A 115343-nucleotide genomic window follows, 5' to 3' on the forward strand; every position below is an offset into this window, starting at 1 on the left:
CGTCATGGCGAATGTGCTGCATGGCCGTCAGGCACAACCCGCCCAGGGCGACCAGCAACAGGGCACAGAGCCCGAAGCTGGCCAGCAGGCGCTTGCCGATACTCAGGCGGCGCAGCAGGGCAGGTCGTTGGGAGGGCTTGCGGAGAAAGGCGAAACGAAGGTTCACGGCGTCGGGCTCTTAATGAGGAACTACGCCAGCGGTTGTAACAATATTGCATGATGGCTTTATGACGCTTTTGTGGATGACGGGAATTTCATGTTCGAACGGTGATGGCATTGCCCCTTGCAGACGGAGAACGATCAGACGAGCTACGCTCTAGGGAATTTCCTACCCTATGTCCTGTTATCCCTACCCAAAAATAGGGATGCACCGATGGTGGAGGGGCACGCATGCAGCGATGATTTTTTAACGCCAGTCAGTGCTCACGGCCTCTATTGCGCGATCCGCCTGATTGCGTTTACGCATTTCGGAAGCACTGCGCAGGTGACGGACCAACGATATCCAACCACTCCCGACCAGTGTTGGCGGGGATTGGCAATTGAATGCTCAAGGGGGTGGTGATGGCAGGTCTGATGGATTCCGTGAACAGTCGAACCCAGCTGGTGGGGCAGAATCGCCTCGAATTGCTGTTGTTCCGCTTCGACGAACACCAACTCTATGGCATCAACGTGTTCAAGGTGCGAGAAGTCATGCCCTGTCCGGCGTTGCATATCATGCCCAAGTCCCACCCCGTGGTCTGCGGTGTGGCCAATATTCGCGGCACCTCCATCCCGATCCTGGATCTGGCGCGGGCTACCGGTTTGCCTGGGGTCCAGGACATGGCCTCGGCGTTTGTGATCATTACCGAGTACAACACCAAGACCCAGGGTTTTCTGGTCTCGGCGGTCGAGCATATTGTGAACCTGAACTGGGAGGACATTCATCCGCCACCCAAGGGCAGTGGCTCCGATCATTACCTGACCGCCGTGACGCGGATCGATAACCGGCTGGTGGAAATCATTGATGTCGAGAAGGTGTTGTCCGAGGTGGCGCCCACCAGTGAAGTCATCTCCCTGGGGGTGATCGATGCCCAGACCAATGCCAAGGCCCCCGAATTCCTGGTACTGACGGTGGACGACTCGGTCGTGGCCCGCAAGCAGGTCAGTCGCTGCCTGGAGTCGGTGGGGGTGAAGGTGATAGCGCTCAACGATGGTCGCCAGGCCCTGGACTACCTGCATGGCATGCTCGACGAGGGAAAGTCGCCGGCGGACGATCTGCTGATGATGATCTCCGATATAGAAATGCCGGAGATGGACGGTTACACCCTGACGGCGGAGGTGAGAAATGATCCTCGGCTGCAGAAGCTGCATATTGTTTTGCACACGTCCTTATCCGGCATTTTCAACCAGGCGATGATCAAGAAAGTCGGGGCGGACGACTTTTTGGCCAAGTTTCGCCCCGATGACCTGGCCAGTCGCGTGGTTGAGCGTATACAGGCGGTCGGGAAGGGCTGATCGTCTGTCGGCGCTCAATGCAGGAGGAGGCCGTGGGCCTTGTGCGGGTGAGGCACCACTTATACTTGGCCGCTAAAGCCAGGTATTCACCACCCGCCTATCCAGCTCCTCCCACTCCGCCATGCCCAGCACCCGGGTGGTGTTCAAGCCGCGTAAATAGCCGCGCAACTGATTGGCGGTGGCCTGGAGAAGCTCGGGGTCGGCCGGGCTTTCGGCCAGCAGTACGGATTCGTACTGGACGAGGTAGTCGGCCACCCGCTCACGGAAATCGGGCAAAACGGCGTCGCGGATCAGGTCGAATGTTCTCAAGGAGACCTCCTTATGAGTCTTTTATTGTGGTGATGGGGTGTATCGCTGCCTGCACGGCGGACAACTATTGCTAGACGTAATACTCACCATCACGAAACGCAAGTTCTACTTTGTCGACAATAACCGGAAAATCGCCGCCATCGAACACATTGCTTATTTTCAGGAAGAGATTGATGCGCCCTTCATTTGTGCTTGCCATGGCCTTGGGCTCTTTGTTGCTGGCCGGTTGTGCCTCCGCGCCGAACGACCCGAGCCTGACCTTGCAGACCAGCAAGACCCCAGCCCAATACGCCGACTGCGTCGTACCGAAATTGCAGCACAGCGCGTTGAACCCGACCGTCTCGCAGACCCAGCGCAGCTACCGGATCGTGGTGACGAGCAAGGTCTCGGCGGACAACGTGCTGGAGGCCCACAAGGCTGGGACGGGTGGCAAGGTGTTCGTCTACGAGCGGCATTTGCTGGCGTCGAACTTTCTGCCTTCGAGTTTTGAACGTGCGGCTCAGGATTGCATCTGACGTCGGCGTGTAAACGCTTTTTATCGCGCTCCTTTGGTTGGCCGCAACCGACCCATTTTTTTGCCCCGCACCGGATTCGGTTGTGGGGCTTTTTTTGTTATGGGATGAGCAATGTATGGCCTGCTGGTGGTACTCGGTGGACGAAACGCCGGAGGAGGGCGGCAACCTGAAGGCTACCGCCGGCTGCCCAGTCTCAGCCTAAGCCTTTTGGCGAGACAGTATTCTCTGGTTCAGATCATCGACCACCGCTTTGCCCATTTCACAAAGGTAGTGGGACGCCCAAGCATAACGTTCCCCATCCTTCTCCATGGCAGCGTCCAAGGCCAAGTGCTTTGCGCAGTAAAACAGATTGGAGGCGTATTCCATGGCGTCCTTTATCGGAATATCGGGGTTGACTCGGAACAACTCCTGATCCCCCGCGCCGCAGGAGGCAAAGGTAATGACGCCGAGGGTCTTGATCGGGGGATAGTCGTTCATTGGACACCTCCAGCAATTACGAAGGTGTCCGAGGTGTGAAGGTCGAGCGAAGCGAGTACGTGCATGGTAAAGCTCCTACGTCTAAGTGAGAGCCACCGCATTCGTCCCAGGCGATATACGCAGGTTGGAAGCTGGAGGCATAGATCTGGCAGGACCTGAGTCCTCCCACGCACTGATGCCATCAGCAAAGTTGCAGACGAAAAATGCCTGTAATCGTGACCGGTAGCGCCTGTGCGCTATGTCTTCGGGTTTCCAAGCCCGGTCGCCGAATAGGCGGCGACTACCGAAGACTAGTGTTCGGTCTCTACCGCGACAAGGTCAGGATTATTACCGATTGTGGCGAGGAGGCATTTTGGAGGACTGCGACCTCGGCGGGGGGGGCAGGTGGGCGACTATACGAAAGATGGTCATGACGGACTCAAGGCGGTGCATAGGCGTTCAACATAGGTCGGATTGCTGCACTATCCAGACCAGCACAATCAGTAGAATTGCCTTGAATACGGCAGTGGCTAATTAGTAGCATGCGGCCCCTGCTATGGACCCCCGTTCACACCCGAAACCCATTGGCCAATACAGGCCGCTCCTCTTCAGAGTTTCCCGTTATGGCTCGCAGGACGCGTACCTTACTGATTATCCTTTTGCTGTTGTCAGCTGCTGCTCTCTGGCTCAATGTCGATTGGTCGAAGCTTGGAAGGTTCTACCATGGTCTCCGTCTGGCACAGGCATCGATGCTCACAGACGAGCAAAACAAGCAGATTCTCCAAGGCTTGAAAAAGGACTTCGGCGAACAGGCGAGTTTCTCTTACGCCGTCAGTAGCGACCACAACGGCACCGTCACCAAGACGGTCCGGGCGATTCTGACGTGCAGCTCCATCAATCCTCCGCGCTACCTTGATGCGGTCGTTCACCGGGTGCATGACGCCGGGCTGGGTTGGCCCGACAAGGTCGAATTTGTCTATACCTGCGGCTTTGTCAGGCCACCGTCTTTCGAATTAACGCCTCGGGAAATGTCACAGGCCATGGAGGAGCGGGCTAAAGAGGACTTCACGTGCAGGGATGTTCGTGCCGGGACGTACTCGATACCGGGCACTCAGACACAGCAATCCATGTTTGTGCAGGACGGCGCTGTTGATATGAAGTTTTCCAAGGACGAAGACGGAAGGGTTGTAAAAGCACAATGGACGACAGGGGAGCAATTCATGCAACCCAAGGAGCAGCTCCGGCTGATGCGTTGCATGACCTATGCGTTGCTGCGAACCCTCGCGCCAGAATTGTCGACGCAAGAGGTTCAGACAGAGGCCGACGCCATCTGGCCGGCCAACGGCGATTCGGCCTCGGTAAAGATAGGTCGTTATACGGTCGAATCCAAGTCCAAGCCGTTGGAGATGATCGCCTATCCTGTGCGTTGAGCTTGGTTGGCGTCTATCACGAGCAAGCTTGCTCAAAAGGTATCAGGGAGCGGTTGATGGACGGGAACAACAAGTTTTTCTGGTATACGCTGTTAGCTGGAACGGTTGCGCTCAGCGGTTGTACTTCACTACTTCAGGGTCAGCAGTATCTCTTCCCCCGGCCGGACGAACCTTCAGCGACGGTTCGTCTTGCATACGAACATGGCACCACCCTGGACGCCATGACCTTCAACGAATCAGGTTGTTACGCGGGCTTCACGCCATTGCCAAACACTGACGGTCTTATCGAAGCGCCGGTAGCCGTGGGCAAAGAGCTGGTATTGACGTACCGACGAGTACTCGCGGATAGCGTGTGTCAAATCCCTTTTTCCTTCACGCCTCAGGAAGGGGCTACTTACATCCTGAAGTCGGGCTTCTGGAGTGAGTCCAGAACGGGCATCCTGCCCATCTTTACCAGAGACCAACATTACTGCGGGCTTGGCGTTATTAAAAAAATCGGGACTCAGGAGAGCGTCGAACCCGTTCAACAGCTGCACATCAAGACGGGTTTTGCGTGTCTTAGGTTCGTCAGACAGGAGCAATAAGCTGGTTGTTTCGGTGGGTCAGTTTTGCATCGGTACTGACAGTTTCCAGGCGAAGGGTGGCAGCTGTACGCAGGCTGGAAACCGGGAAATCAGGACCCCGGCAGACCCGAAGGTCTCCCGCGCACAGCCGCCATGACACAGATAAGCGGGCACAAAAAAACGCCTGCCATCGTAATCCATGGAGGCGTCGAGCGCCTGATTTCTTGCCGGGTTTCCAGGCACGGTCGCTGAATGAGCAGCGACATTCAAAGGCTAGTGCCCAGCCTTCACAGCGACAAGCCCAGGAGTATTACCGATTGTGGCGAAGGGATTTCATTGACGCAGAGCATCCAAACCCAGCAAACACTGAGGGTAGGGCGCCCAAACCCTTGCAGTGCGCATAGCGGGATAGTACTGTGGTAATGCAAATAGAAATGCAAATCCTTCTTACTAATCGGCGCCGCACGATTTTATGGACCACCCCGTCTTGCAATCACCCCCCAAGCCCTACACGACCACCCGTATCTACCTGCATTGGATCTCCGCGCTGGTCATCCTCTGGGCTACGTTGAGCGGCTTTGGTGTGACCTTGCTTCCCGTGCATCACCCCGTTCGCCAGTGGGTGGAAAGCATCAATCCCCAAATAACCACGGTGTTTATTCCGCTCTTTGCCTGGCGCCTGTGGTTATACCTGAGCGCCTCGTCCGAACAGCCGACAGGCCCCCGAGACCTGCAGAAAAGCATCGCCAAGCTGACCCACACCCTGATCTATTTCTGCGTAAGTGGCGTACTGCTGACCGGTGTGGTGATGATGAACCATCCCGTGCTGTTGCTTGGGATCATGCCATTGCCGCAGTTGCTTCACTCGGTGCCAGCCCTGGCAGAGGTTCAGCAACTGCATCATCTGCTCTGCACGATGCTGGTCGCGCTGCTGGCATTGCACCTGGCCGCAGTGGTGCGGCATCAGTTCCGAGGCAACCCGGTGCTGCGCCGGATGCTATGAAGTTCAGCCACTGTGTTGCAACACATTGATCAACGTACCCAGTGGATCACGCACGAAGAAGCGCCGAACGCCCCAAGGTTCGACGGTCAGCGGGTAGGGGATCTCGTAACCCGCACGTTGCGCCCGCTCGAAGACCTCGTCGAGGTTGTCCACTTCGATGGACAGCTGCGGAACTGGCGCGCCGGAACCGCCTTCGCTGGCAATGCTCAGCTGTGCGAGGGCCTGGCTGTCGGAGGCCAGGGTGACGATCCAGCCGTGGTCCATCACCGGGGCGATATCAAACAGCTCGCTATAAAAGGTTGCGACTTCGGCGGGGTGCTGGCTGGTCAGGTTGGCGACGATACGGCGGATGGTCATGACGGGCTCCAGATGGGACAGGAGCGTTCAGCATAGTCGGATTGCCAATCTATCCAAACACCCGGCCCCGAGTCGTACGGCTTAACCCTTCAGCGCCGCTTCGATCACCGCGATATCAATCTTTCTCATGCCCATCATGGCCTCGAACGCCCGCTTGGCCGCGGCTCGATCAGGGCTGGCGATCGCTGTCGTCAATACACGTGGGGTGATCTGCCACGACAGCCCCCACTTGTCCTTGCACCAGCCGCAGGCGCTTTCCTCGCCGCCGTTGCCGATAATCGCGTTCCACAGGCGATCCGTTTCGGCTTGATCGTCGGTCGCCACCTGGAACGAAAACGCCTCGCTATGTTTGAACACCGGGCCGCCGTTCAGCCCGAGACAAGGGATGCCCATCACGCTGAATTCGACCGTCAGGACATCGCCCTGTTTGCCCGAAGGGTAGTCGCCAGGTGCACGGTGGACGGCGCTCACCGCGCTGTCCGGGAAGGTCTCGGCATAAAACGTCGCGGCCTCCAGGGCGGTGCCGTCGTACCAGAGACAAATCGTGTTTTTGCCGGTCATCTTGAGTCTCCACGATTGGGGAATGGTCCGTGGATTTTAGTCGATGACAGATTGGAGCGATTACCGAGCATGCCGTGATGCCCGTTATCGATCAGCTTTCAGGGGAGATGATGGGGTCCTGACCGGCTTCAGCCGCCAGTTTCAATCGGTCAGCTTTACTGATGTATGTGTTTTTGCTCTTGGGGGCCAGTTTGGCACTGGCCTTTTTGGCGTTGGCCTTGAATAACTGCTTCAGCTTTTTTTGACGATTCATATTTTCCTACTCGGCTTGTCAATGCTTGAATGGTATCAGCTCCTTGATCGGCTTGAGAAAACAAAACACCCCGCGAAAGCTGACCTTCGCAGGGTGTGGGGGGCTCTCATCAACCTGCATCAGACCTTGCAGGTTCTTCTAGCCAACAATCGAGCGCTTCAAGCTCGCCGTGAATCAGAACTTGTAGGTAAAGCCCAGGCCGTAGCCCCATGCGCTGTTTTGGTACTGGGCGCTGTAGGAGCCTTTCTGCGGGTTGTTCAGGTTGATGTTGACGTCTTCTTCCTTGAGGTAGGAGACGGCGAGGTCGATGGTCAGGTCGTCGGTTGGGCTGTAGCCGGCACCGACGCTGACAACACGGCGATCACCCGTTGGGATGCGCACGGAACGGTCGGTGTTGTTGGTCGGTGCCTGGTCGACCGACAGGCCGCTGCGCAGGACCCATTCCTTGTTGACCCGGTAGGACACGCCAATGGCCGACGCCCAGGTGTCATGCCAGTTCTGCGGTTCGGTGCTGGTGGTGAGCTGGCCGGCGAGCGGGCCGGTCACACCCTGGTTGTTGATGGTGATGTCTTGCAGGCGGCTCCAGCGGGTCCAGGTGGCACCGCCATAGACGGTCCACTGATCATCCAGTTTCTGGGTGATCGAGAAGTCCACGTTCTCTGGCGTGGTGATATCCAGGGAGGTCTTGTAGCGGGCGTCGGGAATCCTGAAACCGGTGAGGCCGGTGACGCTGGTGTGGCCGTCCAGCGAGTAGCTGACCTTGGAATGGTAGGTCAGGCCCAGGCGGGTGGTGTCGGTCGGTTGGACAATCACACCGACGTTGTAGCCCACCGCGGTGTCGTCGCCCTTGACGTCGACAAAGCCGTTGCCGATCGGCAGCGTGGAGCTCAACTCGCCGTTGATACGGTTGAAGGTCGGACCGAAACCGATGGAAACCACGTCGTTGATGGCGTAGCTGACCGTCGGTTGCAGGGTCACAACCTTGACCTGGCTCTTCTGGCCGTAGTTGCTGCCGGCAAAGCCGCTTTCATAATCGGTGATCAGGCCGAAAGGCGCGTAGGCCCCCAGACCCACTGCCCAGCCGTTACCCAGCTGTTTGACGAAGAAGGCATTGGGTACGGACGTGAACGGGACCATATCACCGTCGTTGGTGCCACCTGGGCGACCGCCGCTGGTGTTCTTGATATCGGTCTTGGCATCCAGCACCGCGACGCCGGCAGTGACTTGGTCGCGCTTGAGCAGCGACATGCCGGCCGGGTTACCGTAAAGGGTGCTGGCATCTTCGGCGGAAGAAGAACGACCGGCATAACCGGTGCCCATCCCGCTGATGCTTTGTTCGTTGATGGCAATACCACTGGCGAAAAGTGGGCTGGAGGCGAGGGTAACGGCAAGGCTGAGTGTGGTCTTGAGTATGACTTTTTTCATTATTAGAACTCTGGGGGTAATCACGTGCGGCGCAAATTACCAATGTTTCAGTTTTGATGCTATAGGCTGAATGGCTTGAGATAGAGCGGTTTGTAGGGCAATCCGACGAGAAATTGCCGGGTTTTATGGAAAATAGGTGTTTGTGATAACGGTCGATAGAAGTGGCTGATGAGTCATGGCTTTTTCAGGTGCGGGGATCTTTCTGAGACTTTCTCCGCTCGCCACTGAGGATTGGTCGTAATACCTGGACAGTTCATCCAGCCTTCACTGGCTTATCTTTGCGCAATGCCTCTCTAGACTGTGGCGTACTTTCATCAGCCAGGAGCTACGCCATGCCAGACCATTCCATCAAAAGTAAAGTGGTGCTTGTCGCCGGTGGCGCCAAGAATCTGGGGGGGCTTATCGCTCGGGACCTGGCGCAACAAGGTGCGAAGGCTGTGGTGGTGCATTACAACAGCGCCGCCAGCCAGCCGGACGCCGAGGCCACTGTGGCGGCGATCAAGGCCTTGGGCGCCGAGGCCGTGGCGTTGCAGGCCGATCTGACCACGGCCGGTGCGGTGGAAAAACTCTTCAAGGATGCGGTGGCGGCGGTGGGGCGGCCGGACATTGCGATCAACACTGTCGGCAAAGTCTTGAAAAAGCCGATGTCCGATATCAGTGAGGCCGAGTACGACGAGATGATGGCGGTCAATGCCAAGTCCGCGTTCTTCTTTATCAAGGAGGCGGGTAAACAGCTCAACGACAACGGCAAGATCTGCTCCATCGTCACCTCGTTGCTGGGGGCGTTCACGCCTTTCTATGCGGCTTATGCCGGTGGCAAGGCCCCCGTCGAGCACTTCACCCGGGCCGCGGCGAAGGAGTTGGGCGCACGCGGTATCTCGGTGACGGCGGTAGGCCCGGGCCCCATGGACACCCCGTTCTTTTACCCGGCTGAAGGCCAGGACGCGGTCAACTACCATAAAACCGCAGCGGCTCTGTCGCCGTTCTCCCATACCGGGCTGACGGATATCGCGGATGTGGTGCCGTTCATTCGCCATCTGGTCAGCGACGGCTGGTGGGTCACCGGCCAGACGATCCTGATCAACGGCGGCTACACCACCAAGTGAGTCGATAAAAAACATTGCAACCCCGGCAAGGCGCGTTGACACTTTTTCCCGACACTACCAGGCCACGGGGTTGGACATGAGCGTAAACCAGCACGCGCCTCATCCTTTGCTTCGCCATCGCGACGGCCATCATGCGCGGGTGACCTTCGAAGAACTCATGTTCGATCTGGTGTATGTGTTCGCCGTGACGCAACTCAGTCACGGCCTGCTCAATCATCTGACCGGGGTCGGGGTGATGGAGACCCTGGTCCTGTGGTTCGCCGTGTGGCTGGGCTGGCAGTACACCGGCTGGGTCACCAACTGGTTCGATCCCGAGACGCCGTTGATACGGGGGCTGATCTTTGCCCTGATGATCCCGGCCCTGCTGATGGCCGCCAGCATCCCCGAGGCTTTTGTCGGGCGCGGACTGGTTTTTGCCCTGGCCTATGTCTCGATACAGGTCGGGCGCACGGGCTTTATCGTGTTGCAACTGCCCCGTGAGCATCCCCTGGCGTCCAATTTCAGACGCATGCTCGGCTGGGTGGTGGTGGCCGCAGCGTTCTGGGTGGCCGGTGCCTGTGTGGACGGGCCGCTGCGCATTGGCCTCTGGTTGATCGCGGTGTTGTGCGAGTACATCTCGCCCATGTTCGGTTTCGCCTTCCCCGGCCTGGGACGTTCGCGTACGAGTGACTGGACCATCGAAGGCGGCCATCTGGCCGAGCGCTGCCAGTTGTTCGTGATTGTCGCCCTGGGCGAAACCCTGCTGGCCAGCGGCGCGGTCCTGGGCGAAACCGGGCATTGGGAGATGCCCATCCTGCTGGGCCTGGGAGCGACGTTCCTCGGCACCCTGGCGATGTGGTGGTTGTACTTCGGGACCGCCGGCAAGGACGCCACGCAGCGCATCACCAGCGCCGACGATCCGGGCCGTATCGGTGCCTACTTTCACTATATCCACGCCATTCTGGTGGCGGGGATCATCACCACGGCTGTGGGTAACGATCTGGTGATGCTGCATCCCGACGGGCAGCTGTCGACGGTCGATGCCATTACCCTTGTGGCCGGTCCGATGATCTACCTGTTCGGCAGCATTCTGTACAAGCGTGTGGTGTATCGGGTGGTGCCCAAATCCCATCTCGCCGGGCTGCTGTTACTGCTGGCGCTGGTGCCCGTCGCCTATACCACGGACCTGCTGATGATGAGCTGGCTGACCACGGCGGTGATGCTGGTGGTGTGTGTCATCGAAGGACGCGTGGTCAGGCGCTATCGAGCCCGGCACGCCCACGCATCCCTCAAGCATTGACGGCCTATGGACAGAATTGAGCAATACCGGGTCTTTCTTCAGGTGGCCGAGCTGGGCAGTTTCATCCAGGCCGCGCGGGTGTTGAAACTGCCACGGGCGACGGTGTCCGCGGCTGTGCAGAAACTGGAGGCGGATGTCGGCACGCGCCTGCTGCATCGCACCACGCGCAAGGTCAGCCTGACCGCCGACGGCAGCCAGTTGCTGGAGCGTGCACGGCGGGTGCTGCTGGATATCGATGATATCGACCAACTGTTCCAGACCCATCAGCAGCACGTCTTGGGGCGGCTGAGTGTCGATGCGCCCAGTCGCATCGCCCGGCGCCTGATCATCCCGGCATTGCCCGACTTGCTGCGTCGCTACCCAGGACTTCAACTCTGTTTGGGCTCCACTGATCGGGCCATCAATCCGATAGAGGAGGGGGTCGATTGCGTGATTCGTTTCGGCACGCCAGAGAGCAGCAGCCTGGTGGTAAAACCCTTGGGGCAGGTGCTACTGGTCAACTGCGCGAGCCCGGGATATCTGGCCGAATGGGGTGTGCCGGAGCATCCCAATGATCTGGAGGACGGTCATCTGTGCATCGGCTACGCGCCCACCATTGGTGGCCAGGAGTTACCTTGGGAATACGTCCTCGAGGGTGTCGAACAGTCCCGGGCACTGCCCAGCCAGGTCGTGGTGAACAACGCTGAAAACTATATCGCCAGCTGCTGTGCCGGGCTGGGACTGATCCAGGTGCCGTTGTTCGATGTCCGGCATCTGCTGGAGGCCGGGGTTCTGGTTGAAGTCATGCCCGCGTACCGAGCGGCACCCATGACGGTTTCGGTGTTGTATCCTGATCGGCGACAGCGCTCGCGCCGGCTCGGCATGTTTATCGAGTGGTTCGCGACGCTGATCGAGCCTTTTCTAGCGTGCTGATTGAAGGCGGCTTCATTCGCGCCCGGCTGATTGTCAGCGTGCCGTTCTCCCTGGCGGAATGTTGGTTGGCGCTCAAGCTTGTGGAGTTCTACCCGCAATTGTCGGTGGATCTCCGTGTGGAGGACGACCCCGTTGACCTCGCCCGGCATCGCCAGTCGCTGCGCTGTTCATGTAAGCTGTTTGCGCTGTAGTAAACGTTGGCAAAAAATGACCCTGGGTTGCTTGGCGGATGCCAGGAGCGTTCTCTGCAGCCCTTTCTGTATTGCGAGGATGTATGCGACGTTGGTTGAGCCGGTACCGTTACGCCATTATTTTCTGGCTGTGCTTTGGCGTTTTCCGCACATCCTTGGCCGATTGGAATCCCATCCCTTCCGGATCCATGCGCCCGACCCTGGTTGAGGGGGATGTGGTGCTGGTGAATCGGGTGGCTTACGACCTCAAGTTGCCTCTCACTGATATCTCCCTGGTCAAGATTGATAATCCTCGCCGGGGCGATGTCGTGACCTTCACCTCACCCAAGGATGGCATCCGCTTGATCAAGCGGATCGTGGGTATTCCTGGCGACACGCTGGAAATGAGGAATGAGGTGCTGTGGGTCAACGGTACCCCTGCAACCTACCTGAATGCGCAGGACATCATCGAGCCGATCGCTTCTGGTCAATCTGTCCCGGGTATCAAGCTGACCGAACGCGCGGACAAGAGTCAGCGCTCCGTTCAGTTTATGCCGACGGTACGCGCCTTACGGAATTTCGGTCCTGTTGTGGTACCTGCCGACCATTACTTCATGTTGGGGGATAACCGTGATGACAGCGCGGACTCAAGGTATATCGGCTTTGTGCCACGCCGGCTGTTGATCGGGCATGCGCACCATATCCTGGCATCGGCTGAGATCATGGATCACTGGATGCCGCGATTTCGCCGATTTGGCTCGCCGATATTGTGATGTCACCCCGTGCCGCAGGATTTGACCGGGTTGCCGGATTGCCCTCCCGGACACCAGCGTTATTACCTGAAAAAAGCCCTCCAGGGTTGAAAGGGGATTGGAGCCCGCACGGCCCCAATCCCATCTCCCGGTTACCGGTTACCTGTCGCCAGTGCCGGCGTACGAGGCGGGATCAAGCGCTTGGTCCCGGTCGATTCAAACGCCGAAGCGAGATGAAGCAGCGCTGAGTCGTCATACGCCCGGCCAGCGAAGGTCAGGCCGACCGGCATGCCGATATCCGCCATGACGCCCATCGGCACAGTGACCGTGGGCACACCCAGATGGCGGATGGCGAGGTTGCCGTTGGCGACCCAGATGCCGTTGCTCCAGGCGATATCCGCCGACTGCGGATTGATATCGGCATCCGCCGGACCGACGTCGGCCACCGTCGGGAAGAGCACCGCATCGAGCCCCAGGCGATCCATCCACTCCTCGAGATCGATACGACGGGTCTGTTCAAGCCCACGCAGTCCGTCAGCCAGGGTGCTGATCTCGTTCCAAGGGGTAATGCCACGCTCGGCCATCCGCACATACTCGTCCATGCCGGCGGCCAGGTCGCCTTCGCGGTTGGGCAGGGTGCCGGGGTCGTGGGGGAAAATCTTCGGCCCGTCCACGTCTACCAGACGGTTCAACGCGGGATCGCCGTTGGCCCGCAGGAAGTCATCGAAGGCCCAGGCCGACAGATCCCACAACTCATGGTGCAGGAACTCCTTGGACACCAGGCCCCGGGTGAACACCGTCGGCGTACCGGGACGATCACCTTCGCAATTGGAGACCAGCGGGAAGTCGACTTCCACCACCTCGGCACCGGCCGCTTCGAGGGCCTTGCGCGCGGCTTCCCAGAGATCGATCACGGAAGCCCGGGTGTTGATGCGTTGCCCCGTCGGACCACCGATCCCCGGGGCCTCGCTGGTGCCCGCTTCGGGATCGGCATTGATGAACATACGCGGCACACCGAAGCGTTTGCCGGCGAGTGCATCGGTGCCGGCGGCCAGTGCGCCATAGGACGCGGGACGCATCGAGGCCACGTTCGGAATGGGTACCCAGGGTTGCATTCGCCACAGATCGCCACGGGTATCGGGATCTTCCGCTACCACCACGTCGAGCACTTCGAGCAGGTCGGCCATGGTCCTGGCATAGGGCACGACCACATCCATGGTCGGGGTCAGCGGCCAGTTGCCGCGCACCGAGATCACGCCCCGGGAAGGGGTGTAGGCACACAAGCCATTGTTCGAAGCCGGTCCACGTCCGCTCGACCAGGTTTCTTCCGCAAGGCCGAAGGCCGCGAAACTGGCCGCGGTTGCGGTCCCGGCGCCATTGGATGAGCCCGAGGCGAACGGCGCGGTGAGGTAGCCGGCGTTGTACGGGCTTTCCGCCCGGCCGTAGACTCCGCGCTGCATGCCGCCGTTGGCCATGGGCGGCATATTGGTCTTGCCCAGGCAGATGGCACCGCCGGCGCGTAGCCGTTCGATGGTGAACGCGTCGCGATGGGCGATCAGCTTGGCGAAGGCCGGACTGCCGGAAGCGGCGGTAAGCCCCTTGACCAGATAGCTGTCCTTGGCTGTATAGGGAATGCCATCGAGTGGCCCCAGTGTTTCGCCCTTGGCCCGGCGAGCATCGGAGGCCTGTGCTTCCTTGAGGGCATCGGGGTTGCGAACCACTACCGCGTTGAGGGCGGTAGGCGTGTCGGGGCCGTCGTAGGCGTCGATCCTGGCGAGATAGGCCTGGACCAGCTCAACCGCCGTGGTCTGGCCGGATTCGAGCGCAGCACGCAGCTGGGCAATGGAAACTTCGGTTACTTCGATCATGTTGTTATCGCCGACTGCGGAGGGGGCGTGATGGGGATTGGCATTACAGGGGATGCTGGGCCACTCAATCAGCCCGATGGAAAACGCAGTTTAAAATAAAGGCGGCAGGCCACCAACTTTCATTGAAGGTGGCCTGCGCGGCGGGGTTTAGATCCGTGCCAATGCCTGTGCCAGATCCGCCCGCAGGTCTTCGACATCCTCGACACCCACCGACAAGCGCACCAGCCCATCACCGATGCCAAGTTGCGCGCGGGTTTCAGCAGGGATGCTGGCGTGGGTCATGATCGCCGGGTGTTCGATCAGGCTTTCCACGCCGCCCAGGCTCTCGGCCAGGGCGAAGATCTCCACGCTTTCGAGGAAGCGCTTGGCCCCGGCCAGGTCGCTTTTCAGGTCAACCGAAATCATCCCGCCGAAGCCACGCATCTGCCGACGCGCCAGTTCGTGCTGTGGGTGTGACGGCAGGCCCGGGTAGTAGACGCGCGCCACCTGTGGCTGACGCTCCAGCCAGGTCGCCAGGTCCAGGGCGTTGCTGCAATGGCGCTCCATGCGCAGCGACAGGGTCTTCACGCCGCGCAGGGTGAGGAAGGCGTCAAAGGGCCCGGCAATGGCACCCACCGAGTTTTGCAGGAAGCCCAGGCGTTCGGCGAGTTCGGGGTTTTGCCCGACCACCGCGATGCCGCCGATCACGTCGGAGTGGCCGTTGAGGTATTTGGTCGTGGAGTGCACCACGATGTCGAAGCCCAGCTCCAGCGGACGCTGGATCCACGGACTGGCAAAGGTGTTGTCGGCGACGCAGATGATGCCGCGATCGCGACAGATGCGGGCGATGGCGGCAAGCTCGGTGAGGCTCAGCAGGGGATTGCTCGGCGTCTCGACCCAGACCATCCGCGTAGTGTCCTGCAGCGCCGCTTCGAAGGCGTTGAGGTCGGTCAGGTCGACGTAGCTGAAGCGATGCCCGGCGCTGCGTTGGCGAACCTTGTCGAACAGGCGGAAGGTGCCGCCGTACAGGTCATTGCCGGAGACCACATGGGTGCCGGCGTCGAGCAGTTCGAGCACGGTGGAAATCGCCGCCAGTCCGGAGGCAAAGGCGAAAGCCTGGGTACCGCCCTCAAGGTCGGCCACGCAGCGTTCCAGGGCAAAGCGTGTCGGGTTGTGCGAGCGACCGTAGTCGAAGCCCTTGTGCATCCCGGGGCTCTCTTGCAGATAGGTGGAGTTGGCGTAGATCGGCGGCATCAGCGCGCCGGTGGTCGGGTCCGGCGACTGCCCGGCATGAATGACACGGGTAGCAAAGGCGCGGGGGGCGGCGGACTTGTCGTGCTGACTCATGCAAGGGATCTCCGTAGATGATTGAGCAGGTCGACGCGGGTAATCAGGCCATGGAAGCCCGAGGCGTCGGCGATAATCGCCACCAGCCCGCGAGCCAGCTCGGCCTGCAGTTCAGCCAGGCTGGCGGTGGGGGCCAGGGTTTGCAGTTTGTTGGTCATGACGCTGGACACGCTCAAACGGAAGTGGGTCGCGTCGTCATGCATACCCAGCAGGATATCCGATTCGTCGATCACGCCCACCAGTTGTTGGCCGTCCACCAGCACCGGTAGCTGCGACACGTCCGCCAGGCGCATGCGCTGGAAGGCGGTGAGCAGGGTGTCGTCCGGCCCGACGCTGATCACCCGGCCATCCTCGAAACGCCGCGCGATCAGGTCGCGCAGATCGCCGTAGTGCTTGTACTTCAGCAAGCCCTGGTCGTTCATCCACTGGTCGTTGTAGACCTTGGACAGGTAACGGGTGCCGGTGTCGCAGACAAAGGTGACGACGCGCTTGGGTTCGGTTTGCTCGCGGCAATAACGCAGCGCCGCGGCCAGCAAGGTGCCGGTCGAGGAACCGCCGAGAATGCCTTCGGCGCGCAGCAGTTGGCGGGCATGATCGAAGCTTTCTTCGTCGCTGATCGAATAGGCGTTGCGTACGCTGGACAGGTCGGCAATCGACGGGACGAAGTCTTCGCCGATGCCTTCCACGGCCCAGGAACCCGCGGTGCCGATGGTGCCGCTGCGGCTGTATTCGGCCATTACCGAGCCGACGGGATCGGCCAGGACCATGGCCAGGTCCGGTTGTACGCGTTGGAAAAAACGGGTCAGCCCGGTCAGGGTGCCGGCCGAGCCGACGCCGACGACGATGGCGTCCAAGTCGTGTTGGGTTTGTGCCCAGATCTCTGGCGCTGTACTGGTTTCATGGGCCAGCGGGTTGGCCGGGTTGTTGAATTGATCGGCGAAGAACGCGTCGGGAATATCCCGCGCCAGCCGCGCGGCGACGTCCTGGTAGTACTCGGGATGGCCCTTGCCGACATCGGAGCGGGTGATATGCACCTCGGCGCCCATGGCCTTGAGGTGCAGGACTTTTTCGGTGGACATCTTGTCGGGGACCACCAGCACTACCCGATAGCCCTTGGCCCGGCCGACCAGGGCCAGGCCGAGACCGGTGTTGCCGGCAGTCGCTTCGACGATGGTGCCGCCGGGACGCAGGCGCCCATCGCGCTCGGCCGCATCGATCATAGCCAGGCCGATACGATCCTTGATCGATCCGCCAGGGTTCTGCGATTCAAGTTTGAGGAACAACGTGCACGGGCCGGTATCGAAGCGGCTGACGCGCACCAGCGGCGTATTGCCGATCAGTTCGAGCACGGCGGGGCGGGAGTTGTTCGGCATGTGTCACCTCGTTACGGGGGGCGTTCGTATTGGATGGACAGCAGGCTGGGGCGGCTGGTTGCAGATAAATGTATCGCTTGGAACATAGGCCGGGATTGCCCCGGCCGCAACCTGGAGGCGGCCAATCATGGACAGACTGGTGACGGTGAATGTGTTCACCCGATCGGGTTGTTCAAGGTTCCATCGGGCCCGTGATACGCTCATTGGCCTCCCTGCGGCGTTGAGCGTGCCGCTGGTGATCAGCAGGCTCGGGGATGGCCGCTTTCAATGACGTCCACCTTGCTTGTTGGCCGCGGCCAGTCGCTGAAGCACGGCGATCTGTTCCATCGAGTCACTCTTGAGCGTCTTGACCTGGGCCAGCAATGCCGGATCCGGCGTGGGCTCGCGCGCGATCATGATTGAGCTCAGGCGACACATTTTTCGCATGTCGTCGAAGTAGCGCAGCATGGCTGACTTGACCACGATTTGCGGCGAATTGGCGGGTAGGCGGGCGTTGTCAACGGCGGTATACAGTTTGTTCCATTGCGGGACGACCTCTCGTGAGATGGCGATGGCTATCATCGCTCTTTTGCCTGGCGTATCCGTAGGTTGGCGCAGGAGCGCGGCCATCTCTTTCATGGTTTTTTGCTCGGTCGGGCCGAGGCTGAGAACCAGTGCCCTGAAGTGAATCTCTTCACGGGCAGTCTCGCTGGAACGCGCCAACGGGTAAACCGATGCGATCAGGACGGCGAGTACCAGTGCACAGGAAAACAAGGTGCTTTCAAGCGCCACTTTTGTGCGAGCTGTCGGGTTGAGCGACCTGGCCAGGGTCAAGCCAAGTAACACGCCGCCCAGCAAGCCGCCGAGATGGGCGCCATTGTCGATGCCCGGGTGGGTAAAACCGTAGAGCAGGTTGTACCCGATGAGTACCAGTATCGAGACGCGTTGCTGTACGGCAATCGACTTCGGTAACTCGTGGCGGTATTTCAGTACGAACACCAACAGTCCACCGAACACCCCGAAAATCGCCCCTGACGCCCCCGCACTGTTGATCATCGGATGCCATAGCAAACTGGCAATGCTGCCGGTGACACCGGCAAACAGATACAACATCAGGAATCGGCCGCTTCCGTACAGGCGCTCGGCCAGTCGGCCGATCTGGTACAGCGTGAACATGTTGAGCATCAGGTGGATCAGTCCGAAATGGACGAACACCGATGTGAGCAGGCGCCACCATTGCCCCGTCAGTGTGTCAGGGCCGAAGTTCGTGCCCCATTTGACGGTCATTGCCAAGTTCTGCGCCATGACACCAACACCGCCCGCGCACATCGCGAGGTAAACCAGCACGTTGATCGCGATCAGCCCGTAGGTGACCCATGTGATCGGTGCCAGCGTCAGGATCCGTTCGGAGTAGCTGGACAAGGCTATTTGCTCGGCCTCATGGGCAGGCGTTGCGTGTCCGGGGAGCCATTCGAGGATTTGTTGTGCTGCGTTGCGGCTGGATGCGATCAGGAAGACGTGTTGGATGCCGTCGGGCCCATGAATGTCGAAATAGACATACTTTCTGATGATTTTGGCATCAAAGATCTGGCTGCGCGGGATGACCCGTTTCGTTTCGGTGGAACGTCGGAACAGCCTGCGACTCGACTTGATGAGTACGACTTCCTCATCGGTGATGCAAAGCTCTCCTTTCCTGAGCATGGAGCGCAGAACAGCACCGCGTTGCCCTCGCTTGGGCCTGACGGCGAACCGGGCCCTGGACGTTCCTATGAGCTTGCTGCCCGGAATATCCGGGAGTTCCGGGGGGAGGGTGAAGACCATCGTGGGTTCAATCCGCTCCATGTTCTGCGCTTCCTGTCGACTTATTGGTATGCGGCAAAATGCTATCAGCAAGGCTCATCCCACATGATGAAAGATGACTGGACTTCATCCTCGAGGATGGGTAACAAACAGGGACTGTCACCAGAGGAATTCCAATGAAAGTCCATTTCGTCGTTCACGAAGCCTTCGAGTCGCCGGGTGCCTACGAGGCCTGGGTTGAAGAACGCGGCTATGAGGCAAGCTACTCGCGGGTTTATGAGCGTCATGCTTTCCCGGACGTGGATAACATCGATCTGCTGGTGGTGCTGGGCGGTCCTCAGTCACCGGCCACCACCCGGGAAGAGTGTCCGCACTTCGACGCCGCCGCCGAATGTGCGCTGATCGCCAAAGCCGTCACGGCGCAAAAGGCCGTGGTGGGTGTCTGCCTCGGTGCCCAACTGCTCGGTGAGGCCCTGGGGGCCAGGTTCGGTCACAGCCCCGAGAAAGAGATCGGCAAGTACCCGATTACCCTCACCGAGGCGGGGAAGGGCAACGACAAGGTCGCTCATTTCGGCGATGCCCTGGAAGTCGGGCATTGGCACAACGATATGCCCGGTCTCACCGAGAGCGCAAAGATCCTGGCCTATAGCGAAGGCTGCCCACGGCAGATCGTTGAATACGGTCCGCTCGTGTATGGCTTTCAATGCCATATGGAGTTCACCCTCGATGTGGTGGAGCGGCTTATTGCCGCGTCGGAGAGCGAACTCGTGGAGGCCACTGACCGCCGTTTCGTCCAGCAACCGGCAGCCCTTCGGGCCAATGACTATGGGAAAATGAACCAGAAACTCTTTGGGTTTCTGGACAAGCTGGTGGCGCAGTACAGGCTGCGCCAAGACCATCCGAGGTAGAGGTGCTGTTTCCCCTGGGGATCAACCGCCGGGGACTGTGGCACTGGCCATCTGCTGGGGTTTGCAGTTGAGATAGGCCGAGGATTTCAGCCAGTGCTTGTCGGGGTACCAGACAAACATGAACTGGCCGTCCTTGAGTTTGTCGACCACCTGCCGCGCCACTTGCGGGCGGACGGCGGGGCAGCCCTGGCTGCGGCCGAGACGGCCTTCGCGCTTGCTCCACAGGGGGCTCACGTAGTCGGCTGCATGAATCACGATGTCACGGTCGCGGGCGCGGTCATTGAAACCGGGCTCCAGGCCGTCCATGCGCAGGGAATAACCATGGGTGCCCTCGTAACTTTCCTGGGTGCGGAACAGGCCCAGGCTGGATTGATAACTGCCCACCTGATTGGAAAATTGGGTGGCGAAGTTCTCTCCGGATTTTTGTCCATGGGCGACCAGGTCGCGCAGCACCAGGGTCTTCTTGCGCAGGTCGAAGATCCACAGGCGCCGCTTGGTCGAGGGTTGCGAGTAGTCGATCACCGCCAGGCGCTCGGATTGTTCGAGGCCGCTGTTGATGGCACATTGCATTGCGCTCAGGGCGTTTTTCAGAACCAGGGGGTTGAGTTCCGGCGCGGCGTGGGCGAGTCTGCGGTACAGCGTCGGTTCATGGCCCTTTGCGGCCAGGGCAGAACTGCAGGGGGCAGCCAGGGTCAGAATAATCAGGCAGAGTCGGGAGCAAGAAGTCAGCATGTTGAAGAGTGCCTCAGCCGTCAATCCAGGCTCGCGCCTCCCAACGGTCTTCGGGCAGCGTGGTCACAGGCTGCCTGAAGGTTTTTCGCTTCTGTTGCAGCTGTGAACTATCAATGCGACGACCGTGGATTGGAGTCAAGCCGTTGTTCAAAAAACACGCATATTACTTGAGCATTTACCTGCTCGTGGCACCACTGGTCGCGACAGCAGAAGACCTGCTCACCGATCCGCCCATGCCTTTGCCGTCGTTCCTGACGCAGTTGTCGACCGAGTGCCCGGGCCTGGTCGCACAGTTGGACGCGACGGCGCAGCAGCGTTTGCAGGCGTTTTACCAGTCGCAGAATGATGCACCTGTCTGGTCCGTCAGCGGGCGTCTGTCGGCCTTGCAGGCGCAGTTGCCGTTGTTGGCCGATGACGGCCTGGACCCAGCACGTTACCCGTTGCCCCAGGGCACGGGAGCCGGCAACGCGCTGTGTACCGATGTCGAAATCAGCCGGCAGTATCTGCAAGCCTTGCAGGACCTGCGTTACGGTCGTTTGCAGCAAGCGCGCTTCGAGCCGCTCTGGCATGCACAGCCGTCGACCCGGGACGTCGACGCCGAGGTCCTGACGCTGGCGGCGACGGGGCTGCAGGATATGGCCCAGGCTTTTGATCAGGCGCGGCCGAATATCGAGTTGTACCGCAGCCTGCGGCGGGTCTACGCGGCGCAGCGCCTGCAGCCATTGGCCCATTGGCAAGCGATCGCCGGTGGTACCTTGCTGCGTCCCGGCATGGAGGACGCGCGGGTACCCGCACTGGCGCAGCGAATGCTCGCCGAGGGCTATCTGGAAAGCCTGCCCGGCGGTCCTGATAAAACCTACGGCGAGGAACTGAGCAGCGCGGTCAAGCACTTCCAACTGAGCCATTCGCTACAGGGGGATGGGGTGATCGGGCCAGGCACCCTGACCGAGCTGAATATCAGCCCGGCGCTACGGCGCGAGCAGCTGCGCATCAACCTTGAACGCTTTCGTTGGCTGGCACCGGATCTGGAGCCAGAGGGGGTGCTGGTCAATGTCGCGGCGGCCCGGTTGAGTGTCTATCACGACGGCGCGCCGGTGTGGCAGACACGCCTTCAGGTAGGACGTGCCGATCGGCAGACACCGCTATTGAAATCCCGGGTCACCCGGCTGACCCTGAACCCGACCTGGACCGTGCCGCCGACCATCATGCGTGAGGACAAGCTGCCGGCTATCCGTCAGGATCCGACCTACCTGAGCCAGCAGAACCTGCAGATCCTGGACAGTGCAGGCAATCCCCTGGCGGCGGACGCCATCGACTGGGAACGGCCCGGCAATATCATGCTGCGCCAGGAGGCCGGCCCACGGAACCCGCTGGGCAAGATCGTCCTGCGGTTCCCCAATCCCTTTTCGGTGTATCTGCACGACACCCCCAGCCAGCCGCTATTTGCCAAGGGGCCGCGGGCTTTCAGCTCGGGTTGTGTGCGGGTCGAGCAGCCGATGCACCTGCGGGACCTGCTGCTGACCCCGGCCGAGCGTGCACGGACCGAGGAGTTGCTGGCCAGCGGCACCACCCATGAATTCAGGCTGGTCGCGCCGGTGCCGATCCTGCTCGGTTATTGGACGGTGCAAGTCGCTGGTGACGGAACCTTGCTCTATGCCCCGGATATCTATGGACATGATCCGGTACTGTTGAAGGCCTTGGGAGGTGCGTCGAGTCATTGAGTGCGGCGATTGAAAGCACAAGACTTCCAACTGAAAAACCGGATAATGGCGGCCAATTATTTGTCTCGTTATTTTGGTAATCCCGCATGGAAATCAAGGTCAATTTTCTCGACAACCTTCGGCTTGAAGCCAAATTCGATGACTTCACGGTGGTGGCCGATCAACCTATTCGCTATAAGGGCGATGGATCGGCCCCCGGCCCGTTCGATTATTTTCTGGCTTCGTCGGCGTTGTGTGCGGCTTACTTTGTGAAGTTGTACTGCGAAACCCGCAATATTCCCACCGACAATATCCGTCTTTCGCAGAACAATATTGTTGATCCGGAAAACCGCTACAACCAGATTTTCAAGATTCAGGTCGAGTTGCCGGCGGATATCTCCGCCAAGGACCGCCAGGGCATTTTGCGTTCCATCGACCGTTGCACGGTAAAGAAGGTCGTGCAAACCGGGCCTGAGTTTGTGATCGAGGAAGTGGAAAACCTGGATGCCGATGCCCAGGCATTGCTGATGCTGGGCCCGGTTTCGGACGCCGCTACCTATATTGCCGGCAAGGATCTGCCGCTGGAACAAACCATCGCCAATATGTCGGGCATTCTGGCCGGCCTGGGCATGAAGATTGAAATCGCTTCGTGGCGCAATATTGTTCCCAATGTGTGGTCGCTGCATATCCGCGATGCGCATTCGCCGATGTGTTTTACCAATGGCAAGGGCTCGACCAAGGAAGGCGCATTGGCCTCGGCGTTGGGCGAGTTTATCGAGCGACTGAATTGCAATTTCTTCTACAACGATCAGTTCTGGGGCGAAGACATCGCCAATGCGGCGTTTGTGCATTACCCGAACGAACGCTGGTTCAAGCCAGGCCGCAAGGATGAGCTGCCGGCTGAAATTCTCGACCCGCATTGCCTGGCGATCTACAACCCCGATGGCGAGTTGCGTGGCTCGCACCTGATCGATACCAACTCCGGTAATGAAGAGCGTGGTATCTGTTCGTTGCCGTATGTGCGTCAGTCGGATGGCGAGGTGGTGTATTTTCCGTCCAACCTGATCGAGAACCTGTTCCTCAGCAATGGCATGAGCGCCGGTAATACATTGGCCGAAGCACAGGTTCAGTGCCTGTCGGAAATCTTCGAGCGCGCGGTAAAACGCGAAATCCTCGAAGGTGAAATCGCACTGCCGGATGTGCCACAGGAAGTCCTGGCGAAATACCCCGGTATCCTGGCCGGTATCCAGGGTCTGGAAGAGCAGGGCTTTCCGGTGCTGGTGAAGGATGCGTCGCTGGGCGGGGAATTCCCGGTGATGTGCGTCACCCTGATGAACCCGCGCACTGGCGGTGTGTTTGCCTCGTTCGGGGCGCACCCAAGCTTTGAGGTGGCGCTGGAGCGCAGTCTTACGGAACTGTTGCAGGGTCGCAGTTTTGAAGGTCTGAACGATCTGCCCCAGCCGACCTTTGAAAGTCACGCGGTGATGGAGCCGAACAACTTTGTGGAACACTTTATCGACTCCAGCGGTGTGGTGTCGTGGCGTTTCTTCAGTGCCAAGTCGGATTTCGAATTTGTTGAATGGGATTTCTCCGGCCAGGGTGAAAACTCCAATGCCGAGGAAGCCGCGACCTTGTTCGGTATTCTTGAAGACCTGGGCAAAGAGGTCTACATGGCCGTGTATGAGCATATCGGTGCAACGGCCTGCCGCATTCTGGTACCGAATTACTCGGAAATTTATCCGGTGGACGATCTGATCTGGGATAACACCAACAAGGCGCTGTTCTTCCGCGCCGATATCCTGAATCTGCACAGCCTCGACGATGCCGACCTCAAAGCCCTGGTCAAGCGTCTGGAAGAAAGCGAGCTGGACGACTACACCGATATCACCACCTTGATCGGCATCGAGTTTGACGACAATACGGCTTGGGGTCAGTTGACGATCCTGGAGTTGAAGCTGCTGATCTATCTCGCTTTGAAGCAATTTGACGAGGCGAAAGAGCTGGTGGAAACCTTCCTGCAGTTCAACGACAACACGGTCGAGCGCGGGTTGTTCTACCAGGCCTTGAATGTGGTGCTGGAGGTGCAGATGGACAACGAGCTGGAATTGAGCGATTACGAGGTCAATTTCCGCCGGATGTTTGGCAACCCGCGGATGGACGCCGTGATCGGTTCGGTCGAGGGTAGCGTACGCTTCTTCGGCTTGACGCCTACCAGCATGAAGCTGGAGGGGCTTGATCGGCACCTGCGCCTGATCGACAGCTACAAAAAGCTGCACGCGGCGCGGGCCAGGGTGACGGCGTTATCCAGCTGAAATAGTGCTGACAAAAAAGCACCTCAGGTGCTTTTTTGTTTTTTGCGGCCAGTCTCTAGAGCGAAAGGATGAATAGATATTCATCCTTCGTCTTGTCCATACCGAGTTCATGTTCAAGCAGAAACCCGCACCGGCTCAGTACTTTTTGTGAGCCAATATTGTTCTTGTAGACAATGGCCAGCAGTTGCGTAAGGTTCCAGTGCGTCCGTGCCTCCTGGATAAGATGCTGCAGTGCCAGGGTGGCGAGTCCCTGCCCGCAAAAGCGTTGATCAATCCGATACCCGACTTCTGCACAACCCTCTGGTGAGTTGATGTTTTTCAAGTTGGCTCGACCGACTATTCCCTCACTGGCTTCTTCGATAACAAAGGGATGCCAGGCACCGAGAGCAAAGTCGGACAAATAGCGCTCAATATGATCGGTAACCCCTTGCCGTGAGTAGAAGGAAGGGGCACGGGCGTCAATTTGAGATTCGAACCATTCACGGTTATGGGTTTCGAATCTCAGCAAGGCTTCAATATCCGTTTCTTCTAGCGTGCGAACACTGAATCTCTGCATTGGTTCGCGCCTCCTTGCTTGAATGCTCTTGGGCGTGGGTCTTCGCTTGCCGAGTATTATCAGCCTCACTTGAGTAATCAATGCTTTTTTGTACACCAATGCTCAGTTTGTGCCGCGCTTCAGCGGTCTTCTAGCAGGCCCCTGGATCCCTCATTCCATGAAGGCGTGGTTCGTAACGGGTTGAAATTGCTTCCGGTAGGCGGCCGGTAACAAACCGACTCGCTGCTGGAAGAGCCGGCGAAAGGAGTTGCTGTCTTCGTAACCCACGGCGTTGGTAATGCTGCCCACGCTCATTCGAGTCGACTCGAGCAACTGCTTTGCCCGTTCCAACCGTAGTGTCTGTAGATAGAGCAGTGGCGGGTAGCCCGTGGCGTCCTTGAAGCGCCTTTTGAAATTCCTGACACCAAACGCGAATTGTTGAGCGATGTCGTCAATCAGCACCGGCTGCTGGAAATGCGCGTCCAGCCAATTCTGAACCCGCAGTATCTCAGCATCCCCGTGAAGTTTTGGCGGTGTCCACGTGGCATAGGTCGACTGCTGGGTTCGTATCTTGTCGACCAGCAAATACTTGCTGCACTTGCGGGCCAGATCGAGCGACGCGAAACGCCGGACCAGAAACAGCAGAAGGTCCATGGCGGCGCTCGCACCGCCGCTGGTGATCAAGCGATTGTCCTCGTAAAGCATCTGCGCTTCATCCAGGCGCACCTTGGCGTAACGGCGACGGAAGAGGTCGGCAAAGGCCCAATGGGTCGTGCCCCGGATGCCGTCCAGCAGCCCTGCCTCGGCCAGCATGAAGGCGGCCGTGCACATGGACGCCAGCACCGCCCCTTGCGCATGCTGCTGCCGTAGCCATGGGCCATGATCGGCGAAGGTCGGCAGGGCGTCTTTCAGAGTGAAAAGAAAACCGGGGATCAGTACCAGATCGGTATGGGCTATCGCCTCGATCGACCGGTCCACCCGCAGCTTCTGCCCGCCCCATGCCGCGACATCAGCACCTGTCAGCGAAGCACAGACCACCTCGAACGGTGGGCTGGCGCTGTCGGCGAACAAGTTGGCGGCACTCAGCACTTCAAGGGCCAGGGTGGCGCTTGCGGCGGAGCATTGATCAACCAGGAGCAGGGTGATGTGCATGAAGGTCCAGTTGCGCTTTTCGCATGAAATAAGTCATTTATGCACCTACTGTAACCCAGCGGGCTCCCCGTAAAGTACGCCGCTCTTTCCCTCACATCGGTGTATTCATGAATCTGTGGTTCAGACTTCTGCTCATGTTGTTCCGTCGCCCTTGGCGCAAGCCCGTTGACGGCTTGGCCACCACCGTCATCCGCCTGCGTGTCTGGCCGTCTGATCTCGATCTCAACCGGCATGTCACCAATGGTCGGTATTTCAACCTGGCCGATGTGGGGCGCATGGACTTCGTGTTGCGCAGTGGCGCCTATCGCGCCGCCTTGCGTCACCGGGCAGTGCCGATCGTGGGGGATACCTGGGGCAAATTCCGTCGCGAGTTACGGCTGTTCGAAGCCTTTGAAATTCACAGCAGGATTCTCGGCTGGGACCACAAGTGGAGCTTTATGGAGCACCGCTTCGTGAGCAAGGGCCGGGTGGTCGGTACCGTGGTGATGCGCGGTCTGTTTCGCTCCGCCCGGGGCACGGTGGCTCCAGGTGAGTTCGTCCGCGAGATGGGGCTGACCGAGCAGCCGGCCGATATGCCTGGATGGCTGACGGATTGGTCCAACTGCTGTGATGACATGAGTGCCGAGATTCGAGAGGAAGAACAGCAAATGGCATCATGACTTGCCTTTTCCATACGGTGGCCGCACTTTGATACTCACGTTGCCACAAGGATGCACTGGAGCTTTTTGTCCTGTAGCTGTCCTGCCAACCCAGTATCGAGTACGGATTGATGAGCTTCTCGGAAGACGATCGAAATGAGCTGCAATGTGCAAAGAACCTGCTGGAGAACCCCGGCTTCGTCGCCAAGCTGACGAATATTATCGGCATGCCCATCGAGGTCGCACTGGCGCAGTTACCCAAAAGCATCACCAAAAGAATTGCCGGCATCACTCAATCAGCACTGGTGAAGGCCCTCGATGCCGCGGTGTTTACCATGAAGGATAGGCCGGGCGAGGGACCTTCCAATCTCTGGCACAAGACCGGCATCGCTGTCAGCGGGGGCGTCGGCGGCTTTTTCGGTTTTGCCGGGCTCAGTGTCGAGTTGCCGCTCTCAACTTCAATCATGCTGCGCTCCATTGCCGATATCGCCAGGAGCCATGACGAGCGCATTGATACCGACGAAGCGAAACAGGCTTGCCTGGCGGTCTTTGCACTCGGCGGTCGATCAACCAAGGACGATGATTCGGAAACCGGTTATTACACCGTGCGGGCCGCGTTGGCGAAGTCCCTGTCGGATGGCTCGATACTCAAGCTGATCGCCACCATCGCCGAACGCTTCAGCATCCACGTGGGGGAGAAGGCCGCCGCACAGGCCATACCGGCGATCGGCGCGGTGGGCGGCGCGCTGATCAACCTGGCCTTTATCAACCACTTCCAGGACATGGCGCACGGGCATTTCATTATCAGAAAGCTGGAGCGGCGCTACGGACAAGAGGCGGTCCAACAGTTGTACCAGTCCCTTCCAGCGCGCGGATAGCCGATCACCCACGCATGTCTCGCGGACTGACGCCCAAACGCTGCCTGAACGCCGTGGCCATATGGGCCTGGGAGGCAAAACCGCAGGCCTGGGCGATGTCCGCCAGGCGCTCTGCCGGGTTGCGCAACAGGTCCCGGGCGCGGACCAGGCGTCGATCGATCAGGTAGCTGTGGGGGCTCTTGCCCGTGGCGTCCTTGAACGCCCGTATGAAGTAGCCTTCGGATAACCCCAGCACCGCCGACATTGCCTGCACACTCAACGCCCCGTCGAGCCCGGCGTCAATGAACTCATCGAGCAGGCGCAACCGCTGGGTAGTCATCGAACCCCGCAGAGGTTCCGGCAACCGATCGTCTCCCGCCGCTCGTTGAACCAGGGCCAGTGCCCAGGTCTCCCAGTCGTCCTCCACCGAGGCCCGTAACAGCGCACTGCGCATTCGCTGGGCGAGGGCAATGGCTTGCCGATCGATGCGATTGTTGAACGCATGGTCCCCCGCCAGCGGCGTGCCGTCGGTGCGAATCAGTCGCAGGTACTCACCGCCCTTGGGCGATTCGGAAAACACATCACACCCCGGTGGTATGAACGCCAGGCCGTTGGGCGTGGCGACAAATGGGCGGATCCGGTCGCTGCCAATTGCGTGCTGGCCTCGCTGGCTGTCGAAGGCAAAACCAACGGCGGCCTGGGTTGCGATATAGCGGGTTTCGTAGCTGGCCGCCGGTAGCAATTCGATCGCCCACGGCCCGGCCTCGGCCCGACGGACCGGTTCGCGCAGGGGCGGTGACGGCAAGCTGTTTCGGCGATTCATAGGCTCCATCTTACTGAAGGGCACGCCTGAAGGTCAGGTCAATTTTCTGAAAGCCAGCAGCTTGTGCGTCTGCCTAGACTGGGCAAAACCTCAGAGAGAATAGCCATGCACGGACTGACTCGCGACGACATCGAAAACGCTGCCCGCCAGGTGTACCAGGTGATGCCCGCCACCGCCCAATATGCCTGGCCATTGCTGGCCGAACGCTTGGGGTGCACGGTTTGGGTCAAGCACGAAAACCACACCCCCACCGGGGCTTTCAAGGTGCGCGGCGGCATTACCTTCATGCACTGGCTCAAACGTACCCACCCGGACACCCGAGGCGTTGTCACCGCCACCCGCGGCAACCACGGCCAGAGCATCGCCCTGGCGGCCCGGGCGCTGGGCTTGAGGGCGTTGATCGTGGTGCCGCGGGGCAATTCCGTGGAGAAAAACAACGCCATGCGCGGCTTTGGTGGCGAGGTCGTCGAGTTTGGCTGGGATTTCGACGAGGCCCGTGAGGAGGCCGCGCGCCTGGCTGAGGCGCAAGGCCTCTACCTGGTGCCGCCGTACCATCCCGAGTTGATCAAGGGGGTTTCCACTTACGCGCTGGAGTTGTTCAAGGCGGTACCGGACCTGGACACCGTTTATGTGCCCATCGGTTGCGGATCGGGAGTTTGTGGGGTGATCGCCGCCCGCGATGTGCTGGGCCTCAAGACCCAGGTGGTGGGCGTGGTATCGACTGAAGCGGACGCCGCGAAGTTATCCTTCGAAGCCGGAAAAATACTGGAAACCGCGTCGGCCAATACCCTGGCCGACGGTATGGCCGTGCGCAAGCCGATCCCCGAAGCCTTTGCGGTTTATGCGGCGGGTACGGCGAGGATCGTATCGGTGACGGACGAGGAGGTCAGCGAGGCCATGCGCGTGTATTACAGCGACACCCACAACCTGGCCGAAGGGGCAGGGGCGGCGGCGCTGGCGGCGTTGATGCAGGAGCGTGGGGCCATGGAGGGGAAGAAGGTGGGGATCATTCTGACCGGTGGGAATGTCGACCGGCCGGTGTATGCGAAGGTGATTGGGTAAGCCGCTGACCGGGCTGCCTGGATCGACTGCTGCCTCCTCAGGCACGGTCGACCAGGACCTTGATTTTTTCCGCTGTGGTGTCGTCGATTGGGGTATAGACGATCATGCCCAGATCCGGCCGACCGTCGATGGAAAACGCCGAGTGCTCCAACTCGATGCGCCCCAGTTCAGGGTGCAGCAAGCGCTTTACGCTTTCTCCCTCTGCATAACCGTGCACTTCATGATGGCGCCATAACGCTGCGAATTCCGGGCTGACGGTGCAAAGCTCGTCCACCAGTTCGCTGACCTCGGATACCAACCCGGCGCGTGCCACATCCGCTCTGAACGCACCGACCACAAAACGCGACACACTCTCCCAATCATGCTGTTTGGCGCGGACCGCCGGATCGCAGAACAGGAACCGCAGGATATTGCGTTGTCCAACCGGCAGCGTGCTGTAGTCCGTCAGCACGACAGCGGCGGCCCGGTTCCAGGCAATGATGTCCCAAGTGGCACTCTTGATGATGGCCGGGCTGGCCGGCAGGGAATCAAGCACGCGCTGCAGCCTGGGGTTGATGCCTTCCACAGGCGTGTAGTGGACTTCCGGTGGCCGACCCAGCGCCAGCATGTAAAGGTGCTCGTGCTCCGATTGCGTGAGCATCAAGGCGCTGGAGATCCGCTTCAATACGGCGGCAGACGGCGCGCCGCCACGCCCTTGTTCCAACCAGGTGTACCAGGTCGGGCTGATATTGGCCCGCTGGGCCACCTCTTCACGGCGCAGACCAGGTGTTCGCCTGCGTCCGGTATAGCCCAGGCTGGCAGGGTCGAGACGTGCCCGGCGGCTTCTTAGAAAATCCCCGAGAGAGCTGCCCGTATTGGCTGGCATGAGAAGTCCTGTTAGTCATCTTAATAGGATAACGTCACTACTTTAACGGGATAAAGAATGCTCCGATAGTGAATGGGAAACCACCCAGGAGACTCTGCTATGCGAATATTTCTGACGGGCGCGACCGGTTTTATCGGTTCGGCGATTGTTCCTGAACTGCTCAAGGCCGGGCACGAGGTCATTGGCATGGCCCGTTCGGAGATGGGCGCACAGGCACTGCTCGACGCAGGGGCTGAAGTGCATCGCGGCGATTTGGAGGACCCCGAGAGCCTACGCGCCGGTGCGGCGAAGGCCGACGGTGTTATCCATACGGCTTTCGACCATGATTTCTCGAGGTTTGTCGCCAATTGCGAGAAGGACAAGCGTGCCATTGAGGCACTGGGGTCCGCACTCGCGGGTTCCAATCGTCCCCTGGTCATTACCTCCGGGACCGGGTTGGGCAGCTCCGCACATGGGGTACTGGCGACCGAAGATGTCTGCAATACCAGCCATCCCAATCCACGCGTCGCGTCCGAGCTGGCGGGAAATGTTTTGTTGGAAGCAGGCGTCAACCTGTCGGTGGTGCGATTACCCAAAGTCCACAACACACTCAAGCAGGGCCTTATCACACCGCTTGTTGCCGTTGCGCGCGAAAAGGGCATCTCGGCGTACATGGGTGAAGGCCGTAACCGTTGGCCGGCGGGCCATCTCTTCGATGCCGCGCGTCTATACCGCCTGGCCCTGGAGAAAGGCGAGCCGGGGGCGCGTTATCACGCCGTCGGCGAAGAAGGCGTCAGCAGTCGCGAAATAGCCGAGGCGATTGGCCGGGGTCTGAATGTACCGGTGGTGTCGATCACGGCTCAGGAAGCCGTGGCGCACTTTGGCTGGCTGGAGATGTTCGTCAGTCTGGATATGCCGGCTTCCAGTGCCCAGACACAAGCACGCCTGGGTTGGCATCCGACAGGGCCGCTGCTGATCGCCGATCTTGACGAAGCACGTTTTTAAGAGCCATTCAGGGGGGGCAGTTTTCTACCCCCCTTGCGATCTGTCGCGGAACCTGTGGAAGCGCCCTGGAGCGGGCGATCGTACTGACACATGGGCTGCGCGACAGTCACCTCGCACGATGAAATTGCGATCCCGCACCGTTATCGACTAATATACGATTCATATATATTTCATATTGGATAAGTCGATGGGCATCGTAAAAATTTCAGAGGGTATGCATGAGCATCTGCGCGTCGCCAGCGATGCCTTGAGTCGTTCGATCAATGCCCAGGCCGAGCACTGGATGCGCATCGGCATGCTGGCGGAGCTGTATCCCGACCTGGATCACCGCGACATCAGTCGTTTGCTGATTCGTGCCGAACTGGCTGGCGGCCTCGATTTGAAGCAGCTGTGTGCGCTTGCCGATCTTTCCCAAGGCTCCCAGGTCCATGCGGCACCAGGAGCCCAGCAATGAAAACCAACGTCAAGATCAATACCCAGGCGGAAATAGCCCTGTCCGGCGCGGCGGGCAAACTGGCCGCCGAGGTGCTGGCCATGATCACGCCCCACGTCAAGGCGGGTGTTACCACCGACGAGCTGGATCAGCTTTGCCACGATTACATCGTCAATGTGCAGAAGGCCATTCCCGGTAATGTCGGCTACCACGGCTTCCCGAAAACCGTGTGTGCCTCTGTCAACGAGGTGGTCTGCCACGGCATTCCTTCGGCCAAGGTGCTGAAGGACGGCGATATCGTCAATATCGATATCGCCGTGGTCAAGGATGGCTGGTACGGCGACACCAGCCGCATGTACTTCGTCGGTGAGCCCAGCCCGCAGGCTCGGCGTCTGGTCAAGACCACGTATGAAGCCATGTGCGCGGGTATTCGCATGGTCCGCCCCGGCGCGACGCTGGGCGATATCGGTCATGCGATTCAGAGCGTTGCCGAGCGCGACGGCTTCAGTGTGGTGCGCGAGTACTGCGGCCATGGTATCGGCAAGATCTACCACGATGAGCCACAGGTCCTGCATTACGGCTATCCGGGTCAGGGCCTGACACTGAAAGCCGGGATGATTTTCACCATTGAACCCATGCTCAATGCCGGCAAGCGCCATGTGAAAACCCTGAGCGATGGCTGGACGGTGGTCACCAAGGATCAGACCCTCTCGGCCCAGTGGGAACATATGGTGGCGGTCACCGATGACGGCTTCAAGGTGTTGACGCCTTGGCCTGACAGCGTCGACGACTATCCCGCCATTGTTCAGGCGCCTATCAGGTCATCGTAAGCAGGCAGCGCCTGCGGGAAGTGTGACTGGTGACGCCCAATGATACGATTGTGGCGTGCTCACTTCCCTCTAAGGCAGTAATGGTTCATGAAGCCCAGTTTCGAGAAGGTACCCAGCGCAGCGGATACTTCCTGGACCTTGCTGAACAGGCGCCTTGCGCAGGCGATACCCTTTGAGTGGCACCATCATCCTGAGTACGAGCTGACCCTCACGTTGAACAGTCGAGGGCATCGCTATATCAGTAATGATGTGGCGCTGTACGACGATGGCGATCTGGTCCTGATCGGCCCTAACGTCCCACACAGTTGGTCCTCCGCCGAACTTATTGATCCGACCGGACCGCACATTGCCTTGGTCATCTGGTTCTCCGAGGCTTGGGTGCAGGCTCTGGTCAAACTGTGCCCGGAGATGGGCGCTGTCCGCGCCTTGTTGGTAGCCGCTCGGAATGCCCTGCGTTTCAGTGACGCCGCTTCTGGCGAACTGCGCCCTATCATCGAAGCGATGGTGGATCAGGACGCTACGCAACGGCTGATCTCACTGCTGACGGTGCTGAACAGGCTCGCCCGGGATGTGCATGCCGAGAAAATTGCCCCCGCCTGCAGCACTCAGGCCTTCACTGCAATCACCGAAGATGCTCGTATCCATCGGGCCCTTGATTACATTCACGACCACTATGCGAGTGCGCTGAGTCTTTCAGCGTTGGCGGAGATGGCCTGCGTCAGCGTTTCAGCCTTTCATCGAATGTTCAGGAGGCACACGCGGTGTACGGTGTTGGAGTACATCGTCCGGTTGCGCGTCGGACACGCCTGTGCGTTGTTGATGCAAGGCAACGTGGCCGTTTCGATCATTGCCGGGCGGGTGGGGTACTCGTCCCAAGCGCTTTTCAACCGGCAGTTCAAGGCGCAAAAGGGCATGACCCCTTCGGAGTTCCGGCAGCGGCACGGGCACCATTTCCAATAAGCCTGCCCATGGCGACCTGTCAGGCCGTTAATCGAATGGCGCCATGGGCGCAAGGAAGGAAGCCAGAATCGTATTGCTCAACGCTTGAAATGTGGCTGCCGCCAAGCACCGCCCAATGTTTTGATGCCTGTACGAACAATAAGACGCAGGTGTCTCATGAATCAGTATCAAGCATTCGAAAGCGCGGCGCTCCCGGACAACTACAAGGACAGCATCGTCAAAATGAAAAAGACCTTGCGCGCGCAGATAGGCGATGTGGAGTCCTTGTTTGCCGAAGTCTGTGGGTTCATTATGGCCGAGATCGCCTCGATCAAGGCGCAGGAGGCGCTGACCGGTTCCGGATGGCCAGTCCTAGAATTTGACGCCATCGCCGCGGGTGAGGTGAGCGAAGAGCAACTTGCAGGAATCAGGCGCCGGGGCTGTCTGGTGATCAAAAATCACTTCCCCAGAGAGCAGGTCCTGGCATGGGACAAGGGGCTTCTGGAGTACTTGGACAAGAATGACTTCGACCGGATTTATCGCGGGCCGGTCGATCAATTCTTTGGCAACCTCGAGGCCTCGCGGCCGGAGATTTTTCCGATCTATTGGTCGGTTTCACAGATGCAACTGCGCCAGGATGCGCGCATGGGCACCGCGCAGTCATTTCTGAACCGGCTGTGGAAAATTCATTCCCAAGGTCAGCAGTGGTTCAACCCGGATATCAACGCGCTTTACCCGGATCGCGTACGCCGTCGTCCACCCGGAACCACTTCCCGGGGGCTGGGGCCACATACCGACTCGGGGGCGTTGGAGCGCTGGCTGCATCCTGCCTACTTGAAGGTCTTCGACAAAATCTACCGCAATGACTTCAAGTCTTACGACCCTTGGGATGCCGCGTATCGTACCGAGGTAGACGAGTATGCCTACAAAGACACGGTGAAATGCTCCGCATTCAGGACCTTTCAAGGCTGGACCGCATTATCCGATATGCGCGCCGATCAAGGTGTATTGCATACCTTGCCGATCCCCAAGGCCATGGCCTACATGCTCCTGCGTCCCTTGCTCGATGATGTGCCGGAGGATGAGCTGTGTGGCGTCGCGCCGGGCAAGGTACTGCCGGTTTCGCAACAGTGGCATCCGCTGCTGGTCCAGGGGCTGACGCCCATCCCCGATATGCAGGCGGGGGACTCAGTTTGGTGGCACTGCGATGTTATCCATAGTGTTGCGCCCGTGGAGGATCAAGAGGGCTGGGGTAACGTCATGTATGTGCCCGCAGCCCCGATGTGCCCGAAAAACCGCCAATATGCCAAGGACGTTTGCCGAGCGTTCGAGGCCGGCGAGTCGCCGGATGATTTTCCGCCTGAACACTACGAAGCGTCATGGAAGGGCCGTTTCACGGTTGAGCAGTTGAACGCCTTCGGGCGCAACGGTTTGGGCCTATTCTGAAGGGGGGCTGGCATCGTGAGTGCCTCTCATGGCCAGAAATGTGAGGTGTCGGTGAAAATCGCATAAGCTACATCACATCATTTCAACCACACGGAAGGGTTTCATGATCACAAAAGCGACCTCGTTTCTAAGGACCGAATGGGCGAATGCCAAGCTCAAGCTCGGCCATGTGGTGCTTTTTGTGGCAGCGGTCTGTATCTCATTGATCGCGATCAGCATCTGGGGGATGTTCAATTCTTTGGAGTACCACTTGCATGACAAAGAGATCCAGATGTCAAACCTTTCCAAGGCCTTGTCATCCAGTATCGCGGCGACGCTCACTCAAGTTGACACCGTGATATTGGGTATTCAGGGACAAGTGGAAGTTGAGGGCACCGGGGCGCAGACCCTGGAAAGGCTGGGGGCGATACTGAAAAACCAACAAAAAAGCCTGCCGCAAGTCCATGGTTTTTTTATTTATGACGAGCAGGGGCGCTGGTTATTCAACTCAAACGGCGCAACTCCGCCGGGCGTCAACAATTCGGATCGCGACTATTTTATCTACCATCGCGATCATGCCAGCTCGGCGCCCTATATTGGCCCCTCCATACGCAGTCGCTCAACAAATGAATGGGTCATGACCATCTCGCGGAGGCTCAATCACCCGGACGGCAGTTTCGCCGGAGTAACAGTAGCCACGATCTATCTTAAATACTTTCTCGGTCTCTATGACGGCATCGACATGGGGGCCAATGGCCTGATCAATCTGACTTCCTCCACAGGGCATATCGTCGTACGCAAACCTTTTCACGACGCTGATATCGGCACCGATATTTCAACGGGGGAAGTCTTTGCGTTGCTGAGGCCTGAGATCAGCTCGGGCACTGCTACCATAAGGTCATTTATTGACCATGTTGAGCGGGTCATCAGCTTTCAGCGGGTCAATGGCTACCCCCTGGTGGTGATTGCGGCCTTTGACAGAAGTGAAGTTCTGGCGGATTGGCGTAACGAATCCTTTGCCAGCTTTCTTATTTCATCGGTATTGCTGATTGTGCTCAGCGTTCTTGGCTATCGGCTGATCAAACTCATGAGCCAGCAGATTCAGGCGCAAAAGGACTTGCAGCGTTCTGAAAAAAATTATATCGAGGCCAACAAGGCGCTCGGGCAACTGGCGCTCGAGGATAGCCTGACGGGCCTGCCGAATCGCCGTAAGTTTGACTTGTTTATCAGTGCGGAGATCAACAAGGCAAGACGCAGGCCTGATGACATTGCCCTGATCATGATCGACGTGGATCTGTTTAAAAAATACAACGATCATTACGGTCATGTTCAAGGCGATGAGTGTTTGAAGATGGTGAGCACCATTATCAAGAAAAACATCACTCGAGAAGGCGATCTGGCCGCCCGCTATGGAGGAGAGGAGTTTGCTATCATCCTCTCGAATACAGACTACGTGGGTGCCTTTATTATTGCCGAAAGAATTCGAACTGAAGTGGAGAGTTGTTCAATTCAACATGATGAATCGCCGGCCAAAGTCGTCACCATCAGTGTGGGCATCAGTGCGTTGTCAGGCTCAAGAATGGACACGCCTGAGAACTTGATCGATATCGCTGACAAGGCACTGTATGTCGCCAAGACCAGTGGTAGAAATCGGACCGTTATTTCCAATCATCTTTCGGATGCGACGGTTTGAGCTGAAACGGCCCAGTGCCGACGGCGTTCAAGCGCTTGCCAACCACGCCTGTTGGCGAGCCCGAAGCGAATCCGCGGACTCACCCACCAGCTTCGCGTAGACGCCGGTGGCCTGTGGTTTTCGGGGAGTGCTACAGCTGGACGTTCAGGCGATGGTTGACCACATCCAGGAGCACCTCGGCACCTTTGATCAACTGATCGTCATCGGTGTGCTCGCGCGGGTTGTGGCTGATGCCGCCACGGCTGGGTACGAAGATCATCGCCGACGGGGCAATTCTCGCAATCATCTGTGCGTCATGGCCCGCGCCCGAGGTCATGCGCTTGTGGCTGAAGCCGAAACTTTGGGCGCTGGCTTCGATCTCGTCGGCCAGGCCGGCGTCGAATATCACCGGTTGGAAGCGCACCAGTTGTGTGGTGCTGATATGCACGCCCTCGGCCTCCGAAATTTTGGCAAGGAACCGGGAAAGTCGTTGTTCGGCGGCTGCCAGCCGTGCTTCATCGGGATCACGCAGGTCCACGGTGAAGCTGGCCTTGCGCGGTATGACGTTGATCACATTCGGCTCGAAATTCATGCAGCCGACGGTGGCCAGGGTGGTGTCGTCCGAGTCCATGGCGATCTTGCGCAGTTCGGCCACCACCGCGCTGGCGACGTAGCCGGCGTCATGACGCAAGCGGGTAGGGGTGGTGCCCGCGTGGTTGGCATTGCCTTGCACGATCACCTGTTGCCAGGAGATTCCCTGGAGGTTTTCCACCACGCCGATCAAGGTGTTTTCCGCCTCGAGGATCGGCCCCTGCTCGATATGCAGTTCCAGGTATTCGTGGGGGACGATGGCTCCCGGTTGCAGGTCGCCGGCATAGCCGATGCGTGCCAGCTCTTCGGCGAGGCGCGTGCCGTCCGTGCCGATGGTGGCCAAGGCGTCCTCAATCGACAGCCCCCCCGGCGTACACCAGTGAGCCTGGGTTACGGGCTGACGGTCATCGCGGCGGTGGAGGTGGAGAATGAGCGCTTGAGCGCCTACAACCCCTGGCTGCTACGAATCAGATCATAGGCCCGGCGCACCAGTGGATTGACCGTGTTGGGGCGGATCCACAGGTGATAGGTCACATCCGGCAAGCGCGGCAAGCCATCGTTTTCCCCCAGTACCCGCATATCCGGCCCCAGCAGCTCCATGCTGCGCGGCGTCACGCCGAGTCCGGCACGAATCGCCGCCTTGATGCCGATCAGGTTCGAGGCCAGGTAGGCCTGGCGCCAGGCAATCCCCTCACGCTCCAGTGCTTCCATGGCATAGCGCCGGTAGATACTCGGTTCTTCCACCAGGATCAGTGGCAACGGTTCGCTGGGGACATGGATGTACTGCGCCGAACAGATCCACCACACCGGCGAGGTGCGCAGGGCAAAACCTTGCAGGCGCGAGTCTTCGCGGGTGGAAATGACCATGTCGATCTTGCCCCGGTGCAGGTCTTCCATCAGGTAGGGGCTGCGGCCGACATCGATTTCCAGGCGCAGGCGCGGTGCCGAGCGGGCGATATGGCTGAGGATCGGCGGCAGGATGGTGTCGGCGATATCGTGGGGCGAACCGATGCGCAGTACGCCACTCAAGTGGCTTTCCTTCAGGGCATTGAGCGCCTCGTCATTCAGCGACAACAGTTGCCGGGCATGACGCAGTAACTGCCGCCCCGGCTCGGTCAGCTGTTTCTGCCGGCCCTGTTTCTGGAACAGGCTGACGCCCACCTGCTGTTCCAGGCGTTGCATCTGCTGGGTCACGGACGATTGCGTGCGCGCCAGGTGCTGGCCGGCTTCGGCAAAACTGTGATGGTCCACCACCGCGACGAAGGTGCGAAGCAGTTCCAGATCCAGGGTCGGAGAGGGCATGGCGGCTCGAATTCATATCAAGGGCGATCGCCAATAGATTACAGATGCTGATGTATTTGGCGAGCCTAAATTATTCTTAACGCTGAAAGTCCCAGTAAACAGGGGATATGCCGTTTTTCTCAAAAGCTAATAACCAGAAAGTTATAACAATATTAGATATTTGAATTTCCGTTCGTCCCTGGCGCTCCCTAGCATGCAGGTCAACAAGGTCGGGATACGCCGATTGCCATCGAGGGGATAGTCATGTCGTTCAAGCGCACACCGGGCCAACGCCTGCTTCCTGCTTTTATCGGCGCCGTGCTGGCGTTGGGGGCGGTGGCTGCGGCCCAGGCCGATACCACCCTGGACAAGATCGAGCAGCGCCACAAACTGGTGGTCGGCGTGCTGTTGTCCGGCGGGCCGTTCGGTTCCATCGATCCGTCGACCCAGGCGCCCAAGGGCCTCAATGTCGATTTGGCCAATGCCCTGGGCCAGGACCTGAAGGTTGATGTCGAACTGGTGCCGGTGCTGCCGGCCAACCGCGTGCAGTTTCTGCAGCAGGGCAAGGTTGACCTGCTGATCGCCAATATGGAGTGGACGCCGGAGCGCGACGGCCAGTTGGGGCATGTGCCGACGCCGTTCTACAAGGTCGGCGGTACCGCGGCGGTGTTGAAGAGCAGCAAGATCACCCGCTGGGAAGACCTCAAGGGGCAGCCGGTGTGCACTTCCCAGGGCAGCAGCTATGTCAAGCCGTTGAGCGAGCTGGGCGCGCAGTTGAAAGCCTTCAAGAGTTCTTCGGAGTCCCTGCTGGCACTGCGCGGCAACAACTGCGTGGCGGCGGTCCACGATGCGACGCTGATCAATCCGCTGCTGGCGGGCAACCCGGAGTGGCAGGACTATCGCGCCATCACTCCGGAGTTGAACCCGGCCCCGTCAGTGATCTGGACCCGTCAGGGCGAGGTCGATACCCAGAAGCGCTTGGACACGGTGGTCCAGGGCCTGCACCGCAGCGGCTGGCTGATCGAGGCCGAGAGCCGTAATCAGATCTCGCCGAAGTCGCCGGCGCTGGTGGAGTTGCATAACCAGTTCAAGGGTTGATTCTCACGCCGATTCGCAGGCAGCCCCGTTCATTGTAGGAGCATGGCTTGTCGGGACGCCGCACTGCGGCGAAGGGGTCCGTAAGACCGCTAAAAGCTTCGCGGGCAAGCCCTGCTCCTACAGACCGATGTTGCATTCAAGGAATACTCTACATGCTCAGATTGTTACCCTTCGCCCTAGCGCTCTTCGCCTCCCTGGCCCAGGCCGATGCCACCCTCGACAAGATCCAGTCGCGGCACAAGATCAGTATCGGCGTGATCCTCAGCGGTCCACCGTTCGGCACCATCGACCCGGCCACCGGTGCCCATCAAGGCTATAACGTCGAGCTCGCCAAGGGCCTGGCCCAGCGCCTCGGCGTGGAGCTGGAAAGCGTCTCGGTACTGGCACCCAACCGCGTGCAGTTCCTGCAACAGGGCAAGGTCGATGCGCTGATCGCCAATATGCAGTTCACCGAAGAACGCGCCGAGATCCTCGACTATGTGCCCACGCCTTACGAAGAAGTCGGCGGCGCGGCGCTGATTCGCAAGGGCGCCGGCATCACCCGTTGGGAAGACCTCAAGGGCAAGCCGGTCTGTGTTTCCCAGGGCAGCAACTTCACCAAGCCATTGCAGGAAGTCTATGGCGCGCAGATCAAGGCCTTCCGCAGCCAGTCCGAATCGCTGCTGTCCCTGCGCGGCAATGGCTGCGTGGCCGCGGTCCACGTCAGCCCGACCATGCACAGCCTGCTCGACGAGGCCGAATGGTCCGGCTACGAGATCCCGCTGCCCACCGACCTGATCCCGTCGAATTCGGTGATCTGGGTGCGCAAGGGCGAAAAGGATATCCAGGCCCGTCTCGACGCGATTGTCCGTGACTGGCACCGCAGTGGCTGGCTGATCGAGCTGGGCAAGCGCACCGGCATGCCGCCCTCTCAAGCGCTGCTGCAGTTGCATGAGCAGTTCAAGGATGCGGCTCCACTGGCGCAGCTCCCATGAGTGGGTTGTTCGCGCAGTTGCAACAACTGCTGGGCGCGGCCCATGTCCAGGACTCCATCGCCGGGAGCGCGTTCCTCAGCGACAAGCACCGTGTCTACCATGGCCGGGTCGTCGCCGTGGTGCACCCGGCCAGTACCGAGGAAGTCGCCGCCGTGGTGCGGGTCTGCGCCCACCATGGTGCGCCGCTGGTGGTGCAGGGTGGCAATACCGGCCTGATGGGCGCGGCCACTCCGGACGCCACGGGCAGCAGCGTGTTGGTGCTGCTCGACCGCATGAACCGCATCCGCCAGATCGATACCGACAACGACACCGTCACCGTCGAGGCCGGCTGTATCCTGCAGAACCTGCAGGACGCGGCCCGTAACGCCGGGCGCCTGTTTCCCCTGAGCCTGGGTGCGCAAGGCAGTTGCACCCTGGGCGGCAATCTCGGCACCAATGCCGGCGGCACCGGTGTGTTGCGTTATGGCAATACCCGCGAGCTGACCCTGGGCCTGGAAGTGGTGACCGCCGACGGTGATATCTGGAACGGCTTGCGCGGTCTGCGCAAGGACAATACCGGCTACGACCTGCGCGACCTGTTTATCGGCAGCGAAGGCACCCTGGGCATTATCACCGCCGCCACCTTGAAACTCTTTCCGCTGCCCAAGGCCCAGAGCACTGCGTTGCTGGCATTCGACTCCCTGGAGCAGGCGGTGACCTTCCTGTCCCATGCCCGCGCCGGTTTTGGCGCCGACCTGACGGCTTTCGAACTGATGTCCGCCGCCTGCCTGGCGTTGTTGCGCCAGCAATTTCCCGATGACCCGCAACCCTTCGCCCAGGCACCGCAAGCCTGGTTCGCGTTGCTGGAGCTGTCCGACAACCACAGCGCCGAACATGCCCGTGATGCTTTCGAACGGGTGCTGGGCGAGGCCTTCGAGCTGAATCTGCTGGCCGATGCGCTGATTGCCGAAAGCCTGGCCCAGAGCGCCGCGCTGTGGCAGTTGCGGGAAAACATGAGCGAAGCCCAGGCCCGCGAGGGGCGCAATATGAAGCACGATATCTCGCTGCCGATCTCGCGCATTGCCGACTTCGTCCGCGAGACCGATGCCTTGTTGCAGGAACATTTCCCCGGCGTGCGCAACCTGACTTTCGGCCACCTCGGCGACGGCAACCTGCACTACAACGTCGCCGCGCGCCTCGGCCAGCCGGTCGAAGCGCATATGGCCCACTACGCGGCGCTCAGCGCCCTGGTGCATCGCAATACCCACGCCCACGGCGGTTCCATCAGCGCCGAGCACGGTATCGGCCAACGCAAGCGCGCGTTGCTGGCCGAGGTCAAGAGCCCGGTGGAGCTGGACCTGATGCGCCGAATCAAACAGGCCCTCGATCCCCGTGGGTTGCTCAATCCAGGCAAGGTGCTGCCATGACTGTTCGACTGTCCAAACGGGTGCAGAAGGTGTCGCTGTCGGCCAATGCGGCAGCCAAGTCCCGGGCCACGGCCTTGCGCGACGGCGGTCGCGACGTGCTTGACCTGACCACCGGCGAGCCGGATTTCGATACCCCCTTGCATATCAAGGAAGCGGCCTGTGCGGCCATCGCCGCCGGCGCGACCAAATACACCGCGACCCCGGGCGTACCGGCGCTGCGCGAGGCGGTGCGGCGCAAACTCAAGCGCGAAAATCGCCTCGACTATGACGTGCCCCAGATCGTGATCGCCAACGGTGCGAAACAGATCATCTTCAATGCCTTCGCCGCGACCCTCGACGAGGGTGACGAAGTGCTGGTGCCGGTGCCGTACTGGCCGTCTTTCCCGGACAGCGTGCGGATCAATGGCGGCGAACCGGTGTTTATCCACTCGACCCTGGAGCAGGGCTGCAAGCTGACTCCGGCGCAGCTCAACGGCTTGATTGGCGAGCGCACCCGCTGGCTGATCCTCAACAGCCCGGGCAACCCCAGCGGTGCGGTCTACAGTGCCGATGAGCTGAGTGCGTTGGCCGAGGTGCTGCGCCGCCATCCCCAGATGCTGGTGCTGCTCGATGAGTTGTACGAGCACATTCGTTTCGACGGCCAGGCGCCGCTGAACCTGCTCAATGTCGCGCCGGATCTGCAGGAGCGCTGCCTGCTGGTGGGCGGGGTGTCCAAGACCTATGCCATGACCGGCTGGCGCATCGGCTTTGGCGCCGGTCCCCAGGCACTGACCACGGCCATGAGCGTGGTCCAGTCGCAATCGGCGTCCGGTGCTTCGTCGGTCAGTCAGGCGGCGGCCCTGGCGGCTTATGAAGGCGGGCTGGATTTCCTCAAGCCGCAAGTGGCGGCCTATCAGGAGCGCCGCGATCTACTGGTGGCCGCCTTGAGCGAAGTCGACGGGCTCGAAGTGCTGCAACCCGAGGGCGGTTTTTTCGTCTTTGTCCGTTGTGCCGGCCTGATCGGCCGCCTGCGCCCGGACGGCCAGGTCATCGGCAGCGACAACGAACTGGTGGATTATCTGCTGGAGGAGGGCGTCGCCGGGGTCGCGGGGAGCGCCTATGGCCTGTCGCCGTGGTTCCGTCTGTCGATCGCCACGGCCACCGACAGCGTGCGTGAGGCCGGCCGCCGGATTGCCGCCGCCTGTGCCCGGCTGGGCGAGGGCCCGGCGTGATGGAAACCTTTGTGCAGTGGGCCGCCCACCTGGGGCTCAACTACCGCTTCCTGCTGGACGGCTACCAACGCGGCAGCCTGATCGACGGGGCCTGGACCACGCTGCTGCTGTGCGTGCTGACCATTATCGGCAGCCTGCTGGCGGGGCTCACCCTGGCGGCGATGCTGACCAGCGGGAACAAGGCGCTGTCGCGTCCGGCGCGGCTATTTATCGAGGTCACGCGCAATACGCCGACCCTGGTCCAGCTCTACTGCGCCTTCCTGGTGCTGAACATGCTGCTGACCCAGGCGGTGGGCGCGGCCAACCCGCTGACGCCGTTTGCCTGGGTGGTGATCGTGATTTCCATGCACAAGGGCGCCTTCCATGCCGAAGCCCTGCGCGCCGGGATCGAGGCGGTGCCGGCGGTGACAATGGAGGCCGCCAGTTCCCTGGCCTTCAGTCGTCGCCAGTTGCTGTGGAATGTGCAGTTGCCGCTGGCCCTGCGCTTTGCCCTGCCGTCACTGGTGAACAACCTGATCGACCTGGTGAAGATGACCGCCGTGGCCTCGGCCATTGCCGTCGGTGATATCACCTACGCCTCGATCATGATCTGGACCCAGAGCGACAACGTGCTGGAACTGATGATTCTGATGCTGAGTTTTTTCGGGATACTGAGTTTTATCGTCAACTGTGTGGGCCGGGCGTTGGAAGCGCGGTTGAGGATGCCCGGTTATGGTCATTGAATCCTTGTGGCAATGGTCGCCGGCGCTGGCCGTGGGCTTTGCGCAGAATATCCTGATCAGCCTGCTGGCGATTGTCATCGGCTCGCTGCTGGGTTTGCTGATCGGTGCGCTGGGGCTGTCGCCGCTGCGGATCCTGCGCCTGCCGGCACGGCTATGGGTGCAGCTGTTTCGCAACGCGCCCTGGCTGGTGCTGATCTACTTCACCACCTACGTGTTTCCCTTCGAGATCCATATCGGCGGCACCTACCTGCCGTTTCCCGACTGGCTGAAAGTCACCGTCGGCCTGGCGCTGCCGGCCAGTGCCAACGTCGCCGAGATCTTTCGCGGGGCCATCGGCTCGATTCCCGGCACCCAGTGGGAAGCCGCGCGCTCCCTGGCCTTCAGTCGCGGCCAGTTGTTTCGCTCGATCATCCTGCCTCAGTGCTTCAAACGCATGCTGCCGCCATGGATGAACCTCTACGCGGTGATCACCATGGGCACGGCGCTGGCGTCGCTGGTGGGCGTGCATGACCTGATCGACACCGCGCAGATCGCCAGCAACACCGTCAACCGCACCGGCTTCACCGTGCTGATCTACTTCAGCGTGCTGGCGTTGTTCTTTGTCTATTGCTACCCGATTTCCCGTCTGACCCAACGCCTGGAGCGACGCTATGCCTTCTACTGAACCCCTCGTCAGCCTGCGCGACCTGCACCTGTCGTTCGGCGCCAACGCGGTGCTCAAGGGCATCGACCTTGATGTGCAGCGTGGCCAGGCAGTGTCCATCATCGGGCCTTCGGGCTCGGGCAAGTCGACGATCCTGCGTTGCATCACCGGGCTGCTCAAACCCCAGCGCGGGACCATTCGCGTCGGCGCCACCGAGGTGCGCCAACTGCACCGCGAGGCCGAGCTGATCGAGTTGCGCAAGCGGGTCGGCTTCGTTTTCCAGCAATACAACCTGTTCCCGCACCTGTCGGTGCTGGACAACCTGCTGATCGCCCCGTGCAAGGTGCTGGGCCGCAGCCGTGCCGACGCCGAAAAGGAGGCCCGGCAGTTGCTCGCCAAAGTGCGCATGGAGCACAAGGTCGACGCCTTTCCCGGACAACTGTCCGGCGGCCAGCAACAGCGGGTGGCGATTGCCCGGGCCCTGGCCATGCGCCCGGAACTGATCCTGTTCGATGAAGTGACCTCGGCCCTCGACCCGGAAACCGTCGGCGAAGTACTGACGGTGATTCGCGAGCTGACCGAAGAGGGCATGACCTGCGTGCTGGTGACCCATGAAATGCGCTTTGCCGAGGAGATCAGCGATCAGGTGTATTTCACCGAAAACGGTCTGATCGTCGAATCCGGCAGCGCCTACCAGGTGTTCCAGCAGCCGCAAAGCGAACGCACCCGCGAATTCCTCCGGCATGCCCTGGGCGACGCCGGCCGTCGCCACCTGCAACCCGACCCGTATTTGCTGAGCAATATCAGCCGCTACAGCCTGTCCGTCTGACCGTGATCCACCCGATAAGGAGCCTGCCCATGAGCACCACCGAACGCGCCAACGTGATCGAATCTTTCCTGGTGAAAATCCGTGCCATCCATCAGCGCGGTGTTGACCGTGCCGCTTTGCAAGAGATCGTCGCCCTGTTGGAAGACCTTGCCGAGCGCCGCGACCTGTTCAACTTCGAAGCCTTTCCGGCACCGGTGGCGGGTGAGGGGAGTACCGCCTTCCGCTATCGCCTGAACGACGATGGCGAGACCCCGACCCTGTACCTCAACTCGCTGCTGCCGGGCAAGAACACCATCGCCCACAACCACGAAACCTGGGCGGTGATCAGTGCCGTCGAGGGCCAGGAACTCAACCGCGTCTATGCCCGCGGTGACGACGGCAGCGACCCTCGGCGTGCCGAGCTCAAGCTTGAGCGCGAAGTGGTGGTCCAGCCGGGCACCTCCATCGCTTTCCTCGGTGAAGACCTGCACAGCATCCGTGTCGATGGCGAGCAGGCGACCCTGCATTTCCATCTCTACGGGCGTCCGCTGGAATCCCTCAATGGTCGCTATGGCGTGCAGGACGACGGCAGTATCCTCAACTACAACGCTTCGCAGATGGCGCCTTCGATCAAGGCCTACGCGGCATGATCGACCTCCATTACTGGCCGACGGCCAATGGCTTGAAAGTCGGGATTCTGATCGAAGAGCTGGGGTTGGAATATCGCCTGCTGCCGGTGAACATCCGCCAGGGTCAGCAGCGTGAAGCGGCGTTCCAGCAGATCAGTGCCAATGGCCGGATTCCGGCCATTGTCGATCACCGGCCGGCCGACAACGGCGAGCCGTTGAGCCTGTTCGAATCCGGGGCGATTCTCAACTACCTGGCCGACAAGACCGGGCAGTTCCTCCCGCCGGCCGGCAGTCGCGAGCGGCGACGGGTGCAGGAGTGGCTATTCTGGCAGGTGGGGCATATCACGCCGTACCTGAGCCAGTGGCAGCTGTTCCGGGAAAAGGCCCCGGAGCCGATTCCCTTTGCCCTCGACCTGCTGCAGGGCGAAGCCACCCGGCTGTATGAAGTACTGGAGCGACGCCTGGCCCTGCAGGACTTTGTCGCGGGTGAATACAGCATTGCCGATATGGCGATCTTCCCCTGGATCCAGCCCGCCCGGCAGGGTTTCGACCTGGGCGACTACCCGGCGATCAACGCCTGGCGCGAACGCATCAAGGCCCGTCCGGCGGTGCAGCGTGCCTACGCCAGGGGCCGTGAACTGGCCGCGGGCGAGCGCTCGTTGGTGCTGGAATGAGCTCTTCACTGGAAAGCGGGGTTTATGTGAGTAAAACCATTACACCGGCACAGTTGCAGCAATGGCTGTTCGACGGACGGGAAATCGCCCTGTTCGATGTGCGTGAGCACGGTCAGTACGGTGAGGCCCATCTGTTTCACGGGGTGCATTTGCCCTATAGCCGCCTGGAGCTGGAGGTCCGTCGTCTGGCACCCGAGCCGCGAGTGCGGTTGGTGATCTACGACCAGGATGGCGGCGAACTGGCTGCCCGTGCCGCGCAACGCCTGCAGGCATTGGGTTATGAGCAGGTGCATGTGCTGCAGGGCGGTGCCGACGGTTGGCAGGCGGCGGGCCTGCAGTTGTTCGCCGGCGTGCATGTGCCGTCCAAGGCTTTTGGCGAATGGGTGGAAGAAGCCTGTCATACGCCGCATATCAGCGCGACCGAACTGGCTGACTGGCAGGCCCGGGGCGAACCCTTGGTACTGCTGGACGGCCGACCCTTCGACGAATACCGCAAGATGACCATTCCGGGCTCGGTCTGCTGCCCGAATGGTGAGTTGGGCTATCGCCTGCACGACCTGGTGGCGGACGAGTCGACGCCGATCGTGATCAACTGCGCCGGGCGCACCCGCAGCATTATCGGGGCCCAGACGCTGATCAATCTCGGGGTGAAAAACCCGGTTTATGCCCTGGAAAACGGCACGCAAGGTTGGTTCCTGGCCGATCTTCAGTTGGAGCATGGCAGTACCCGACGCTACAGCGATGTGGCGCCGCCGGTGGGTATCGAGCAGCAGCGCGAGGCGGCCCGCACGCTGGCCCGGCGTGCCGAGGTGCCGACGGTCACGGCGGCCCAGGTCACGGCCTGGGCACAAGCGGGTGACGGCAGTTTGTTCCTCTGCGATGTGCGCAGTGCCGAGGAGTTCGGTCTCGGCAGCCTGCCGGGCGCGCAACACACGCCGGGAGGCCAGTTGATCCAGGCCACCGATTTGTATATCGGTGTGCGCCAGGCGCGGGTGGTGGTGTTCGACGATGATGGCGTGCGCGCGCCCATCGTTGCCAGTTGGTTGCGCCAGTTGGGGCACGATGCCCGGGTCCTGGAAGACGGGCTGTATAGCGGTTTGCGCTTGCCGCTGGCGGGAGCCTTGCCGTTGCCCGAGTTGCCCGCGCTTGAGGCGCAGGAGCTGTCCCGTGAACTGGCCGAAGACGCGCTGGTGCTGATCGACCTGCGTTCGAGCATGGCCTTTCGCAAGGCCCATCTGGCCGGTTCGCGCTGGTCGATCCGCTCGTTGCTCGCCGCTGAAGTCGCGGGCGAAGAGCGGCCCCTGGTGCTGCTGGCGGACGATATCGCCGTGGCGCAGTTGGCGGCCCTGGAACTGCCCGAGGCCCAGCGCCAACAGGTGCGGTTTTCCAGCGCGGACCTGTCGGCCTGGCAAGCGGCCGGGCTGACGCTGGTCAACGATGCGTCGGTGTTGCCTGACGAGCGTTGCATCGACTTCCTGTTTTTCACCCACGACCGCCATTCCGGCAACAAGGACGCGGCACGCCAGTACCTGGCCTGGGAAACCGGCCTGCTGGCGCAGATGACCCCGGCGGAAATCGCCAGCCTGAAACCGCTGGCACCGGCCAAGGCCCCCGTGGATGTGCGGACCCGGCTGGTTCACGCGGCCCGTACCCTCAAGGGCAGCGGCCCGCGTTCGGTGAACGTGCCGGTCACTCGCTTGAGCACCGTGCTGTTCGACAACCTGGCGGATATGCGTGACGCCCGCCGTCGCCGCGACAGCGAACGGGTCCTGAGCTACGGCGCTCGGGGCAATCCCACGGCCTTTGCCCTGGAAGACCTGGTGACGGAGCTGGAAGGCGGCCATCGCACGCGTCTGTTCGGAACCGGGCTGGCGGCGGTGGCGCAGACCTTCCTGGCCTATCTGCGTCCGGGCGACCATGTGCTGATTACCGATGGCGTCTACTTCCCGGTGCGGCGCCTGGCGAAGGAGTTCCTGGCGCCCTTTGGCATCGAGGTCGGTTATTTCCCGGCGGACGGCCGGGATATCGAGTCGCGTCTGCAGGCCAATACCCGTATGGTCTATTGCGAGTCGCCGAGTTCCCTGCTCTACGAACTGAACGATCTGCCGGCCATCGCGGCCTTGTGCAAGCCACGGGGTATCCTGCTGGCGGTCGACAACACCTGGGGTTCGGGCTACCAGTACCGGCCGTTGGTCCTGGGGGCGGATATCTCGATCATGGCCTTGACCAAGTACCTGTGCGGTCACAGCGACGTGGTGATGGGCAGTGTCTGTACCACCGAGGCGGCCTGGCCGGCGTTGGCGCGGATGAGCGACAGCTTTGGCAACACGGTGAGCCCGGATGATGCCTACCTGGTGCTGCGCGGTGCGCGGACCCTGGCGGCGCGCCTGGAGGTGCATCAACGCCAGGCGCTGGAAGTTGCTCGCTGGTTGCAGGCGCAGCCACAGGTGCGCCAGGTGTTCCATCCGGCCTTGTCCACGCACCCGGATCATGAGCTTTGGGTGCGGGATTTCAGTGGCAGCAACGGGCTGCTGTCGTTCGAGTTCGCTGACGCCGATCCCGGACAGTTGGAGCGCTTTATCGGGGCGTTGCAGTTGTTCGGGCTGGGGGCTTCATGGGGCGGCTATGAAAGCCTGGTGACCGTGGTGGATGTGAGCGAGCGGCAATTTGCCGGGCCGACACTGCACCCGGTGATCCGCTTGCATATCGGCCTGGAGGCGGTTTCTTCGCTGATTGAAGACTTGCAGCGTGGTTTTGCCGCCCTGGCGTAACCTGCCGACCACGGCTTCAGCCGTGGTTCTGCTCCGTCAGGCGCTGTACCGCCAGACGCCGGTAATGCGAGGGCGTCATGCCCTTGAGTTGCTGGAAGCGGCGGTTGAAGTTGGAGATATTGTTGAAGCCTGACTCGAAGCAGACATCGGTCACCGGCTTGTCGCCGTCCGCGAGCAATTCGCAGGACTTGCTGATGCGCAGGCGATTGACGAATTCGACGAAACAACGGCCGGTGGCCTGCTTGAACACCCGGGAAAAGTAGGTGGGCTTCATGCCCAGGTACTCGGCCACTTCTTCCAGCGGCAGCTCCCGGGCATAGTGGGCAAAAATATAGTCGACCGCCCGGTTGGTGCGGTCGATATTGTGCTCGTCGGCCAGTTGTGGTGTGGTAACACCCGACAGCAACTGGTAATCGTCACAGTTGCCGAGCAGCTCCAGCAGGATCAGGAAGTGACCGAGCCGGGTGACTCCCTGGGAGTCGGCGATACGTTGCATCAAGGTCGTGGCCTGGCGCACGGTGTGCTGGCAACGGAACTCGATGCCGTACTGGGCCCGTTCCAGCAGTGGCGTCAGGGTTTTCAGCTCGGCGAACACCAGATGGCCACTTTCGAACAGCTCGTCGGTGAAGTTCACCAGCATGTCGCGCTTGGGCACCACTTCGTCCTCGGCCACCTGGCTGATCCAGTTGTGGGGCAGGTTGGGGCCGGTCAGGAACAGGGTCTGTGGGTAGAAGTTGCCGATATAATCGCCAATGAACACCTTGCCGGAGCTGGCGACGATCAGGTGCAGTTCGTATTCCTTGTGGAAATGCCAACGGACCAGGGGGCAGGGAAAACCATGCTGGCGATAGATGATCGACAGGCCGTTGTGGTCGTCCATCAGCTCGTAGGAGGGGTCGGTGACGCGGGCTGCTCGGGTCATGCCTGGCTACTTGTCGTTTTTTGTTGTGGGCGCTTTCCGATAATGCCCTCATCCTTGCCATCGCGCCAGTTGCGCCGTACCCAAGAGGGGGACGTGCCAGGCGTCAGACAACCGGAGCGCCAGTCATGAAAACCCTTCTGCTGATCGGCATGGGCCCCGGCCACCCGGAGCAGATCACCGTCCAGGCGATCAATGCGCTCAATCGCGCCTCGGTGCTGTTCCTGCTGGACAAGGGCGAGACCAAGGACGATCTGTTGAATTTGCGCAAGGACATCTGCGAACGCTACATCCAGCAGCCCGGTTGCCGACAGGTCCAGGTCAGCGATCCGGTGCGCGAGGACTCGGCGGCGTCCTACGAGGCGGGTGTCGAGCACTGGCATCGACAACGGGCGGCCCTGTTCGCGCGGCTGATCGACGAGGAGCTGGGCGAGGATGAGTGCGGCGCGTTCCTGGTCTGGGGCGATCCGGGGCTCTATGACAGTACCCTGAGAATCCTTGAGCGGGTCCGTGCGCTGGGCGGTCCGGCGTTTGCCGTCGAGGTGATTCCGGGCATCAGCAGTATCCAGGTGCTGGCCGCGCAGCATCGGATTGCCCTGAATCGTATCGGCGAGCCGCTGCTGATCACCACCGGGCGACGGCTGGAAGCGGCTGATCTGGACAATGTGGTGGTCATGCTCGATGCCCGCTGCGCGTTTAGCCAGTTCGCCGACCAGGACCTGGAAATCTATTGGGGCGCCTACCTGGGGACCGAAGACGAGCTGCTGGTGGCCGGCAAGCTCCACGAGGTGGGCGAGCGGATTCGCCGTGTGCGCGAAGCCGCGCGCAAGCGCAAAGGCTGGATCATGGACTGTTACCTGTTGCGCCGGCCGCTGTAGGAGCGGAGCCTGTCGGATCGCCGCACCGCCGCGAAGGGGCCCGTGAGGCCGCTGAAAGCTTCGCGGCGGTGCGGCGATCCGACAAGCTCCGCTCCCACATCCACAGATTTTTAGTGCTTTCACTCGACTTGAGGAGAAGCGGACTACAGGGTCTTTTCTCCTCGGTCAGTTAAGGTTCATCGGTTTACACACCTGAATCGATGAGGACAACATGAAGGTCATGCCGCCGCGGTGGATGAATGATCGTCACTGCCTGCAGATCTGGCTGACCCTGCTCGGATGGACCTTGGCCCTGAGCGTCGAAGGGGCTTCCCAGGTCTACCTGCCTCATCGTTCAGGGACCTTTGTCGTCGACCCGGCGACCCTGGCCGTGTCCCTGCACCACAGCGACGAACATCGGTTCCCGGCCTTGCTCAGCGCCGCGGCCTTCGACGAGGACGCGCAGGTCATCGAGCGAGACGGTAACCGCTGGCGGGTCCGACAGGCGGACCAGGATTTCAGGATCGAGGTCGGGGTCGATGGGAATGCCCTGGTGGTCACGGTGCAGGCCGAACAACCGGGGCGGCTGGAGTGGCCCAGGCCCGTCGAGGACGGGGCGATCGAAGCCCATGCGATTCCCTTTGGCGAAGGCGCCTATATCCCCAGCGACGATCCGAAATGGCTCGACTGGCTGCTGCGGCGTTATCAGCCGGCCCGGCTCAATGGGGTGTTGTCGATGCCGTTCTGGACCGAACTGCGCAAGGACTGTTCCATCACCTGGATCGTCGAGACGCCGTTCAACACCAGCTTTGGCATCAAGGCGCAAAACGCCCGGCCCTTGCCGACCCTCAGCCATGCCTTCAATCGCCTGGCCCCCGGCGCGCCTTACCGGGTACGCATCGTCGTCGGCCCGCGGGAACCGCTGATCGGCGCACGGCTGTACCGCCAGTGGCTGCGCGATCACGATCAGTTCGTCTCGTTGCGCGAGAAAATCCACACTCAACCCCACGTTGCCCGCCTGGGCGGCGCGCCGCATATCTATCTGTGGGATGCCGGACCGCTGAAGGCGGGCGATATCCTGCACTGGCCGGAGTTCCTGCGCTTTTTTGCCCAGCACCGCGATGACAGCGATCACCTGGCCTCCAGGCTCTGGGGGGCCTTCGAGCTCAAGGCTCGAGAGGCCTTCCTGCTGGCGTTGGGTGAAGCCGATAGTGCCTTTGGGCAGGTCCCACCTTTTGCCCGGATCCAGGTGATCCGGGCGATCAATGCCGGGTTGCTCGCGGTGATCGGGCGTGAGGCCCGGGCACCCTTGCCCGGCAATCATGATCCCCTGGCCGAGGTGGCCTGGGCGCAAACGGTGCGTCAGCAGTTGCGCGAGGCCTTTGGTGATCTGCTGGCACCGGCCGAGCGCTGGGGTGGTGGTTTGTCCCTGGACACCGTTGCCGCCTTGCAGGGGGCGGGTCTGGCCCGGGCCTGGCTGGGCGCCGATGACTGGCGCGATGCCTTCTGGCACCCCGAGGCGGTGGACGCGGCCAAGGCCGCCGGCTACCTGGTGTCGGCCTACGACAGTTACGGCAGCGCGCATCCGTCGAATCTGCAAGCCAGTTGGGCGACCGCGAAGATGGGCGATGAACTGGTCGCCGCCGGTTATACCGACGAGCAGGGCAAGAAAGTCCAGGGCTTCAATGGCCGTGGTGTGTTCGTCAATCCGCGCAGCGTCGAGGCCTATGCCCGGCGGCGGATCAGCGCCGTGGCGCGGGCGGGGCGCCTGAACAGCTATTTTCTCGATGTCGACGCCGCCGGTCCCGAGTTCAGTGATTACACACCGGGTCGGGAAACCAGCCAGGCGCAGGATGCCGAGGCGCGCCGCCGGCGCCTGGCGTATCCGGTCCAGGCGCTGGACCTGGTCACGGGCAGCGAGGGCGGGCAGGCCTTCTATGCGCCGATCATCGCCTTCAGCCATGGCATTGCCACCCAGCCCTTTGCCTGGATGGACGCGGATATGCGCAAGAACAAGCGCTCGCGTTATTACCTGGGCGGTTATTGGCCGCCGGAAACCCCCAACCTGTATTTCAAGGCGGTCCCGCTCAAGCCGGAGGTGGCGCGCTTCGTGACGTCGGCCGAGTTTCGCCTGCCGCTGTACCAGATAGCGCTGCATGACAGCCTGGTCAGTACCCATCACTGGGAGTACGGCTCGCTGAAGTTCTCCAGCGAACGTGATGTCACGGCCTTGCTGCAGTTGCTGTACATGGTGCCGCCGCTGTATCACCTGAACGATCAGGTGATTTCCCGTGACCTGCCGCTGATCAGTGCCTACGACAAGGTGTTCCGGCCCTTGCACGAGCGCCTGTTCAGCCAGGCCTTGGACGATTTCCAGGTGTTGTCCGGGGATCGCCTGCTGCAACGCTCGACCTTTGCCGATGGCACGCTGATTACCGTCAACTTCTCCGTCAGGCCCAGCCGCACGCCGGAGGGCCGGCAACTGCCTCCGTTGTCGGCCCATGTGGTGGTGGCCGGCGAGCCGGCGCAACTGATCGAGATCCGCCAGCTCCTCGGTGCCTCCTGAGGCTCAGTCGACGCGGTTCTTCGCCTCGATCCACTGGGACATGTACTGGGTGCTCTTGTGGTGATGGTGGCGCAGCATCGCCCCAGTGAAATTGTTCCGACGGTGGGCCGCCAGATCCTCGCGGCAGGCCTGGATCCGGGCAATCAACGCCGGGCCGTGGACCCGACGCTCATAACGGGCGGCGAGCAGCACCTGGCCGTTGGCCTGGGCCTGCTGCCACAGCGCACGGTCCTGGTAGAGACGCACGGCCGATTGCGCCAGGGCGACGGCGCTGGTTTCGATGGCGCCGGCCCAGGGCAGCTCACCGTGCATGGCTTCGGCGCCGATGGGGGTGGTGACATTCGGTGTGCCGCAGAGCATGGCGTCAAGGATCTTGCCCTTGATCCCGGCGCCGAAACGCAGCGGCGCCAGGCACACCCGTGCCGCGGCCATGACCTGCAAGGCGTCCTCGGCCCAGTTCATCACATGAAAGCCCTGGGCGGGGTTATGCAGCGCAGTGGCCTTGGGCGGGGTGTAGGCGCCATAGATATGCAACTGGGCCGTGGGCAGCTGCTGGCGGATCAGCGGCCAGATCGTGGTCTTCATCCAGAGCACGGCATCCCAGTTCGGCGCGTGGCGGAAGTTGCCGATGCTGAGAAAGTGCGCGCGCTCATCGAAATCGCGGTACGCCGCCGTGGGCATGTCGATCATCAGTGGGCACCAGTGCAATAGCGCCGCCGGGACCTTGAACTGCTCGATCAGCAACTGCGACTCGACATCGGAAATCATCAGGTTCAGGTCCGAGCGGTAGATGGCGGCGATTTCCCGCTGGGCCTGATCGGTCGCGCTCATCTGTTCGAACATCTGCCGCTGGTCGGGGGCGAACAGGGTGCTGAAGTCATTCAGGTCCTGATCGTCTTTCAGGCGTGCCTTGAGCTGTTGCTGGCGGGCATCGCGCAGGCTTTGCAGGTCCGAGGTCTCCAGCACCCGCAGGGCCCCGGGACAGTGTTTTTCCACGCGCCAGCCGAACTGCTCTTCCATCATGAAACGGTCGAACAGCACCACGTCGGGTTGCAGGTCGGCGACAAAACTGTCGAAGCTGCTGTTATTGAGCTCGATGCGACATTCCTCGATGCCCAGGCTCGCCAGGTCGGCCTTGTGCTCGCCGATAACGGCCGGGCTGGCGAAGGTGATGCGCCAGCCGGCCTCGAGAAAGCTTTCGAGGATCTGCATCATGTGCCCGCCGGCGGCCGACGAGCGCGGTTCCGGCCAGACATAACCGATAACCAGGACCTGGGTGATGTCGGTGGCGTTCATAACAGGATTCCTTGAAACGGGCAGGGCGGGAAAAGGGGCGCAATTAAACCACAGCGGCGCTCGCGATTGACCTGCCCCGGCGCACTGCGTAGCCTTGCAGCTTCGAGGTTCTTCGGCGCTCGGCCGAAGCTAAGAAGGGAACGCGGTATGCCGCGGCTGCCCCCGCAACTGTAAACGGTTCGATAGCCCTGCAATGCCACTGCCTACGGGCGGGAAGGCGCAAGGCCCGGCCGGTTCGCCTGCTTTCGAGAGCAAGCGCGACCGCCAGACCGTAAGCCAGGAGACCTGCCTCGTCACCGTTTCTCACTACAACCGGGCGGGGTGATCCGGTGGCGAACGCATCCGCGCCCAAGGGCCGCGGTTCTCGTCCCGTATGCCCGCCACTTTGCCAAAGGGCATCCGATGAAAACACTGGCCAAGCTTCCCGTCACCATCGTCACCGGCTTTCTCGGCTCGGGCAAGACCACCCTGTTGCGCCATATGCTCGACAACGCCCAGGGCCGCCGCATCGCGGTGATCGTCAACGAGTTCGGCGAATTGGGCATCGACGGCGAGATCCTCAAGCAGTGCTCCATCGGCTGCAGCGAAGAAGAAGCCAATGGCCGTGTCTATGAACTGGCCAACGGCTGCCTCTGCTGCACGGTCCAGGAAGAATTCTTCCCGGTGATGCGCGAACTGGTGGCGCGCCGTGGCGACCTCGATCATATCCTTATCGAAACCTCCGGCCTGGCGCTGCCCAAACCCCTGGTACAAGCCTTCCAGTGGCCGGAAATCCGCAGTGCCTGCACCGTCGATGCGGTGATCACCGTGGTCGACAGCCCGGCCGTGGCCGCCGGCACCTTCGCCGCGTTCCCGGACCAGGTGGATGCCCAGCGCAAGCTCGACCCGAACCTGGACCACGAATCGCCGCTGCACGAGCTGTTCGCCGACCAACTGTCCAGCGCCGACCTGGTGATTCTCAACAAGGCCGACCTGATCAGCCCTGAAGACCTGGCCCGGGTGCGCCTGGAAGTGGCCGAGGAGCTGCCGCCGGCGGTGAAAGTCATCGAAGCCAGCAGCGGTCGCCTGCCCCTGGACGTGCTGCTGGGCCTGGGCGCCGGTTCCGAGGAGCATATCGACGGTCGCCACAGCCACCATGATCACCACCACCACGATGACGATCATGACGACCACGATCATGATGCCTTCGACTCGATCTCCCTCGAACTGCCGCAAGCCGATGAAAGTCTGCTGCTGGACGCCCTGACGCAACTGGTGGTCAAGCACGGTATCCTGCGGGTCAAGGGTTTCGCCGCGATCCCGAACAAGCCGATGCGCCTGCTGATCCAGGGTGTGGGCAGCCGTTTCGACAAGCATTTCGACCGCGCCTGGACGGCGGACGAGCCACGTGTCACCCGCCTGGTGCTGATCGGCCAGGAACTGGATGCCGCGCTGCTCGAATCGACCCTGCGCGCCGCGCTGACTGTCTGACCCATGCATCTGCTCAGGACCCAGCCCGGCGGTTTTGTATCGGATGACAATATCGCCGACCTGGGGCAAACCCCCGCCGAGCTGGTGATCCTCTGCAGCGGCGACTCAAGCCTGGCATTGCTCGCCGAAGCGGCGCGGCAACTGCCTGAAAATTACCCCAGTCTGCGCCTGGCCAACCCCATGCAGGTGCAGAACCACGCCTCGGTCGACCTCTATTTCGACCAGGTGCTGCAACACGCCCGGGTCATTCTGTTGTCTCTGCACGGTGGGATCGGTTACTGGCGCTACGGTATCGAGCGGTTGGTGCAACTGGCCGAGCGCGGGGTGACCCTGATCCTGGTACCGGGGGACGACCGTCCGGACCCGGAACTGAGCGACCTGAGCACGGTGCCCGCCGAGGAAGGCCGGCGGCTTTGGCATTTTCTGCGCCAGGGCGGCATGGGCAATGCCCTGGACCTGTATCGCTGTCTCGCCAACCTTTGGTTGGGGCGCGACTACTCCTGGGCCGAGCCGCAACCCTTGCCGCGCACGGCGATCTATCATCCTCGCCATGGCAGCGTCGGACTGCCTGCCTGGCGTGCCGACTGGCAGGCCGGGCAACCGGTCGCGGCGGTGCTGTTCTACCGCTCGCACTTGCAGGCGGCCAATACCGCCTTCGTCGATGTGTTCTGTCAGCGCTTGCAGGCGGCAGGGCTCAATCCCTTGCCGATTGCCGTGGCCAGTCTCAAGGAGCCCGCTTGCCTGAGTGTGGTGGAGGATCTGCTGGACGAGGTGGCGGCCGCGATCATCCTCAATACCACCGGATTTGCCCAGTCCAGCCCCGAGGCTCCCCATCTGCGGCCGTTTCGCCGGGATATCCCGGTGATCCAGGCCATCTGCGCCCAGGACAACGAGCCCGGCTGGCAGGCCAGCGAGCAGGGCCTCGGGCCCCGCGACCTGGCGATGCATATCGCCTTGCCGGAACTGGACGGGCGCATCATCAGCCGGCCCATCAGCTTCAAGGACCTGGCCTGGCGCAGCGAGCGCAGCCAGAGCGATGTGGTCTGCTACCGCGCCCAGCCCGAACGCATGGATTTCGTTGCCGAACTGGCCCGTCGCTGGATCGATCTGGCACGGCTGCCCAATGCGGACAAGCGCGTTGCCCTGATCCTCGCCAACTACCCGACCCGCGATGGGCGGATCGGCAACGGCGTGGGCCTGGATACCCCGGCGGCGGCGCTGAATATCCTGCGGGCGCTCAAGGAGCAGGGTTATCCGTTGAGCGAGGATTTGCCTGAAAGCGGCACGGCGCTGATCCAGGCCTTGCTCGGTGGTGTCAGCAACGATCTCGACAGCCTTGACCTGCGGCCGTGTCACCAAAGCATGGCGCTGGCCGATTACCAGACGATGTTCGAGCGCCTGCCCGAGGCCAATCGCCAGGCGGTCATCGCGCGCTGGGGCCGGCCGGAACAGGACCCGATGTTCCGTGGCGGGCGGATGATGGTCGCCGGGCTGCGTTTTGGCCTGACCTTCGTCGGCATCCAGCCGGCCCGGGGTTATCAGGTCGATGCCAGCGCGGTCTACCATGACCCGGACCTGGTGCCGCCCCATGGCTACCTGGCGTTCTATTTCTGGCTGCGACACACCTACGGCAGCCATGCGCTGATCCATGTCGGCAAGCACGGCAACCTGGAGTGGCTGCCGGGCAAGGGCGTCGGGCTGTCGCAGCAGTGCTGGCCGGATGCATTGCTGGGGCCATTGCCGAATATCTATCCGTTTATCGTCAACGACCCGGGCGAGGGTGCCCAGGCCAAGCGCCGCACTCAGGCCGTGATCATCGATCACCTGATGCCGCCGTTGACCCGAGCCGAAACCTACGGACCGCTGCGGGATCTGGAGTTGCTGGCTGACGAATACTACGAAGCTCAATTGCTCGACCCACGGCGTGCCCGCGAATTGCAGCGTGACATTCTCAAGCTGGTGCGCGAGACGCAGATCGACCGTGAACTGCAACTCGACGCGGGCCTGGACAGCGATGCCGACGCGGCGATCTGGCTGCCCCGGTTGGACACCTACCTGTGCGACTTGAAAGAGTCGCAGATCCGCGACGGCTTGCATGTGTTCGGCGAATCGCCGAGCGGGCGCCTGCGCATCGACACGCTGCTGGCCTTGCTGCGGATTCCCCGTGGCGACGGGCGCGGTGCCCAGTCCAGCCTGTTGCGGGCCTTGGCCAAGGCCTTTGAAATGGGCTTCGATCCGTTGGACTGTGCCCTGGCCGAACCCTGGAATGGGCCCCGGCCTGAGTCGTTGCAAGGCGTCAGCGAGGAAACCTGGCGTACCGCCGGTGACAGCCGCGAGCGCCTGGAACTGTACGCAGGGCAACTGATCGAGCGGGCGTTGCAAGCCGGGATCGATTGGCCGGACACGGCGTTGTGGACCGATGTGCGGCTGATCATCGATGGCTTGCTGACGGTGGTCGCCCCGCGCCTGGATGCTTGTGGTCCGGCGGAGATGAATGGCCTGCTCGATGCCCTGGCGGGTCGCTTCGTGCCGGCGGGTCCCAGCGGCGCGCCGAGTCGCGGACGCCTGGACGTATTGCCCACCGGGCGCAATTTCTTTTCCGTGGATGTGCGCAACCTGCCGACCACCACCGCCTGGCGCATCGGTTTTCAGTCGGCCAACCTGATTCTCGAACGGCATTTGCAGGACCATGGCGATCATCTGCGCCAGCTCGGCCTGTCGGTCTGGGGCACGGCGACCATGCGCACCGGCGGCGACGATATCGCCCAGGCCATGGCGCTGATGGGCGTGCGGCCGGTGTGGGCCACGGGTAGCCAGCGGGTCGACGATTTCGAGATCTTGCCCCTGAGCCTGCTGGACCGTCCACGGGTCGATGTGACCCTGCGCGTGTCCGGGTTTTTCCGCGATGCCTTTGCCAACCTGATCCGCCTGTTCGACGCGGCCGTGCAGGCCGTGGCGGCGCTGGACGAACCGGCGGATATGAACCCGTTGGCTGCCCGGGTCCGCGCCGAGCGCGAGCAGTTGCAAGCCGAAGGTCTGGATAAGGAACAGGCGGCCCGTCAGGCCGGCTGGCGAATTTTCGGTGCCAAGCCCGGGGCCTATGGCGCCGGGGTGCAGAACGCCATCGACGGGCGCTTGTGGCAGAGCCGCGAGGACCTGGCTGAGGTCTACCTGAACTGGGGCGGTTATGCCTATGGCGGCCAGGATGAAGGCACGGCGGCACGTGGACAGTTCGCGCAACGCTTGAGCCAGGTCCAGGCGGTGCTGCAAAACCAGGACAATCGTGAGCACGACCTGCTCGATTCCAATGATTACTACCAGTTCCAGGGCGGCATGCTGGCGGCGGTGGAAACCCTGCGCGGCGAACAGGCCGCCAGCTATCATGGCGACCACAGCCAGCCGGACCTGCCGAAGATCCGCACCCTCAAGGATGAGTTGAACCGGGTGATCCGCTCGCGGGCGGCGAATCCGAAATGGATCGACGGGGTCAAGCGCCATGGTTACAAAGGCGCTTTCGAGCTGGCGGCGACCGTCGACAACCTGTTTGCCTTCGACGCCACCACTGGCCTGATCGACGATCACCAATACGCGTTGCTGGCGGATGCCTATCTGCTGGACCCGGACACCCGTGACTTTGTCCGCGAACATAATCCGGCAGCGCTGCGGGATATGACCGAGCGCTTGCTGGAAGCCCAGCAACGCGGGTTGTGGAGCGAGCCCGGCGAGTACCGCGAGGCGCTGGAAAACCTGCTGCTGGATATAGAAGAAGATTCCTGAGGTGTGCAAGCCATGAGCGATACCCCGCATTTCCCGCTGTCGGCCGTGGTCGGCGCCGACGACCTGAAACTGGCGCTGTGCCTGACGGCGATTGACCCGAAGATCGGCGGCGTGCTGATCGAGGGCCCACGGGGCATGGCCAAGTCGACCCTGGCCCGTGGGCTGGCGGATCTGTTGGCCAGCGGGTTGTTCGTCACCTTGCCCCTGGGGGCGACGGAAGAGCGGCTGGTGGGCACCCTTGATCTGGACGCGGCCTTGGGCGAAGGCCGGGCGCAGTTTTCCCCCGGCGTGCTGGCGAAGGCCGACGGCGGGGTGCTCTATGTCGATGAGGTCAACCTGCTGCCCGATCATCTGGTGGACCTGTTGCTGGACGTCGCCGCCAGTGGCGTCAATCGGGTGGAGCGCGATGGTATTTCCCATCGGCACTCGGCGCGGTTCGTATTGATCGGCACCATGAACCCGGAGGAGGGCGAGTTGCGTCCGCAACTGCTGGACCGTTTCGGCCTCAACGTAGCCCTCAGCGGCCAGCCGCAGCCGAGCGAGCGGGGGCAGATTATCCGTCGGCGCCTGGATTTTGATAGTGACCCGCAAGGTTTCTGCGAGCAGTGGGCGCCGGCGCAGGAGGCCTTGCGCGAGCGCTGCCGCCAGGCCCGGGCACGCCTGCCGGAGATCGCCCTGGATGACCAGGCCCTGGAGGCGATTACCGAACGCTGCTTTGCGGCGGGTGTCGACGGCATGCGCGCCGACCTGGTGTGGTTGCGTGCCGCCCGGGCTCATGCGGCCTGGCGCGGTGCCGGGCAGATCTCCCCGGAGGATATCGAGGCGGTGGCCGAGTTTGCCTTGCGCCATCGTCGTCGCGAAGGTGTGCCGCCAACCTCGGCACCGGCCTCGAATCCGGGGGCAGCGCCCCAGTCGGCAAGCGAGCCCGGCGAGGGCCAGGGGCAATGGGGTGAGCTGCCGGCCCAGGCCTTGCCGGTGGGGGCGCGCCGGGAAATTCCGAGCTGGCCAAAAAAGCCCCAGGCATCCGCCCTCGACTGAAACCGGGGGCGGATGCCAGGCCTCGGTCAGGTCGTTTGTCCGCTGGGCGTCAAGGCGTCAGCAGGGCTGGTGATAGCGGTGCGATCAGTTGGGTGGAGACCTTGCTGGGCGGGCGCCCGCGTCTGCGCAAGGACCTGCGCTTTCGTCCGCGCAGCCGCTCGCCCCATGAACTGTGGCTGGTGATTGTCGATGCTTCGGCCTCGACCCGCCGGCACCATGCGTTGAGTGAGGCCAAGGGCTTGCTGGCGCAGGTGTTTGACGATGCTTATCGGCAGCGGGCGCGCCTGGCGTTGATGACTGCCAGCGGTGATCGGCCCAAGTGGCAGCTTCAGGGTTTGAAAGCTTCGAGTGATTTACGCGGTTGGCTGGAGGACTTGGGAGCAGGGGGCGGAACGCCTTTGCAGGCAGCGCTGGCGCAAGCGGCGGATTGGTTGGCCAAGCGGCAGAAACGCTTTGCGGCTGAACAGCAGCGGGTGCTGTTGCTGACGGATGGGCGTTTGAAAGCCTGGTCGGGCTTGCCGGTCTTTAACTGCCAGGCGTTGCTGGTGGACCTGGAAAAAGGTCCGATCCGCCTGGGACGTGCCGTGCGGTTGGCGGCGGAACTGGGCGCGCAGTATCGGCATATCGAAGAGCTTTCGACACCCTGAAAGACACTGCGATCGTGCGGGAGAACGCGGTCAACTGTAGGAGCAGAGCTTGCTCGCGAACCGCTGCAAGCGGCCATACACCTTGGAGCTACGGCGCCTATGAATCCGCCTTCGCGAGCAAGCTCTGCTCCTACAAGGTTTTGCGTGTTCTCTGGAGCGCTATCAGGCCGACAATGTCCACGGCTGCAGGTCGTAGCCTTTCTGGCTCAACTCCGCACGGGCCTGTTGCAGCAGGCTGACCAACTGCTCGGAGTCGGAGTAGGCGCTGCAAGGAATCTGCTGGCGACCGATGCTGTTGTTGGTCCGGTCGATCACGGTCAGGCTCAGTTCGCCTTTGTCTTGTGCCACCCAGGCAACACATTGGAATGGCTTGAGGGCCTGGCCGGCCATCAGAAGTGCTTCGTTCATACGGAGCGGGGCGTTCATGGGTTTTCTCTCAAGTATGCCCAAACAATTTCGCTGGACCGTCGGTTTGGGCTCACCGTTTCGGTCGGTTACTTGTACTGATGTCCGATCGCGGGCATCAGGTCACACAAGTCATAAAGTTTTTTTCACTTTCTTTCATATACTCAGTTCAAGCCCCGGTATGGCCACGTCCGCTCCGCCAAACCAGTAGCGGTGGCCCGAAGGCTCTGGCTTGCAGCTTTCCGGATCTATGGCTTATGCATCGGCAAAGTTATAACCAAACGGTACAAGCCTGCGTCAAGTTCTTGCTAGTGTTACAGGCAGGTTTGCCAACTGCTTGTTTCTAATAAATATTTAAAACTCTGGCGCCAAGGATCAGTCATGCAAGAAGCGGTTCCGCTCAGACGCCTGCTGGTGGTTGATCCCTGCGATGATTGTCATCGCCTGTTACCTGGCTTGCGCACCGTCGGCTGGGATGTCGACAGTTGCAATCTGGACGCCGCCCTCGACCGTTCCTGCGATGTCGGTCTGTTGCGTCTGCAACCGTTTCATCTCGAACGCCCTGAAGCGGTCAAGGACCTGATCAGCCGCAGCGGCACCGAGTGGATCGCGGTCCTCAGCCAGGAAGTGCTGCGTTTGCAGAACGTCGGTGACTTCGTGTGCGAGTGGTTCTTCGATTTCCATACTTTGCCCTTCGATGTTTCCCGCGTACAGGTGACATTAGGTCGCGCCTTCGGCATGGCGCGCTTGCGCGGCCAGGGTTCGATCCATGTCGACCAGCCGGAGCACGAGTTGCTCGGCGACAGCCGGCCGATCCGCGAGCTGCGCAAGCTGCTGGGCAAACTGGCGCCCACCGAGTCGCCGGTGTTGATCCGTGGGGAAAGCGGGACCGGCAAGGAGTTGGTGGCGCGCACCCTGCATCGTCAGTCCCAACGACACGCCAAGCCATTCGTGGCGATCAATTGCGGGGCGATTCCGGAACACCTGATCCAGTCCGAGCTGTTCGGCCATGAGAAAGGCGCCTTTACCGGAGCGCACCAGCGCAAGGTCGGGCGCATCGAAGCGGCCAACGGCGGCACCTTGTTTCTCGATGAAATCGGCGACTTGCCCCTGGAGTTGCAGGCCAATCTGTTGCGTTTCCTCCAGGAAAAGCACATCGAGCGAGTCGGCGGCAGCCAGCCCATCGCGGTGGATGTACGGGTGCTGGCGGCGACCCATGTCGATCTGGAAGCCGCCATCGGCAGCGGGCGTTTCCGCGAGGACCTCTATTATCGGCTCAACGTCTTGCAAGTGATGACGGCGCCACTGCGCGAACGGCATGGCGATGTGGCGATGCTGGCCAACCATTTTTCCCATTTCTACAGCCAGGAAACCGGGCGCCGGCCGCGTAGTTTCAGTGAAGAGGCCTTGGTCGCCCTGGGCAATCATGCCTGGCCGGGCAATGTCCGCGAGCTGGCCAATCGGGTCAGGCGCGGGCTGGTGCTGGCCGAGGGGCGGCAGATCGAGGCCCGGGACCTGGGTTTGAACAGCCTGCCGTGCGACAGCGCCCCCATGGGCACCCTCGAAGACTATGTGCACCGTGCCGAGCACCAGGCACTGTGCGATGTGTTGAACCGGCACAGCGACAATATGAGCGTGGCCGCCCGGGTGCTGGGGGTGTCACGTCCGACTTTCTATCGATTGCTGCACAAGCACCAGATCCGCTAGGGCGCGGTGAGCGAAACGAAAAGGCCCGCAGCGTTTGCACGTTGCGGGCCTTTTCCATGGGGCGGCGTCAGAAGTAGTAGGGGAATTTCACGCTGAAGGAGAAGTCCGGCGCGTCGGGGGTCATGCCCAGGGACAGCATGGGTACGATGGTGAGGTTCGGCGAAGCGGCAATGGTCATGCCGATGTTGAAGAACCCCGAGTTGGCATCGCTGCCGATCACGTTCTGCCAGCTCTGACCGCTCTGCTGGAGCTTGCTCCTGCTTTGCACCAGGTCCGAGAACGAGAAGGACATGCTCATCTTCTCGTTCAGGGCGAAGGCCACGCCCGCGCCGATCTGGAAGCTGTCGCCGAGCTGGACCTTGCCGGGAACGACCACACCCTGTTGTGCACTGATATCGTTGAACGATTGCTCGAAGTTGTGAGTGTAGGCCAAGGTGCCGAACAGCACGGCCGGGTCAAAGGTTTTGACCAGCGAGATGCCGGGTGTGACGGACCAGACACCGTTGCCGGTCGGCAAGCTTTGCGGATAAGTCAGGCTGGTGCTTTGAGACGAGGTGAGGAACTTGATGCCATACGGATCCTTGCCGGTAGGCGCCTTGATCCGGAAACTGAAGACGGCATCCGGCCAGTTCTCCGACTCGTCGAGGAACTTGTAGGCCACGCCGAAGTTGACGTCGCCCAAGGCCGGGTCCTGTCTCACCGTTTGCTCGACGGTGGTGCCGGCTGCGCCACCGTTGCCGCCTCCGGCTTGATAGACCGAGTCCCGGTAGACGATCGGGGCGTTTATGTCGAACTGCCAACGGTTGTCGAGGTTATAACGGCCGGTCAGGTCGAGCGTCCAGGTATCGGACTTGATCCGATCCAGGTTGATATTGCCGAGGAAGATCGAGTCCAGGGCCAGAAAGCCGTTGAGAAACAGCTGCCGGGTATCGTAGTGCGAATACGTGACACCCGTCTCGACACTGAACTTGCCATTGCCAAAGAAGCCGCTGGCCTCGTTGTACAGGTCGGACACACTCTGGGCCGGTGCTGAATCATCCTTGAGGGACTGGCCATAAGAGGCGCCAGACGTGCTGGCCGCTGAGCCTGGAGCGCTCGCGCCGGCCGCCGCCACCGTTTGCCCCTTTTTCAGGTCCGCCGGGGATTTGACCAGGCGTTTGGGCGGTGGCGGTGCCGGTTGATCCTCGACCTGACGAACCCGTTGTTCCAGTACCGACAACGCTTGTTGCTGTTGTACGTAGCGTTGTTTCAGCTCCTGGAGTTCCTGTTTCAGGGCCTCTACCTCGGGGTCAGTTGCTGCTTGCAGCATCGTCGCCGGGAAGAGCGCACCCACACATACCGCCATGCGTAGAGAGAGCGATAGAGACATGAGATAAGTCGTCCTTTTCTGACATCCAATGGTCGAAAATGAGCGTAGTTCAGAATCCCATACTGCGTAGTCCCTTGAGTTGAGTCAGGCTGCAATCCAGTGCTCCCACGGTAGGCATGTTGTTCTGCAACACCACATTGAGTTGGGTCATGCTGTTGACCAGGTTGTTGCCACCCAGCAGGGTAGTGGACTGCAACACACCGCCCTGGGCGATCTGTTGCAGCGCGTTGCCCTGATTGTTGTTGGCCAGTATCTGCATTTTCACGCCGCTGGCCGCGGCAGAGACGGTGACGCTGCCGGCGGCACCGGAGCCGGTAATGCTGCCGCCGCTGGTGAGCGCCTGGCCCATTTGCTGAGGGCTGGTCGGGACCTGGTTCGCTTCACTGACATTGATCGCCACGTTGTTGCTGGCACCGTTGCCGTCGCCAGCGGCACGCACTACCTGGGTCACTCCCGCCGAGGCGTTCAGGCCGGCACCGCCGATCACCGTGCCGGTGCCCTGGGTGGGGGCCGCCCCGTTGCCCTGGGTGCTGAAGGTGGTGACGTAGAACTGCGGCTTGACAGTCGATTGCTGGATTTGCAGGGAAGTGGCCGCGCCGATGATGTCGCCCCGGGCGTTGGTCCAACTGCTTTGCATGACAATGCCGAAACTGATGATGCGTCCTGGCATGACGTAGCGACCACGCAGTTCGGACATCTCTGAATCTTTCAGTTCGATAGGCTTGAAGGGCAGGGTTGCGTGTGCCGGCAGGCAGGTGAGTGCCAGGCAACTGACCATCAACCAGTGTGAGTTTTTCATGTGCTGCTCCCGGAGCATCCTGCCCCTTTATTTTTAGTTCACCTTAGAAGAAGTCGCTCTGGATAAAGCCGAAATCCATCAGTTCCGCGTCCTTGACCGGGTGGAAGGTGTCCAGCTTGTTCTTGGCCGTCAGCGGGGCCGGTGGGTCGAGCAAGGCGTTGCTCTTGTCGTAGCCGGGACCGATGATGGCGAAGATGATGCCGTTCCAGCCTTTCTGGAAGTCGGCCTTGCTGTAGCGCTTGTGGCCCAGTACCGGGTCGCCGATATAGACCCAGTCCTTGTCGGCGCGCTGCATCACCACGAAATGCTTGTAGCCGCGGATCTCCATCATCACCACGACCGGAATGGTCACGCTGGGCAGGCTGTCGGCGGGAATCTTGTAGCCCCTGGCGCGCATGCCGATGCTTTCGATGTAGCGCTTCATGTCCAGCATGGAGAAGCCTTGCTTCTTGACCAGCTCCTGGTCGGAGGTGGTCAGCATGCCTTTGATGATCTGTTCTTCGTTGACGTCCAGCCAGTAGGCCTGGCGCAACAAGGTGGCGAGTGCGGCGGCACCACAACTGAAGTCGGTCTTCTGCTCGACCAGGTCGGAAAAACGCCGTTCGCGAATGCTTTGTACGTGCTTGTAGAAAACCACTGCACCCGGCAGGCCGGGCACGGCCATGGTCGCGGCCTGAATAGGGATGGAGAGAAAAAGCGCGAGGGCAAGGGCGATAGTACGCATGGTCATACGCCTCTCAGAGCTGAAAAAAGAGCCCCGTTTCCGGGGCTCTCAGTACTGTTGCCACTACATGCAGGCGCGGCAGCCTGCTGCGATGGACAGGGTGTTGCCTTGTTGGTTGCCGACACCGGCCGCCACGTTGGCACCCACATTGCCCGAGGCATTGTTGAGCGAGTTGTTGATGCTGGCGTTGTTGACCACAGGCATGGTCCAGCCGTTAGGTGTCATCACTTGATAGGTGGCGACGCCATTCAGGTCGATAGTCCCCATCTCGGTACCTTTGATGGTTTCTTTCCCTTTGCCGTTGTCTCCGCCACCCCAGCCGTCATTGCCATAACCGCCTTTGCCGCTGCTTTCGGTGCCTGAGAAGGTCCCTTTGTAGCTGCCATCAATATCGATAGTGGCTTTGAGGGTGGTGACTTTGTAGGCTTGTACCGCGGCGTTGGCCACTTGCAGGCCGTTGGAGTTCTGGGTAGCCGCGCCGGTTGCCGACGCGACACGACCGCCGGATACGGCGATGGCCAGGTCGTTTTTCTGTTGGTTGAAGTTGCCGGCAGCAACGTTGACACCCATGTTGCCGGAGCCGTTGTTACCAGAGTTGTTCAATGACCCATTGTTCTGGGTGGATTGGTTCAGGACCGTGTTGTTGTGGTTGGTTTGGGTCAAAGTGGTGCTGGAAACGGCGCTGCCGAAGATGAAGCTTTCGTCGGCGGTGGCCAGCGCGGCTTCGTTGAGCTGCTGGTTGCCATCGCCGGCCGCGGCGTTGGCGCCCATGTTGCCGCTGGCACTGTTCAACGAGCTGTTGATGCTGCCGTTGTTCTGGGTGCCTTCGTTGACGACGGAGTTGCCGTGGCTGTCCTGGGTGTCATTCACCGAGGCGGTGGCGCCTGCGGTGATTTGCAGCAGGGTCGCCAGGTCCGGGCCTTTGTCATGGTCATGATGACGACGACCGTGTCCTTCATCACCGCCTGCCTGAGCGGCCATTGCCATGATGGCGGCCAGAGCGAAGACCAGTGGTTTGAGAGCCATTGTAGGTTTCATGGTGTGTATCTCCGTGCTTATTAGTTGAGTTAAGTGTTGGTACTTTCTAATGGGCACTGCACGGGTCAATCAGCGACCCGGATACTGAGGGTGTTGGCCATACGGTTGCCCACCCCCGCGCTCTGGCTCACCTGAATCACGCCCCGGCTGCCGGTGAAGGCCTGGTCGCTGGTAACGACCTGGCGACTGCCGGAGGGTGTGGATGAGTCCGAGTTCGGTGACAGCGCCACGTTCTGTTGGGACAGGACGCTGTCGTCGATGCTTTGCGGCGCGGCACTGATGCTGATCCGCACGGCATTGATCATCTGGTTGTTGGCACCGGCGGATTGGTTGACCCCAACCATGCCGTTGCCGTTACTGAAAGAGTTGCCCTGGATGGCGGCCTTGGCGTCGATTGCCGTACTGGCCCCGCTGGTGATTTTCTGGTTCAGCGAGGTCGTGGCACTGGCGTTGGTGCCTACCGCGATGGCGCGGCTGTTAAGCTGTTGCTGCTGGTCGCCGGCGGCCTGGTTGACCATCACGTTGCCGTTGTATTGCTGGCTACTGTTGTTGATCGTGGCGCTGTCGATAACCGGGCTACCGGAGTCGGCCAGTACGCCGGCGCTACTGAACAGGGCGAGAAGAAACAGTGAATGGCGCATGTCATTGCCCCTTGCCGATGGCGCCGAGGGCGTTCATACCCGCCGACAGCCCATGGTTGATCGTGTTGGCGATGCTGGCGCCATTGCCGCCGCCGTGTCCGGCGGTCATCCCTGGCAGGCCATTGGGGTTGTTCAGGCCGGGCATGCTGGTGGTATTGGTGGTGATCAGTTGGCTAATGGAGCCGCCGGTACTGATGCCAGCGATATCGCCATCACTCAGTTCCTGGCCGGTGGTCGAGGTGATTACGGCGGAAGGGTTGGCGTTGACCGTGGTGGGGTTGGGATCAGGTTGTAGGGCCGGGCGGCCATAACTCTGTGGTTGCACGGTACGATCAAGGACAATCACTCCGTTGCCACCGGCCTGGGCCGTGAGGCAGAGCATCGAACTGATCGCGCAGCTGATCAGCACGGTGCGGGTAAAGCCGGTAGTGAAAGTCCCCATGACGGCATTCCTTCTTCAGTACGCTGGCCCTAGCCTGGCGTTTGAGAGGGAAAGAGCAGAAGCTGTGCCGCTTTTTGTTTTTCCTTTTAAAACAATGGGTTGTTTTGGAAGGCAAATGAATCGCGTGAAAGCTGTTTCACGGATGAGACAGTATCGAGGGGGGCAGACGGGGAGATTTCGGCGCAACGCGGTAATACGGGCCTTTCAGGGGAGGTGTATCAGGGGCTTAACACTTGGGGCAGTGCCGTGCCTGAACCGTTGATTTTGAGGCTTCGCCTGTGTACCGGGTGTTTCAGAAATGGACACTGATCCCGATTTTCCTGGGGTTTTCGGCGTTTTCAGGCACTTTCAAGCAGCCGGGCGACGGCCGCGAAGGCCTGCTCGCGACGCGCCTGCCAATCGCCTTCGATCACCGTTACCGGTTGTCCATGCTGTAACAGCCAATCCAGGCTGGCGGCGAAAAAGGTCTGGCGTTCACCCAGCTCCGGTTGGCAGCGCTGGCCATCGTCGATCCAGCCCACGCCTTCGGGACGCAGTAACAGGTGCAGGTCATAGTGGCGCGCCTGCAGGGCCTGTTCGATCCACGCCGGGCATTCGCCGAACAGGGTCCGGCTCCAGAGCAGATTGCTCAGCAAGTGGGTGTCGAGAATCAGCAGCTTGGGGGCCTGCGCGCGAGCCGCATCCTCCCAATCAAGCTGCCCGCGGGCGATGGCCGGGATATCCTCCAGGCAAGTATCACGCAGGTTGGACTCGATGAAATAACGCACGTATTCGCCCACCACCAGGCCACCGAAATGGGCTTGCAGTTCGGCGGACAGCCAGCTTTTACCACTGGATTCAGGCCCCGCCAGGACAATGACCTTCATGGGCGCGGGCATGGGAATTCCTTGGGCTCGAAAAAAGGAGGGCGATTGTACCCTCCCGCTCTCAGACCTTGAACTGCTTGAGCAAGGTATTGAGTTGCTGGCTCAGGTTCTTGAGCTTTTCACTGTCGACACTCGATTGCTCGGCCGCCAGGGCCGTGCTGTGGGACAGGCCCGCCGCGTCGGTGACGTTCTGGTTGATTTCCTCCACCACATGGGACTGCTCAAGGGTGGCGCTGGCAATCGAGGCATTGAGCCCATTGAGGTTACGCAGGGCCTGGCCGATGGCGTTCAGGCTCTCACCGGCCAGGCCGGCCTGCTCGATGGTCAGTTGCGAGGCACGGCTGCTGTCGCCGATGACTTTCACCGCGGCTTCGGAATGACCTTGCAGGCGTTCGATCATCGACTGGATCTCCGCCGTGGACTTCTGGGTGCGCTGGGCCAGCAGGCGCACTTCATCGGCGACCACGGCAAAGCCGCGACCCTGTTCACCGGCCCGGGCGGCTTCGATGGCGGCGTTCAGGGCCAGCAGGTTGGTCTGTTCGGCAATCGAGCGAATCACTTCCAGGACGCTGCCGATCTGCGTGCTTTCGGCCGCCAGGGTGCGGATCACCTCCACCGCCTGGTTGATGGTGGCGGAGAGTGAATCGATCTGTTGCAGGCTGTTGTCGATATTCAGTTGGCCCTGGCGCGCCTGGGCTTCGGCATCACGCATCTCGCTGGCGGCCTGCTCGGCATTCTTGGCCACGTCCTGCACGCCATAGGTGACTTCGTTGATCGCCGTCGCCACCATTTCCATCTGTTGCGATTGCTGCTGGCTGCGGGCCTGGGCCTGGGTGGCGTTGCTGCCCAGGTCGCTGGAGGACTGGCCGAGTGCGGTGGCCGAGTCCTGGAGCTGACCGACCACGCTGCGCAGCTTGCTGGTAAACCCGTTGAAATGGCGGGCCAGTTGCGTTACTTCATCCTGCCCGTGGGTATCGAGGCTGTGGGTCAGGTCGCTTTCACCGCTGGCGATATTGGCCATGGCGTTCACGGTTTCCTGCAGGGGGCGCACGATGCTGCGGGCAATCATCGTCACCAGCAACGCCATGATCAGCGCAATCCCCAGGCCGATCAGCGACGCTCGCCAGACCTGGCCGTAGAACTCGTCCTGCAGGTCGTCGACGTACACGCCCGAGCCGAGGATCCAGCCCCAGGGTTCGAAGAGCTGGACATAGGAGGTTTTCTGTACCGGGGCGCTGGCCCCCGGTTTTGGCCAGCGATAGTTGATCATCCCCGCGCCCTTGGCCTTGGTCAGGGTGACCATCTCGTTGAACAGGGCGTAGCCGTCCGGGTCCTTGATCCCTGACAGGTCCTGGCCTTCAAGCTTGGGGTTGGCCGGGTGCATGATCATCACCGGGCGCTGGTCGTTGATCCAGAAATAGTCGGTCTGGTTGTAGCGCAGGCCGCGGATCACGTTCATGGCCTGCTTCTGCGCGGCTTCGCGGCTGAGGGTGCCGGCGGTTTCCAGGTCATGGTAGTAGTTGAGGATGCCACTGGCGACCTGGACCACGTGCTGGGTCTTCTGCGCCTTGCCCTGGTACAGGTCGTCATGGATCTGCTGGAGCATCAACAGGCCCAGGGTCAGCAGCATCGCCATGGCGACGATGAGGATGAGCCACAACCGCCGACTGATCGACACATTTCGCAAACTATTCATGAGGACACCGCTCCTTGTTTCTTCTTGTTGTGATCATCGCCAATCTGCATCCAAACAGGTTTTATCGCTCCTGCCCAGCAGGCTTTTGGCTACTTTCCTGGCAGCCACAAACAGACGTGTCTGATAGGATCTCGGCCCGAAACTGACAAACCTGAGTTGATGTTTGATTTTTCAGGCATTTTTTACGCTTTGACGACAAGTGGTGCGGCACGCTGTGTACCTGTTGTCATGGGCAACTGATCGAGCGTCGAATTTTTCAAGTGCCGCGCGGGGTGTGCGGCAGCATGGGGGAATAATGGATCTGTGGACCGCCGTACAGGCAGTGATTCTGGGTATTGTCGAGGGTTTGACGGAGTTCTTGCCGATCTCCAGCACCGGGCACCAGATTATCGTCGCGGACCTGCTGAATTTCGGTGGGGAACGGGCGATTGCCTTCAATATCATTATCCAGCTCGGGGCGATCCTGGCGGTTGTCTGGGAGTTTCGTCACAAGGTGTTCTCGGTGGTCCGGGACCTGCCGACGCAGCGCAATGCCCAGCGCTTTACCCTCAACCTGCTGGTGGCGTTCCTGCCGGCGGTGGTGCTGGGGGTGTTGTTCAAGGAGGTTATCGCCACCTATCTGTTCAACCCGATCACCGTCGCCGCCGCGCTGGTGGTGGGCGGCTTGATCATCCTCTGGGCCGAGCGCCGCCAGCACGTGGTGCATGCCGAGACGGTGGATGAGATCACCTGGAAAGATGCCCTGAAGGTCGGCTTCGCCCAATGCCTGGCGATGATCCCCGGCACCTCGCGTTCCGGTGCGACCATTATCGGCGGCTTGCTGTTCGGGCTGTCGCGCAAGACCGCCACCGAGTTTTCGTTCTTCCTGGCGATGCCGACCATGGTCGCCGCCGCGGTGTATTCCGGTTACGGTTTCCGCCATCAGTTCCAGATGGCGGACTTGCCGGTGATTGCCCTGGGTTTCGTGACGTCCTTTGTTTTCGCGATGATCGCCGTGCGCGGCTTGCTGAAGTTCATCGCCAGCCACACCTATGTGGCGTTCGCTTGGTATCGGATTGCTTTCGGCCTGGTGATCCTGGCCACCTGGCAGTTCGGCTGGGTCGACTGGTCGAGCCACGGATGAGGGCGCCACGTAACGAGGAACGTACCCGCCAGGCTGGCGGCCGGGTCCGGCATCTCAAGCTCAAGCTGGCGGTGCTGCTGGTGCTCTGCGTGTTGCCTGGATTTGGCGCGCTGAAGATGTGGCTCGGCGGTGGCTCCCCGGCACCGTTGTGGGCTTACGGACTGGTCAGCCTGCTGGCGTTTTTTCTCTACTGGAGCGACAAGCGCAAGGCTCGCGACGAAAGCTGGCGTACACCGGAGAAGGTCCTCCACGCCATCGAGCTGCTGGGCGGCTGGCCGGGGGCGCTGATCGCCCAGCAGGTGTTTCGGCACAAGACCCGCAAAGTCTCGTTTCAGTTGGTGTTCTGGTTGATCGTGCTGTTGCACCAGGTGTTCTGGATCGACTACCTGTTCCTCGGCACCAGCCTGGTGCACCTGTCGTTTCTATAACAGCAGGCCGACCTGGACGCGCTTGGGCAGTTTTGCCACCACCAGTTGGTGGGAACGCTGGATCAACCCTTGCAGTTCGTCACGGCCAAGCGGGTAGGGTGTGTCCATGATGATCCAGTGGGCCCTGGCCAGATACGGCGCGGGCCCGATCCCCGGACGGTCGACATGACCGAGGAACAGCTCCTTGTCGACCTTGAAGGCCAGGGAGTCGCCGCGCAGCCCTTGCACGGCGAACATCTTGTTGCCGGCAATGGAAAATACCCGCACGCCGCCCCATTTGTAGTCTTCCCGCGCCCCGGGCAGTGTCAGGCAGAACTGCGCGACGTCTTCCCGGCTCAGGCTTGATCCTTTCACAGTGTTCTATCTCCGCAACCTTTGAAAACTTCAGCCAGATGATCGATCCAGGCCCGCACCGCCGGCAGTACGCCGCGCCGATGGGGGTAGACGGCCTGCAACCAGCCGCCGGGCAAGGACCATTCCGGGAGTATCTGCACGAAAGTGCCGTTGGCCAACTCCTGCTCACAATACAGCATCGGCAGGACGGTAAAGCCCAGGCCGGCAAGGGCACAGGCCTTGCGCACGACAAAGTCGTCGACTCCGAGTCGGGCCTCGAGGGTCAGTTCGCGTTTTTCACCCTCGGCGTTGATCAGGCTCAGGTGCACCAGCCGATCAGCCTCCAGGGCGCCCAATACGGGTGCATTCCTGAGATCGTCCAACTGGTTGATGGGGTGTTGTTCGAGAAAGGCCGGTGTCGCCAGGATAAAGGTTTGCGCCTGACGCAGGCGGCGGGTCACCAGCAACGGGTCTTCGTCGCCTTGTTCGCGGACCCGCAGGGCGACATCGACGCCCTCGGTCACCAGGTCGACCCGCCGATTGACCATCAGCACTTCCAACTGAACCAGCGGGTGCGCGGTCAGGAAGCTGGAGATCACCCAGGGCATGAACTCCTGGGCCAGGCCCACCGGAGAGGAGACGCGCAAGCGTCCACGGGGTTCGCTGGACATGCTGGCCACCGCCTCGTCGGCCATCTCGGCCTCCAGCAGCATCGCCTGGCAATGGCGCAGGTAGCGCTCGCCGACCGCCGTGAGTTTCAGCTGGCGGGTGGTGCGTTGCAGCAAGCGCGCGCCGAGGCGTTCTTCCAGCTCGGCGATGCGTCGCGACAGGCGCGACTTGGGAATGCCCAGCAGACGCCCGGCCGCCGCGAAGCCGCCGGCTTCGACCACCTTGGCGAAGTAGTAGAGATCGTTGAGGTCCTGCATGGGCGTGACTCGATTGTTCTATGGTTGGGACAAACTATCACATTCAAGCTGTCTAATCGGCTATTGGTTTCGCCTGTAGGATTATCTCAACTTGATCGCCCAGTGGCGATCCTCACTTGGAGATCCCGCATGAAACTCTTGCACATTGATTCCAGCATCCTGGGCGACAACTCCGCCTCCCGTCAGTTGAGCCGTCAGGTGGTCGACGCCTGGAAACTCGCCGAGCCTTCTGCCGTGGTGACCTACCGCGACCTGGCCAGCGACGCCATCAGCCACTTCTCCAGCCTGACCCTGGTCGCCGGCGGTACCGCTGCCGAACTGCGTGACGCCGCCCAGCGCCACGAAGCCGAACTCAGTGCTTCGACCATCGAAGAGTTCCTCGCCGCCGATGCCATCGTCATCGCGGCACCGATGTACAACTTCAGCATCCCGACCCAACTCAAGGCCTGGATCGACCGCATCACCGTCGCCGGCAAGACTTTCCGTTACACCGAAGCCGGTCCTGAAGGCCTGGCGGGTGGCAAGAAACTGGTGATCGTCTCCACTTCCGGCGGCCTGCATGTCGGCATGCCTACCGGCGTAGCCCATGAAGACTACCTGAACGTGCTGTTCGGTTTCCTCGGCATCACCGATATCGAATTCGTCCGCGCCCATGGCTTGGGTTACGGCGAAGAAGTCCGCGCCAAGGCCATCAGCACCGCGCAGGCGCGGATCAGCGAAGAGCTGTTCGCCACCGCGTAAAGCTTTGGTAAACGCGCGAGCTTCTTTCGGGAACACCCATTAAACTCCGTACTCTGATCATTATGAATGGTCAGAGTACGGAGTTTTTTGCGTCTGGCTGTTCAGGTTTGGCTCGGTTTATGCAAGCATCGATCAACCATAGGTGCTCTGAAAAACCTCGAAAATCAGTCAAAGCCCTCTCCAGAGCTTTAGCTTCAGGGAATTGAAGAGAATTGGCGTGCTAATTACGCAGCAAAGGTGGACATCCCCATGATGCGTCTTTGTGCAGTGTTACTGATCTGCTTGTCCAGCAGCCTCCTGACGGTGCAGGCTGCGCCGCCCGCTCATTGGAGCGTCGGTTATCATCGTCTGATATTCCTCGATCCGCTGGATCTCAAGCCGATGTCGGCGATTGCCTTCTATCCTTCCAGTGATCGTGAGCACACGAGCCGGATCGGCAACTACACGATCCAGGCCGGCGAAGACGTCAAGGTTGCCATTGGTCGCTATCCACTGCTGATGTTGTCCCATGGCAACACCGGCACGCCCCTGGCCCTGCACGACCTGGCCACTTCCCTGGCGCGCAAGGGCTTTATCGTGGTCGCGGTGTTGCACCCGGGCGACAACTACAAGGATCAAAGCCGCCTGGGGACGCTGAGCAACCTCTATGGCCGGCCTATGCAGATTTCCGAAGCCATCACCGCCGCCCTCGGCGACTCGACCCTGTCACCGTTTATCGAAGCCGAGAATGTCGGCGTGATCGGTTATTCGGCGGGCGGCGAAACCGCGCTGATCCTGGCCGGCGCCCAGCCGAACCTGGAGCGTCTGCGTCGTTATTGCCAGCAGCGTCCGGATGACAAGGATGCCTGCAACACCAAGGGCGAATTGATTGTCGACCGCGATGACCTGCAGCCGGTGGCCGATCCACGGGTGCATGCGCTGTTGCTGATGGCGCCGCTGAGCCTGATGTTCGGCCGCCATACCCTGGCCGGTGTCCATGTGCCGGTACTGATGTACAGCGGCGGTGACGACAAGCTGGTGTTTCCGGACAAGAATGCCGCCGCCCTGGCGCGCAAGCTGCCGGTGGCGCCGCAGTTCAAGCTGATCGCCGGGGCCGGGCATTTCGTCTTCATGGCGCCGTGCGGCCCCGAGCAACTGCAGGCCACGCCGGGACTCTGTACCGATGCCGAAGGGGTCAACCGCGAGGATATTCATCGCGACCTGATCCACGAAGCCGGGCGCTTCTTCAGCAAGACCCTCAGTACGCCGAGCCATGGCGGGATGCAGACCGCCGATCAGTGAGTCAGTGGGCGGCCGCGCGACGTGCCAGCAGCACCGTGACCGACAGGCCGCCGACCGAGAGGAGTGCGGCCGTGAAGAAAATCCACGAATAGCCCAGGTTCGAGGCCACCGCGCCCATCACCGGACCGGCGATGGCCAGTGCCAGGTCGAAAAATACCGCATAGGCGCTCAGGCCCGCGCCGCGACTGCTACTCGGCACCTGTTTGATCGCCTCCACACCCAGCGCCGGATACACCAGCGACAGGCCAAACCCCGCCAGGCCCGCGCCGGCCAGGGCGACGCCGGTGGAAGGCGCCAGCCAGAGCAGCACCAGGCCCAGGGTCTCGATACTCATGCAGGCGATGGCTGCCTTGAAACCGCCGAAGCGGTTGATGCAGCCGATAAAGAACAGCCGGGCGAGGATGAAGCAGGTGCCGAACACCGTCAGGCAATAGGCGGCACCGGTCCAGCCGCGGCTGAGATAGAAGAGGGTGACAAAGGTAGTCAGGGTGCCATAGCCGATGGAGGCCAGGGTCAGGCTGGCGCCATAGGGCGCGATACGCCCGAACACCGCCCAGAACGGCAGGCGCTCACCGCGAATCACCGGCACCGAAGGTTTGTTGCGAATCAGCAGCAGCGCTCCGAGGGCCAGGGTCGACAAGGCGATGCCGAGGCTGGCGAAGCCGTAATCCTCGACCATCAGCACCCCCAATGGCGCGCCAATGGCGATGGCGCCGTAGGAGGCGATGCCGTTCCAGGAAATGACCCGGGCGGTCTGATCCGCGCCGACCTGGCCAATGCCCCAGCTGATGGTGCCGACGCCGATCAGGCCCTGGGCGATCCCCAGCAGCAGGCGCGCACCGATCAGAATCCCCAGGCTCAGCAGTGGCAGGTGCTGCACTTGTGTCGAGACCCACGTCAGCGCGCCGCTGAGCACAATGCCCGACAGGCCATAGATGATCGAACGTTTGGTGCCGATACCGTCGGCCATGCGCCCTGCCATGGGGCGGCTGAGCAGGGTCGCCAGGTATTGCGAACCGATGGTCAGGCCAGCGATCACCGCGCTGAACCCCAGTTGTCCGTGTACATAACCGGGCAACACCGCAATCGGCAGGCCGATGCAAAGGAAGGCGATGAAGGTGTAGAAGACGATGGAAACGATCTGCAGGGTGATCGTCAGGTTGCTGGTCGGTCTGGGAGGTTGCTGGGCGGACATGAAGGCTCGTTCGCGGGCGGGCGGTTAGAGGCGAACATGATGGCGGGATGGGAGGATAAAAGAAAGCAGGCTAACTAATTTCTTGTGTGCTCTATGGGAGCCGGCGTGCCGGCTCCCATAGTTTTTTAGAACACCACGCCCTGGCTGCGCAGGTAGTCGTCATAGGTGCCGCTGAAGTCGATCACGCCGCTTGGGCTCAGTTCGATGATGCGGGTGGCCAGGGATGAAACGAACTCACGGTCGTGGCTGACGAAGATCAGCGTGCCCGGGTAGTTCTCCAGCGCCAGGTTGAGGGACTCGATGGATTCCATGTCCAGGTGGTTGGTCGGTTCGTCCATGATCAGCACGTTCGGCTTTTGCAGGATCAGCTTGCCGAACAACATGCGGCCTTGCTCACCACCGGAGATGACCTTGACCGACTTGAGGATCTCGTCGTTGGAGAACAGCATGCGGCCGAGGGTACCGCGAACCACTTGTTCGCCTTCCTTGGTCCAGCGGCCCATCCAGTCGAACAGATTGGATTCGTCTTCGAAGTCCGAAGCGTGATCCTGGGCGTAGTAGCCCAGTTCGGCCGCTTCGGTCCACTTGACGGTACCGGCGTCCGGGGTCAGTTCGTTGACCAGGGTGCGCAGCAGGGTGGTCTTGCCGATCCCGTTCGGGCCGATGATCGCCACGCGCTCGCCGGCTTCAACCTGGAAGCTGAAGTCCTTGAACAGGGTCTTGCCATCAAAACCTTTGGCCATGCGCTCGACGATGACCGCCTGGCGGTGCAGCTTCTTGGTCTGTTCAAAGCGAATGAACGGGCTGACGCGGCTCGATGGCTTGACTTCGGCCAGCTGGATCTTGTCGATCGCCTTGGCGCGGGAAGTGGCCTGCTTGGCTTTCGAGGCGTTGGCCGAGAAGCGGCTGACGAAGGATTGCAGCTCGGAGATCTGTGCTTTCTTCTTGGCGTTGTCCGACAGCAACTGCTCGCGGGACTGGGTCGCCACGGTCATGTATTCGTCGTAGTTGCCCGGGAACAGGCGCAGCTCGCCGTAGTCCAGGTCCGCCATGTGGGTGCAGACGCTGTTCAGGAAGTGACGGTCGTGGGAGATGATGATCATCAGGCTGGAGCGCTGGGTCAGGATGTTTTCCAGCCAGCGGATGGTGTTGATGTCCAGGTGGTTGGTCGGCTCGTCGAGCAGCAACACTTCCGGATCGGAGAACAACGCCTGGGCCAGCAGCACCCGCAGTTTCCAGCCCGGGGAGACTTCGCTCATCGGGCCGTTGTGCTGCTCGATGCCGATACCCAGGCCCAGCAGCAATTCACCGGCGCGGGATTCGGCGGTGTAGCCGTCCATCTCGGCGAAATCGGTTTCCAGCTCGGCCACGGTCATGCCGTCTTCTTCGGTCATTTCCGGCAGCGAGTAGATGCGGTCGCGCTCGGCCTTGACCTTCCACAGCTCTTCGTGACCCATGATCACGGTGTCGAGTACGCTGAATTCTTCGTAGGCGAACTGGTCCTGGCGCAGTTTACCCAGGCGTACGTTCGGTTCCAGCATGACCTGGCCGCCGGACGGGTCGAGGTCGCCGCCGAGGATTTTCATGAAGGTCGATTTGCCGCAGCCGTTGGCGCCGATCAGGCCGTAGCGGTTACCGGCGCCGAATTTGACCGAGACGTTCTCGAAGAGCGGCTTGGCGCCGAACTGCATGGTGATATTTGCGGTGGAGATCAATTACTTTACCTATCAAGGGGTTACGCGCTGCTGATGGGGTGCTTGGGCCATTCCCTGGGCATTTCAGGAGCTTTTCCATCTCGCTCCGGTCACCGCTAGAGTTCAGCCAGCGCGCGTACGTAAAGAGCAGCATCCGACGCTGTGTCCGAGCTGCTGTGCAATTTAAAGGCGGGATTCATTCCAGACATTGGGCCTATTGTCGCATACGGATGACGACAGTTACATGGCTGTCGGCGAGTGTCTGTCTGTGAGGCCCAGCACAGAGCCATGTCTATACATATGTACGACTTGAGACATAACGCTTCTCAGCACAATACGTCCCCGTAATTGAAATCATGATTCTGGAGGCGGTACATGGGTGTTGGAGCGGCTACAACCAGGGACGGTGTGGATGGGAACGGGAGCAGCGGATCGAGGAAAAGACCCGGTTCGGCCCTCGGGAACGAGGGCGGACGCCCCAGGATCCAGGGGAATGAAGCCGGTACCTCGACACAAAGTAATGAGCCGAGCCCATTCGGGACCCGCCTCGCCCTCTGGGGGCAATCGAAGCGCTACAACGAAGCCAATGAAACCTTTGATAGCCAGATCATCCTGGAACTCGGCGAGGTCCCAGGGATTGCCGACGCCATACGCTCACTCGGACTGCAGCATCCCGACAAGCCCACGGTGTGGTTTCGACTGAATGGACAGGGCTATGCGCCGGTGCTTGGCGATCCCGCGCTCATGAACGGTCATGCCCGTATCCTGGTCCTCGGCGTAGCGGGTGCGGAAGGGGTCTTGAGCGGCTATACGCCGGCCCAGGTGGAAAGCCGGATCAGCGAGTTCCGTGGCTGGCTGCGTGATCGCTACCACTACGGTAGTTATGGCTTGAAAGGTTCTATTTACGAGGACTATCTGACCACTGCCTCGAACTGGAACACCCGGCATCCCGCTTATCCGGTGACCGGCATGGGCCGCGGCGGCAAACGTGATCCCGATTTCTGGCGCAAGGTGAAAGAGCGCCTGCGCGATAGCAGTGGAACACGCGCGGAAAAGGTCCGGGCGCTCAGCCAGATGGACCTCAGGATTGATCTGCGTGGCCTGCCTTTTTTCAGCATGCCGGGCAGTGTGGCCACCGAACTGGAGCAGGTGGATGGCGCACTGATTGCCGATATCCTTCACCGCCAGTCAGAGGGTACCCCTGCACCTGTGGTCACCCGCGTGATAGAACCCATGGCCGGCTCGGGGGTTTATTCGAACTGGGCCAGGGCGCTGGGGTTCAAGGGCAAAATCATCGTCAACGATATCAATCCCTTGATCGCGGTGACCCAGAGCGAGGTGGTCAGCCATCCGCAGGGCGTCGTCAGGGGTGTCCAGGAGATCAAGTCCGATCTCCTGGCGATCAGCCGCCAGCATGGCTTTGATTTCGACGACAACCTCTCAATGAGTTTTGAGCGCCTTTTTCCGGATGACGTCCCTTTACCCAAAAAAGAGGCGGAACAAGCAAGACGGCGGGAAAAGCTCAAGGCGTTTGTCAGGCAGGATCGGGCGGACAATCTTCGTCAGGCGGTAAAGGATTATTTTGAAGACAGTCTGGCTGAATTGATCTCGCTGAAAGATGGCAAGGTGATTGTTGATGAGCCGGCGGTGCCGAAAATTGGTCAATTAACCGCCAGGACACGGGTCGCCGCGTTGTTTTATGTCATGCAGAATGCGGCCAAGCATACTAGTGCGGTCACCATCAACCAAGTCTCCTCGGCAGAGTACAGGTTGCACTTGCCTCTGTCCTTGCTGACGGCGGAGGAACATTACCGGGTCAATTTTCTTCCTTTGATCACCAATGAAAGAAAGTTGTTTTTTATCAGTCGGCTCCACGGCGGGAATCTCGACAGCACCGAGTTCCTGAACGGTGACGGTTGGGAGTTGTTTGCGCGATCCGATCTGGGGCCAGGTGATCTGATCCTGCTCAGCGGGCATTTCAGTAATAGCTATCTAAGCGTTGAAGAGTTTTATGAGAAAGTCGATCGTTATGTGACGCGAGCGGTTGAAAAGGGTGCGCAGGTCCTGATTATCAATGACTTCAGTGAGGCGAAGGAGCAGGGATTCAAACAGCGTGGTTACCAGGTTTCCCGGCATGCGCGATTGAGTAACAATAAACGATCCTATCTGTTGGCGTTGCGCAATGTTGTGGCGACCTCCAGTACACCCGAAGCATTAAACAATCGTCTTCGCGATTTCGTGGTTGCGATGCATGATATCGAGAAACGGGTCGGTTTTATTCCCGGTGAAGTATTGGTCGGCTGGAGTGACGAGGATTATTACGACCCCGAGGCGGTGCAGAGGGCGAATGTCGAGCAGTGGTCGGCGTCAGCCTCTGACGACGAGAACAGAGAGCCTCTTTCGCAAGATGACAGCGTACTGAACCGGGACGAAGTCGGCGAGTGGGATCTGCCGGCGCTGGCGGTATCCAACGAAGGCGAGGGTACCAGCCGGTTCGACTACCAACTGGTCGTTCAGCTTGAAGATAATCGGACGGTCAGGCAGGCGGCGATTGATCTGGCCGGTAAACACCCTTCGGATTCATTGTTGCTCCAGCTCGATGTCGCGGGCCAGTTGCGCTTCGCGCCAGGCCAGGATGCGCTGCTGGCGCGGATCGGCCAATTGAACCGGCAGGGGAAAAACCACTGGCGTTTGCAGGCGGTGGGTCATGGCCGTGACGATGCCGCCGGGCAGCGGACCCTGGCGGGTTACTTGCCGTCCGAACTGGCGCAAGGCCTCAGGCAGTTACTGGACCATCCTTTGCTGTCCGGGCAGGTGCGGGCGCGAGCTGTCGCGCCGGAACATATCAGCCTGGTGGGGTGTGCGCTGGTGGATAACGAGCTGACAGAAACCAGCAGCTATATACAGGCGTTCGTACACGGCCTGGATCGGGAAAAACTCTCCGTACGTTCCGTCGCGGCCCATTCGGCGAAGATTATCGTCAACCCGCAGGGCGGCAAACGGGGCGTCACCCTCACGGACACCAAGATGGTTCTGCGTCGCAGCGGCGATGCCTGGATGGCGCTGGTCGCGCCAGGAAAAACCGGGTATGACGAGAGCCTGCTGCTGACGGAGACGCTGGATGAAAAACTGGCTCAGTTGGAGCTGAAGAAACAGCGGCTCGGCGTGGTGACACGGGCGCAAGGCTTTCAGCAAGGCATGGAGCAATTGTACCGTGACAATAATCTGTCCGCGGGCGAATGGCTGCCGCTCTGGCACAGCCTGAAGCAGGAGGAAGCTGCCAAGGGCGGCGAGTACCGATTGGAATTCGTACAGGTTGCGCATCCTGAAGAACCGACCCGGGTACTGCGTTTGACGGACCGCCGCGTGGTTGAATTCATGCAGGACTACAACCGGCAACTGACCCGGGTCGCGCAGGCTCACGAGGGGGCGGGCGAGCCCTTGGCGGGCCAGGTCGACGCGACCGAAGGGGAGGCCGCCGATGGGCTCAATGCCCTGTTTATGGTCCAGACCCTGTTCGCCTGGTTTGGCCACAAGAGTCGCACCGAGGCGGCCGGCGGCGAGTTGACGGGGGTATTGGGCTGCTCGCTACAAGTGCACGCTTGGCTCAATACGGCGCAGATTGTCCATGGCACGGTCATGGATGTGGCGAAAGTCGTGCACCTGTTTCGTTCGGCACTGGCGATCAGCAAGGGCCAGGCGTTTTTCAGTGAGGCGCAGTCCCTCAATGTGATGTCGTCGCTCTCCAGGCTCAATGCCGGCGTTGGCCTGTTCTTGAACCTGGGCAGCGTGGTACTGGACGTCATCGAGTTGTCCCAGGCGCAGAATGAAGCCCAGCGTGCGGTCTTCGCCACCCAACTGGCCTTTGATAGCGCCGGACTGGCCCTCGGCGTGTTCAGTCTTGGCGCTTCGATGGCGGCGAATGCCGGTATCGTCGGTGCCGCCTCCGCTTCGGGTTTTGCCGGCGCGCTGGCGGCACCCGTGGCTGGCCTGGGTATCGGCTTCACCGCCCTGGCCCAGGCCTTCAGTGCCGTGGCCGAGGAGGCCGCCCAGGTGGGTAGCTATTTTGCCGGTCTCGATAGCGCCTATCGCCAGGGCGGCTATCGGCGCGTGGAGCGCAAAAACAGCACCGGTCATGGGGCGGATGTCCAGGCCCCCGGGCATCCCCTGATGGAGTCCATTCCGGGCGCGGTGATCAGCGCACTGGATCTGCGTCGCCAGCAACTGACCCTGGGCAGCCAATACCTTTACCGCAACGACCCTAGGGGCTCGACCGGCTCCGGCAGGAGCAACTACTTCCTCTGGTGGCCAGGCCGCGGAGCGAACCTGGACAAGAGCCAGGCGATCAATATTCGCGAAGGTATCGGTTATCGCCAGGCCGAGGTCAGCTTCGCCCCCGGCGATGCGATCCTGGTGCTACCCATGACCCCGAAGTCGTACCTCAATTACGAATACATGATCCTGCCGTTTGCCACCACTCGGCACGACTACGGTTTTGATGTGTTGCGCAGGCTCGAGGAAGACTATCGATTCGACTTTGACTTCTACGCCTTCCCCGGCGAGCGGATTGTCCGGCGGATTATACCGGAGTACGTGGAGACACCGGTCAGGGTGTTATTGGACGCCCAGGACCGTGACATCCTGGTGCCCGCGCTGCCGGATATCCTGCAGGGCAAGCTTTCCTATCAATTGGAGGGTGAGGGCGGTCATTACCGTCTCAGTCTGCTGGACGGTGTGTCGATTTCCCTGAGTGGCACGGCGAACAGCCGTTGGACATTGGATGCCCGGCAATTGAAGGAGGCCACGATACGCCTCGACGGCAGTCAGTTGCAGGTGGGGAGCCTGGTGATAACCCTGGCGGAGAACTGTGGCGAGATTTCGTTGATCGACGCCAGTGGCGAACTGTTTACCGTCGACCGGGAGAACCAGCAACTGAGCCTGTTGGAGGCCGATGGCAGTGTACTCGCGGATTGGCAGGCCCTGCATGCGCATCTCAAGCAGTTGACCAGCCATTCACCCCACAGCCAACCCTTCGTGACGGTTGATCATTATCGCCCGGCCAGGCAGGACACCGGCAGGGCGTTCTATCAGGTGAGCCAGGACCGTTTTATCTACACCGATTATCCGCAGGCCAGCGAGTTTCTCGGCCAGGCGCAGTTGGGCGGTATCGTCGAAGACAAGGCCTGGTTCTACCGGGACGCGGATGTCTGGCAGGTGGCAATCGCCACGGGACAGGTACTGGTCCAGTACCGGCCGCGGACCTTTGCCGGAACCATCACCCACAGCAGCCTGGTGCAGCGCGATGGTCAACTCCTGCTGGCGATTGAAGAGCTGTTGCCGGACTGCTCCGTCGAGCACATTTATCAGGTCGAAGAGGCCTCGCTGAAACTGCTGGCGATCCATCGGGTCGGACAACTGTTCAACCCCGGCGAAAACAGTCTGGCCCTGCTATCCGCCGCTGCACACTGGCGTGATCCGCTAAAACGGATGACCGAGCGGCAAGTCAGCGCCATCTGCGCGCCAGTAGTGACCTGCGCCGCCAGCCTGGGGCAGACGACAGAGCGCGAGTGGCTGGTTTTCAACAGCGAGTACCAGCCGCCGCGTGTGGTGCGGGCAAATCTGGGCGCGGCCCTGCCGCGGGACCTTTCGCTGGTGGGGTCGACGGGGGGTGACAAGCCGGGTTTCTACTTCTACGACCCACATGCGCGACGGGCTTACTTCCAGGCCGATGAAGGCATGAGCGGGATGCTGGCTACGGCGGTGGACCTCAGCGAGGTCAGTGCTGTCCGGGGCGGCGATCAGTCACCGTGGCTGGCCCTGACGACGGAGGGATGCCTATGGCTGTTGGACCGTGGCGCTGCGCGGCTGGCGGGCGTGGTTGCCAGTTGGGTCGTCGGCCACCGGGAAGATCTGGCGACGGCGCTCGGACGGCTGGCCAGTACGGCGCCAGCACGACTCGACAACCTGGCGTTATGGGGGCTGGGAGGGCTCGCGGGAAAAACCACCGGCGCCTGGTATGACTGTGCCGCGCAACGGCTGGTGCAGGGCGGCGGCAATCTTGATGGACGGCAGGCCCTGACCTATCTGGGACTGACCGCCGATGACCACCATGCCTGGATTCTGGATGGCGAGAGCCAACAGCTCTATCGCCAGGCCCTGCTCCCGGCCAAGACCGGGTTGGCATTCGACGAGCAGTTGCTCCCGTCACCAGCGGCCCCCGATGCGATGGCCTGGCAGGCGCCGCAGCGGTGGATCAGGGGGCAGCGGCAAGGGACCCGGTTGCACCTGGAAAGCAGCGACGGGGTCATGGTCCTGCTGCCGGTTGCCGCCACCCTGACGGAGCGGGCGGTTCTGATTGCGCTGCGGATCAAGGCACATCAAGAGCTCGCGCAAGTCAGCGAGCGAATCGCGGCGTTGCGCCAGCATTACGATCTGCCGCCGGCCGTGCGATTGCTGACCGAGCCGGGCCAGGCCCCCGGCTGGTATCTGCCGGACAGCGCGGAGCTGCTCTGTGCCCAAGGTCCGCAGGCAGACCATCAGTTGACTTACCTGGGCAAGGCCGCAGGCCAGGCGGGCGGTTATATCCATGATGAAGACAGTGGGCAATTGTGGTGCCTGGACAATCTGCAGGCGACGCCGGTAGGGCGCTACAGTTTTGTCCATTTGTCCAAAGGCAACCTGATCCTGCAGCTCGATCACAGCAGTCCGGCGTACGGCGAGCCGTTGCCGGTCCTGGAGGAGGCCGAGTGCCTGATGGTTTCCGGCCACAGCCATGGCGTGCATCACTACCCACTGGGTCGTGGGTTGCTTAGCCATTATCGACAGATCGTCATTGACGCGCAGAGCCGTGATGCGGTTATCAGTGCCGATTCCGAGCGGCTGGTGTTGCAACACAGCGGCGAGGATCTGATGCTCTATGACAGTGACGTCCATACCAGCCTGCTGATCCCGGATATCGAGCAGGCGGCGCAACGCGGGACCAAATTGCAACTGGCGCCCCAGGCGCTGAGTGGCCTGCTGGCAGGGCTGGGCCGACAGTAAGGCGGCCGGCTGTGCCACGGCGGCACTGAATTCGAGGCGGTTGCGGGTATATTATGGGGCGAGGCGTTGTCCAACCCCCATAACGAACTCACCCTTGAAGAGAGGCGTCATGAACAGACTGGTCTTCGCTCCGATAGCCTTGCTGGTCGTCGGGCTTCTGGTCGTTGCCCTTCCTGCCGAAGGTACTCCCCAGGGCGCGCCGCGGTTGCTGGCGCAAAACCTGCCCAACAGCGACAACCCCTACAACAGCCCGATTCGCCGCGCCAATCCAAACAGTCGCCAGGGTTCGGTGTCCAGCGCACCGCCCTTGCGCGGTCCGAGTACGTTGCCGACGCCACGGCCTGCGACCATTGAAAACGGCGCGATCCAGAATGGCTATCCGCGCGATCAGTCGGCACCGATGGCGGTGCCAATCAGTCCCGGTACCCGCAGCGATCCGAATATGCAACGCTGAGTATCGCTCCCAGCTTATTGCTGCTCTCTTCGATAGACAATCACCGCCGCCCGCAGCTTGCTGCTGCCGAAGGCGCTCATCTTGTCGAACTCGGCATGACTGACCGGCAGATGCTGGCAGTCCAATGGCTGGCGATGCTGGCTGTGATCGACATCCGGGTCGTGCAGATAGACGAATTCTTCATCACAGTCGGTGACGATCACCCAATGCGGGGCCTTGGAGCGGGTCAGACGGTAGCTGCTGATCAGCACCAGCGGTTGTCCCGCTGCGGCCAGCAGGCGTGGCAGGTCCAGCGGGCCGCCGAACACCTGCTCGACATCGGTTGACGCCAACTCGCTTTCAAAGCCCTCGTGGACCAGGCGCATGACGTCTTTTTTATGTTCGTTGCGCACACCGTTGAGCAGTAGCGGCCCCCTGATGCTCACTTGCAGGCGCACCGCGAAACCTCGGCGCCAGGCGGCCAATGCCAGGCCCTGGGGGCTGCAACCGCCGTGGCCGGAGGTCATGAACACCGTGGTCGCCTCGCGCCAGATCTGCACCTCTTCCCGACGCGAGGTACTGCGCCCGGGCTGCAACGCGCCCATGGCCATCAGCAGGCAGGCCGGTCCACAGGTGAACTCGGTGGTCTGGGCGTAGTAGGGAACCTGCAGGTCGCGGCTGTCGCGGTGTTCGAGAATACGTTTTTCCAGGCGCAGGGCGTCTGCGTGGTCCTCGTAGTAATCGCTGATCCGCCCGAAGCGGCGATAGCCGTTGCGTTCGTAAAGGGCGATGGCGGCGGCGTTGTCGCTGCGTACTTCCAGGCGCAGGTAGGCGCAGTCATGCTCCAGGGCGCAGGCTTCGCTACGTTGCAGCAGTGCCTTGCCCAGTCCGGTGCCGCGAGCGTGGGGAGCGATGGCGATGGAGTACAGGCGCGCCAGGGAGGTACCGCGATGAAACAGCACCAGGGCATAGCCGGCCAGTCGACCGTCCGCTTGCTGGGCGACCATCAGTTGCGCATGGGCACGGCTGACCATCCACTGGAAGCTGCGGGCGGTCAGCCGGTCGGTGGTGAAACAGTGCTCTTCCAGTTCCAGCAAGGCGGGCAAATCATCGGTCGTGGCAATGCGAAAGACAAGATCCATATAACCACCGTAAAAGTTGTGTAACGAAACGGGACTTTCAAAAAACTTCGTGCTTAATAGGAAGTGTCTTGTTTTCCATGGGGTCGGTTTTTATGTCAGCGGTACAAGGTCATTGGCGCGAAGTATCCGAGCAAACTGCACTGACAGCAATAACCACGACAAGTATTTTGTCAAGTTCAACAAGTCCCGGCAGTCAGTTGGTTATTATCGTGGAGCGCAAGGAAGACTGGGCTTCTTATTTTCCCAGCGAAGACATCGTCACGGCCCAGGAGTACCTTGAGCAGACCCGGGGCAATGAGCCTGGCAAGCGTGTCCAGGTGATCAACCTGTGCCGCAGCTACAAGTATCTGGGCCACGGCTATTACTGCTCGTTGCTGGCCGAGGCGAGAGGGCACAAGGTCATTCCGTCGGTGCGCACCATCAGCGAATTGACCCGCAAGGCGCTGTACGGCCTGGCCCTGGACGATCTCGACAAAACCCTCGATAAAGCCCTGGGCCATCAACTTTACCAAGGCACCGAAGGCTTTACCCTGACCTTGTATTTTGGCAGTACGGTGATTGAACCATTACAGGATCTGGCGCGTCAGTTATTTGAAGTTTTTCCCTGTCCGATATTGTTGGTCGAGTTTAAAAAGACCAACGCCTGGCATATCGAAGGGGTCAAGTCGGGCACCTTGCACAAGTTGCGCGAAGATCAGGAAGATCACTTTGCCCAGTCCCTGGACAGTTTCAGTCGCAAGATCTGGCGCGTGCCCCGTTCGCGGCGCCTGGCCCGTTATGACCTGGCGGTGTTGCATGATCCCCAGGAGGCGCTGCCGCCGTCCAATGCCAAGGCACTGGAGAACTTTATCCGGGTCGGCAAGGGCCTGGGCATCGATGTCGAACTGATCGAGAAAAAGGATTATTCGCGTATCGCCGAGTACGACGCCTTGCTGATCCGCGAGACCACCAGCGTCGACAACCACACCTACCGCTTCGCCAAGAAAGCCGAAAGCGAAGGCCTGGTGGTGATGGATGATCCGACCTCGATCCTGCGTTGTACCAACAAGGTCTACCTGACCGACCTGCTCAAGAGCCACAAGCTGGGCATGCCCGCCACCGAGATTCTCTACAAGGAACGACCGGAAGATTTCGAACGGGTCGGCGATCGGCTGGGTTTCCCCCTGGTGCTGAAAATCCCCGACGGTTGTTTCTCCCGTGGCGTGATCAAGGTCGAAAGCCAGCAGGCGTTGCTGGAGGCCACCGCCGAGTTGTTCGAACACTCGGTCCTGCTGCTGGCCCAGGAGTTCTTCTACACCGAATACGACTGGCGCATCGGTGTCCTCAATCGCAAGCCGATCTTCGCCTGCCAGTACTTCATGTCCAAGGGCCATTGGCAGATCTACAACCACAAGGCCAAGGGCCAGGACATCAACGGCGAATGCCGCACCCTGGCGGTTCACGAAGCACCACGGGCGGTGGTGGAGCTGGCGGTCAAGACCGCCAACCTGATCGGCGACGGGCTCTACGGTGTCGACCTCAAGCAGTCCGGCGACAAGGTGGTGGTGATCGAGGTCAACGACAACCCGAACATGGACGCCGGTACCGAGGACGCCTATCTGCAGGATGACCTGTACGGCCTGGTGCTCGAGGAGTTCGTCCGGCGTCTGGAGCTCAAGCGCCGTGGCCAGGCCTGGTAATCGATGCATCCGGGCATTGACTTGGCCGTGGTGCCCGGATAACGTCGACACATGACTTCCGTACAGCGCTTTTCTCAGCCAAGCATTATTACCGCCATTCCTTATCTGGCGGGCTGACCTGTATCTGTTACCCAAACCCGCCTCCGAGGCGGGTTTTTTGTTTCTGTCTCCGAGGCCAAACGATCACCCGGAGACCGCCATGCCCAGCACCGCTACCCTCAGTCAGGAACCTGCCACCCATAGCCATTTGCTTGGCGACTATGTGCGCAAGATCCTTGCCGCGCCGGTCTACGACCTGGCGATTCGTACCCCGTTGCAAGTGGCCCCGGCGTTATCCCTGGCCCTGGGCAATCAGATCCTGCTCAAGCGCGAGGACCTGCAGCCGACGTTCTCCTTCAAGATCCGTGGGGCCTATAACAAGCTGGTCCAGCTCAGCGAGGCCCAGCGACGCTGCGGCGTGATCACGGCCTCGGCGGGCAACCACGCCCAGGGCGTGGCCCTGGCGGCGCGAACCCTGGGGATCCAGGCGACCATCGTCATGCCCACCCGCACACCGGAACTGAAAGTGCAGGGCGTGCGCAGTCGTGAAGCCACGGCCGTGCTGCACGGGGAGAGCTTTCCGTTTGCCCTGGCCCATGCCCTGCAACTGGCCGGGGAGCGTGGCTACACCTTTGTCTCGCCATTCGATGACCCGGATGTGATCGCCGGGCAGGGTACCGTGGCCATGGAGTTGCTCAACCAGCATCCCGGGTCGCTGGATGCGATCTTCGTTCCGGTCGGCGGCGGCGGGTTGATCGCCGGCATCGCCGCCTACGTCAAATACCTGCGGCCGGAGGTGCGCATCATCGGCGTGGAGTCGGAGCACTCCAATTGCCTGCAGGCGGCGCTAAGGGCGGGGGAGCGGGTGGTGTTGCCCAAGGTCGGGACTTTTGCCGACGGCGTGGCCGTGGCGCAGATCGGGGCGTATGGTTTTGAAATCTGTCGTGAGTATGTCGATGAGGTCATCACCGTCAGCGACGACCAGCTGTGCAGCGCGATCAAGGACATCTATGACGATACCCGCTCCATCACCGAACCTTCCGGTGCGCTGGCGGTGGCGGGCATCAAGCAGTACGTGGCGGCCCATGGGCTGCGCGGCCAGACCCTGGTGGCGGTCAACTCGGGGGCCAATATCAACTTCGACAGTTTGCGCCACGTTGCCGAACGCGCAGCCCTGGGCGGGGCTGCGTGAGCCAGAACGGTTTATTCGGGGCTGGCGGGCTTGATCAGCTTGGACGGTGTCCAGATCCGATAACGGATCTCGAGGTCATCGGGCGCGTAGATCACCAGGGGCAGCTTGCTGTTGTAACGTAGCATGTAGCCTTCGCCGATCACCGGGACGAAGTCTTTTTTCGTCTTGCTGCCGGGCGGGCAGGCCATCAGGGTGGACATCGGCCCGGTGACTTTCTCCAGGCGGTAATAGGAGTAGCTCCAGCCCTCGAGGTTTTTCTCGTCCAGGTTGCCGCCCAGGCGCTTGGTGTTGCAATCGACGGGCATGACCTTGCCGGCGATGATCTCGACCCGATGGTCGGAGTCCTTGGTCATCTTCGGCACGCGAATGACCGAGCGGGTGAATCCGTCTTCGGCCTTGGGGAAGGGGGCCAGGTCGGCTTTGTCGGCGGCGAACACGCCGGTGGTGGTTAGCGCCAGCAGGAAGGTTGCGGCGATAGTCGTCGAATTCATGAGCTCTCGTTGCCCTGTCATGAGGGGGTACTCCCTCGTTTGATGGATGCGGTGGCGGCACGGTGCCTAATGACACTGGCGCTGGATGCCGGTCCAGGCCAGGGGCGTTTGCCACGATACCGGCAAACGGCACGATCCTAGAAGGCATTTGATGCATTTTGCATGGACGCGCGGGTCTATTAGCGCCTTAACGCATTGATTTTTCCAACAAACAATAATTCATCTTGTTTCGGCACGCTGAGTGCAGGGTCATTGTGTCGGATTGTCGGACGAATAACCTTAACGAGCTGTGTGAAAAGGCCTAATCTGAATATCGGTGTCGTCCTCCATGGCTGGACCGGGCGCCCGCTTGAAACGCAGATGTGAATGGCTAACCCTGGCTGTTCTGCCAAAGACCTGGCCGTCTCACATAAAGGAGAGAGTCGCCATGCAAGTATTGTCCACGTTGGAGTTACGCAACATCATCGAGAGCAGTTTCCTGCCCACGCGCTGCCAATGCAGCCTGGGGGCGGACGAGTCGTTGACGGTCAGAGTCTTCGACCGAAAATCCGAACGGATCGACCTTATGGTCACCGGAATCCAGGCATCGAAGCTTGACAGCAGTCGGGCCATCTCCGACTTGATTGCAGGACTGCGCTATGACCTGAAAAATCATCAGGTCGCCGCCCTTGGCGAAATGAAAGCACGGGCGCGCTAACGCGCCGCATCATTTGCGCTGATCAAGAGACGCGCTTCCTCTCACGGGGGAGCGCGTTTCCCATGGAAAATCTTCGCGCCAACGGATAGAACCCTTAACGTCAGTGTCGAACTGCCAGTAAACTGCGCGTCTTCCCCCGTACCATCCATCTCCAGAGGTTTTGCATGACACTCAGTCCTTTTGCGGGCAAGCCGGCACCGGCACAGTTGCTGGTTGATATCCCGCGACTGGTATCGGCCTATTACACCGGCCAGCCCGATGCGGCGATCTCCACCCAGCGTGTGGCCTTCGGCACCTCCGGGCATCGTGGCACTTCGCTCGAGCTGAGTTTCAACGAGTGGCATGTCCTGGCCATCAGCCAGGCCATCTGCCTGTACCGCCAGGCCCAGGGGATCGACGGTCCGCTGTTTGTCGGCATCGACACCCATGCGTTGTCCACGCCGGCCGGCGCCAGCGCCCTGGAAGTGTTCGCCGCCAATGGCGTGGACACCATGATCGCCGCCGCCGACGAGTACACGCCGACGCCCGCGGTCTCTCACGCGATCATCTGCTACAACCGCGGTCGCACCTCGGGCCTGGCGGACGGCGTGGTCATCACCCCGTCCCATAACCCACCGGAAAGCGGCGGCTTCAAATACAACCCGCCCAATGGCGGCCCGGCCGATACCCATGTCACCAAGTGGATCGAGGCCAAGGCCAACGAACTGCTCGCCAACCGCCTGGCCGGTGTGAAGCGTGTGAGCTACGAGCAGGCGCTCAAGGCCAGCACCACCCATCGCCACGACTACCTCAACACCTACGTGGCCGATCTGATCAATGTCATCGACCTGGATGCCATCCGTTCCTCCGGCCTGCGCCTGGGCGTGGACCCCCTGGGCGGGGCCGGCGTGCGCTACTGGTCGGCGATTGCCGAGCACTATCGACTGAACCTGGAAGTGGTCAACACCGAAGTCGACCCGACCTTCCGCTTCATGTGCGTGGACTGGGACGGCAAGATCCGCATGGACCCATCCTCCAGCCATGCGATGCAGGGCCTGATCGGTTTGAAAGAACGCTTCGACGTGGCCTTTGCCTGCGACCCTGACCATGACCGTCACGGCATCGTCACCCCGTCCGGCGGCCTGTTGGCGCCGAACAACTACCTGGCGGTGTCCATCGACTACCTGTTCCAGAACCGTCCGCAGTGGCGCGCGGATGCTGCGGTTGGCAAGACCGTGGTCAGCAGTGGCCTGATCGATCGGGTTGCGGCACGCCTGGGCCGGCGCCTGTACGAAGTGCCGGTGGGCTTCAAGTGGTTCGCCGACGGCCTGTTCGACGGTTCCCTCGGCTTTGGTGGCGAGGAGAGTGCGGGGGCGTCGTTCCTGCGCAAGGACGGCAGTGTCTGGACCACTGACAAGGACGGCCTGATCCCGGCCTTGCTGGCGGCGGAAATGACCGCGCGCACCGGGCGTGATCCGAGCCAGATCTATCGCGGCCTGACCGATGAACTGGGCGAGCCGTTCTCCGTGCGGGTCGATGCCAAGGCGACCCCGGCGCAGAAGGCCCTGCTGAGCAAGCTGGCACCTGAGCAGGTGACCTCCACGCAACTGGCGGGCGAGGCGATCCAGCGCATCCTCAGCCATGCGCCGGGTAACGACCAGGCCATTGGCGGGTTGAAGGTGATGACCGAGAACGGCTGGTTCGCCGCGCGTCCTTCGGGCACCGAGGATATCTACAAGATCTACGCCGAGAGCTTTATCGGTGACGATCACCTCAAGCGCCTGGTGGAAGAAGCCCAGGTGCTGGTGGATGGGGCGATTTCACCGAGCTGAACACGGTTTCTGTAGGAGCCGGCTTGCTGGCGATAGCGGTGGTGAATGCTACATCGCTATCGCTGGCAAGCCAGCTCACAGTTGATTGCGTTTGCAGCGTAAAAAAGGGGTGAACGACGATTGTCGTTCACCCCTTTTTGGTTTTGCCGATCAGCGAATCAGGCCAGGTCCACCAGGATGATTTCGCTGTCCTGCACGGCGGTCACCCGCAGCACCTGCTCGTCGGCCACCGCCACCCCGTCGCGGGCTTCGGCACGCAGGCCATTGACCTCGATCACCCCCGTGGCCGGCACCAGATAGGCCCGACGACCGCTGTCCAGGCGATACTCGGCACTTTCCCCAGCCTTCAGATTGGCCGCCACCAGGCGGGCATCGGCGCGAATCCGCAGGCTCTGGTCGTCGCCGCTCTTGCCGCTGGCCAGGGTAACGAAACCTTCGCCACGTTCACCCTTGGGAAACGGCTTGGCGCCCCAGGACGGGGGCGAGCCGGCCTCGTTGGGAATCACCCAGATCTGGAAGATCTTGGTCGGCGTCGATTCCAGGTTGTACTCGCTGTGGGCGATCCCGGTCCCGGCACTCATGACCTGCACATCACCGGCTTCGGTACGGCCCTTGTTGCCCAGGTTGTCTTCGTGGCTGATGGCGCCTTCACGGACATAGGTGATGATTTCCATGTCCCGGTGCGGGTGCTTCGGAAAACCGGTGCCGGGTGCGATCACGTCGTCGTTCCAGACCCGCAGGTTGCCCCAGTTCATGCGTTGCGGATCATGGTATTCGGCGAACGAAAAATGGTGGTGCGCATCCAGCCAGCCATGATGAGCGCCGCCCAGGGTCTTGAAGGGTCGAAGTTGCAGCATGAGTCTTCTCCTGTTCAGGTTCGTCATGGGCCGGCAGGAGCCGGGGCAGGACGGTAACCGGTGGTTGATGGCAGCGATCATCTATTAAATAGATATCGATAAAAAGCGTAAAAAATGCCTTAAATCAATCTGTTTATTCGATTGTTTGAGTTCTCTCTGGACTTTCAATTCGTCGCCTAAATGGCTGATCGAAAAGCAATTGACTAGAACTCGGGACGTAATGGAGCGACCATAGGCCTTTCGCCCAGACCGTCGCCTACCTGGAGTCAGCGTGCCATCACCGACACCCGAACCGCCTGCCGAACTTTCCTCCCTGGCTCAATTGCCCCTGTTCAAGCGCTTGCTGGCCAAGTTGCTGGGCGGCGGCCTGAGTCGTTTGCGCGCCCAGCACGTGGCGTCCTGGTTGCAGGGCCAGGCTGACGGCTTTCGTAGCGGCCATGGCGCCGGCCTCGAGTACGGTTATGAGGAGGGGCGACGCGACGGCCTGGAGGAGGGACGCCAGGTCCTGCTGATCCGCGATACGCGTCCGGTAGAACATCGCGCACCCGGGGTCGACGACCATCTGTTCGACGATTGGCGCCTGCCGCTGACGGCGGAATTGAAGAAGCGGATCAAGGCCGATGTGGCTCGGCTCCTGCCTGCCCAGTCGCAGCCCAGTGCGGCGCAATGGAAAATGATCTTCAGTGACACACCCTCGACGTCGGTGATCGCTGGTGCCGGTGCCGGCAAGTCGACTTCGCTGGTGCTGCGCATCCTGCTGCTGACCCACTACCTGGGCTTTGAACTGGACGCGATGACCGTGGTGACCTTTACCCGTGAGTCGCGCAAGGACTTCATGGCCAAGCTGGTGGAGGTCATGGGTCTCTGGGGGCATGTGCTCAGCCCTCGGGATGCCCGTGAGGTGGTACGCACCTTTCACTCGCGGATCCTGCCCATGGTCCGCAGCCTGCCGGGCTTCGGTCAGTTGCAGGCGTTCGAGAACCTCAGTGAGCGTAGCCTGTTCGCCGAGGAAGGCGCCGACAGCAACCCGTTCGACCTGCGGATCAACGACGCCCAGCGCCAGCAGTTGAATGCCTGCTATCAACGTTTGCACACCGATAATCCGCGTTTTCGCGAAGTGCTGGTGCCGCTCTACAAGCAGGCTCTGCAACTGCGTGAGCTGGACCAGGACCACCCGGATGTGCGCAAGCGCATGGCAGTCACCGAGCTGGCGTCCAAACGCGACGAGGAGCTGTGCGACACCCTGGAGGACCTGTGGTTTCGCGCGGATGCCTGGCCGATTCCCGGGATTGAACCGGACCGTGAGGTCATCGAGATCAACGGTTCGCCGTTCCATTGCCATGGTTACATTGCCGAGCTGGAGGCTTGGGTGGTACTTGGCTTCGATCCGCGGGAAAGTCCGCAGATCAGCCGTCCCGGATCCAAGCTCACGGTGCGCGCCGAATGGGCGGTAAAACGCACCTTGTTTCAAGCTTTCTGCCGTAAGCCATTGATATGGTTGGATAGTTACGAGTCAGCTAAATGCGTTTTGTCGTCCCTGGCGGGTAATGCCACCGCCGGTCCCGGCTTCGATTACAAGGTCAAGGGTGAACTGGCGTCCGCACCGCTGCTCGACTGTTTTGTGATGGCCGCCGGTTTTATCGAAAACCTGGGTCTGGATGTGCCGGCCGCCGTCGCGCGGATGAGTTTCGCCCAGGACGATCCGGACCGCTTCTTCTTCGAAGCCCTGAGCCTGTTCTGGAAGGCCCTCGAAACCCATCTGCTGGCCCAGTCGCCACCGATCATGACCTATAACCGCATGTTCTCGCTGTTCGGCGAAAACACCCCGGAAAACCAGGCGCTGCTCAGTGACGAGCTATTGCGTCCGTTGTCGCACCTGATGATCGACGAGTTCCAGGACGTTTCACCGCAGATCGTCTCCTGGTTGCGGGCCAGCCTGCGGGAGATCCGCCGCCGTGGCCCGGCGATGCAGGTCGGTCGCGCGGCCCGGCATTCATCGCTGTTGTGCGTCGGCGATGACTGGCAGTCGATTTATGGCTGGCGGGGGAGTTCGCCCAAGTACTTCATGGAATTCGGCAAGCAATTCCCGTCACCGGCGACCACCCGGGTCATGCTCAGTGACAACTATCGCAGTCATCAGCACATCATCGATGCGGCCGAGCATATTGTCCGCGCGGCACCGGCGATTGCCGGGAAAAAGGCCAAGGCCAGCGGCGAACCAAAGGAACTGTGGCCGGTCAATGTGCTGGATCGGGACGATGCCGGTTTGGCCAAACGTTTGGAAGAGCACTACCGGCGTGGCGAAAGCATCTTGATGCTGTTTCGAAAAAGTAGCGATAAGTTACTGATTAATGAGCATATTTCTTCTGTAGTTAATGTTGATTCTAGCTTGCCTTTCGAGCAGCGACGGCTCAAGCAACTGACCTATCACAGCGCCAAGGGGCTGCAGGCCGATGTGGTGTTCCTGTTGGGCGACTGCCTGCATCTGACCCGTTCACCCTACAAGAACCAGGTCTATCGCATGGCCGGGCTCGGGGAGGATGGCGATGCCGAGGCCTACGACAAGGCGCAGAAGGACGAGATCCTGCGGCTGGCCTATGTCGGCATCACCCGGGCGGTAAAGCATTGCTATTGGTATCTGGACGGGCAGGACGGCCAGGCCGCGAACGGGCCCAAGGCCTCGGATCGGGTGGCGGGGGACAAAGCGTTTTTCGCCGATTTACGCGTCAAGCGCTGAAGGTTGCGCTTATCTATGGAACTGTAAAAGGGGATTGAACACGCCCTATAAACTTGTGGGAGCGGAGCTTGCCCGCGAAGCTTTTAGCGTTCTCGCGGGCCTCTTCGCGGGCAAGCTCCGCTCCCACAAGGTCAGGTGTCGCCTTTGAGTCAGTTGACGGCCCGCAGCCCCATGGGCGGCACAAAGGCCTCAAGCTCATCCTCGACCGCCTCGATGATCCGCTCCACATCGGCGGCGTTCATCACCGTGGCGCAAGGAATGCCGGCGATGGCGATCAGCGTTTCGCCGCTGGCCCGGTCGAATAGCCGGGCGACCATGCTGCCCGGCGCATCCATGCTGGCTTCGAAGCCCATGGGATGAAAATGCCAGCGCATCAGTTGGCATGCGTTGGGGAAAGTCACCTTGCTGAAGACTCTACTCATGTTGCCCACCTGGATCATTGAGCGCTTCCTTTTGCTCGCGGGTAGGAACGGCGGGACCTCATGGTCCCACCAGCACAAGGCTTAAAAATAGCATCCGTTCAACGAGCGCAAGAGAGTTTTTTCAAGCCGTTCGGCGATTGTTTTCGTGTAATTTGATCTATGTCTCTTAATCTTGGTTCGAGTGCGCCATGTCCGACGACAATGACGGCCCGCAGCAGACCCGGGCGACCGGCGAAACCGTTTTGCGTTACCACCTGTGCTGGAAACACCGCGACCTTGACGGGGTGATGGCGCTGTACCATCCCCAGATCCAGTACCACGACTTCTTTCAGAACCGTGTCCTGGGCCTTTCAGAGCTGCGCGAATACGTACGATCGAGCATGCCGCGCGAATCAGATGAAGCCCTCGAACATAGCGATCGCATCCGTCTGGATGGCAATACCGCTTTTATCCAGTACCAGATGACCCTGCGTGGCGGCGAGGGCCTGGTATCGTTTCATTCCAGCGAGGCGATCACCGTGCGTGACGGCCTGATCTGGCGCGTGAATGAATACGCGTCCCTGGTGCGCGAACAGGTCGCCAGCACGACCACTGGCGGTAGACGCGCGGCGACCAGTCGCCTGGGCCTGTCGCCGCGGCAACTGAGCTTTATGGCGGATGACCTGCAACAGTATTTCCAGCGCCAGCAAGCCTACCTGGACCCCGACCTGGACCTGCAACGGGTAGCCGGGGAGTGCGGCTATAGCCGTAATCAGATTTCCTATCTGCTCAACCAGGTGCTCGGCCAGAGTTTCTACCGCTACGTCAACCAGGCGCGCCTGCAGCATCTGCTGGCTGCACTGGACAAGGCCGTGCCGCCGTTACGTATCGATGAGTTGGCCTTTGCCGCCGGATTCAATTCCTTGTCGGCCTTCTACAAGTGCTTTCGCGAGCACACCGGCCTGTCGCCCAAGGCCTACGTCAAGGAAATTTCTCTGCGTGCACGCGCGCAAGACAGCCTCTGAGCACTGGCACTAGGATCGCAACCATCTGTTACCGGTTGTGGAGTCTGGAATGCCAGCATGGCGCACTATCAGTTTATGGATGGATCAGCTCGATGAGCCGCTGACGCCACGGGCGTCCCTGGAGCAGGACCTGGATGTCGATGTGGCCATTGTCGGCGCCGGTTACACCGGGCTGTGGACCGCCTATTACCTCAAGCGCCAGGCCCCGCAATTGAATGTGGTGATTGTCGAGGCGCAGACCGCCGGTTTCGGCGCGTCGGGGCGCAACGGCGGTTGGGTGATGGGCAATCTGCTGGGCGAAGACCGTCTTTTGGCCGGGCTGTCGCCGGAACAGCGGCGGGCGTCCTTCGACTTGCTGCATGACATCCCCGACGAAGTGAAGCGGGTGATCGATCGCGAAGGCATCGACTGCGACTACCGCAAGGCCGGGGCGTTGTACTGCGCCGCGCGTTACCCCGAGCAGGAACACAGCCTGCGGACCTACCTGGACAAACTCTACAAGCAGGGGCTCAACGAGAGCGATTACCGCTGGCTGGGGCCCGAGCAACTGGCCGGGCAGATTCGGGTCGCCCGGCCCTACGGCGGCATCCATGCCGCCCATATCGCCACGGTCCAGCCGGCCAAGCTGGTGCGCGGCCTGGCCCGGGCCGTCGAGCGCCTGGGTGTGCGGATCTTCGAAAACACCCCGGTGACCGACTGGCGCTCTGGCGGCTTGCGCACGGCCCGGTCGCAGATTCGCAGTCGCTGGGTAGTCCCGGCCGTGGAGGGTTACTCGGTGACGCTGCCGCCCCTGGGCCGCTATCAACTGCCGGTGCAAAGCCTGCTGGTGGCCACCGAACCCTTGTCCGCCGCGACCTGGGACGAAATCGGCCTCAGCCAGGGCCAGGCCTTCAGCGAGAGCAGTCGCCAGGTCACCTACGGCCAACGCTCGGCGGACAACCGGCTGATCTTCGGTGCTCGCGGCGGCTATCGCTTTGCCGGCCGGCTACGGCATGACTTCGACCTCACCGACAGCGAAATCGAGCTGCGTCGCTACCTGTTCGGCGAGTTGTTCCCGCAATTGAAGAAGGTCCGCATCAGCCATTCCTGGGGCGGCAACCTGGGCATGTCGCGACGGTTCCAGCCGCACATGCTCTGCGACCCTGCCAATGGCCTGGCCCTGGCCGGAGGCTATGGCGGCGAGGGCGTGGGTGCCAGCCATCTCGGCGGGCGGACCCTGGCCGACCTGATCCTGGAGCAGGACAGCGAACGGGTCCGGCAACCCTGGGTGATCCGCGAGGGGGGCCTCCAGGCACTGAAAGCCTGGGAGCCGGAACCCTGCCGCTGGCTGGGCTACAACGCGATCATCCGCAGCTTTGTCCATGAGGACCAGACCCTGGCCGACCCCGATACGCCGCCCTGGCGCCGCAAGCTGGCGAGCAGCGTTGCCGGCTTTATGGAGGGTTTCATGCAGTAACCGGCGCCTGGGCGCCGGCTCATCCATCACAAGACCGATGCACTGATTTTCTGATCCTCTGATCGCCCGAACCTGCCAACAAAAACTCACACAGGAATCGACTCATGATCCGCATGTCCCTTGCTCCCTTGATGCTGGTCGCCTCCCTCGGCCAGGCGGCCGAGACCGTCAAGATCTACAACTGGTCGGATTACATCGCCCCGGACGTCACCCAGAACTTCCAGAAGGAGACCGGGATCGCGTTCACCTATGACGTCTATGACAGCAACGAGACCCTGGATGGCAAGTTGATGACCGGCAAGTCCGGCTACGATGTGGTGTTCCCGTCCAACCATTTCATGGCCCGGCAGATTGAGGGCGGGGCGCTGAAAAAGCTCGACAAGCGCCAGTTGCCGAACTGGAAGAACCTCAACCCGGCGTTGCTCAAGGCGCTGCAGGTCAACGACCCCGGCAATGAACATGGTTTCCCGTACCTGTGGGGCAGCACAGGCATCGGTTACAACATCGACAAGGTCAAGGCGGTGCTCGGTGATAACGCGCCGGTGGACTCCTGGGACTTGATCTTCAAGCCCGAGAACATGCAGAAACTGCAGAAGTGCGGGGTGGCGATACTCGACAACGGCCCCGAATTGCTCCCGGCCGCTTTGAACTACTTGCACCTGCCGCACCACAGCAAGAACCCGGCGGACTATAAAAAAGCCGAAGCCTTACTGATGAAAGTGCGTCCCTATGTGGCTTACTTCCATTCCTCGAAATATGTCAGTGACTTGGCCAATGGTGATATCTGCGTCGCGGTGGGTTTCTCCGGCGATATCCTGCAAGCTGAAAGCCGGGCCAAGGAAGCGAAGAACGGTATTGATATCGGCTACTCGATTCCCAGGGAAGGTGCCGCCATCTGGTTCGATATGGTCGCCATGCCGGCCGATGCCCGGGATGAAAAAGCCGGTTACGCCTTTATGAACTACCTGCTGCGCCCGAAAGTGATGGCCGGTATCAGCAACTATGTGAAGTACGCCAATGGCAATGCGGCGGCTGATAGCCTGGTGGACCCGGCGCTCAAGGCCGATACCAAGGTGTATCCGAGCTCGGAAATGATGGGCAAGCTGTTTGCCCTGGAAGCGATGCCATTGAATATCGATCGCATTCGCACGCGGCTGTGGAGCAAGATCAAGACCGGAGAATGATTCGCTATAACTGTTGCTCCGCTTGTGGGAGTTCAGTGCTCCCACAAGTTACCGCTTCAGATCATTGAACATGCCTGTACAGTTAGTGGCTTATAGCCATAATTTTAAGCGCGTAGGGCGCCAATTGTATCGGTGATGAAATATTTCGCCATGCCAAGTCATAAAGTGAAATATTTTTTCATTCCCCCTGAATAAATTCACAACTTCTGCCGATAATCAGTTGTAAGCCCACCGTCACTGAAAAGAGTGGTGCAACACTGTCGGTATGGCCAGTTGCTATCTGACAGGTTTACGGCATGGAAGCTAGTAGTCCTCAAGCCTTATAGAGAGCAGCCCATGTCCCTACGAAATATGAATATCGCTCCCCGCGCGTTTCTCGGTTTTGCATTTATTGCATTGCTGGTGATTGTGCTGGGGGTCTTTTCCCAGACCCGTATGACGGTGATTCGCCAGGCATCCATTGATATGGAAACGAATCAACTGCCTAGCGTCGGGTTTCTCGGCAATGTGCTCGAAGACGTGCTGCGTATGCGCATCCTGTCTTTTCGCCTGCTGCTCAACCGTGACTCCGCATCCCTGCAGGACACCGATACGCGGGTTGCCGCCCTGGTGGACAAAGTTCGCAAGGACGTGAAGAGCTACGCCGATTTGCCTGCTGATGGGGATGAGCTGGCCAAGTACAAGGAGTTCTCGGGCACGCTCGACACTTATATCCGGGACCAGAGCCAGATGTTGGAGCTGTCGCGACAGGATAAGGTCGATGAGATGCGTAATCTGATCAATAACCAGATCAAGGCCGGTACTGACCTGATGGGCGTGCAGCTCAACCAGTTGGTGGCGATCAACAAGGCCGGGGCCAAGGCTGCGTCGGCCCAGGCCGGTGAGCAATACAGCAATGCCAGTTTCGGCATTATCCTGGTTTCGGTGGTGGCGGCGCTGGCGACCGTGCTGCTGGCCTGGTTGTTGACCCGCAGCATCGTGGCGCCGCTGAACCAGGCGGTCGAAGCCGCTGAAGCCATTGCTGGTGGCAACCTGACCAAGGCCATTGCCATTGAAGGCAAGGATGAACCGGCCCGCCTACTGGGCGCGTTGTCAAAGATGCAAGGCAACTTGCGCAAGACCATCGAGCAAATCTCTGGTTCCGCCACGCAGCTGGCGTCGGCCGCTGAAGAGCTTAGCGCGGTGACCGAAGAGTCGTCCCGCGGGCTGCAGCAGCAGAACAACGAGATCGAGCAGGCGGCCACCGCGGTCAACGAAATGACCAGTGCGGTGGAAGAAGTGGCACGCAATGCGGTGTCCACCTCCGAAGCCTCGCAGCAATCCAATCAGGCGGCTCGTGACGGACGCGACCGTGTCGTGCAGACGGTGGAGGCGATCCAGGCCATGACCCAGGACGTGCAAAGCACCTCGGTGCTGATCGAAGGCCTGGCCACCCAGGGTCGCGATATCGGCCAGGTGCTGGATGTGATCCGCGCGATTGCCGAACAGACCAACCTGCTGGCCCTCAATGCCGCTATCGAAGCCGCACGGGCGGGCGAGGCCGGGCGTGGTTTTGCGGTGGTGGCCGATGAAGTGCGGGCGCTGGCCCATCGTACCCAGCAGTCGACCAAGGAGATCGAGCAGATGGTTGCCGGTATCCAGAATGGCACCGGTCAGGCCGTGCAATCGATGCAACAGAGCAACCAGCGGACCCAGAGTACCCTGGAAACGGCCCGTGCCGCCGGTGTGGCCCTGGAGCAGATCACCCAATCGATCAACCTGATCAACGAGCGCAACCTGGTGATTGCCAGTGCCTCGGAAGAGCAGGCGCAGGTCTCCCGCGAAGTGGACCGCAACCTGGTGAACATCCGCGACCTGGCTTCCCAGTCGGCCGCTGGTGCCAACCAGACCAGTGCCGCCAGCCATGAGCTGTCGCGCCTGGCGGTGGACCTCAATGCCATGGTCGCGCGCTTCGTGATCTGACGCTGCGAGCGTTGCCAGGGCTCGGCGACGCTCGCTACCGGCACGGCTGTCAGTGCGGGTAGGCCTGGGGATTGACCAGATTTGCCGGTCGTTCTCCGGCCAGGGCTGCCAGCAGATTGTCCACCGCACAGCGTGCCATGGCTTCACGGGTTTCAAAGGTGGCCGAGCCGATATGCGGCGTGGCCACCACGTTGGCCAGGTTCAGCAACGGCGAGTCCGGCGCCAGGGGTTCGCGCTCGAACACATCGAGGCCGGCGCCACGGATCTGCCGGTTCTGCAAGGCCTGGATCAGCGCCTGCTCGTTCACCACCTTGCCCCGGGAAATATTGATAAGGATGCTTTCCGGGCGCATCAGGGCCAATTCCCCGGCACCGATCAGCCCCTCGGTCTGAGGGGTCAGGGGCAATGTCAGGCAGACAAAGTCGGCTTCCTGCAACAGTTCGTGCAGTCCCAGGTAGCGCGCATTGAAGCGTTGTTCCACTTCAGGCTTGGGCGAGTGACTGTGGTAGAGCACCGGCATGCCGAAGCCGAAATGCCCGCGCTGGGCCAGGGCTTCACCAATACGGCCCATGCCGATGATGCCGAGCTTCTTGCCATGTACATCCGTGCCGAAATGCAGCGGACCGATATTGCGCGTCCACTGTCCGTTGCGCACCAGGTTCGCCAGTTCCACCACCCGTCGGGCGCTGGCCAGGATCAGGGCGAAGCCGGTGTCGGCGGTGGTTTCGGTGAGCACGTCCGGCGTGTTGCTGAGCAGGATCCGTCGGCGGGTCAGGTAATCGATGTCGTAATTGTCGACCCCCACCGAGACGCTGGCGATGGCCTCCAGGTGTGGCGCCAGGTCAAGCAGTGCGGCGTCCAGCTTCAGGCTGGCACCGAGCAGGCCCCGGGCCTCGGGCAAGGCGGCACGCAGTTGCGCCAGGCCGTTGTCACCCAGATCGTCGATCAGGGTGACCTGGGTGTGCTCATGCAGGCGGGCCATCAGCGAGGGCGAGAGCTTCTTGTACAACACAACCGGTTTTTTCATCGGGTTCGCTCGACAGGGTTCAGGGATGGGACAGCGCACGGGGCGTCGGCAAGCCCTTGGGGGCTGCGCGATCGCTGGCGCCGGGATTGAGGAATACGGTCAGGATCACTGACAGCAGCAGGGCGCCGCTCATCAGCAGGTAGGAAGCCCCCGGCGAACCGGTTTCGCTGTTCAGGTAGCCCACCAGGTAGGAACCACCGAAGGAACCGAGGGCACCCATGCTGTTGATCAGAGCCATGGCACCGCCGGCAACGTTGGCTGGAAGGATCTCCGGGACAATCGCAAAAAACGGTCCATAGGGCGCGTACATGCAGGCACCGGCGATCACCAGCAGGCTGTAGGACCACCAGAAATGTTCCGCGCCCAGGGCGTAGGAGGCATAGAAGGCCACCGACGCCACCAGCAGCGGTGGCCAGACAAAACGTTTGCGCCGTTGCAGCTTGTCCGAGCCCCAGGACACCGCGAGCATGGCGATCACCGCGGCCAGGTAGGGCAAGGCCGACAACCAGCCGGCTTCGACCATGTCCATCTTCAAGCCGCTTTTCAGAATCGACGGCAGCCACAGCACAAAGCCGTAGACGCCGATGCTCCAGCAGAAGAACTGCAGGGCAAGGATGATCACCTTGGGTTCGCGGAAGGCCTGGGCATAGTTTTTCACCGCCTTGATGCCGACCTGCTCGGCGGCCAGGGCGCTGTCCAGGTCGCGCTTTTCCTGCGCGCTGAGCCAGCTCGCCCGGGCTGGACGCTCATCGGCCAGGCGCCACCAGATAAAGGCCCAGATCACCGCCGGCAGGCCTTCGACGATAAACATCCAGCGCCAGCTGAAGTGCTGCACCAGATAACCCGAGACCACCGACATCCAGAGCATGGTCACCGGGTTGCCGAGGATCAGGAAGGTATTGGCCCGCGAGCGTTCCGCACGGGTGAACCAATAACACAGGTACACCAGCATCGCCGGCATCACGGCGGCTTCGACCACGCCAAGCATGAAGCGGATGCCGATCAGCATATAGGCGTTGGAAACGATGCCGGTGAGGGTGGCCAGGCCGCCCCAGAGGATCAGGCTGACGAAGATCAGCTTCTTCACGCTGTGCTTCTGCGCGTAGAGGGCGCCGGGCACCTGGAAAAAGAAGTAGCCGAGAAAGAACAGTGCGCCGAGCAGCGACGACAGCCCGGGGGTGATCTGCAGATCGGCGGCCATGCCCGAGGCCGCGGCGAAGCCATAGTTGGCGCGGTCCAGGTAGGCCAGGCTGTAGGTGATGAAAACGATGGGCATGATGTACCACCAGCGGCGGGTGGCGAGTTTCAGCGTGTGCATGGTGTGGCTCCTGAGCTTGTTGTTTTTGTCGCAGCAGGTGGCATTCGGAAAACGCGGTCTTGCTTAGCCGACGGGCGCGGGTCGGCGTGCCGCTGTCAGCTGTTCCCGGGTCGGCAAACCCTCCATGTCGCCGCGGCTCTGCACCGCCTGGGCGCCGATCCAGTTGCCGCGCGCCACGGCCTGGGCCGCGCTGTGGTTCTCCAGCAGCGCACTGACCACGCCAACGGCGAAAGCATCACCGGCACCGACCGTGTCCACCACGACCTGCACCGGCACCGCGGCGACAAACCCCTCGTCGCGATGGGTCCGGTAGTAGGCGCCGTCAGCCCCGAGCTTGATGGCCACGACGGCGGCGCCCTGGTCGAGGTAGAAGGCGGCGATATCCCGCGGCGCCTGGTAACCGGTGAGCAAGCGGCCTTCGCCCAAGCCCGGCAGGACCCAATGGGCGAGGGCGGCCAGGGCGTTGATGTCTTCGATCATCTGTCTTTCGCTGGGCCACAGGCTCGGTCGCAGGTTGGGGTCGAAGGACACGCTGCGCCCGGTCGCCGCCATGCGTGTCATCAGCTCGAACGACAGCTCGCGGGCACTGGCCGAGAGGGCAGGAGGAATCCCGGTGGCATGCAGATGCCGGGCCTTGAGCAGCTCCGGGCGGATATCGGCCACTGACAGGTGACTGGCGGCCGAACCCCGACGGAAATACTCCACCTGCGGGTCCTGGCCCTGGTCTTCCCGGGACTTGAGTTGAAAACCGGTGGGATAGCCCGGGTCGATATCGACGTAATCGCAGTGCAGGCCTTCGCCTTGCAGGGTGTCGATCACAAAACGGCCGAGGGAGTCGGCGCCGACCCGGCTCAGCCAGTTGACCTTGAAGCCCAGGCGCGCCAGGCCGATGGCGACATTGCTGTCGGCGCCGGCGATGCGCTTGTGGAAGTGCCCGACCCGGGCCAGGTCGCCGGTCTGTTCGGCGACGAACATCGCCATGGTCTCACCGAACGAGAGGATTTCGATTTCAGGCATGGGCTGTTTCCTCCATGGAGTGGCCCAGGCGGGCGAGGGTGCGTACCTGTTCGCGGGTGACGGCCAGCAGGTCGTCGCCTTGCAGCGGGTATTCAACGGCTCGGGTCAAACCTTGACTCATCTGGCCCAGCAAACGTTCCCACTGTTCCAGGTCAACGGCGTTCGGTGGCAGGGCGACGAGCTTGCCGTCCGCACGCAGGGCCACGGCCTTGCAGTGCAGGTAGTCGACATGCCGGCCGAGCAGGCGCGCGGCGCTGCTGGCGGATTGGTCCTGCCAGCGCCAATTACCGATGTCGAAGGTCATTTTCACCGGCAGTTGCTGTTGCTCGACCTGATCGAAAAAGCGCAGCAGGGGTTCGATTCGGCCGCCCTGGGTGGTCTGGTCGTTCTCCACCAGCAAGCGGACTGATGATGCCGACAACAATCCTGCCAGTGCCGACAGGTCGCAGTTTTCACTGAAGTAGCCCAGGGAGACTTTCAGCCAGCGGGCGCCAAAGGCTTCGGCGCGTTGCAGGGTAGCCGCCAACTGCGGGTCGGGACGCGACTGACCCGCGGGCCACAATTCCAGGGGTGACGAGTAGGCACACTCCAGGCCCATGGCCGTCGCGCGGGTTGCAAAGCGCTGCGGATCTTCGTTGGTCAGCAGTTCTTCGCGTACTTCGATGCGACTGGCGCCGGCCTCGGCCAGCAGTTCGATAAAACTTTCCTGGCCACGTTCGCGAACCAGCGTCGCGCCGTAACTGGAGAGGCTGATGGAGACGGGAAACAGCTGTTCTTTCATTGTTGTTGTACCTCTGAAACCGGTTTCATTTTTTGGCAGGCTTTACAGCGGAGGCCAGGCTCCGCTGCGTCTCAGGCAAATCTTGTACGTTGGGTGGACCCACGGACGATCAACTGCGCGGGAAAATCGAGGGCTTTGGCGGCGCCCTTGTCACCCCGCAGGCGCTTGAACAGGCAGTCGAAGGCACTGGCGCCGATCTGCTGTGTGGGCTGGGCGAGGGCGGTGATACCGCTACCTACCAGGGGGAACCATTCCAGGTCGTCGAGGGCGATCAGGCCGATATCGTCGAACAGATTGCAGCCCAGCTCGCGCAGGGCCTGGACACAGGCCAGGGCGGCAATGCCGTTGGCACAGAACAGCGCCTTGGGTCCGGCACTGGGGGCCGCCAGGAAATCCTGCAACTGATGTCGCAATGATTCGCCGGTATGGCCGATGCTGCCGCTCAGGGCATCACGCCTGGTGATTTCGAGATTGAAGTGTTCAATCCGTTCCAGCCGCGAGCTGGTGCCGTCAAGGGGTTCACTGACCAGCATCAGGTCGCGGTAACCCTGTTGCTCCAGGTGCTCGACGGCGCTGCGTACGGCGGCACCATTATCAAGGCCGACCAGATCGCTGCCCAGGTGCTCGACCCTGCGGTCCACCAGCACCATCGGCATTTCCCGTTGCAGTGCCTGCAATTCTTCGAGATGGTGACCGAGGGTATTGAGGATCAGGCCTTCGATGTTGTACGAGCGCAGCGCCGCCAGGTGCAGGCGCTCCTGCTGGTCGTCGCGGTCGGTGTTGCACACCACCAGGCTGTAGCCGTGGGCGCGGCAGGCGGTTTCCACGCCATGCATCACGGCAATCGAATAAGGGTTGCGGATATCGGCCACCAGCATGCCGATCAGGCGCGTACGGCCGCGTTTCAGGCCACGGGCCATCTGGTTCGGGCGGTAGCCCAATTCGCTGATCGCCTGTTCGATGCGCAGGGCGATGGCTTCGGAAAGCAGGGCGCGGTCATCGCCGATAAAACGCGACACGCTGGCCTTGGAGACCCCGGCGCGTTCAGCGACATCGAGCATGGTCACGCGGCTGCGTTGGGCGGCGGAAAAACTGTTCACGGCCTGAAACCTTTTCTTGGAGTTGTCGGCAGGCGGTTGGTGCATTGGCACTGAAACCGGTTTCAGAAGAACTCAAGGCAAGGTCAGTCGTCAAGTAACTTTTGCTACAGGTCCAGGGAGTGGTGCAGGGCGGCGAGGAGTTTTTCGTAGAGCAGATCGACCTCCGGTGCACTGCCCCGGGCGCGCAGGCAGCCGTGCACCAGGCCGTGGCCGGGATGGAAATCCACACTTACACCGGCCGCTTGCAGGCGTTCGCTGTACTCCACGCCGTCGTCGCGCAAGGGGTCGAATTGCGCCACGGCGATAAACGCCGGGGCCAGGCCCCGCAGGTCCGTGGCCTGCAACGGCATCGCATAGGCCGAAGGGGTGGCCGAACCCGGCAGGTACAAGGCGTGGTAGCAGTGCACATCGCTGGCGCCGAGCAGCGGCGCGTCTGCGCATTCGATGCGCGAGGGCAGTCGGTCGTCGCCACCCAGTCCTGGATAGATCAGGGCTTGTAGCCGCGGCTGCGCTTGGCCGGTATCGCGCAGGGCCAGGCATACGGCGGCGGCGAGATTGCCCCCGGCGCTGTCGCCGGCAATCGCCATGCGTTGCGGGTCCAGTTGCCAGGTTGCGGCGCTGTCCTGCAAACCGCGCCACACCGCCAGGCAATCATCGAAGGCCGCCGGGAAGGGATGTTCCGGTGCCAGTCGGTAGTCGACCGCGATGACCACGGCGTTGAGCCGGGAGGCCAGTTCAGCGGTGATGAAATCGTGGGAGTCGAGGTCGCCGACCACCCAGCCGCCACCGTGCAGGTAGACCACGCCGGGCCAGCCATTGGCGGGTGTTGCTGAAGTCGGACGGTATTGGCGTACGGGCACCTGGCCGATCAACTGTTCGCTGACGCTGATGTTCGCCGGGCGTGCTGGGGTGAAGGCTCGGCACATAGCGCTGTAGCCAAGGCGTAGGCCATTGATCGTGCTGTCCGGGGCGTTGAGATCGAGGGTCTTGGCGACAAAGGCGCTGAGTTCGGGGGAGAGCGGGTAATCGGTCATGCGCAGTCTCAGTTCTGTACGAGGTGTCAGGAGAACCTGTGGCGGCGATCTTTAGGGCCTCTTCGCGGCGGTGCGGCGATCCGACAAGCCCTGCTCCTACAGTTCGGCGTCGGATACAGATTTTGCGCACTCCATGGACCTGTAGGAGCTTGGCTTGCCAGCGAAGAGGCCCGTGAGGACGCTAAAAGCTTCGCGGGCAAGCTCCGCTCCTACAATGGGTGTTATTTCAAACTGGCCTGCACGGTCGCCACACCGTCCTTGCCATCAACACTGGTCACGCCGGCCAGCCACTTCTGCAGATCTTCCGGGTGATCGCGCAGCCATTTCTTGGCCACGTCCTGGGGCGTCTGGCGCTCCATGATCGGCACCATCAACTGGCTTTCCTGGGCGGCGCTGAAGGTCAGGTTCTCCAGCAGCTTGTTCACGTTCGGGCAACGCTGGGCGTAGTCCGGGGCGGTGACGGTGGACACGGTGGCCGCGCCTTCGTTAGGCCCGTAGACATCTTCGCTGCCGGTCAGGTAGGTGATCTTCATATTGATGTTCATCGGGTGCGGGGTCCAGCCGACGAACACCACGAACTCCTTGCGATTGACCGCCCGCTGCACGGCCGCGAGCATCCCGGCTTCCCCGGACTCCACCAGATTGAAACCCTTGAGGCCGAAGTGGTCGGTATCGATCATGGTCTTGATGGTGGTGTTGGCGCCGCTGCCGGGCTCGATGCCATAGATCTTGCCACCGAGCTTGTCCTTGAACTTGGCAATATCGGCGAAGGTCTTCAGGCCCGCGTCAGCCACATATTGCGGCACGGCGAGGGTGGCCTGGGCGTCGGAGAGGCTGGGCTGGGCCAGGACCTTGACCTGGTTGGCGGCGACAAAAGGCGCGATGTTCTTGTCCATCGCCGGCTTCCAGTAGCCGAGGAAGATATCCAGGCGCTTGTCCCGGATCCCGGCAAAGATGATCTGCTGCACGGCGCTGGTCTGCTTGCTTTCATAACCCAGGCCGTTGAGCAGCACGTCGGCCATGCCACTGGTGGCGATCACATCGGTCCAGTTGACCACGCCCATGCGCACGGTCTTGCAGGAAGCGTCTTCGGAGGCGAGCACGCTGGTGCTCAGGAGGGCGGTACCGCAGAGGAACAGACAGCTGTTGAACAGTCTTTTCATGATACGCAGGTCTCGCGGCAGGTCGTTTATTGTGGAGTTCGGTGTCTTCATGCACCGTCCGGCCACGTTACGCAGCCGGCTGCTGGCAAAAGCGCACCAGTGCGACCGGCTTTTGCACTGCAGCGACCCCGACGTTATACCAACACGCTCAGCCAGGCTGAAACCAGCAACAGCAGCGCCATGCAGCGATTGAACCGCCGCATCGCCAGGGGCGAGCGAAACAGCCGCGCGGAGCCGACACCGAGTACCGCCCACAGGCTCATGCATGGCAGCGACACCAGGAAGAACACCAGGGACAGTGACAGCACGTGGGCCTGGCGTTCGGCACCGCTGCCGGCGAACACGCCGACCACCGCCAGGGCCATCATCCAGACCTTCGGATTGATCAGTTGCAGGCTGGCCGCGCCCAACAGGCCGAGACGTTTGGCCGGAGCTGCATCAGGGTCGATGGCACTGGCCGGTGCGCTGAAGATCTGCCAGGCCAGGTAGCTCAGCCAGGCGATGCCGAGCCATTGCATGCCGGTGCGGACCTGGGGCCGTTGTGCCAGCGATTCACCGACACCGCTGCCCACCAGCAGGACGATCAGTGCCGCGCCGGCACCGGCGCCGAGGATGATCGGCAGGGCTGCCGCCAGGCCATGGCGGGCACTGTTGCTCAGCACCAGGATATTGTTCGGCCCGGGGGTGACGGAGGCGACGATGGCGAAGAGCACAAAGGGCAGGAAGCTGGAAAGGCTGGACAACATGGGGAGGGGCTCCACTGAAAGATCGATCAACCGATCTTCCCGCGCGCCGCCTCAGGCGTCTGGAAGATTTGAGCAGCGCTTGCGGTAGGCGGCGGGCGTCAGCCCGTAGGCGCGGACAAACCAGCGGCCCAGGTGGCTCTGGTCGGCAAAGCCCAGGGTCATGGCGACGTTCGCCGGGGTTTCGCCCCGGGACAGCAGTTGCCGCGCCTTGGCCACCCGCAATTGCACCAGGTAGGCGTGGGGCGGCAGACCGTAGGCGGCCTTGAAGGCTCGGGTCAGGCGGAAGCGGTCGACACCACAGACGGCCGCGACCTCATCCAGGCTCAGGTCATGTTGCAGATGGGCGTGCAAGTACTCGCGGGCAACCTGCGCAACCCGTGGCAGGCGCGGGTCCTCGCGGTAGCGGGCGCGCCAGTGCAGATGGTCGGTGAGGCTGTCGAACAAACGGTCGAGGGCGCTTTGCCGGACGATGCGCAATTCCTGGGTGTGAATGGCCTGGAACGCGGCACTGGTGGCCTGGGCCAGGCGGGTGTCGGTGGCCAGGGTCGCGGCAAAGCTCAGTTGGCTGCCCGCCGGGGCTTCCTCGAACAGCGCGCTCAGTTCCCGTTCCAGCCAGTGTGGGTCGAGATAGATGGTGCGGTAGGTGAAGCCGCCGTCGGTGGGTGCGTCGCCGTCATGGATCTCGCCGGGTTCGAGCAGGAAGACGTTACCTGCCAGGCTTTGGTAGCGGGTGCCCCGGCAATTGAACTGCTGCACGCCTTGTTCGGTGACACCCACCAGGTAGCTGTCGTGCCAGTGGGCATCGTAGGCATGGGTATGCCCCTGGAAACGCGCGCGCAGGGTTTCGATGCCGGTGTCGCGGTCCTGGTTCAGGTCGACCCAGTGGTTGACGGTGCTGGACATGGGGTTCCTGGAGTCGTGGTCAATCTGCAGTGCTTCAGTAGAGGCTGGCGGCCGGGTAGCAGTCTAGAAGATCCGTGCACGGGCTCGACAGTACCCCGATAGGGGAATTGGCGAGCGGGAAGTGAGCGCCTAGAGTGGCCGCACATTTCAAACCCGCGGACAGAGAGGGATTATGCGCGCACGTGAATGGGGAATCACCCTGGGCCTGGGAACACCGGGGCCGTTCAATGCCATCACCGATGTGCCCGGTGTACGGGTCGGCCACAGTACATTGAAGACCGAGATCGACGGCAAGCAGGTGCGCACCGGCGTGACGCTGATCCAGCCACGGCCCGGCGCGGCGCGGCAGCAGCCCTGTTTCGCCGGTTGCCATGTGCTCAACGGCAATGGCGATGCCACGGGCCTGGAGTGGATTCGCGAAGCCGGGCTGCTGACCACGCCCGTGGCGATCACCAATACCCATAGCGTCGGTGTGGTGCGCGATGCGCTGATCGCCGACGAGCGCGACAGCCTGGCGGACCCGGCGGTGTACTGGTGCATGCCGGTGGTGATGGAAACCTATGACGGGGTGCTCAATGATATCTGGGGCCAGCATGTCGGCCCCGCGCAGGTCCGTGAAGCGCTGGCCGATGCCAGGCCCGGTCCGGTGACCGAAGGCTCGGTGGGTGGCGGTACCGGGATGATCTGCCATGAATTCAAGGGCGGTATCGGCACCTCATCCCGGCGCCTGTCGGCAGCGCAGGGCGGCTGGACCGTCGGCGCGCTGGTCCAGGCCAATCATGGCAAGCGCCAGGAGCTGCGGGTGGATGGCTATCCGGTTGGTCGCCAATTGCTGGATATCCCGTCGCCTTTCGCCCGTCGTGGCACCCCGGGCATGGGCTCGATCGTGGTGATTCTCGCCACCGACGCACCCTTGCTGCCCCATCAATGCCAGCGCCTGGCGCAACGGGCTTCCATCGGTATCGCCCGCACCGGCGGCGGCACCGAGGACTCCAGCGGCGATATCTTCCTGGCCTTCGCCACCGGCAACGACCAGTTGCCACCCGCCGACTACGGGCGCAAGGACCTGCCGTTCAGCAGCCCGCTGGCGATGCTCAACAACGATCATATTTCCCCCTTGTTCCTGGCGGCCGCCGAAGCGGTGGAGGAGGCGATCATCAATGCCCTGCTGGCCGGCGAGGACATGAACACGGCCGATGGAACAGCGGTATCGGCGTTAAGCGGCGAAGTTGTCCTGAATGCATTGAGAACGAGTGGTCGACCGGGAAATTTATAAGTATAAAAGTGACTGGCTGGTCATTTATTGATGCACTTCCCATATGCATTCTTGCGACTTGAAGTTTTCCGAAAGTCTGCTTGCGGGAGTCGGCCGTTACTGTCAGAAAAAACTTTCATGGCGTTGTCCAGCGTTTGTAGGTGTTTTCGGTGTTTATGGGATTTGTTATCAAAAAAGCGCTGGACGTTTGATTTCAAATTGTGTCAGTTTCTCGCTGCCTTCAAAAAGGGCGAGTGATAGGATGATCTCGCCAAGGGATTGTCGCTATCTGACAAAAACTGTTTCACTTGCAAACAAGGAAGTGTGTTTATGTCGAAAGTCAAAACCAAAGCTATTGTTTCTTCTGATGCGGCACTGGCGGCCAACGGGACAAGTTCCGCCTTTAACCAGATCGATAGCTTCAGCCATCAATACGACCGTGGCGGTAATCTCACGGTCAATGGCAAACCCTCCTACTCCGTCGATCAGGCCGCCACGCAACTGCTGCGTGACGGTGCCGCCTGGCACGATCTGGACGGCAGCGGCAAGATCGAACTGACCTATACCTTCCTGACTTCCCAGACCTCGAATTTCAGCGGTCTGGGCGTCACCGGGTTCAGCCAGTTCAGCGCGCTGCAGAAGTCGCAGGCCGTGCTCTCCATGCAATCCTGGGCGGACGTGGCCAATGTGACCTTCACGGAGGCGGCGAAGGGTGGCGATGGTCATATGACCTTCGGTAACTACAGCGGCGGGCAGGAAGGCGCGGCGGCATTCGCCTTCCTGCCGGGAACCGAGCCTGGCTACGACGGCCAGTCCTGGTACCTGACCGGTAGCGGCTACAACGTCAACAAGACGCCTGGCCTGAACAACTACGGTCGCCAGACCCTGACCCATGAGATCGGCCATACCCTCGGCCTGGCTCATCCCGGCGACTACAACGCCGGCGAAGGCAACCCGACCTACAATGACGCGTCCTATGGACAGGACACCCGCGGCTACAGCGTCATGAGCTACTGGAGCGAAAGCAACACCAGCCAGAACTTCAGCAAAGGCGGGGTCGAGGCTTATTCCTCGGGCCCGCTGATGGATGATATCGCGGCGATCCAGAAACTCTACGGCGCCAACTACAGCACCCGTTCCGGCGACACCACCTATGGGTTCAACTCCAATGCCGGTCGCGACTACCTGAGCGCCACTTCGTCTTCGGACAAGCTGGTGTTCTCGGTCTGGGACGGCGGCGGCAACGATACCCTGGACTTCTCCGGGTT

Annotated in this window: 101 protein-coding genes, 1 pseudogene and 1 riboswitch (2 of these 103 cut by a window edge); of the genes and pseudogenes, 56 read left to right on the plus strand and 46 right to left on the minus strand. The window is 61.3% G+C overall.

The genetic code is table 11. The features are described 5' to 3' along the window. Positions 1-166, minus strand: the beginning of a protein-coding gene (locus M5C71_RS00790; RefSeq protein ID WP_103496200.1) for a methyl-accepting chemotaxis protein. Its footprint begins 1508 nt before the window's first position; the window shows 166 of its 1674 coding nt (coding positions 1-166); its start codon is at positions 164-166; the stop codon falls past the left edge of the window. 395 nt (positions 167-561) lie between these two features. Here M5C71_RS00790 and M5C71_RS00795 point away from each other — a divergent pair, with 395 nt between their 5' ends. Next, on the plus strand, positions 562-1494 hold the full coding sequence (locus M5C71_RS00795) for a chemotaxis protein CheV (protein ID WP_103496210.1): 933 nt from the start codon (positions 562-564) through the stop codon (positions 1492-1494). Positions 1495-1566: 72 nt separating this feature from the next. Here the strand turns inward: M5C71_RS00795 and M5C71_RS00800 are convergent, their stop codons facing one another. Next, entirely contained in the window at positions 1567-1803 is a 237-nt protein-coding gene (locus M5C71_RS00800) for a hypothetical protein (RefSeq protein WP_103496201.1), read from the minus strand. Positions 1804-1976: 173 nt separating this feature from the next. Between M5C71_RS00800 and M5C71_RS00805 the strand changes: the two genes are divergently transcribed. Further along, positions 1977-2318, plus strand: coding sequence for a hypothetical protein (locus M5C71_RS00805; RefSeq protein ID WP_248767029.1), 342 nt, complete (start codon positions 1977-1979; stop codon positions 2316-2318). 198 nt (positions 2319-2516) lie between these two features. On the opposite strand, the gene M5C71_RS00810 is transcribed toward M5C71_RS00805, so the two are convergent. Next, on the minus strand, positions 2517-2795 hold the full coding sequence (locus tag M5C71_RS00810) for a DUF3077 domain-containing protein (RefSeq protein WP_177099149.1): 279 nt from the start codon (positions 2793-2795) through the stop codon (positions 2517-2519). Positions 2796-3397: 602 nt separating this feature from the next. On the opposite strand from M5C71_RS00810, the gene M5C71_RS00815 reads away from it, so the two are divergent. The 3 genes from M5C71_RS00815 (at position 3398) to M5C71_RS00825 (ending at position 5770) form a co-directional block, all read left to right on the plus strand. Beyond that, a complete protein-coding gene (locus M5C71_RS00815; RefSeq protein ID WP_248767030.1) occupies positions 3398-4204 on the plus strand; it encodes a hypothetical protein in 807 nt (268 codons plus the stop codon). A 56-nt stretch (positions 4205-4260) separates the two neighbouring features. Further along, the gene (locus tag M5C71_RS00820; RefSeq protein WP_248767031.1) at positions 4261-4788 is read left to right on the plus strand and encodes a hypothetical protein; all 528 of its coding nucleotides are present in this window, start codon (positions 4261-4263) and stop codon (positions 4786-4788) included. 466 nt (positions 4789-5254) lie between these two features. Then, positions 5255-5770, plus strand: coding sequence for a cytochrome b/b6 domain-containing protein (locus M5C71_RS00825; protein ID WP_247263136.1), 516 nt, complete (start codon positions 5255-5257; stop codon positions 5768-5770). Between the two features lie 3 nt (positions 5771-5773). Here the strand turns inward: M5C71_RS00825 and M5C71_RS00830 are convergent, their stop codons facing one another. The 4 genes from M5C71_RS00830 to M5C71_RS00845 form a co-directional block, all read right to left on the minus strand. Next, entirely contained in the window at positions 5774-6127 is a 354-nt protein-coding gene (locus M5C71_RS00830) for a VOC family protein (protein WP_103496206.1), read from the minus strand. A gap of 81 nt (positions 6128-6208) precedes the next feature. After that, positions 6209-6688 (minus strand): VOC family protein, encoded by a 480-nt coding sequence (locus M5C71_RS00835; RefSeq protein WP_103496207.1) that lies wholly within the window; start codon positions 6686-6688, stop codon positions 6209-6211. 91 nt (positions 6689-6779) lie between these two features. After that, positions 6780-6941, minus strand: coding sequence for a DUF2986 domain-containing protein (locus M5C71_RS00840; protein ID WP_152739638.1), 162 nt, complete (start codon positions 6939-6941; stop codon positions 6780-6782). A gap of 174 nt (positions 6942-7115) precedes the next feature. Next, a complete protein-coding gene (locus tag M5C71_RS00845) occupies positions 7116-8366 on the minus strand; it encodes an outer membrane protein transport protein (RefSeq protein ID WP_247263135.1) in 1251 nt (416 codons plus the stop codon). 332 nt (positions 8367-8698) lie between these two features. Here M5C71_RS00845 and M5C71_RS00850 point away from each other — a divergent pair, with 332 nt between their 5' ends. The 5 genes from M5C71_RS00850 to lepB all read left to right on the plus strand — a co-directional run bounded on the left by M5C71_RS00850 (position 8699) and on the right by lepB (position 12606). Continuing rightward, positions 8699-9472 carry an SDR family oxidoreductase gene (locus M5C71_RS00850; protein ID WP_248767032.1) on the plus strand — a complete coding sequence of 258 codons (774 nt, stop codon included), beginning with the start codon at positions 8699-8701 and terminating at the stop codon, positions 9470-9472. Between the two features lie 76 nt (positions 9473-9548). Then, positions 9549-10751: a low temperature requirement protein A gene (locus tag M5C71_RS00855; RefSeq protein ID WP_248767033.1), complete on the plus strand. Its 1203-nt coding sequence runs from the start codon at positions 9549-9551 to the stop codon at positions 10749-10751. Positions 10752-10757: 6 nt separating this feature from the next. Further along, positions 10758-11663: a LysR family transcriptional regulator gene (locus M5C71_RS00860; RefSeq protein WP_248767034.1), complete on the plus strand. Its 906-nt coding sequence runs from the start codon at positions 10758-10760 to the stop codon at positions 11661-11663. Then, positions 11657-11854 carry a hypothetical protein gene (locus tag M5C71_RS00865; protein ID WP_248767035.1) on the plus strand — a complete coding sequence of 66 codons (198 nt, stop codon included), beginning with the start codon at positions 11657-11659 and terminating at the stop codon, positions 11852-11854. The genes M5C71_RS00860 and M5C71_RS00865 overlap by 7 nt, the downstream gene beginning before the upstream one ends. Positions 11855-11937: 83 nt before the next feature. Further along, positions 11938-12606: a signal peptidase I gene (gene lepB, locus M5C71_RS00870; protein ID WP_248767036.1), complete on the plus strand. Its 669-nt coding sequence runs from the start codon at positions 11938-11940 to the stop codon at positions 12604-12606. Positions 12607-12737: 131 nt separating this feature from the next. On the opposite strand, the gene M5C71_RS00875 is transcribed toward lepB, so the two are convergent. From M5C71_RS00875 to M5C71_RS00890, 4 genes are all read right to left on the minus strand, one after another. Continuing rightward, positions 12738-14453, minus strand: coding sequence for an amidase (locus tag M5C71_RS00875; RefSeq protein ID WP_248767037.1), 1716 nt, complete (start codon positions 14451-14453; stop codon positions 12738-12740). Positions 14454-14600: 147 nt separating this feature from the next. Beyond that, complete coding sequence (locus tag M5C71_RS00880; protein ID WP_248767038.1) at positions 14601-15779, minus strand: cystathionine gamma-synthase; 1179 nt, start codon at positions 15777-15779, stop codon at positions 14601-14603. After that, on the minus strand, positions 15776-17152 hold the full coding sequence (locus tag M5C71_RS00885) for a cystathionine beta-synthase (protein ID WP_248767039.1): 1377 nt from the start codon (positions 17150-17152) through the stop codon (positions 15776-15778). The genes M5C71_RS00880 and M5C71_RS00885 overlap by 4 nt, the downstream gene beginning before the upstream one ends. Before the next feature lie 264 nt (positions 17153-17416). Continuing rightward, on the minus strand, positions 17417-18973 hold the full coding sequence (locus tag M5C71_RS00890; RefSeq protein ID WP_248767040.1) for a rhomboid family intramembrane serine protease: 1557 nt from the start codon (positions 18971-18973) through the stop codon (positions 17417-17419). Between the two features lie 134 nt (positions 18974-19107). Between M5C71_RS00890 and M5C71_RS00895 the strand changes: the two genes are divergently transcribed. Continuing rightward, the gene (locus M5C71_RS00895) at positions 19108-19839 is read left to right on the plus strand and encodes a type 1 glutamine amidotransferase (RefSeq protein WP_248767041.1); all 732 of its coding nucleotides are present in this window, start codon (positions 19108-19110) and stop codon (positions 19837-19839) included. Between the two features lie 21 nt (positions 19840-19860). Here the strand turns inward: M5C71_RS00895 and M5C71_RS00900 are convergent, their stop codons facing one another. Then, positions 19861-20571 carry a murein L,D-transpeptidase catalytic domain family protein gene (locus tag M5C71_RS00900; RefSeq protein ID WP_152739653.1) on the minus strand — a complete coding sequence of 237 codons (711 nt, stop codon included), beginning with the start codon at positions 20569-20571 and terminating at the stop codon, positions 19861-19863. Between the two features lie 143 nt (positions 20572-20714). On the opposite strand from M5C71_RS00900, the gene M5C71_RS00905 reads away from it, so the two are divergent. Further along, on the plus strand, positions 20715-22292 hold the full coding sequence (locus tag M5C71_RS00905) for a L,D-transpeptidase family protein (RefSeq protein WP_248767042.1): 1578 nt from the start codon (positions 20715-20717) through the stop codon (positions 22290-22292). An 86-nt stretch (positions 22293-22378) separates the two neighbouring features. Further along, positions 22379-24583 (plus strand): OsmC domain/YcaO domain-containing protein, encoded by a 2205-nt coding sequence (locus M5C71_RS00910; protein WP_248767043.1) that lies wholly within the window; start codon positions 22379-22381, stop codon positions 24581-24583. A 55-nt stretch (positions 24584-24638) separates the two neighbouring features. On the opposite strand, the gene M5C71_RS00915 is transcribed toward M5C71_RS00910, so the two are convergent. After that, positions 24639-25139 (minus strand): GNAT family N-acetyltransferase, encoded by a 501-nt coding sequence (locus tag M5C71_RS00915; RefSeq protein WP_103499652.1) that lies wholly within the window; start codon positions 25137-25139, stop codon positions 24639-24641. Positions 25140-25289: 150 nt separating this feature from the next. Next, complete coding sequence (locus M5C71_RS00920; protein ID WP_103499653.1) at positions 25290-26270, minus strand: helix-turn-helix domain-containing protein; 981 nt, start codon at positions 26268-26270, stop codon at positions 25290-25292. Positions 26271-26377: 107 nt separating this feature from the next. On the opposite strand from M5C71_RS00920, the gene M5C71_RS00925 reads away from it, so the two are divergent. Both M5C71_RS00925 and M5C71_RS00930 read left to right on the plus strand, forming a co-directional pair. After that, positions 26378-26929, plus strand: a complete 552-nt coding sequence (locus tag M5C71_RS00925; protein ID WP_103499654.1) for an acyl-CoA thioesterase — start codon at positions 26378-26380, stop codon at positions 26927-26929. Positions 26930-27039: 110 nt separating this feature from the next. Then, the gene (locus M5C71_RS00930) at positions 27040-27786 is read left to right on the plus strand and encodes an EcsC family protein (protein WP_103499655.1); all 747 of its coding nucleotides are present in this window, start codon (positions 27040-27042) and stop codon (positions 27784-27786) included. A 4-nt stretch (positions 27787-27790) separates the two neighbouring features. On the opposite strand, the gene M5C71_RS00935 is transcribed toward M5C71_RS00930, so the two are convergent. Beyond that, positions 27791-28588: an AraC family transcriptional regulator gene (locus M5C71_RS00935; protein WP_103499656.1), complete on the minus strand. Its 798-nt coding sequence runs from the start codon at positions 28586-28588 to the stop codon at positions 27791-27793. Between the two features lie 105 nt (positions 28589-28693). Here M5C71_RS00935 and M5C71_RS00940 point away from each other — a divergent pair, with 105 nt between their 5' ends. Further along, on the plus strand, positions 28694-29650 hold the full coding sequence (locus tag M5C71_RS00940; RefSeq protein ID WP_103499657.1) for a threonine dehydratase: 957 nt from the start codon (positions 28694-28696) through the stop codon (positions 29648-29650). 37 nt (positions 29651-29687) lie between these two features. On the opposite strand, the gene M5C71_RS00945 is transcribed toward M5C71_RS00940, so the two are convergent. Further along, positions 29688-30515: a helix-turn-helix transcriptional regulator gene (locus M5C71_RS00945; RefSeq protein WP_247263132.1), complete on the minus strand. Its 828-nt coding sequence runs from the start codon at positions 30513-30515 to the stop codon at positions 29688-29690. Between the two features lie 99 nt (positions 30516-30614). On the opposite strand from M5C71_RS00945, the gene M5C71_RS00950 reads away from it, so the two are divergent. From M5C71_RS00950 to M5C71_RS00975, 6 genes are all read left to right on the plus strand, one after another. Next, positions 30615-31499, plus strand: coding sequence for an SDR family oxidoreductase (locus M5C71_RS00950; protein ID WP_248767044.1), 885 nt, complete (start codon positions 30615-30617; stop codon positions 31497-31499). Between the two features lie 187 nt (positions 31500-31686). Next, entirely contained in the window at positions 31687-31953 is a 267-nt protein-coding gene (locus tag M5C71_RS00955) for a ParD-like family protein (RefSeq protein ID WP_103494412.1), read from the plus strand. Next, a complete protein-coding gene (gene map, locus M5C71_RS00960; protein WP_103494411.1) occupies positions 31950-32762 on the plus strand; it encodes a type I methionyl aminopeptidase in 813 nt (270 codons plus the stop codon). Before M5C71_RS00955 ends, map begins: the two co-directional genes overlap by 4 nt. An 87-nt stretch (positions 32763-32849) precedes the next feature. Continuing rightward, entirely contained in the window at positions 32850-33722 is an 873-nt protein-coding gene (locus tag M5C71_RS00965) for an AraC family transcriptional regulator (RefSeq protein ID WP_103494410.1), read from the plus strand. A gap of 156 nt (positions 33723-33878) precedes the next feature. Then, positions 33879-35147 (plus strand): DUF1479 domain-containing protein, encoded by a 1269-nt coding sequence (locus M5C71_RS00970; protein WP_248767045.1) that lies wholly within the window; start codon positions 33879-33881, stop codon positions 35145-35147. A gap of 103 nt (positions 35148-35250) precedes the next feature. Continuing rightward, positions 35251-36819, plus strand: coding sequence for a sensor domain-containing diguanylate cyclase (locus tag M5C71_RS00975; RefSeq protein WP_103494408.1), 1569 nt, complete (start codon positions 35251-35253; stop codon positions 36817-36819). Between the two features lie 130 nt (positions 36820-36949). On the opposite strand, the pseudogene M5C71_RS00980 reads toward M5C71_RS00975, so the two are convergent. Further along, positions 36950-37756: pseudogene (locus M5C71_RS00980) on the minus strand (hydantoinase/carbamoylase family amidase); the annotation flags it as partial. Positions 37757-37833: 77 nt separating this feature from the next. Further along, a complete protein-coding gene (locus tag M5C71_RS00985; protein WP_103494407.1) occupies positions 37834-38691 on the minus strand; it encodes a LysR substrate-binding domain-containing protein in 858 nt (285 codons plus the stop codon). Positions 38692-38934: 243 nt separating this feature from the next. Here M5C71_RS00985 and M5C71_RS00990 point away from each other — a divergent pair, with 243 nt between their 5' ends. From M5C71_RS00990 to metC, 10 genes are all read left to right on the plus strand, one after another. Continuing rightward, positions 38935-39768: a transporter substrate-binding domain-containing protein gene (locus M5C71_RS00990; RefSeq protein WP_103494406.1), complete on the plus strand. Its 834-nt coding sequence runs from the start codon at positions 38935-38937 to the stop codon at positions 39766-39768. Positions 39769-39920: 152 nt separating this feature from the next. Beyond that, positions 39921-40742 carry a transporter substrate-binding domain-containing protein gene (locus M5C71_RS00995; protein WP_103494405.1) on the plus strand — a complete coding sequence of 274 codons (822 nt, stop codon included), beginning with the start codon at positions 39921-39923 and terminating at the stop codon, positions 40740-40742. Then, positions 40739-42148, plus strand: coding sequence for an FAD-binding oxidoreductase (locus M5C71_RS01000; protein WP_103494404.1), 1410 nt, complete (start codon positions 40739-40741; stop codon positions 42146-42148). Before M5C71_RS00995 ends, M5C71_RS01000 begins: the two co-directional genes overlap by 4 nt. Continuing rightward, entirely contained in the window at positions 42145-43359 is a 1215-nt protein-coding gene (locus tag M5C71_RS01005) for an aminotransferase class I/II-fold pyridoxal phosphate-dependent enzyme (RefSeq protein ID WP_248767046.1), read from the plus strand. Before M5C71_RS01000 ends, M5C71_RS01005 begins: the two co-directional genes overlap by 4 nt. Beyond that, a complete protein-coding gene (locus M5C71_RS01010; RefSeq protein WP_103494402.1) occupies positions 43359-44081 on the plus strand; it encodes an amino acid ABC transporter permease in 723 nt (240 codons plus the stop codon). The genes M5C71_RS01005 and M5C71_RS01010 overlap by 1 nt, the downstream gene beginning before the upstream one ends. Then, positions 44071-44745, plus strand: coding sequence for an amino acid ABC transporter permease (locus M5C71_RS01015; RefSeq protein ID WP_103494401.1), 675 nt, complete (start codon positions 44071-44073; stop codon positions 44743-44745). The genes M5C71_RS01010 and M5C71_RS01015 overlap by 11 nt, the downstream gene beginning before the upstream one ends. Next, positions 44732-45553, plus strand: coding sequence for an amino acid ABC transporter ATP-binding protein (locus M5C71_RS01020; protein ID WP_103494400.1), 822 nt, complete (start codon positions 44732-44734; stop codon positions 45551-45553). The genes M5C71_RS01015 and M5C71_RS01020 overlap by 14 nt, the downstream gene beginning before the upstream one ends. 29 nt (positions 45554-45582) lie before the next feature. Continuing rightward, a complete protein-coding gene (locus M5C71_RS01025) occupies positions 45583-46182 on the plus strand; it encodes a cysteine dioxygenase (RefSeq protein ID WP_103494399.1) in 600 nt (199 codons plus the stop codon). Next, entirely contained in the window at positions 46179-46835 is a 657-nt protein-coding gene (locus M5C71_RS01030) for a glutathione binding-like protein (protein WP_103494398.1), read from the plus strand. The genes M5C71_RS01025 and M5C71_RS01030 overlap by 4 nt, the downstream gene beginning before the upstream one ends. Before the next feature lie 26 nt (positions 46836-46861). Further along, on the plus strand, positions 46862-49606 hold the full coding sequence (gene metC / locus M5C71_RS01035) for a cystathionine beta-lyase (RefSeq protein WP_248767475.1): 2745 nt from the start codon (positions 46862-46864) through the stop codon (positions 49604-49606). Between the two features lie 16 nt (positions 49607-49622). Here the strand turns inward: metC and M5C71_RS01040 are convergent, their stop codons facing one another. Next, positions 49623-50528 carry an AraC family transcriptional regulator gene (locus tag M5C71_RS01040; RefSeq protein ID WP_100943409.1) on the minus strand — a complete coding sequence of 302 codons (906 nt, stop codon included), beginning with the start codon at positions 50526-50528 and terminating at the stop codon, positions 49623-49625. Between the two features lie 125 nt (positions 50529-50653). On the opposite strand from M5C71_RS01040, the gene cobF reads away from it, so the two are divergent. Both cobF and M5C71_RS01050 read left to right on the plus strand, forming a co-directional pair. Further along, positions 50654-51403 (plus strand): precorrin-6A synthase (deacetylating), encoded by a 750-nt coding sequence (cobF, locus tag M5C71_RS01045; protein ID WP_103494397.1) that lies wholly within the window; start codon positions 50654-50656, stop codon positions 51401-51403. Between the two features lie 211 nt (positions 51404-51614). Further along, a complete protein-coding gene (locus tag M5C71_RS01050; protein ID WP_247263131.1) occupies positions 51615-53948 on the plus strand; it encodes a glycoside hydrolase in 2334 nt (777 codons plus the stop codon). Positions 53949-53951: 3 nt separating this feature from the next. On the opposite strand, the gene M5C71_RS01055 is transcribed toward M5C71_RS01050, so the two are convergent. Continuing rightward, a complete protein-coding gene (locus tag M5C71_RS01055) occupies positions 53952-55244 on the minus strand; it encodes a glycosyltransferase family 4 protein (protein ID WP_103494227.1) in 1293 nt (430 codons plus the stop codon). Between the two features lie 88 nt (positions 55245-55332). Next, positions 55333-55552, plus strand: a riboswitch (cobalamin riboswitch). A 94-nt stretch (positions 55553-55646) separates the two neighbouring features. On the opposite strand from M5C71_RS01055, the gene cobW reads away from it, so the two are divergent. The 4 genes from cobW to M5C71_RS01075 are packed head-to-tail and all read left to right on the plus strand — an operon-like array spanning position 55647 to position 62176. Continuing rightward, a complete protein-coding gene (gene cobW / locus M5C71_RS01060; protein ID WP_103494228.1) occupies positions 55647-56714 on the plus strand; it encodes a cobalamin biosynthesis protein CobW in 1068 nt (355 codons plus the stop codon). Positions 56715-56717: 3 nt separating this feature from the next. Then, positions 56718-60491: a cobaltochelatase subunit CobN gene (cobN, locus tag M5C71_RS01065; RefSeq protein WP_103494229.1), complete on the plus strand. Its 3774-nt coding sequence runs from the start codon at positions 56718-56720 to the stop codon at positions 60489-60491. 12 nt (positions 60492-60503) lie between these two features. Continuing rightward, positions 60504-61529, plus strand: coding sequence for an AAA family ATPase (locus tag M5C71_RS01070; protein WP_103494230.1), 1026 nt, complete (start codon positions 60504-60506; stop codon positions 61527-61529). 35 nt (positions 61530-61564) lie between these two features. Beyond that, positions 61565-62176, plus strand: a complete 612-nt coding sequence (locus tag M5C71_RS01075) for a VWA domain-containing protein (protein WP_103494231.1) — start codon at positions 61565-61567, stop codon at positions 62174-62176. Positions 62177-62338: 162 nt separating this feature from the next. Here M5C71_RS01075 and M5C71_RS01080 read toward each other — a convergent pair whose 3' ends face one another. Next, positions 62339-62602, minus strand: coding sequence for a hypothetical protein (locus tag M5C71_RS01080; protein WP_100943402.1), 264 nt, complete (start codon positions 62600-62602; stop codon positions 62339-62341). 360 nt (positions 62603-62962) lie between these two features. Here M5C71_RS01080 and M5C71_RS01085 point away from each other — a divergent pair, with 360 nt between their 5' ends. After that, positions 62963-64288, plus strand: coding sequence for a sigma-54 dependent transcriptional regulator (locus M5C71_RS01085; protein WP_152739680.1), 1326 nt, complete (start codon positions 62963-62965; stop codon positions 64286-64288). A gap of 67 nt (positions 64289-64355) precedes the next feature. Here the strand turns inward: M5C71_RS01085 and M5C71_RS01090 are convergent, their stop codons facing one another. The 8 genes from M5C71_RS01090 to M5C71_RS01125 all read right to left on the minus strand — a co-directional run bounded on the left by M5C71_RS01090 (position 64356) and on the right by M5C71_RS01125 (position 71863). Next, positions 64356-65657, minus strand: a complete 1302-nt coding sequence (locus M5C71_RS01090; protein ID WP_103494233.1) for a hypothetical protein — start codon at positions 65655-65657, stop codon at positions 64356-64358. 49 nt (positions 65658-65706) lie between these two features. Further along, a complete protein-coding gene (locus M5C71_RS01095) occupies positions 65707-66456 on the minus strand; it encodes a hypothetical protein (RefSeq protein WP_103494234.1) in 750 nt (249 codons plus the stop codon). 43 nt (positions 66457-66499) lie between these two features. Next, positions 66500-67180: a C39 family peptidase gene (locus M5C71_RS01100; RefSeq protein WP_103494268.1), complete on the minus strand. Its 681-nt coding sequence runs from the start codon at positions 67178-67180 to the stop codon at positions 66500-66502. Between the two features lie 63 nt (positions 67181-67243). Then, a complete protein-coding gene (locus tag M5C71_RS01105) occupies positions 67244-68218 on the minus strand; it encodes a heme utilization protein (RefSeq protein WP_103494235.1) in 975 nt (324 codons plus the stop codon). A gap of 65 nt (positions 68219-68283) precedes the next feature. Continuing rightward, positions 68284-68859 carry an adhesin gene (locus M5C71_RS01110; protein WP_152739685.1) on the minus strand — a complete coding sequence of 192 codons (576 nt, stop codon included), beginning with the start codon at positions 68857-68859 and terminating at the stop codon, positions 68284-68286. A 1-nt stretch (position 68860) separates the two neighbouring features. Further along, a complete protein-coding gene (locus tag M5C71_RS01115; protein WP_103494237.1) occupies positions 68861-69301 on the minus strand; it encodes a hypothetical protein in 441 nt (146 codons plus the stop codon). 338 nt (positions 69302-69639) lie between these two features. Continuing rightward, positions 69640-70167, minus strand: coding sequence for an AAA family ATPase (locus tag M5C71_RS01120; protein ID WP_248767476.1), 528 nt, complete (start codon positions 70165-70167; stop codon positions 69640-69642). 61 nt (positions 70168-70228) lie between these two features. Continuing rightward, complete coding sequence (locus M5C71_RS01125) at positions 70229-71863, minus strand: methyl-accepting chemotaxis protein (RefSeq protein WP_248767047.1); 1635 nt, start codon at positions 71861-71863, stop codon at positions 70229-70231. Between the two features lie 295 nt (positions 71864-72158). Between M5C71_RS01125 and M5C71_RS01130 the strand changes: the two genes are divergently transcribed. Beyond that, positions 72159-72986 carry an undecaprenyl-diphosphate phosphatase gene (locus tag M5C71_RS01130; protein WP_248767048.1) on the plus strand — a complete coding sequence of 276 codons (828 nt, stop codon included), beginning with the start codon at positions 72159-72161 and terminating at the stop codon, positions 72984-72986. After that, entirely contained in the window at positions 72983-73414 is a 432-nt protein-coding gene (locus tag M5C71_RS01135; RefSeq protein ID WP_103494240.1) for a DUF1294 domain-containing protein, read from the plus strand. Before M5C71_RS01130 ends, M5C71_RS01135 begins: the two co-directional genes overlap by 4 nt. Here M5C71_RS01135 and M5C71_RS01140 read toward each other — a convergent pair. Together M5C71_RS01140 and M5C71_RS01145 are read right to left on the minus strand one after the other, a co-directional pair. Then, positions 73409-73768, minus strand: a complete 360-nt coding sequence (locus M5C71_RS01140) for an MmcQ/YjbR family DNA-binding protein (RefSeq protein ID WP_103494241.1) — start codon at positions 73766-73768, stop codon at positions 73409-73411. The two genes, M5C71_RS01135 and M5C71_RS01140, sit on opposite strands and share 6 nt — an antisense overlap. After that, the gene (locus M5C71_RS01145) at positions 73765-74673 is read right to left on the minus strand and encodes a LysR substrate-binding domain-containing protein (protein ID WP_103494242.1); all 909 of its coding nucleotides are present in this window, start codon (positions 74671-74673) and stop codon (positions 73765-73767) included. Before M5C71_RS01145 ends, M5C71_RS01140 begins: the two co-directional genes overlap by 4 nt. Before the next feature lie 129 nt (positions 74674-74802). Between M5C71_RS01145 and M5C71_RS01150 the strand changes: the two genes are divergently transcribed. Together M5C71_RS01150 and M5C71_RS01155 are read left to right on the plus strand one after the other, a co-directional pair. Beyond that, a complete protein-coding gene (locus M5C71_RS01150) occupies positions 74803-75414 on the plus strand; it encodes an FMN-dependent NADH-azoreductase (RefSeq protein ID WP_103494243.1) in 612 nt (203 codons plus the stop codon). Positions 75415-75663: 249 nt separating this feature from the next. Beyond that, complete coding sequence (locus tag M5C71_RS01155; RefSeq protein WP_103494244.1) at positions 75664-76695, plus strand: dienelactone hydrolase; 1032 nt, start codon at positions 75664-75666, stop codon at positions 76693-76695. A 1-nt stretch (position 76696) separates the two neighbouring features. Here M5C71_RS01155 and M5C71_RS01160 read toward each other — a convergent pair whose 3' ends face one another. Together M5C71_RS01160 and M5C71_RS01165 are read right to left on the minus strand one after the other, a co-directional pair. Continuing rightward, positions 76697-77890 carry an MFS transporter gene (locus tag M5C71_RS01160; RefSeq protein ID WP_103494245.1) on the minus strand — a complete coding sequence of 398 codons (1194 nt, stop codon included), beginning with the start codon at positions 77888-77890 and terminating at the stop codon, positions 76697-76699. A 125-nt stretch (positions 77891-78015) separates the two neighbouring features. Next, a complete protein-coding gene (locus M5C71_RS01165) occupies positions 78016-79605 on the minus strand; it encodes an ABC-F family ATPase (protein WP_103494246.1) in 1590 nt (529 codons plus the stop codon). A gap of 723 nt (positions 79606-80328) precedes the next feature. On the opposite strand from M5C71_RS01165, the gene M5C71_RS01170 reads away from it, so the two are divergent. Both M5C71_RS01170 and M5C71_RS01175 read left to right on the plus strand, forming a co-directional pair. Continuing rightward, positions 80329-86625 (plus strand): TcdA/TcdB pore-forming domain-containing protein, encoded by a 6297-nt coding sequence (locus M5C71_RS01170; protein ID WP_248767049.1) that lies wholly within the window; start codon positions 80329-80331, stop codon positions 86623-86625. A 109-nt stretch (positions 86626-86734) separates the two neighbouring features. Beyond that, the gene (locus M5C71_RS01175) at positions 86735-87079 is read left to right on the plus strand and encodes a hypothetical protein (protein WP_103494248.1); all 345 of its coding nucleotides are present in this window, start codon (positions 86735-86737) and stop codon (positions 87077-87079) included. A gap of 14 nt (positions 87080-87093) precedes the next feature. Here M5C71_RS01175 and M5C71_RS01180 read toward each other — a convergent pair whose 3' ends face one another. Next, entirely contained in the window at positions 87094-88200 is a 1107-nt protein-coding gene (locus M5C71_RS01180; RefSeq protein ID WP_103494249.1) for a GNAT family N-acetyltransferase/peptidase C39 family protein, read from the minus strand. A 92-nt stretch (positions 88201-88292) separates the two neighbouring features. Here M5C71_RS01180 and M5C71_RS01185 point away from each other — a divergent pair, with 92 nt between their 5' ends. Together M5C71_RS01185 and ilvA are read left to right on the plus strand one after the other, a co-directional pair. Then, the gene (locus M5C71_RS01185) at positions 88293-89879 is read left to right on the plus strand and encodes a RimK family protein (RefSeq protein WP_103494250.1); all 1587 of its coding nucleotides are present in this window, start codon (positions 88293-88295) and stop codon (positions 89877-89879) included. A 199-nt stretch (positions 89880-90078) separates the two neighbouring features. Continuing rightward, a complete protein-coding gene (gene ilvA, locus M5C71_RS01190) occupies positions 90079-91110 on the plus strand; it encodes a threonine ammonia-lyase, biosynthetic (RefSeq protein WP_103494251.1) in 1032 nt (343 codons plus the stop codon). Between the two features lie 11 nt (positions 91111-91121). On the opposite strand, the gene eco is transcribed toward ilvA, so the two are convergent. Then, positions 91122-91601: a serine protease inhibitor ecotin gene (gene eco / locus M5C71_RS01195; protein WP_103494252.1), complete on the minus strand. Its 480-nt coding sequence runs from the start codon at positions 91599-91601 to the stop codon at positions 91122-91124. A gap of 427 nt (positions 91602-92028) precedes the next feature. On the opposite strand from eco, the gene M5C71_RS01200 reads away from it, so the two are divergent. Further along, positions 92029-92298, plus strand: coding sequence for a DUF1652 domain-containing protein (locus M5C71_RS01200; RefSeq protein ID WP_103494253.1), 270 nt, complete (start codon positions 92029-92031; stop codon positions 92296-92298). A 164-nt stretch (positions 92299-92462) separates the two neighbouring features. Then, positions 92463-94109, plus strand: a complete 1647-nt coding sequence (pgm, locus tag M5C71_RS01205) for a phosphoglucomutase (alpha-D-glucose-1,6-bisphosphate-dependent) (protein WP_248767050.1) — start codon at positions 92463-92465, stop codon at positions 94107-94109. Between the two features lie 158 nt (positions 94110-94267). On the opposite strand, the gene M5C71_RS01210 is transcribed toward pgm, so the two are convergent. Beyond that, entirely contained in the window at positions 94268-94966 is a 699-nt protein-coding gene (locus M5C71_RS01210) for a pirin family protein (RefSeq protein WP_103494255.1), read from the minus strand. A 271-nt stretch (positions 94967-95237) separates the two neighbouring features. Between M5C71_RS01210 and M5C71_RS01215 the strand changes: the two genes are divergently transcribed. Continuing rightward, a complete protein-coding gene (locus M5C71_RS01215; protein ID WP_103494256.1) occupies positions 95238-97703 on the plus strand; it encodes a UvrD-helicase domain-containing protein in 2466 nt (821 codons plus the stop codon). 149 nt (positions 97704-97852) lie between these two features. Here M5C71_RS01215 and M5C71_RS01220 read toward each other — a convergent pair whose 3' ends face one another. Beyond that, positions 97853-98143 carry a DUF1652 domain-containing protein gene (locus tag M5C71_RS01220; RefSeq protein WP_103494257.1) on the minus strand — a complete coding sequence of 97 codons (291 nt, stop codon included), beginning with the start codon at positions 98141-98143 and terminating at the stop codon, positions 97853-97855. 170 nt (positions 98144-98313) lie between these two features. On the opposite strand from M5C71_RS01220, the gene M5C71_RS01225 reads away from it, so the two are divergent. The 4 genes from M5C71_RS01225 (at position 98314) to M5C71_RS01240 (ending at position 103731) form a co-directional block, all read left to right on the plus strand. Next, a complete protein-coding gene (locus M5C71_RS01225) occupies positions 98314-99129 on the plus strand; it encodes a helix-turn-helix domain-containing protein (protein ID WP_103494258.1) in 816 nt (271 codons plus the stop codon). A 49-nt stretch (positions 99130-99178) separates the two neighbouring features. Beyond that, a complete protein-coding gene (locus tag M5C71_RS01230; protein ID WP_103494259.1) occupies positions 99179-100585 on the plus strand; it encodes an FAD-dependent oxidoreductase in 1407 nt (468 codons plus the stop codon). Between the two features lie 104 nt (positions 100586-100689). After that, positions 100690-101769 carry a polyamine ABC transporter substrate-binding protein gene (locus M5C71_RS01235; RefSeq protein ID WP_103494260.1) on the plus strand — a complete coding sequence of 360 codons (1080 nt, stop codon included), beginning with the start codon at positions 100690-100692 and terminating at the stop codon, positions 101767-101769. Between the two features lie 336 nt (positions 101770-102105). Then, entirely contained in the window at positions 102106-103731 is a 1626-nt protein-coding gene (locus M5C71_RS01240; RefSeq protein WP_103494261.1) for a methyl-accepting chemotaxis protein, read from the plus strand. Between the two features lie 49 nt (positions 103732-103780). On the opposite strand, the gene M5C71_RS01245 is transcribed toward M5C71_RS01240, so the two are convergent. From M5C71_RS01245 to M5C71_RS01285, 9 genes are all read right to left on the minus strand, one after another. Continuing rightward, the gene (locus M5C71_RS01245; RefSeq protein ID WP_103494262.1) at positions 103781-104758 is read right to left on the minus strand and encodes an NAD(P)-dependent oxidoreductase; all 978 of its coding nucleotides are present in this window, start codon (positions 104756-104758) and stop codon (positions 103781-103783) included. A 19-nt stretch (positions 104759-104777) separates the two neighbouring features. Then, positions 104778-106076, minus strand: coding sequence for an MFS transporter (locus M5C71_RS01250; protein WP_103494263.1), 1299 nt, complete (start codon positions 106074-106076; stop codon positions 104778-104780). 63 nt (positions 106077-106139) lie between these two features. Further along, positions 106140-107093 (minus strand): sugar kinase, encoded by a 954-nt coding sequence (locus M5C71_RS01255; protein WP_103494264.1) that lies wholly within the window; start codon positions 107091-107093, stop codon positions 106140-106142. After that, a complete protein-coding gene (locus tag M5C71_RS01260; protein WP_103494265.1) occupies positions 107086-107874 on the minus strand; it encodes a TIM barrel protein in 789 nt (262 codons plus the stop codon). The genes M5C71_RS01255 and M5C71_RS01260 overlap by 8 nt, the downstream gene beginning before the upstream one ends. A 71-nt stretch (positions 107875-107945) precedes the next feature. Next, positions 107946-108974, minus strand: coding sequence for a LacI family DNA-binding transcriptional regulator (locus M5C71_RS01265; protein ID WP_103494270.1), 1029 nt, complete (start codon positions 108972-108974; stop codon positions 107946-107948). A gap of 104 nt (positions 108975-109078) precedes the next feature. Beyond that, positions 109079-110008, minus strand: a complete 930-nt coding sequence (locus tag M5C71_RS01270; protein ID WP_247263128.1) for an alpha/beta hydrolase — start codon at positions 110006-110008, stop codon at positions 109079-109081. Between the two features lie 221 nt (positions 110009-110229). Beyond that, a complete protein-coding gene (locus M5C71_RS01275) occupies positions 110230-111171 on the minus strand; it encodes a choline ABC transporter substrate-binding protein (RefSeq protein WP_100943482.1) in 942 nt (313 codons plus the stop codon). 134 nt (positions 111172-111305) lie between these two features. Further along, positions 111306-111917 carry a LysE family translocator gene (locus M5C71_RS01280; protein WP_103499143.1) on the minus strand — a complete coding sequence of 204 codons (612 nt, stop codon included), beginning with the start codon at positions 111915-111917 and terminating at the stop codon, positions 111306-111308. Positions 111918-111968: 51 nt separating this feature from the next. Next, entirely contained in the window at positions 111969-112820 is an 852-nt protein-coding gene (locus M5C71_RS01285) for an AraC family transcriptional regulator (protein WP_103499142.1), read from the minus strand. A gap of 172 nt (positions 112821-112992) precedes the next feature. On the opposite strand from M5C71_RS01285, the gene M5C71_RS01290 reads away from it, so the two are divergent. Together M5C71_RS01290 and M5C71_RS01295 are read left to right on the plus strand one after the other, a co-directional pair. Then, positions 112993-114096, plus strand: a complete 1104-nt coding sequence (locus M5C71_RS01290; protein WP_103499141.1) for a P1 family peptidase — start codon at positions 112993-112995, stop codon at positions 114094-114096. 309 nt (positions 114097-114405) lie between these two features. Beyond that, positions 114406-115343: the 5' portion of a serralysin family metalloprotease gene (locus tag M5C71_RS01295; RefSeq protein WP_103499140.1), read on the plus strand. The gene runs 511 nt beyond the window's last position; 938 of the gene's 1449 nt are visible here — the first part of the coding sequence; the start codon lies at positions 114406-114408; its stop codon lies off the right edge, out of view.

It is taken from the genome of Pseudomonas sp. MWU12-2345, from assembly GCF_023242385.1.
Classification (GTDB): Bacteria; Pseudomonadota; Gammaproteobacteria; order Pseudomonadales; family Pseudomonadaceae; genus Aquipseudomonas; species Aquipseudomonas gingeri_D.

Bases quoted from the DNA above. Each gene is read 5' to 3' on its own strand.
- M5C71_RS01090 (WP_103494233.1), bottom strand. From the start codon at position 65,657: ATGTCTCTATCGCTCTCTCTACGCATGGCGGTATGTGTGGGTGCGCTC.
- M5C71_RS01020 (WP_103494400.1), top strand. From the start codon at position 44,732: ATGCCTTCTACTGAACCCCTCGTCAGCCTGCGCGACCTGCACCTGTCG.
- M5C71_RS01130 (WP_248767048.1), top strand. From the start codon at position 72,159: ATGGATCTGTGGACCGCCGTACAGGCAGTGATTCTGGGTATTGTCGAG.
- M5C71_RS01170 (WP_248767049.1), top strand. From the start codon at position 80,329: ATGAACGGTCATGCCCGTATCCTGGTCCTCGGCGTAGCGGGTGCGGAA.
- M5C71_RS01225 (WP_103494258.1), top strand. From the start codon at position 98,314: ATGTCCGACGACAATGACGGCCCGCAGCAGACCCGGGCGACCGGCGAA.
- M5C71_RS01160 (WP_103494245.1), bottom strand. From the start codon at position 77,890: ATGTCCGCCCAGCAACCTCCCAGACCGACCAGCAACCTGACGATCACC.
- M5C71_RS01030 (WP_103494398.1), top strand. From the start codon at position 46,179: ATGATCGACCTCCATTACTGGCCGACGGCCAATGGCTTGAAAGTCGGG.
- M5C71_RS00895 (WP_248767041.1), top strand. From the start codon at position 19,108: ATGAAAGTCCATTTCGTCGTTCACGAAGCCTTCGAGTCGCCGGGTGCC.
- M5C71_RS00835 (WP_103496207.1), bottom strand. From the start codon at position 6,688: ATGACCGGCAAAAACACGATTTGTCTCTGGTACGACGGCACCGCCCTG.
- M5C71_RS00940 (WP_103499657.1), top strand. From the start codon at position 28,694: ATGCACGGACTGACTCGCGACGACATCGAAAACGCTGCCCGCCAGGTG.
- M5C71_RS01025 (WP_103494399.1), top strand. From the start codon at position 45,583: ATGAGCACCACCGAACGCGCCAACGTGATCGAATCTTTCCTGGTGAAA.
- M5C71_RS01095 (WP_103494234.1), bottom strand. From the start codon at position 66,456: ATGAAAAACTCACACTGGTTGATGGTCAGTTGCCTGGCACTCACCTGC.
- M5C71_RS00810 (WP_177099149.1), bottom strand. From the start codon at position 2,795: ATGAACGACTATCCCCCGATCAAGACCCTCGGCGTCATTACCTTTGCC.
- M5C71_RS00985 (WP_103494407.1), bottom strand. From the start codon at position 38,691: ATGCCCTCTCCGACCCTGGATCTGGAACTGCTTCGCACCTTCGTCGCG.
- M5C71_RS01070 (WP_103494230.1), top strand. From the start codon at position 60,504: ATGAGCGATACCCCGCATTTCCCGCTGTCGGCCGTGGTCGGCGCCGAC.
- M5C71_RS00860 (WP_248767034.1), top strand. From the start codon at position 10,758: ATGGACAGAATTGAGCAATACCGGGTCTTTCTTCAGGTGGCCGAGCTG.
- M5C71_RS01125 (WP_248767047.1), bottom strand. From the start codon at position 71,863: ATGAATAGTTTGCGAAATGTGTCGATCAGTCGGCGGTTGTGGCTCATC.
- M5C71_RS00885 (WP_248767039.1), bottom strand. From the start codon at position 17,152: ATGCCGAACAACTCCCGCCCCGCCGTGCTCGAACTGATCGGCAATACG.
- eco (WP_103494252.1), bottom strand. From the start codon at position 91,601: ATGAATTCGACGACTATCGCCGCAACCTTCCTGCTGGCGCTAACCACC.
- M5C71_RS00820 (WP_248767031.1), top strand. From the start codon at position 4,261: ATGGACGGGAACAACAAGTTTTTCTGGTATACGCTGTTAGCTGGAACG.
- M5C71_RS01280 (WP_103499143.1), bottom strand. From the start codon at position 111,917: ATGTTGTCCAGCCTTTCCAGCTTCCTGCCCTTTGTGCTCTTCGCCATC.
- M5C71_RS00910 (WP_248767043.1), top strand. From the start codon at position 22,379: ATGGAAATCAAGGTCAATTTTCTCGACAACCTTCGGCTTGAAGCCAAA.
- lepB (WP_248767036.1), top strand. From the start codon at position 11,938: ATGCGACGTTGGTTGAGCCGGTACCGTTACGCCATTATTTTCTGGCTG.
- M5C71_RS01105 (WP_103494235.1), bottom strand. From the start codon at position 68,218: ATGAAACCTACAATGGCTCTCAAACCACTGGTCTTCGCTCTGGCCGCC.
- map (WP_103494411.1), top strand. From the start codon at position 31,950: ATGAAAACCAACGTCAAGATCAATACCCAGGCGGAAATAGCCCTGTCC.
- M5C71_RS00950 (WP_248767044.1), top strand. From the start codon at position 30,615: ATGCGAATATTTCTGACGGGCGCGACCGGTTTTATCGGTTCGGCGATT.
- M5C71_RS01250 (WP_103494263.1), bottom strand. From the start codon at position 106,076: ATGCACACGCTGAAACTCGCCACCCGCCGCTGGTGGTACATCATGCCC.
- M5C71_RS01115 (WP_103494237.1), bottom strand. From the start codon at position 69,301: ATGGGGACTTTCACTACCGGCTTTACCCGCACCGTGCTGATCAGCTGC.
- M5C71_RS01150 (WP_103494243.1), top strand. From the start codon at position 74,803: ATGAAACTCTTGCACATTGATTCCAGCATCCTGGGCGACAACTCCGCC.
- M5C71_RS00945 (WP_247263132.1), bottom strand. From the start codon at position 30,515: ATGCCAGCCAATACGGGCAGCTCTCTCGGGGATTTTCTAAGAAGCCGC.
- M5C71_RS00990 (WP_103494406.1), top strand. From the start codon at position 38,935: ATGTCGTTCAAGCGCACACCGGGCCAACGCCTGCTTCCTGCTTTTATC.
- M5C71_RS00880 (WP_248767038.1), bottom strand. From the start codon at position 15,779: ATGAGTCAGCACGACAAGTCCGCCGCCCCCCGCGCCTTTGCTACCCGT.
- M5C71_RS01175 (WP_103494248.1), top strand. From the start codon at position 86,735: ATGAACAGACTGGTCTTCGCTCCGATAGCCTTGCTGGTCGTCGGGCTT.
- M5C71_RS01135 (WP_103494240.1), top strand. From the start codon at position 72,983: ATGAGGGCGCCACGTAACGAGGAACGTACCCGCCAGGCTGGCGGCCGG.
- M5C71_RS00805 (WP_248767029.1), top strand. From the start codon at position 1,977: ATGCGCCCTTCATTTGTGCTTGCCATGGCCTTGGGCTCTTTGTTGCTG.
- M5C71_RS00890 (WP_248767040.1), bottom strand. From the start codon at position 18,973: ATGGAGCGGATTGAACCCACGATGGTCTTCACCCTCCCCCCGGAACTC.
- M5C71_RS01015 (WP_103494401.1), top strand. From the start codon at position 44,071: ATGGTCATTGAATCCTTGTGGCAATGGTCGCCGGCGCTGGCCGTGGGC.
- M5C71_RS00900 (WP_152739653.1), bottom strand. From the start codon at position 20,571: ATGCTGACTTCTTGCTCCCGACTCTGCCTGATTATTCTGACCCTGGCT.
- cobW (WP_103494228.1), top strand. From the start codon at position 55,647: ATGAAAACACTGGCCAAGCTTCCCGTCACCATCGTCACCGGCTTTCTC.
- M5C71_RS01145 (WP_103494242.1), bottom strand. From the start codon at position 74,673: ATGCAGGACCTCAACGATCTCTACTACTTCGCCAAGGTGGTCGAAGCC.
- M5C71_RS01270 (WP_247263128.1), bottom strand. From the start codon at position 110,008: ATGACCGATTACCCGCTCTCCCCCGAACTCAGCGCCTTTGTCGCCAAG.
- M5C71_RS01240 (WP_103494261.1), top strand. From the start codon at position 102,106: ATGTCCCTACGAAATATGAATATCGCTCCCCGCGCGTTTCTCGGTTTT.
- M5C71_RS01055 (WP_103494227.1), bottom strand. From the start codon at position 55,244: ATGAACGCCACCGACATCACCCAGGTCCTGGTTATCGGTTATGTCTGG.
- M5C71_RS01110 (WP_152739685.1), bottom strand. From the start codon at position 68,859: ATGCGCCATTCACTGTTTCTTCTCGCCCTGTTCAGTAGCGCCGGCGTA.
- M5C71_RS00830 (WP_103496206.1), bottom strand. From the start codon at position 6,127: ATGACCATCCGCCGTATCGTCGCCAACCTGACCAGCCAGCACCCCGCC.
- M5C71_RS00850 (WP_248767032.1), top strand. From the start codon at position 8,699: ATGCCAGACCATTCCATCAAAAGTAAAGTGGTGCTTGTCGCCGGTGGC.
- cobF (WP_103494397.1), top strand. From the start codon at position 50,654: ATGAAAACCCTTCTGCTGATCGGCATGGGCCCCGGCCACCCGGAGCAG.
- M5C71_RS00875 (WP_248767037.1), bottom strand. From the start codon at position 14,453: ATGATCGAAGTAACCGAAGTTTCCATTGCCCAGCTGCGTGCTGCGCTC.
- M5C71_RS01230 (WP_103494259.1), top strand. From the start codon at position 99,179: ATGCCAGCATGGCGCACTATCAGTTTATGGATGGATCAGCTCGATGAG.
- M5C71_RS01080 (WP_100943402.1), bottom strand. From the start codon at position 62,602: ATGAACGCCCCGCTCCGTATGAACGAAGCACTTCTGATGGCCGGCCAG.
- M5C71_RS01210 (WP_103494255.1), bottom strand. From the start codon at position 94,966: ATGCTGCAACTTCGACCCTTCAAGACCCTGGGCGGCGCTCATCATGGC.
- M5C71_RS00970 (WP_248767045.1), top strand. From the start codon at position 33,879: ATGAATCAGTATCAAGCATTCGAAAGCGCGGCGCTCCCGGACAACTAC.
- M5C71_RS00855 (WP_248767033.1), top strand. From the start codon at position 9,549: ATGAGCGTAAACCAGCACGCGCCTCATCCTTTGCTTCGCCATCGCGAC.
- cobN (WP_103494229.1), top strand. From the start codon at position 56,718: ATGCATCTGCTCAGGACCCAGCCCGGCGGTTTTGTATCGGATGACAAT.
- M5C71_RS01155 (WP_103494244.1), top strand. From the start codon at position 75,664: ATGATGCGTCTTTGTGCAGTGTTACTGATCTGCTTGTCCAGCAGCCTC.
- M5C71_RS01285 (WP_103499142.1), bottom strand. From the start codon at position 112,820: ATGTCCAGCACCGTCAACCACTGGGTCGACCTGAACCAGGACCGCGAC.
- M5C71_RS01275 (WP_100943482.1), bottom strand. From the start codon at position 111,171: ATGAAAAGACTGTTCAACAGCTGTCTGTTCCTCTGCGGTACCGCCCTC.
- M5C71_RS00975 (WP_103494408.1), top strand. From the start codon at position 35,251: ATGATCACAAAAGCGACCTCGTTTCTAAGGACCGAATGGGCGAATGCC.
- M5C71_RS00920 (WP_103499653.1), bottom strand. From the start codon at position 26,270: ATGCACATCACCCTGCTCCTGGTTGATCAATGCTCCGCCGCAAGCGCC.
- ilvA (WP_103494251.1), top strand. From the start codon at position 90,079: ATGCCCAGCACCGCTACCCTCAGTCAGGAACCTGCCACCCATAGCCAT.
- M5C71_RS01005 (WP_248767046.1), top strand. From the start codon at position 42,145: ATGACTGTTCGACTGTCCAAACGGGTGCAGAAGGTGTCGCTGTCGGCC.
- M5C71_RS00915 (WP_103499652.1), bottom strand. From the start codon at position 25,139: ATGCAGAGATTCAGTGTTCGCACGCTAGAAGAAACGGATATTGAAGCC.
- M5C71_RS01040 (WP_100943409.1), bottom strand. From the start codon at position 50,528: ATGACCCGAGCAGCCCGCGTCACCGACCCCTCCTACGAGCTGATGGAC.
- M5C71_RS01200 (WP_103494253.1), top strand. From the start codon at position 92,029: ATGCAAGTATTGTCCACGTTGGAGTTACGCAACATCATCGAGAGCAGT.
- M5C71_RS01185 (WP_103494250.1), top strand. From the start codon at position 88,293: ATGTCAGCGGTACAAGGTCATTGGCGCGAAGTATCCGAGCAAACTGCA.
- M5C71_RS00815 (WP_248767030.1), top strand. From the start codon at position 3,398: ATGGCTCGCAGGACGCGTACCTTACTGATTATCCTTTTGCTGTTGTCA.
- M5C71_RS01000 (WP_103494404.1), top strand. From the start codon at position 40,739: ATGAGTGGGTTGTTCGCGCAGTTGCAACAACTGCTGGGCGCGGCCCAT.
- M5C71_RS00930 (WP_103499655.1), top strand. From the start codon at position 27,040: ATGAGCTTCTCGGAAGACGATCGAAATGAGCTGCAATGTGCAAAGAAC.
- M5C71_RS00955 (WP_103494412.1), top strand. From the start codon at position 31,687: ATGGGCATCGTAAAAATTTCAGAGGGTATGCATGAGCATCTGCGCGTC.
- M5C71_RS01220 (WP_103494257.1), bottom strand. From the start codon at position 98,143: ATGATCCAGGTGGGCAACATGAGTAGAGTCTTCAGCAAGGTGACTTTC.
- M5C71_RS01085 (WP_152739680.1), top strand. From the start codon at position 62,963: ATGCAAGAAGCGGTTCCGCTCAGACGCCTGCTGGTGGTTGATCCCTGC.
- M5C71_RS01255 (WP_103494264.1), bottom strand. From the start codon at position 107,093: ATGCCTGAAATCGAAATCCTCTCGTTCGGTGAGACCATGGCGATGTTC.
- pgm (WP_248767050.1), top strand. From the start codon at position 92,463: ATGACACTCAGTCCTTTTGCGGGCAAGCCGGCACCGGCACAGTTGCTG.
- M5C71_RS01120 (WP_248767476.1), bottom strand. From the start codon at position 70,167: ATGAAGGTCATTGTCCTGGCGGGGCCTGAATCCAGTGGTAAAAGCTGG.
- M5C71_RS00935 (WP_103499656.1), bottom strand. From the start codon at position 28,588: ATGAATCGCCGAAACAGCTTGCCGTCACCGCCCCTGCGCGAACCGGTC.
- M5C71_RS01235 (WP_103494260.1), top strand. From the start codon at position 100,690: ATGATCCGCATGTCCCTTGCTCCCTTGATGCTGGTCGCCTCCCTCGGC.
- M5C71_RS00795 (WP_103496210.1), top strand. From the start codon at position 562: ATGGCAGGTCTGATGGATTCCGTGAACAGTCGAACCCAGCTGGTGGGG.
- M5C71_RS01245 (WP_103494262.1), bottom strand. From the start codon at position 104,758: ATGAAAAAACCGGTTGTGTTGTACAAGAAGCTCTCGCCCTCGCTGATG.
- M5C71_RS01290 (WP_103499141.1), top strand. From the start codon at position 112,993: ATGCGCGCACGTGAATGGGGAATCACCCTGGGCCTGGGAACACCGGGG.
- M5C71_RS01260 (WP_103494265.1), bottom strand. From the start codon at position 107,874: ATGAAAGAACAGCTGTTTCCCGTCTCCATCAGCCTCTCCAGTTACGGC.
- M5C71_RS00965 (WP_103494410.1), top strand. From the start codon at position 32,850: ATGAAGCCCAGTTTCGAGAAGGTACCCAGCGCAGCGGATACTTCCTGG.
- M5C71_RS00840 (WP_152739638.1), bottom strand. From the start codon at position 6,941: ATGAATCGTCAAAAAAAGCTGAAGCAGTTATTCAAGGCCAACGCCAAA.
- M5C71_RS01010 (WP_103494402.1), top strand. From the start codon at position 43,359: ATGGAAACCTTTGTGCAGTGGGCCGCCCACCTGGGGCTCAACTACCGC.
- M5C71_RS01050 (WP_247263131.1), top strand. From the start codon at position 51,615: ATGAAGGTCATGCCGCCGCGGTGGATGAATGATCGTCACTGCCTGCAG.
- M5C71_RS00925 (WP_103499654.1), top strand. From the start codon at position 26,378: ATGAATCTGTGGTTCAGACTTCTGCTCATGTTGTTCCGTCGCCCTTGG.
- M5C71_RS00845 (WP_247263135.1), bottom strand. From the start codon at position 8,366: ATGAAAAAAGTCATACTCAAGACCACACTCAGCCTTGCCGTTACCCTC.
- M5C71_RS00995 (WP_103494405.1), top strand. From the start codon at position 39,921: ATGCTCAGATTGTTACCCTTCGCCCTAGCGCTCTTCGCCTCCCTGGCC.
- M5C71_RS01180 (WP_103494249.1), bottom strand. From the start codon at position 88,200: ATGGATCTTGTCTTTCGCATTGCCACGACCGATGATTTGCCCGCCTTG.
- M5C71_RS01100 (WP_103494268.1), bottom strand. From the start codon at position 67,180: ATGCGTACTATCGCCCTTGCCCTCGCGCTTTTTCTCTCCATCCCTATT.